93 protein-coding genes, 1 pseudogene and 1 riboswitch (2 of these 95 cut by a window edge) are annotated in these 115,343 nt (G+C 43.0%); of the genes and pseudogenes, 27 read left to right on the top strand and 67 right to left on the bottom strand.

Translation table 11 applies throughout. The features are described 5' to 3' along the window. The 5 genes from M3204_RS12120 to M3204_RS12100 form a co-directional block, all read right to left on the bottom strand. On the bottom strand, positions 1–360 hold the beginning of the coding sequence (locus M3204_RS12120; RefSeq protein ID WP_251482003.1) for an ABC transporter ATP-binding protein. It extends 675 nt beyond the left edge of the window; the window shows 360 of its 1,035 coding nt (coding positions 1–360); it begins with the start codon at positions 358–360; its stop codon lies off the left edge, out of view. Then, positions 357–1,013 carry a DUF1028 domain-containing protein gene (locus tag M3204_RS12115; RefSeq protein WP_251482001.1) on the bottom strand — a complete coding sequence of 219 codons (657 nt, stop codon included), beginning with the start codon at positions 1,011–1,013 and terminating at the stop codon, positions 357–359. Before M3204_RS12115 ends, M3204_RS12120 begins: the two co-directional genes overlap by 4 nt. A gap of 10 nt (positions 1,014–1,023) precedes the next feature. Then, on the bottom strand, positions 1,024–1,854 hold the full coding sequence (locus M3204_RS12110) for an ABC transporter permease (RefSeq protein ID WP_251482355.1): 831 nt from the start codon (positions 1,852–1,854) through the stop codon (positions 1,024–1,026). Between the two features lie 59 nt (positions 1,855–1,913). Then, entirely contained in the window at positions 1,914–2,867 is a 954-nt protein-coding gene (nikB, locus tag M3204_RS12105) for a nickel ABC transporter permease (protein WP_251481998.1), read from the bottom strand. Between the two features lie 77 nt (positions 2,868–2,944). Next, the gene (locus tag M3204_RS12100; protein WP_251481995.1) at positions 2,945–4,504 is read right to left on the bottom strand and encodes an ABC transporter substrate-binding protein; all 1,560 of its coding nucleotides are present in this window, start codon (positions 4,502–4,504) and stop codon (positions 2,945–2,947) included. 279 nt (positions 4,505–4,783) lie between these two features. Between M3204_RS12100 and M3204_RS12095 the strand changes: the two genes are divergently transcribed. Then, positions 4,784–5,233 (top strand): Lrp/AsnC family transcriptional regulator, encoded by a 450-nt coding sequence (locus M3204_RS12095; protein ID WP_251481992.1) that lies wholly within the window; start codon positions 4,784–4,786, stop codon positions 5,231–5,233. A gap of 83 nt (positions 5,234–5,316) precedes the next feature. Here the strand turns inward: M3204_RS12095 and M3204_RS12090 are convergent, their stop codons facing one another. The 21 genes and pseudogenes from M3204_RS12090 to M3204_RS11990 form a co-directional block, all read right to left on the bottom strand. After that, complete coding sequence (locus tag M3204_RS12090) at positions 5,317–6,915, bottom strand: aspartate:alanine exchanger family transporter (protein WP_251481989.1); 1,599 nt, start codon at positions 6,913–6,915, stop codon at positions 5,317–5,319. 423 nt (positions 6,916–7,338) lie between these two features. Next, positions 7,339–8,328: an L-glyceraldehyde 3-phosphate reductase gene (mgrA, locus tag M3204_RS12085; RefSeq protein ID WP_251481986.1), complete on the bottom strand. Its 990-nt coding sequence runs from the start codon at positions 8,326–8,328 to the stop codon at positions 7,339–7,341. A 35-nt stretch (positions 8,329–8,363) separates the two neighbouring features. Further along, on the bottom strand, positions 8,364–9,299 hold the full coding sequence (locus M3204_RS12080) for an aldo/keto reductase (protein ID WP_251481983.1): 936 nt from the start codon (positions 9,297–9,299) through the stop codon (positions 8,364–8,366). A 117-nt stretch (positions 9,300–9,416) separates the two neighbouring features. Next, positions 9,417–10,787 carry an MATE family efflux transporter gene (locus M3204_RS12075; RefSeq protein WP_251481980.1) on the bottom strand — a complete coding sequence of 457 codons (1,371 nt, stop codon included), beginning with the start codon at positions 10,785–10,787 and terminating at the stop codon, positions 9,417–9,419. 141 nt (positions 10,788–10,928) lie between these two features. After that, positions 10,929–13,859: a carbohydrate binding domain-containing protein gene (locus M3204_RS12070; protein ID WP_251481977.1), complete on the bottom strand. Its 2,931-nt coding sequence runs from the start codon at positions 13,857–13,859 to the stop codon at positions 10,929–10,931. A gap of 803 nt (positions 13,860–14,662) precedes the next feature. Next, the gene (locus M3204_RS12065) at positions 14,663–15,991 is read right to left on the bottom strand and encodes a glycoside hydrolase family 30 protein (protein WP_251481974.1); all 1,329 of its coding nucleotides are present in this window, start codon (positions 15,989–15,991) and stop codon (positions 14,663–14,665) included. Between the two features lie 21 nt (positions 15,992–16,012). Further along, on the bottom strand, positions 16,013–19,204 hold the full coding sequence (locus tag M3204_RS12060; protein WP_251481972.1) for a cellobiose phosphorylase: 3,192 nt from the start codon (positions 19,202–19,204) through the stop codon (positions 16,013–16,015). A gap of 22 nt (positions 19,205–19,226) precedes the next feature. After that, a complete protein-coding gene (locus M3204_RS12055) occupies positions 19,227–20,561 on the bottom strand; it encodes a GH1 family beta-glucosidase (RefSeq protein ID WP_251481968.1) in 1,335 nt (444 codons plus the stop codon). A 20-nt stretch (positions 20,562–20,581) separates the two neighbouring features. Then, entirely contained in the window at positions 20,582–21,409 is an 828-nt protein-coding gene (locus M3204_RS12050) for a glycoside hydrolase family 16 protein (protein ID WP_251481965.1), read from the bottom strand. 470 nt (positions 21,410–21,879) lie between these two features. Further along, complete coding sequence (locus tag M3204_RS12045; RefSeq protein ID WP_251481962.1) at positions 21,880–23,391, bottom strand: response regulator; 1,512 nt, start codon at positions 23,389–23,391, stop codon at positions 21,880–21,882. Beyond that, a complete protein-coding gene (locus M3204_RS12040) occupies positions 23,384–25,264 on the bottom strand; it encodes a sensor histidine kinase (protein WP_251481959.1) in 1,881 nt (626 codons plus the stop codon). The genes M3204_RS12045 and M3204_RS12040 overlap by 8 nt, the downstream gene beginning before the upstream one ends. Positions 25,265–25,482: 218 nt before the next feature. Next, positions 25,483–27,138, bottom strand: a complete 1,656-nt coding sequence (locus tag M3204_RS12035) for an extracellular solute-binding protein (RefSeq protein ID WP_251481956.1) — start codon at positions 27,136–27,138, stop codon at positions 25,483–25,485. Between the two features lie 203 nt (positions 27,139–27,341). Beyond that, positions 27,342–28,241 carry a carbohydrate ABC transporter permease gene (locus M3204_RS12030; protein WP_251481953.1) on the bottom strand — a complete coding sequence of 300 codons (900 nt, stop codon included), beginning with the start codon at positions 28,239–28,241 and terminating at the stop codon, positions 27,342–27,344. 14 nt (positions 28,242–28,255) lie between these two features. Further along, a complete protein-coding gene (locus tag M3204_RS12025) occupies positions 28,256–29,242 on the bottom strand; it encodes an ABC transporter permease (RefSeq protein ID WP_251481950.1) in 987 nt (328 codons plus the stop codon). Positions 29,243–29,839: 597 nt separating this feature from the next. Continuing rightward, positions 29,840–30,529 carry a hypothetical protein gene (locus tag M3204_RS12020; RefSeq protein WP_251481947.1) on the bottom strand — a complete coding sequence of 230 codons (690 nt, stop codon included), beginning with the start codon at positions 30,527–30,529 and terminating at the stop codon, positions 29,840–29,842. Beyond that, the gene (locus M3204_RS12015) at positions 30,526–31,275 is read right to left on the bottom strand and encodes a hypothetical protein (RefSeq protein WP_251481945.1); all 750 of its coding nucleotides are present in this window, start codon (positions 31,273–31,275) and stop codon (positions 30,526–30,528) included. Before M3204_RS12015 ends, M3204_RS12020 begins: the two co-directional genes overlap by 4 nt. Next, entirely contained in the window at positions 31,253–32,158 is a 906-nt protein-coding gene (locus tag M3204_RS12010) for an ABC transporter ATP-binding protein (protein ID WP_353056039.1), read from the bottom strand. The genes M3204_RS12015 and M3204_RS12010 overlap by 23 nt, the downstream gene beginning before the upstream one ends. Next, entirely contained in the window at positions 32,155–32,538 is a 384-nt protein-coding gene (locus M3204_RS12005; protein WP_251481943.1) for a GntR family transcriptional regulator, read from the bottom strand. The genes M3204_RS12010 and M3204_RS12005 overlap by 4 nt, the downstream gene beginning before the upstream one ends. 149 nt (positions 32,539–32,687) lie before the next feature. Further along, positions 32,688–33,002, bottom strand: coding sequence for a hypothetical protein (locus M3204_RS12000; RefSeq protein ID WP_251481941.1), 315 nt, complete (start codon positions 33,000–33,002; stop codon positions 32,688–32,690). A gap of 190 nt (positions 33,003–33,192) precedes the next feature. Continuing rightward, positions 33,193–33,417, bottom strand: a complete 225-nt coding sequence (locus tag M3204_RS11995; RefSeq protein ID WP_251481938.1) for a hypothetical protein — start codon at positions 33,415–33,417, stop codon at positions 33,193–33,195. A 76-nt stretch (positions 33,418–33,493) separates the two neighbouring features. Then, positions 33,494–35,217 (bottom strand): annotated as a pseudogene (locus M3204_RS11990) (ABC transporter ATP-binding protein). 208 nt (positions 35,218–35,425) lie between these two features. Here M3204_RS11990 and M3204_RS11985 point away from each other — a divergent pair. Next, positions 35,426–35,899: a hypothetical protein gene (locus M3204_RS11985; protein WP_251482349.1), complete on the top strand. Its 474-nt coding sequence runs from the start codon at positions 35,426–35,428 to the stop codon at positions 35,897–35,899. Between the two features lie 54 nt (positions 35,900–35,953). Here the strand turns inward: M3204_RS11985 and proC are convergent, their stop codons facing one another. After that, positions 35,954–36,802 carry a pyrroline-5-carboxylate reductase gene (proC, locus tag M3204_RS11980; RefSeq protein ID WP_251481935.1) on the bottom strand — a complete coding sequence of 283 codons (849 nt, stop codon included), beginning with the start codon at positions 36,800–36,802 and terminating at the stop codon, positions 35,954–35,956. A gap of 269 nt (positions 36,803–37,071) precedes the next feature. Between proC and M3204_RS11975 the strand changes: the two genes are divergently transcribed. Further along, entirely contained in the window at positions 37,072–38,139 is a 1,068-nt protein-coding gene (locus tag M3204_RS11975) for a UvrB/UvrC motif-containing protein (RefSeq protein ID WP_251481933.1), read from the top strand. 173 nt (positions 38,140–38,312) lie between these two features. Here the strand turns inward: M3204_RS11975 and M3204_RS11970 are convergent, their stop codons facing one another. The 4 genes from M3204_RS11970 to M3204_RS11955 all read right to left on the bottom strand — a co-directional run bounded on the left by M3204_RS11970 (position 38,313) and on the right by M3204_RS11955 (position 42,506). Continuing rightward, positions 38,313–39,722 (bottom strand): sensor histidine kinase, encoded by a 1,410-nt coding sequence (locus tag M3204_RS11970; protein WP_251481930.1) that lies wholly within the window; start codon positions 39,720–39,722, stop codon positions 38,313–38,315. After that, the gene (locus M3204_RS11965) at positions 39,706–40,392 is read right to left on the bottom strand and encodes a response regulator transcription factor (protein ID WP_251481927.1); all 687 of its coding nucleotides are present in this window, start codon (positions 40,390–40,392) and stop codon (positions 39,706–39,708) included. Before M3204_RS11965 ends, M3204_RS11970 begins: the two co-directional genes overlap by 17 nt. Before the next feature lie 139 nt (positions 40,393–40,531). Next, positions 40,532–41,596, bottom strand: a complete 1,065-nt coding sequence (locus M3204_RS23695) for a hypothetical protein (RefSeq protein ID WP_285856938.1) — start codon at positions 41,594–41,596, stop codon at positions 40,532–40,534. Between the two features lie 325 nt (positions 41,597–41,921). Further along, entirely contained in the window at positions 41,922–42,506 is a 585-nt protein-coding gene (locus tag M3204_RS11955) for a vWA domain-containing protein (RefSeq protein WP_251481924.1), read from the bottom strand. Positions 42,507–42,602: 96 nt separating this feature from the next. Between M3204_RS11955 and M3204_RS11950 the strand changes: the two genes are divergently transcribed. Next, positions 42,603–43,109 carry a hypothetical protein gene (locus M3204_RS11950; protein ID WP_251481921.1) on the top strand — a complete coding sequence of 169 codons (507 nt, stop codon included), beginning with the start codon at positions 42,603–42,605 and terminating at the stop codon, positions 43,107–43,109. 40 nt (positions 43,110–43,149) lie between these two features. Here the strand turns inward: M3204_RS11950 and M3204_RS11945 are convergent, their stop codons facing one another. After that, positions 43,150–43,332 carry a DUF3896 family protein gene (locus tag M3204_RS11945; protein WP_251481918.1) on the bottom strand — a complete coding sequence of 61 codons (183 nt, stop codon included), beginning with the start codon at positions 43,330–43,332 and terminating at the stop codon, positions 43,150–43,152. Positions 43,333–43,642: 310 nt separating this feature from the next. On the opposite strand from M3204_RS11945, the gene M3204_RS11940 reads away from it, so the two are divergent. After that, positions 43,643–45,088 carry a DEAD/DEAH box helicase gene (locus M3204_RS11940; RefSeq protein ID WP_251481916.1) on the top strand — a complete coding sequence of 482 codons (1,446 nt, stop codon included), beginning with the start codon at positions 43,643–43,645 and terminating at the stop codon, positions 45,086–45,088. A 52-nt stretch (positions 45,089–45,140) separates the two neighbouring features. Here M3204_RS11940 and M3204_RS11935 read toward each other — a convergent pair whose 3' ends face one another. The 3 genes from M3204_RS11935 to M3204_RS11925 form a co-directional block, all read right to left on the bottom strand. Further along, the gene (locus M3204_RS11935) at positions 45,141–46,091 is read right to left on the bottom strand and encodes a TRM11 family SAM-dependent methyltransferase (RefSeq protein WP_251481913.1); all 951 of its coding nucleotides are present in this window, start codon (positions 46,089–46,091) and stop codon (positions 45,141–45,143) included. Positions 46,092–46,172: 81 nt separating this feature from the next. Continuing rightward, complete coding sequence (locus M3204_RS11930) at positions 46,173–46,364, bottom strand: hypothetical protein (RefSeq protein WP_251481911.1); 192 nt, start codon at positions 46,362–46,364, stop codon at positions 46,173–46,175. An 85-nt stretch (positions 46,365–46,449) separates the two neighbouring features. Further along, on the bottom strand, positions 46,450–47,319 hold the full coding sequence (locus M3204_RS11925; RefSeq protein ID WP_251481908.1) for a cation diffusion facilitator family transporter: 870 nt from the start codon (positions 47,317–47,319) through the stop codon (positions 46,450–46,452). A 269-nt stretch (positions 47,320–47,588) separates the two neighbouring features. Here M3204_RS11925 and M3204_RS11920 point away from each other — a divergent pair, with 269 nt between their 5' ends. Further along, entirely contained in the window at positions 47,589–49,445 is a 1,857-nt protein-coding gene (locus tag M3204_RS11920; protein ID WP_251481905.1) for an LTA synthase family protein, read from the top strand. Positions 49,446–49,521: 76 nt separating this feature from the next. Here M3204_RS11920 and rnjA read toward each other — a convergent pair whose 3' ends face one another. Continuing rightward, positions 49,522–51,186 (bottom strand): ribonuclease J1, encoded by a 1,665-nt coding sequence (gene rnjA, locus M3204_RS11915; protein WP_251481902.1) that lies wholly within the window; start codon positions 51,184–51,186, stop codon positions 49,522–49,524. 192 nt (positions 51,187–51,378) lie between these two features. On the opposite strand from rnjA, the gene M3204_RS11910 reads away from it, so the two are divergent. After that, entirely contained in the window at positions 51,379–51,624 is a 246-nt protein-coding gene (locus tag M3204_RS11910) for a hypothetical protein (RefSeq protein ID WP_251481900.1), read from the top strand. Here M3204_RS11910 and M3204_RS11905 read toward each other — a convergent pair. Further along, positions 51,619–52,548 carry a methyl-accepting chemotaxis protein gene (locus M3204_RS11905; RefSeq protein ID WP_251482346.1) on the bottom strand — a complete coding sequence of 310 codons (930 nt, stop codon included), beginning with the start codon at positions 52,546–52,548 and terminating at the stop codon, positions 51,619–51,621. The genes M3204_RS11910 and M3204_RS11905 overlap by 6 nt on opposite strands. 456 nt (positions 52,549–53,004) lie before the next feature. Here M3204_RS11905 and M3204_RS11900 point away from each other — a divergent pair, with 456 nt between their 5' ends. Next, entirely contained in the window at positions 53,005–53,736 is a 732-nt protein-coding gene (locus M3204_RS11900) for a TspO/MBR family protein (RefSeq protein WP_251481897.1), read from the top strand. A 73-nt stretch (positions 53,737–53,809) separates the two neighbouring features. On the opposite strand, the gene M3204_RS11895 is transcribed toward M3204_RS11900, so the two are convergent. Continuing rightward, on the bottom strand, positions 53,810–54,340 hold the full coding sequence (locus tag M3204_RS11895; RefSeq protein ID WP_251481896.1) for a helix-turn-helix domain-containing protein: 531 nt from the start codon (positions 54,338–54,340) through the stop codon (positions 53,810–53,812). Between the two features lie 271 nt (positions 54,341–54,611). Between M3204_RS11895 and M3204_RS11890 the strand changes: the two genes are divergently transcribed. After that, positions 54,612–55,058: an anti-sigma regulatory factor gene (locus M3204_RS11890; protein WP_251481893.1), complete on the top strand. Its 447-nt coding sequence runs from the start codon at positions 54,612–54,614 to the stop codon at positions 55,056–55,058. A 108-nt stretch (positions 55,059–55,166) separates the two neighbouring features. Here M3204_RS11890 and M3204_RS11885 read toward each other — a convergent pair whose 3' ends face one another. Continuing rightward, positions 55,167–55,613, bottom strand: a complete 447-nt coding sequence (locus tag M3204_RS11885) for a DUF4385 domain-containing protein (protein WP_251481890.1) — start codon at positions 55,611–55,613, stop codon at positions 55,167–55,169. A gap of 112 nt (positions 55,614–55,725) precedes the next feature. Here M3204_RS11885 and M3204_RS11880 point away from each other — a divergent pair, with 112 nt between their 5' ends. Continuing rightward, positions 55,726–56,217 carry a hypothetical protein gene (locus M3204_RS11880; RefSeq protein ID WP_251481887.1) on the top strand — a complete coding sequence of 164 codons (492 nt, stop codon included), beginning with the start codon at positions 55,726–55,728 and terminating at the stop codon, positions 56,215–56,217. An 85-nt stretch (positions 56,218–56,302) separates the two neighbouring features. On the opposite strand, the gene M3204_RS11875 is transcribed toward M3204_RS11880, so the two are convergent. Beyond that, entirely contained in the window at positions 56,303–57,235 is a 933-nt protein-coding gene (locus tag M3204_RS11875) for an MBL fold metallo-hydrolase (protein ID WP_251481885.1), read from the bottom strand. 156 nt (positions 57,236–57,391) lie between these two features. Beyond that, a complete protein-coding gene (locus M3204_RS11870) occupies positions 57,392–58,885 on the bottom strand; it encodes an amidase (protein WP_251481882.1) in 1,494 nt (497 codons plus the stop codon). A gap of 173 nt (positions 58,886–59,058) precedes the next feature. On the opposite strand from M3204_RS11870, the gene M3204_RS23690 reads away from it, so the two are divergent. Beyond that, entirely contained in the window at positions 59,059–59,457 is a 399-nt protein-coding gene (locus M3204_RS23690) for a hypothetical protein (RefSeq protein ID WP_285856937.1), read from the top strand. 192 nt (positions 59,458–59,649) lie between these two features. Here M3204_RS23690 and M3204_RS11860 read toward each other — a convergent pair whose 3' ends face one another. Both M3204_RS11860 and M3204_RS11855 read right to left on the bottom strand, forming a co-directional pair. Then, positions 59,650–60,489 carry a hypothetical protein gene (locus tag M3204_RS11860; RefSeq protein WP_251481879.1) on the bottom strand — a complete coding sequence of 280 codons (840 nt, stop codon included), beginning with the start codon at positions 60,487–60,489 and terminating at the stop codon, positions 59,650–59,652. Positions 60,490–60,612: 123 nt separating this feature from the next. After that, complete coding sequence (locus M3204_RS11855; protein WP_251481877.1) at positions 60,613–61,071, bottom strand: DUF305 domain-containing protein; 459 nt, start codon at positions 61,069–61,071, stop codon at positions 60,613–60,615. Between the two features lie 309 nt (positions 61,072–61,380). On the opposite strand from M3204_RS11855, the gene M3204_RS11850 reads away from it, so the two are divergent. Beyond that, positions 61,381–62,874, top strand: a complete 1,494-nt coding sequence (locus tag M3204_RS11850) for a peptide MFS transporter (protein ID WP_251481875.1) — start codon at positions 61,381–61,383, stop codon at positions 62,872–62,874. A gap of 396 nt (positions 62,875–63,270) precedes the next feature. On the opposite strand, the gene M3204_RS11845 is transcribed toward M3204_RS11850, so the two are convergent. Continuing rightward, on the bottom strand, positions 63,271–64,251 hold the full coding sequence (locus M3204_RS11845; protein WP_251481871.1) for a GNAT family N-acetyltransferase: 981 nt from the start codon (positions 64,249–64,251) through the stop codon (positions 63,271–63,273). Between the two features lie 161 nt (positions 64,252–64,412). Between M3204_RS11845 and M3204_RS11840 the strand changes: the two genes are divergently transcribed. Beyond that, entirely contained in the window at positions 64,413–65,369 is a 957-nt protein-coding gene (locus M3204_RS11840) for a calcium/sodium antiporter (RefSeq protein WP_251481869.1), read from the top strand. Positions 65,370–65,456: 87 nt separating this feature from the next. On the opposite strand, the gene M3204_RS11835 is transcribed toward M3204_RS11840, so the two are convergent. The 4 genes from M3204_RS11835 to M3204_RS11820 form a co-directional block, all read right to left on the bottom strand. Next, positions 65,457–66,554 (bottom strand): hypothetical protein, encoded by a 1,098-nt coding sequence (locus M3204_RS11835; RefSeq protein ID WP_251481867.1) that lies wholly within the window; start codon positions 66,552–66,554, stop codon positions 65,457–65,459. 188 nt (positions 66,555–66,742) lie between these two features. Beyond that, positions 66,743–67,018, bottom strand: a complete 276-nt coding sequence (locus M3204_RS11830; RefSeq protein ID WP_251481864.1) for a hypothetical protein — start codon at positions 67,016–67,018, stop codon at positions 66,743–66,745. A gap of 121 nt (positions 67,019–67,139) precedes the next feature. Then, the gene (locus tag M3204_RS11825; protein ID WP_251481862.1) at positions 67,140–68,192 is read right to left on the bottom strand and encodes an ADP-ribosylglycohydrolase family protein; all 1,053 of its coding nucleotides are present in this window, start codon (positions 68,190–68,192) and stop codon (positions 67,140–67,142) included. A gap of 94 nt (positions 68,193–68,286) precedes the next feature. Beyond that, entirely contained in the window at positions 68,287–69,933 is a 1,647-nt protein-coding gene (locus tag M3204_RS11820; protein WP_251481859.1) for an ABC transporter substrate-binding protein, read from the bottom strand. A gap of 97 nt (positions 69,934–70,030) precedes the next feature. Here M3204_RS11820 and M3204_RS11815 point away from each other — a divergent pair, with 97 nt between their 5' ends. Continuing rightward, positions 70,031–71,287, top strand: a complete 1,257-nt coding sequence (locus M3204_RS11815; RefSeq protein WP_251481855.1) for an MDR family MFS transporter — start codon at positions 70,031–70,033, stop codon at positions 71,285–71,287. Positions 71,288–71,467: 180 nt separating this feature from the next. On the opposite strand, the gene M3204_RS11810 is transcribed toward M3204_RS11815, so the two are convergent. Then, entirely contained in the window at positions 71,468–71,608 is a 141-nt protein-coding gene (locus M3204_RS11810) for a hypothetical protein (protein WP_251481852.1), read from the bottom strand. Between the two features lie 132 nt (positions 71,609–71,740). Here M3204_RS11810 and M3204_RS11805 point away from each other — a divergent pair, with 132 nt between their 5' ends. Then, a complete protein-coding gene (locus M3204_RS11805) occupies positions 71,741–72,757 on the top strand; it encodes an acyltransferase (RefSeq protein WP_251481850.1) in 1,017 nt (338 codons plus the stop codon). 318 nt (positions 72,758–73,075) lie between these two features. Here the strand turns inward: M3204_RS11805 and M3204_RS11800 are convergent, their stop codons facing one another. Together M3204_RS11800 and M3204_RS11795 are read right to left on the bottom strand one after the other, a co-directional pair. Next, positions 73,076–73,891 carry an EcsC family protein gene (locus M3204_RS11800; protein ID WP_251481848.1) on the bottom strand — a complete coding sequence of 272 codons (816 nt, stop codon included), beginning with the start codon at positions 73,889–73,891 and terminating at the stop codon, positions 73,076–73,078. Positions 73,892–73,953: 62 nt separating this feature from the next. Further along, positions 73,954–74,739: an arylamine N-acetyltransferase family protein gene (locus M3204_RS11795; protein WP_251481845.1), complete on the bottom strand. Its 786-nt coding sequence runs from the start codon at positions 74,737–74,739 to the stop codon at positions 73,954–73,956. A 485-nt stretch (positions 74,740–75,224) separates the two neighbouring features. Here M3204_RS11795 and M3204_RS11790 point away from each other — a divergent pair, with 485 nt between their 5' ends. Together M3204_RS11790 and M3204_RS11785 are read left to right on the top strand one after the other, a co-directional pair. Beyond that, positions 75,225–80,783 (top strand): pullulanase, encoded by a 5,559-nt coding sequence (locus tag M3204_RS11790; RefSeq protein WP_251481842.1) that lies wholly within the window; start codon positions 75,225–75,227, stop codon positions 80,781–80,783. 120 nt (positions 80,784–80,903) lie between these two features. Then, positions 80,904–81,698 carry an alpha/beta fold hydrolase gene (locus tag M3204_RS11785; protein WP_251481841.1) on the top strand — a complete coding sequence of 265 codons (795 nt, stop codon included), beginning with the start codon at positions 80,904–80,906 and terminating at the stop codon, positions 81,696–81,698. 47 nt (positions 81,699–81,745) lie between these two features. Here the strand turns inward: M3204_RS11785 and M3204_RS11780 are convergent, their stop codons facing one another. The 4 genes from M3204_RS11780 to M3204_RS11765 all read right to left on the bottom strand — a co-directional run bounded on the left by M3204_RS11780 (position 81,746) and on the right by M3204_RS11765 (position 87,452). Next, positions 81,746–81,952, bottom strand: a complete 207-nt coding sequence (locus M3204_RS11780; RefSeq protein ID WP_251481838.1) for a hypothetical protein — start codon at positions 81,950–81,952, stop codon at positions 81,746–81,748. Positions 81,953–82,282: 330 nt separating this feature from the next. Then, positions 82,283–84,022 (bottom strand): methyl-accepting chemotaxis protein, encoded by a 1,740-nt coding sequence (locus M3204_RS11775; protein WP_251481837.1) that lies wholly within the window; start codon positions 84,020–84,022, stop codon positions 82,283–82,285. Positions 84,023–84,209: 187 nt separating this feature from the next. Further along, positions 84,210–85,682, bottom strand: coding sequence for an alanine/glycine:cation symporter family protein (locus tag M3204_RS11770; RefSeq protein WP_251481833.1), 1,473 nt, complete (start codon positions 85,680–85,682; stop codon positions 84,210–84,212). 174 nt (positions 85,683–85,856) lie between these two features. Beyond that, positions 85,857–87,452 carry an amidohydrolase gene (locus M3204_RS11765; protein WP_251481831.1) on the bottom strand — a complete coding sequence of 532 codons (1,596 nt, stop codon included), beginning with the start codon at positions 87,450–87,452 and terminating at the stop codon, positions 85,857–85,859. Positions 87,453–87,670: 218 nt separating this feature from the next. Next, a riboswitch (Lysine riboswitch) is annotated at positions 87,671–87,849 on the bottom strand. 149 nt (positions 87,850–87,998) lie between these two features. On the opposite strand from M3204_RS11765, the gene M3204_RS11760 reads away from it, so the two are divergent. Continuing rightward, a complete protein-coding gene (locus M3204_RS11760) occupies positions 87,999–88,904 on the top strand; it encodes a nuclease-related domain-containing protein (RefSeq protein WP_251481829.1) in 906 nt (301 codons plus the stop codon). A gap of 60 nt (positions 88,905–88,964) precedes the next feature. On the opposite strand, the gene M3204_RS11755 is transcribed toward M3204_RS11760, so the two are convergent. After that, positions 88,965–89,102 (bottom strand): hypothetical protein, encoded by a 138-nt coding sequence (locus tag M3204_RS11755; protein ID WP_251481827.1) that lies wholly within the window; start codon positions 89,100–89,102, stop codon positions 88,965–88,967. Positions 89,103–89,459: 357 nt separating this feature from the next. Here M3204_RS11755 and M3204_RS11750 point away from each other — a divergent pair, with 357 nt between their 5' ends. From M3204_RS11750 to M3204_RS11740, 3 genes are all read left to right on the top strand, one after another. Further along, entirely contained in the window at positions 89,460–90,188 is a 729-nt protein-coding gene (locus tag M3204_RS11750; protein ID WP_251481825.1) for a GntR family transcriptional regulator, read from the top strand. Continuing rightward, on the top strand, positions 90,181–91,716 hold the full coding sequence (gntK, locus tag M3204_RS11745; RefSeq protein ID WP_251481822.1) for a gluconokinase: 1,536 nt from the start codon (positions 90,181–90,183) through the stop codon (positions 91,714–91,716). The genes M3204_RS11750 and gntK overlap by 8 nt, the downstream gene beginning before the upstream one ends. A gap of 147 nt (positions 91,717–91,863) precedes the next feature. Continuing rightward, entirely contained in the window at positions 91,864–93,210 is a 1,347-nt protein-coding gene (locus tag M3204_RS11740) for a GntP family permease (protein WP_251481819.1), read from the top strand. Between the two features lie 64 nt (positions 93,211–93,274). Here M3204_RS11740 and M3204_RS11735 read toward each other — a convergent pair whose 3' ends face one another. Beyond that, entirely contained in the window at positions 93,275–94,525 is a 1,251-nt protein-coding gene (locus M3204_RS11735; protein ID WP_251481817.1) for an MFS transporter, read from the bottom strand. A 376-nt stretch (positions 94,526–94,901) separates the two neighbouring features. On the opposite strand from M3204_RS11735, the gene M3204_RS11730 reads away from it, so the two are divergent. After that, on the top strand, positions 94,902–95,324 hold the full coding sequence (locus M3204_RS11730; RefSeq protein ID WP_251481815.1) for a VOC family protein: 423 nt from the start codon (positions 94,902–94,904) through the stop codon (positions 95,322–95,324). 84 nt (positions 95,325–95,408) lie between these two features. Here the strand turns inward: M3204_RS11730 and M3204_RS11725 are convergent, their stop codons facing one another. Together M3204_RS11725 and M3204_RS11720 are read right to left on the bottom strand one after the other, a co-directional pair. Further along, positions 95,409–97,601, bottom strand: coding sequence for a beta-propeller domain-containing protein (locus M3204_RS11725; protein WP_251481813.1), 2,193 nt, complete (start codon positions 97,599–97,601; stop codon positions 95,409–95,411). 260 nt (positions 97,602–97,861) lie between these two features. After that, positions 97,862–100,042 (bottom strand): EAL domain-containing protein, encoded by a 2,181-nt coding sequence (locus M3204_RS11720; RefSeq protein ID WP_251481811.1) that lies wholly within the window; start codon positions 100,040–100,042, stop codon positions 97,862–97,864. Between the two features lie 220 nt (positions 100,043–100,262). Between M3204_RS11720 and M3204_RS11715 the strand changes: the two genes are divergently transcribed. Continuing rightward, a complete protein-coding gene (locus M3204_RS11715; protein ID WP_251481808.1) occupies positions 100,263–101,405 on the top strand; it encodes a PP2C family protein-serine/threonine phosphatase in 1,143 nt (380 codons plus the stop codon). Positions 101,406–101,605: 200 nt separating this feature from the next. On the opposite strand, the gene M3204_RS11710 is transcribed toward M3204_RS11715, so the two are convergent. The 4 genes from M3204_RS11710 to M3204_RS11695 form a co-directional block, all read right to left on the bottom strand. Next, positions 101,606–102,433, bottom strand: a complete 828-nt coding sequence (locus M3204_RS11710; protein WP_251481806.1) for a CheR family methyltransferase — start codon at positions 102,431–102,433, stop codon at positions 101,606–101,608. Between the two features lie 45 nt (positions 102,434–102,478). Next, positions 102,479–105,274, bottom strand: a complete 2,796-nt coding sequence (locus M3204_RS11705; RefSeq protein WP_251481803.1) for a response regulator — start codon at positions 105,272–105,274, stop codon at positions 102,479–102,481. Positions 105,275–105,955: 681 nt separating this feature from the next. Continuing rightward, positions 105,956–106,612 carry a Yip1 family protein gene (locus tag M3204_RS11700; protein WP_251481800.1) on the bottom strand — a complete coding sequence of 219 codons (657 nt, stop codon included), beginning with the start codon at positions 106,610–106,612 and terminating at the stop codon, positions 105,956–105,958. A 136-nt stretch (positions 106,613–106,748) separates the two neighbouring features. Next, positions 106,749–107,138: a hypothetical protein gene (locus tag M3204_RS11695; RefSeq protein ID WP_251481797.1), complete on the bottom strand. Its 390-nt coding sequence runs from the start codon at positions 107,136–107,138 to the stop codon at positions 106,749–106,751. A 57-nt stretch (positions 107,139–107,195) separates the two neighbouring features. Here M3204_RS11695 and M3204_RS11690 point away from each other — a divergent pair, with 57 nt between their 5' ends. Further along, the gene (locus M3204_RS11690; RefSeq protein WP_251481794.1) at positions 107,196–108,929 is read left to right on the top strand and encodes an ABC transporter ATP-binding protein; all 1,734 of its coding nucleotides are present in this window, start codon (positions 107,196–107,198) and stop codon (positions 108,927–108,929) included. 181 nt (positions 108,930–109,110) lie between these two features. Here the strand turns inward: M3204_RS11690 and M3204_RS11685 are convergent, their stop codons facing one another. Then, on the bottom strand, positions 109,111–109,320 hold the full coding sequence (locus M3204_RS11685; protein ID WP_251481791.1) for a hypothetical protein: 210 nt from the start codon (positions 109,318–109,320) through the stop codon (positions 109,111–109,113). 226 nt (positions 109,321–109,546) lie between these two features. Beyond that, complete coding sequence (locus tag M3204_RS23870; RefSeq protein WP_251481788.1) at positions 109,547–110,791, bottom strand: helix-turn-helix domain-containing protein; 1,245 nt, start codon at positions 110,789–110,791, stop codon at positions 109,547–109,549. Between the two features lie 230 nt (positions 110,792–111,021). Here M3204_RS23870 and M3204_RS11675 point away from each other — a divergent pair, with 230 nt between their 5' ends. Then, the gene (locus M3204_RS11675) at positions 111,022–111,384 is read left to right on the top strand and encodes a hypothetical protein (protein ID WP_251481786.1); all 363 of its coding nucleotides are present in this window, start codon (positions 111,022–111,024) and stop codon (positions 111,382–111,384) included. Beyond that, the gene (locus M3204_RS11670) at positions 111,384–112,949 is read left to right on the top strand and encodes a cation acetate symporter (protein WP_251481783.1); all 1,566 of its coding nucleotides are present in this window, start codon (positions 111,384–111,386) and stop codon (positions 112,947–112,949) included. The genes M3204_RS11675 and M3204_RS11670 overlap by 1 nt, the downstream gene beginning before the upstream one ends. Positions 112,950–113,223: 274 nt before the next feature. Here the strand turns inward: M3204_RS11670 and M3204_RS11665 are convergent, their stop codons facing one another. Both M3204_RS11665 and M3204_RS11660 read right to left on the bottom strand, forming a co-directional pair. After that, complete coding sequence (locus tag M3204_RS11665) at positions 113,224–113,844, bottom strand: RsiV family protein (protein ID WP_251481780.1); 621 nt, start codon at positions 113,842–113,844, stop codon at positions 113,224–113,226. A 67-nt stretch (positions 113,845–113,911) separates the two neighbouring features. Beyond that, positions 113,912–114,628 (bottom strand): YwaF family protein, encoded by a 717-nt coding sequence (locus M3204_RS11660; protein WP_251482343.1) that lies wholly within the window; start codon positions 114,626–114,628, stop codon positions 113,912–113,914. Positions 114,629–114,872: 244 nt separating this feature from the next. On the opposite strand from M3204_RS11660, the gene M3204_RS11655 reads away from it, so the two are divergent. Beyond that, on the top strand, positions 114,873–115,343 hold the 5' end (the start) of the coding sequence (locus M3204_RS11655; protein ID WP_251481778.1) for a DUF438 domain-containing protein. It continues 759 nt past the right edge of the window; 471 of the gene's 1,230 nt are visible here — the first part of the coding sequence; it begins with the start codon at positions 114,873–114,875; the stop codon falls past the right edge of the window.

Genomic DNA, 115,343 nt, shown 5'->3' with positions numbered 1-115,343 from the left:
GTGGAGAATGATCGTTTCGGCAATCTGTTTCCCCACCGTCTGTACAGGATTCAGAGATGTCATCGGTTCCTGGAAGATCATTGAAATTTGGTTGCCTCGAATCTTGCTCATCTGCTTCATCGACTTTTCCGTTAAATTTTCTCCCTTTAACAGAATTTCCCCTTCCGTTTGTCCCGTTTTTGGGAGCAGGCCCATAACTGAAAGGGAGGTCATACTTTTTCCACAGCCTGATTCACCGACAATACAAAGTGTTTTTCCCTTTTCTACTTTAAAAGATAATCCGGCAACGATATTGGTCGTTTTCTTTTTCCCGGCAAAGCTTACCTTTAGGTTCTTTACCTCCAATAAAGGTTGTGTCATCTGGTTGCCCCCTCCTTTCTTTTTACTAGATTAACAGTGTAAGGAAAGAGATCTTCCTGGCACTTCTTATAGATTCTGATTAATTCTTGAACGGGTTCATGATGTTCATCAACGCGGACATCAACAAGCGGATACTCTTCCTTGGCAACAACATAAAGAGCGGCAGACTGCCTTCCGCGTTTGTCGCCCCCTGCTTCTTGTCCGCTGGCAAGAGCTGCTAAAAGCCTTTCTGGCAAGCTTTCATTCTTCAATGCTTGAAACGTTTCAAACATCGCATCAATTGTTTCCTGCCCAGTAAGCATGTTGCCTGCGACCACGAATTGCGGACCAATTTTATGCCCTTGCCATGGAACAGTATCTTTCCCTGTAAAACCTGCGGCCTTGCCGTCCTTGTCTACGACTGCGCATTGCCTTCTCTCCCGGTCCGGATCTGAAGCCAGTAATTGTGCCAGCACATCAGCAGGCGCTTTCCCCTCATCTAAAAGTTTAATTCCGTCAATGCCGTAAAAAGGATTAACAAGAGCCTGAGTCGCAATGGCTCCAACCCCGGATTGTACATAAGGGACCAGTGAACCGACTGCTGGCCTTGCAGTTGACACTGCAACGCCCAACATGCCCGTTTTCTCACATCTAGCAGTTATCGAAAATGTCATTCTAATAACCTCACTTCAGCTTCGGATCTAATGCATCTCGCAGCCCATCACCAAATAAGTTGATTGATAGAACAGTCATAAAGATAAATAGACCCGGGAATAGTGAAATCCATGGTGCGTCTCCAAGATACCCCTGTCCCATTGATAGCATCGCACCCCAGCTTGGTGTTGGCGGCTGAGTACCCAATCCTAAGTAACTTAATGAAGCTTCAGAAATGATGGCCGCCGCGATGGACAAGGTTGCTTGAACAAGAATTGGCGGGAGACAGTTCGGCAGGATATGCCTGAATATGATTTTGAAATCACTAATACCGGAGGCTTTAGCTGCCGTCACATATTCCCGCTCCCTCTGGCTCAATACCTCTCCTCTGACCAGACGGATAAAGTTAGGTGTAAAGATGATACCGATTGCGATCATCGCATTCTGCAATCCGGCCCCTAGCACTGCAGCAAGAGAAAGTGCCAGTACTAATGGCGGGAATGATAACAATGCATCCGTAAAGCGCATGACTACAAATTCGTCTAGTACGCCACGGTAATATCCTGAAAAAAGACCGATTGGAATACCGATCAACAATGCAATTCCTACCGATATGATCCCTGCCTGGATCGATACCCTGGCCCCATAAATAATCCGGCTGAAAATGTCCCGTCCCAGCTCATCTGTGCCAAGAAGATTCTCTCCATTTGGACTTTGGAGAAATTTTGCATAATCCTGTTCCGACGGATTATAAGGTGCAACTACCGGCGCAAAAACAGCCATAAGGATAAGCAGCAATGTAAAGATTCCGCCAACAACAGCTAATTTATTTTGGAAGAAACGAGAGCTCATTTCTTTCATCCGGCGTTTTCTTGGGCTCTCAACGACTGCGATTTTTTGTTCTAACTGTGCTTCCATGGTCACTGGCCCCCTGTCAGCTTAATTCTTGGATCGAGAATGGAATAAAGGACATCAATAAAGAAGTTAACGACAACAACAGCGATTGCCATGAATAAGACAGCCCCTTGCACTACCGGGAAATCCCTTGTCAAGATCGCATCAATGACAAGACGCCCAATCCCCGGGATAGCAAAAATCGTTTCAGTGATGACCGCACCGCCAAGGAAAGTGGCCAATTGCAATCCGCTGACTGTAACAACAGGAATCAGAGCATTCTTCAAAGCATGGCCAATAACGACGCCTCTTTCTAAAACACCTTTGGCATATGCAGTCCGGATATAATCTGCCTCTAATACTTCAAGCATGCTTGAACGCAGCATTCGTGTAATTTCAGCACTTAATCGGACACCTACAGCAAGGGCAGGCAATATCATTAACAGCATGCTCTTCTTGAAATCCTTCCAGGGCTCTACATACCCTGAAGGTGCCAGCCAGCCAAACGAAATCGAAAAAATGAAAATGAGCAATATTCCCAAGAAAAATGGAGGTACTGAAACCCCTGACAACGCAAAGGTTGTTCCAAAATAGTCCCAGAACGTTCCCTTTCTTGTCGCTGAAACAATACCAGCCGGGATCGCGATTACCATTGCAATGAAAAATGACATGATCGACAGCTGGATCGTGACCGGCAGCTTCTGCAGCAGCACGGTAAGAACCGGTGTATTATCCTTCAAGGAGTTTCCAAGGTCCCCCTGGAGGACATTTGTAACCCAAGAAAAATATTGCACGTATAAAGGGTCATTCAATCCCATTTGTTCACGCAATGCCTGCAGCGACTCCTCTGTAGCTTCTTGTCCTAAAATCATCCTTGCAGGGTCGCCTGGAGTAAGATGAACTAAAGAAAAAACGATGATACTTACTAAAAATAAGATAACGACCATAAGTCCCAATCTGCGAATTAAAAATTTTACCACGCTGCTCCCTCCCTTTCTCCAGCTTTTAAAATACATCGGCTTGGAGAGTAATCTCCAAGCCGAATCAAGTAGAATGCTTATTTAAATGAAACGTCGTGGAAGCGCATCATTTGATCCGAGATGTGTTTATAGCCCTGTAAGTTGTTTTTAAATGCCTTGTAATCCTTCTCGTGGTAGATGAAAATGAACGGTACTTCTTCCTGTCCTAGTTCAGTTGCTTTACTGTAAATTTCCTTACGCTCTTTTTGATCCGTTTCTACACGAGCCTGTTCTAACAGCTCGTCCATTTTCGGATTAGAATAACCATAGTTGATTGAGCCATCAGTGTGGAATAGCGCATAGATGTTTCCATCTGGATCCGTCCTTCCGCTCCATCCTAAACGGACAGCATCAAACTTGAAGTTATCCATGTTATCAAGCATTGTTCCAAATTCAACGATTTCAAGCTTTACCTTGATTCCTGCTTCTGCAGCCATCGATTGGATCATTTGCGAAATTTGTTCTTCTACTGGTTTTGGAGAAAGCTGTAATGTAAATTCGAATCCATCAGGATAACCTGCTTCAGCCATGATTTTCTTGGCTTTTTCAACATTCTTCTTTGTCGGTTTGATATTTTCGTCATAGGCCCAAGTTCCAGGAGGAATTGCTCCTGCAGCTTGTACCCCAGTATCACGAAGGGCAACTTTTATAATTGCTTCACGGTCAATAACTAAATCCAATGCCTGACGAAGCGCTTTGTTATTGAATGGTTCACTCTTGTGGTTCAAGTATAGACCCTGGAACCCAAGAGCCCCTGTTTCAGATAGTGTAAGGTTTGAATCGTTCTTTAGCTTCTCGACGTCTTTTGGCGGAACCTTGCTGATGATGTCAACATCACCTGACGTAAGGTTTGTCAGCCTGACGTTTTCATCAGAATATGGACGATAAACGATTTTTTCAAACTTTGGAGCACCGCCCCAATACTCGGCATTTTTCTCTACTTCAATTTTGTCTTGCTTAACTCGGGATACAAACTTGAAAGGGCCTGTACCTACAGGAGAGTTGGCAAAATCCTTGCCTTTTTCTTGTACAGCTTTAGGAGAAACCATCATTCCAGCGCGGTCAGACAACGCTGCAAGGAACGGGCTGTACGGCTCGGAAAGAACAACTTTTATTGTTGTCTCATCAACAACCTCAATCTTCTCGATTGATGACAATTCAGATGCGCGCGGTGATCCTGCACTTGGATCCATCATGCGTTCAAAGTTGAATTTGACTGCTTCTGCATTAAACGGAGTTCCGTCATGAAACTTAACACCCTTTTGTAAAGTGAAGGTATATGTTTTGCCGTCTTCTGAGATGTCCCACTTTTCTGCAAGCATAGGAACAAAGTTAAGCTTTTCATCTACATCAACCAGCTTGTCATAGATGCTGTGGAAAACTTGTCGATCAACTGCAGCTGTAGAGAAATGTGGATCTAATTGTGGCGGATCATCGTCTAGTCCTACTACCAATTCTGTTTTGTCCGTTTTTGCCGGAGCGCTTGCAGTTTTTGTTTTTTCCTCTTCTGAACTGGAAGAATTACTATTGTTACACCCAGCTAGAAGCAGCAGAACACTCATAAATAGTGCTGCTAATACTTTCACTTTTTTACTCATTTCTATTTATCCCCCTTTTCGTAAAACAACTCTCCTTAACATAAGTAGTCTAAAAGTAACAATCGACTGCTTTTTGAAAGCGTTTCACTTGTTTTAATTACATTTCGAATTTCGTATTATTATAATACAACGATTTTTAAAAATCTATATAATATTCAGAAAATATTAAAGTTTTTTTCTAGTATAACTTTTTGCACTCTTTTTCCAATTTCTGTTGATAAAGATAGAGGATGTAAGCTAAGATAAATTTACTAATGCTTTTTGAAAAGTGGTGGTTAAATGAATATCGATGAAACGGATCGTATGATTCTGCAGCTCTTATCAGAAAATGGCAGGATGTCATATGTGGATATTGGAAAACAGTTGAATTTATCAAGAGTTTCAATCCGGGAAAGAGTCAATCAATTAATGGAACAGGGCGTTATTGAAAAGTTTTCAGTTGTCATCAATTCTGAAAAAGTAGGAAAGTCTGTTTCTGCGTTCTTCGAGGTAGATTGTGAACCTTCCTCACTTGTGAGAGTTGCCGAAACATTAGCGAATAACCCAAGTGTGGCAAGCTGCTACCAAATGACCGGACCAAGCACCTTGCACATGCATGTTCTCGTTGAGGATTTTATACGATTGGAAAATTTCATAAATGAAGAATTGTATAGCCTGGAAGGGATTACAAGAGTGGAAAGCCATATTTTGCTGCGGAGATTCAAGAGCCGGACAGGTTTGAAATTGTAAATTCAGCAAAAAAGACACGGACAATTTGTCTGTGTCTTTTCATGTTTTTTTAAAATTTGTTTTAAAGCAACATATTCCTTTCTTTATAAAAAGAATATAAGCACTTGCGATGCAATCGCAACAGAGATCAGCGCAAATGGATAGGCTGCCGCATAGGCAATCGATGCATCCTCAGTCTCCATCAGCTGGTTGGTTGCACCTAATCCAGGTGTGCTCGTCATCCCCCCGCATAAAGCGCCGAGGGAATGGATGATGCTTAGTTTGAAGATCTTTCGGGCGATGAAAAAGCCAGCTATAACTGGCACGATGGTAATGATTGCTCCGCCGACCACGAGATTGAAGCCTTCCTGCTGGATGACCTGGACGATGCCTTTTCCGGCAGTGGTACCTGCACCGGCCAGGAATAATACAAGTCCAATATCACGGATGACCTGGTTTGACGGCTGGTAATACCGCGCATGGATTGGGCCAAGCTTCCCGAAGTGTCCGATGATCAAGGCTATGAACAACGGACCGCCTGCGACGCCAAATGTAATCGTTCCGAGTTTTGGAAAATGGATTGGGATCATACCCGACAGTACACCAAGCAGAAGCACCAGACTCAGCGACAGAATATGAATATTCGTAACCGTCAGCTTTTTTCTGCTGAATAGCTTTTCGACGTCATCCAAACGGTCCTTGCTGCTGACAAGCGTCAGTACATCACCCCGCTCCAGACGCCATTTCGGGTTCTGGTTAAATTCGAAACCGCCGCGTTCAATCCTCGTGACCGTCACGCCGTACGTCCGCCTTAATTCAAGCTCCTTGATGGTTTTCCCGATCAGTTCCAGTGCATCCACAGTTACCTTGCGAAGCTCCACATTGTCATGGTTTTCAGTATTCGACTCCACTTCCCTGCCAATATCTTCGCAGAGCCTTTTCAAGTCATTACGTAGGCCGACTGCCATAAGACGGTCACCAACAAGGATTACTGTATCATTTAAGGCAATGATATTCCGGTCGCCGCGGATGACACGGCTGATGACGACGGAATTATATTGGTTGAACTGCAACTCTTTCAGGGTTCTCTTATTGATCGACGGATCGGTTACTTCAATCGTGATGACCTCAGGCGACTCATCGCTACGAACTGGACCTGATTTCTTTTTTAAATCCTCAGCTAAATCAACTTTCAGCACCCGCGGTAAAAGCTGCACGAACAGCACAACCGCCAGGACGCCGAAGGGATAAGCAATTCCGTATCCGACAGAGGCGAGCGGATCGCCCGTTGCCTGGAGTGCAGCTGCCAGACCTGGCGTACTTGTCAGTGCACCGGTCATGATCCCGATGCTTAATGCAGGTGACAGATGGAACAGCTTGGACACTGCGATGGTCGTGAGGGATGCAACTAGTACGATCAACAAGCTGATGATTCCAAACACGATCCCGCTTGTTTTCATCATTCGGAAAAAGCGCGGCCCGGCCGATAAACCAACCGCCACGATGAATAAACCAAGCCCAAGCTGCTGGATGACCGGCGACACCTGATAGCCAAAATGGCCGAACACCATCGCCGCCAGCAATACACCGGACGTACCAAGGCTAAGCCCGCGGATTCTGATTTCTCCAAGGGCAGAGCCGACAAACAATATGACAAATAATAAAATTAACGGTTCCTCAAGCAAACCCATAATGCCGTCCACTGATGATTCCTCCAAAATAAGGGCGTTTGTAATTGTGAAAATCCACACAACTTAGAATATCACGCTGAATGCCCATTTCATAATGCAGACAGTGACGAATTTTTTACAAAAACAACACATTGTTGGTGGAAATAGAGTTTCACTAGTTAAATTGGATGTTTTCTATGCGTTTTCCTCACAGAAATCTGTTGCAAAAAATTTTTATAGCGAAAACAGAGATTTTATAGCGAGATTTTCATTTTTATAGCGAAAATCCCTTTTTTATAGCGAACTGGAAAATATCAATCCTTTTTTCCATTTCGATTCGAAAAGGAATCAGTCCAGAAAATTCCATTATCAGAATGCGTTTTATTTTCCTGTCCGGTAGCTTCCATTTTTTCTACAAAAAAACGCCCAGCATAATAACCTGAGCGTTTCACCTTCCTATTTAAGAATTTCATCAATCAATGCCAATTCGTCCTGACTGAATTTCAGATTATTCATGGCCGCAACGTTTTCTTCAAGCTGGCTTACCTTGCTGGCCCCAATAAGCGCAGAAGTGATTTTTTGCTCCCTGAGAACCCATGCAAGCGCCATCTGGGCAAGTGACTGGCCACGTTCATGGGCGATATCATTTAACTTTCTTACCTTTATCAGGACCTCTTCAGATACATCTCCCTCATTCAGGAAGCTGTTTGGCTTCAGAGCTCTGGAGTCTTTTGGGATTCCATTGATATACCTGTTTGTCAATAACCCCTGAGCCAATGGAACAAATGCGATCGAGCCGACTCCTTCTTCTTGAAGCAAATCAGTCAAGCCGTCTTCTACCCACCTGTTAAACATCGAATAGGCAGGCTGGTGAATCAGCAATGGAGTACCCAGGTCTTTTAAGATTCCGATGGCCTGCTTCGTTTCCTCTACTCCATAATTGGACAGTCCTACATACAAAGCTTTCCCCTGCCTGACGACATGATCAAGTGCCATCATTGTTTCCTCTAATGGAGTTTCCGGGTCCGGTCTGTGGTGATAGAAAATATCCACATAATCCAGTCCCATCCTTTTCAGGCTCTGATCCAGGCTGGATACAAGGTATTTTCTTGAACCCCAATCACCATAAGGACCCGGCCACATGCCATATCCTGCTTTTGTTGAGATCACCATCTCATCACGATAGCCTGAAAAATCCTTCCTTAGAATTGCGCCAAAGTTCTCCTCTGCAGAACCTGGTGGCGGACCATAATTATTTGCAAGATCAAAATGCGTGATGCCAAGATCAAAAGCTCTCCTAATTAATGAACGGCCATTCTCAAAGGTATCCTGACCCCCGAAATTGTGCCATAGTCCTAAGGAAATAGCCGGCAATTTAAGGCCTGATTTGCCGCACCGGTTATATGTCATTGTTTCATAGCGATTGTTGTCTGGTTGATAAGGCATTTTTTAAAACCCTCCAAAAACTCTATTTTGTTTTTCTACCATCCTAACGGATCGGCTTGAAGCTTTTCTTCCCAAAGCTCTTCTAACTTCTTTGCTTTCTCCACTGAGATCCTTTTACCTGAAGCAGATATATTCTCCATCAGCTGCTCGAGATTCTTGTTTCCAGGAATGACGGTAGAGACTTCCTGATAATAAAGAATATACCTTAAAGCCATCTGGACCAGCGACTCTCCGGGTTCGAGCATTTCCTTAAGAACAGGCAGGAGCTCTGCTCTTTTTGTAAGCTGATCCTGGTCCCAGCGGCTTCGGATGTCGGTAAACACACTGCTTTCATCATACTTGCCTGATAGCCATCCAGAATCAAGCGGAACTTTTACAATCAGTCCTACGTTTTTTTCTGCTGCCATCTTGAATGCTTTTCTTGGCTCCTGATGAAAAATATTGAACATTACCTCAATAACCTGGCTTCCGGTATTCAAAATCAGCTCTTCCATTTCTCTCGCAGAGTCCACTGAAGCTCCGTAAGCCCGAATCTTGCCTTCCTGCTTGAGTGACTCCAATACCTCAAAATGATCTGTGCTTCCAGTCAGGATTTCAAACGGAGGGTTATGCAATAAAACCGAATCCAGGTAATCCATTTTGAGCCGACGTAAGCTATCCTCGACCGAACTGCGGATTTTCTGTGGATCAAAATTGAGGGTATTATCTGGATGATGCCCAAACTTGCTATTGATTACCGCCTCGCTCCTTTTGCTGGTAAGAGCTCTCCCAAGCAATGACTCACTCTTTCCCCCTCCATAATTCGGAGCTGTATCAAAGAAATTGCACTCATGATCAAGCGCTTCATGCACCAGCCTGATTGCCTGATTGTCCTCCATGCCTTCCCAGTCCCTGGCGTTCCCGAGCTGCCAGGCACCAAAACCAACTTCCGAAACCTTTATTCCTGTGCTTCCAAGCTGTCTGTAATTCATCTGCTGCCTCCTTTTAGAAAAACGAAAGCGTCTTGGTCTGCCACGACAAGCGCTCGAGCTAGACACTACTCGTATTTCAAAAAATTCATACTTTCCTTTATAGCTAAAATTCAACAATCACGCTGTTTGCACCCTGTCATCAACCAGCACCTTCTTCTCCCAGACACGGCTTCTCCATCTGATATACATGACGATTCCTCTGAACCATTCATCAACGATAAAGGCCATCCAAATGCCAGAAAGACCAAAATCCAATGTAATCCCCAGAATATAGGCCAGTGGAACGCTGATTCCCCACATCGAGACAAAAGCCATCTTCACTGGGAATACCGCATCTCCAGCTGCCCGAAGAGAACTGATTACGACTATGTTGAAGGTTCTCCCAGGTTCAAGGAGTAAACAAAGGAGCAATACCTTGCTGCCTTCCCTGATGATCTCCTTATTATCAGTAAAAATCCCCAGGATTGGTTCCCTGATGGATACGATTACCACGGTGATCGCCATCGTGATGATGATACTTAATTTCAGGCTTTTTAATAGCTGATGATAGGCTTTATCAAATTCTCTGGCTCCTACTTTGTAACCGATCAGGATTTGCGTACCCTGGCCAATCGCTATTCCGAAAAGCATCATGAAGGACATGATGTTAAAGGTGTATACCCTTGTTGTCAGTGCCATAGCCCCCAGCAAACCAATAATGACTGTAATCGCCATCTGGCTGGTGTTGTAAAGTACATTTTCCCCGGCTGAAGGAATGCCTATTTTCAGGATCTTTTTGATAAAAGATTTATTGAAGTTCAGGTAGTCTTCTAAAGCAATCCTCATAGGCAGCCTGCGGTATAGTAATCGGAATATTAGAATCACTGCGATTGCACGGGATATGGCTGTCGATATCGCTACACCTTGAACACCCATTTCCGGAACGCCGAATAGACCATATATAAAAAGACTGTTCCCGGCAAGGTGAATGACATTCATGATGATTGAAATGAACATTGCCTCTTTTGTTAACCCATTTGCCCGCAGTATGGCGGACGCAGTCACAAGGAGCGCCTGGGTAAAAAGTGTTCCGCCAACAATCGTTAAATACTGTTGAGCAAGACGGTGTATTTCGGGCGTCAGATTGAACATTTGTAAAAATAAATCGTTGAAACCAACAACAATGATACTGACCAGCACTCCAAAGATGAGATTCAGAGAGAGTGAGAGGCCTGAAATCTTTCTAGCATTAACCTGAAGTCCTGCTCCAAGGTTTTGTGATACCAAAACTGCAGTTCCTGTGGCAACAAACCCAAATACGAGAATCATAAAAAATACGAGCTGATTGGCTACCCCTACAGCCGCAACGGCATCATCCGAAATATGGGACAGCATGAAAGTATCCGTGCTGCCCATTAACATGTGCAAGAACATTTCTATAAAAATAGGCCAGGTAAGTGCTAATAAACCAATCTGTTTAGGCAGACTGTTGTTCTTCTGTAAATTCATACTGCATTTCCACCTTTAAGAGTTCACTATGATGGTCAGGATTACGCTGGCCATATTATATTCAACTGCAATTTGCTAAAGTATTTTTTGAAATTCAAAGAAAAGAGGCAGAATTAAATTCTTGTTCTGCCCCTTGAGAACTTAATTTTTTGTGATGCTTACGTTGTCCAGGTAGACATTTGTTGCCGCATTTCCATCTAAAATATTGCCAAGCTCGAAAACGATCTTTCCATCAGCATACGTTGCTTCATTCATTACAAAGGTATAACTGTACGTTTGCATCTCTGAAGTTAAATCTACTATTTTCGTTGGCATATAGTAAATAAACCATGGATCAAAACTTAACTCTTTCCCAATATTGACATTCATTTTCCTTGGCACGTCTGCTCTTGCCTCAAACGTGACAGTATAGCTTGCACCATTATCAAAAAGCAAACCCTTCTGAAAAACCTGAGGGGCATACGATTGACCGCCAACCTGTGAAATCGCAACCTTTAGTTCTCCGTTTTCAGCCGTCATTGTACCTGCACCATATCCGCTCCACTGGTCGCCCCACCATGCGGTCCAACCATTTGTTCCATCTGAAAATGTTCCATTATCGATGCCAGGTGTGGAAACAGGCTCAGGCTCAGGCTCGGACGGAGCGTCCTTAACTTTCAAGACCACATTATCAATGAAAACATCATGTTCCCCGATTGGTGACAAAGCAGTCTTGCCGAGCAGCATCTTGAAGGCAGTAATGTCATCGATAGGCATCTCGAATTCATATGTGTATTGCTGCATTTGGTCACTAAGTGTTATGGACTCACTTAAGAATCTTGTGTAAGCAGCGTTTTCTACCGTAACCTCAGCCTTCCTCTCCTTTGTAGAACGAGCGGCAAAGCTAAGCTCATAGACTACTCCTTTAGCAAGGCTTAGATTACCTTGTTCCAAAAGGACACTCCATGTTTCATTTCCTTCACTGCCAATAGCCACTTTTGCCTCGCCACTTTCTGGCGCGATTTGGGCATTGGCATCAAAGTGAACATAACTTCCCCATGATGATAAACCGTCTGAAAAATCACCATTTTTCAATGGGTACAAGTCAATGTTTCCATAATCCGGGATGTTTGAAGTCTTAAGCAAGACTACATCATCCATGTATACATCACCAGCTTCGTCCCCAAAACTAAAGACAAGTTGAGCCTCTGGATCAGAAACATCCTCTGGCATTGTAAATTCAACTATTTTCTCTTCCATATTGGAAGTGAGCTCAATCGTGTTAATTCCAGAGTAATCAGATGTACCTGCCTTATTCAAAAGTACAGCTTGAATCGTTCTAGGTTCGTCTGCCCTTGCTTTAAAGGAAAGCTTATAATCATTTCCCTTAACTAAATTAACCCCTTGTTGGTCAAGCTTGATGGCTTCAGGATGGCTGCCTTCATCTTCAATCGACACATGGAGCTCTCGAGCGTCTTCAGAAACAGATGCTGCTGCAGCTGCATCTCCGACTGAGAAGTTCCAGAACATGAGACGATCCATGCCGCCCTGGTCAAACGTGCCATTATAGATATGATTTCCACCTGGAAGCGGCTGTTTTGGACCATCCTCGTCTACAGGAGCCCCAGTGATATCCTCGACTTTTACATTACCGATCCAGACTGGGTTCGTTCCGTTCCCGCCGAGATTGAATTCAAGTCTTGATTCAATATCCGTTTCATTGAGCATATCAAAGGTAAATTCATATCTTTGCACGTCACTCGTCAGCTTGAATGATTCTTCATTCGAATATTTCACCCAGCCTCGAGAAGGTCCAGCCCCAGCTTTGACCATTATATTCCTTGGTGATGTTGATTTAGCGTCAAAGTTGACTTTATATTTCCCACCATTGCCAAGTGAGATGTTTTGAATCATTTGCAAAGAGTACAGTTGGGATCCAGGATATGAAATATCTGTTCTCGCATAATTCTTGCCATCAATCTCTTCCACTTCTAAGGTACCAGCGCCTCCGAACTCTGGTAATTTCACAAAGTTCCAATACTTTGAATTCAGTGTTTCACTGGGCTCATCCACAACAGTGATCGGTTCTTCATAATTCTGGTCATAAATCAGGTTGCCATCTACAGGGTGCTTCGCATTTTCAGGCAAAACAACAGGTCCTGACACTGGCTCAACTGGCTCACGGTAAACACGTTTTTTCAAATCATAGACCCTGACATAATCTACTTCCATTTGACTAGGGAATTTTGTCGTCTCATCTGGATCCCCGTCAAACCATCCGCCAACTGCAAGGTTCATAACTAAATAGAATTCCTGGTCGAAAGGTGCAGGATAAGAGAAGTTTGCTGCGTTATCCTTTCCTTTTGAATACCATTTATTCTGAGTTTGATAGAGTTGTCCGTCCACATACCAGCGCAGTTCTCCCGGTTCCCACTCAAGTGCATATGTATGCCACTTGTCGATTCCTCTATTTTCAGGAAGTTCGAATTCCTTGCCGGTATACTTGTTATTCGGCCAACCTTCACCATAGTGAATCGTTCCCGAGACAGTATTAGGTCTGCTGCCCCACGCTTCCATGATATCAATTTCACCTGAAGCCGCCCACGTCCCGTATTTGTCTTCTTCAGGCAGCATCCAGATCGCTGGCCATAATCCTTTGCCTACAGGAAGCTTGGCTTTAATTTCATAGCGACCGTACTTTTTGCTGAACAGGCCTTTTGTTTTCAGCTTAGCTGAAGTATAGTCGTACGTTCCGAACTGATCGGTTACCTTCTCTTCTTTTGCTTTTATCACAAGCTTGCCATCATCAATAAAAGCGTTTTCATTTGAATCCGTGTAATATTCCTTCTCATTGTTGCCCCAACCAGAAGTAATACCGTTACCATTTTCGTCTACGATCCAGTTGCCGATATCAAACGTCCACTTGCTGCGGTCAATTTCCTTGCCGTTAAACTCATCGTTCCAGACAAGCGACCATTCTGATTTATTTTGTTTACCGTCCAGCTTCTTACCATCGTTGCCATTTGGAGCAGCAGAACTTATGCCAGGCAGAATCATCATTGCACTCAACAACACGGCCAGTGTTTTTTTCAATTCTTTTTCCTCCTTCTTGTTTTTAACATTCAAAAGCAAAGGCTGATTTCGTAACCATTGATGCTATTGTTCTTGAGGCTTCTCCTGACCAATCGCGTAAAAAAAGCTGATAGATTGGTTCGCAGAGCGCTCTCCTAACCTTCTTTTTTTCCAATTATCGTTCTTTAGCACCAAGAGTGCTTATTGGTGCCCTCTTTCTCCACTTTTTGTTCTTTTAGGTAACCAAGAGGATTTATTGGTGACCTCTTTTTCCACTTTTCGTTCTTTTAGATAACCAAGAGGGCTTATTGGTGACCTCTTTTTCCACTTTTCGTTCTTTTAGGTAACCAAGAGGGCTTATTGGTGACCTCTTTTTCCACTTTTTGTTCTTTTAGGTAACCAAGAGGATTTATTGGTGACCTCTTTTTCCACTTTGCGTTCTTTTAGGTAACCAAGAGGGCTTATTGGTGACCTCTTTTTCCACTTTGCGTTCTTTTAGGTAACCAAGAGGGCTTATTGGTGACCTCTTTTTCCACTTTTCGTTCTTTTAGGTAACCCAAGAGGGCTTATTGGTGACCTCTTTTTCCACTTTGCGTTCTTTTAGGTAACCAAGAGGGCTTATTGGTGAACCAATTTAACGTGTTCTTATTTTAGTTCACATTCATTCGAGTGTAATCTCGGAGGATTACTTTGAGAAAAGTCAAAGCGAAAGAATGAATAGGTAAAAAAACACCACCTCCCTTAATTTCAGCAATTCATCTTACAGGATAAAACGAGTTTGAAATCACAAGGAGGCGGTGCGGTTTACATGTCAATTGCGTGTTTTAATTCTTAATGATGAAGGTAGTAATGGAATGTTCAGGTAATACCGCTTTGGAAGTTTCACCATTGAGCGAAATTGTGATTGTTTCGGCTTGTTCTTCGTCATTCATCACGACTGCTACGATTGTGCCATCTTCATTTTGGAAGGTAACGGACTTCAATGTTTCATGGTTTAGCTCATGGCCAATTCTTACTGCATTTGGCTTGATGTATTTGCTGAAATGGCCAATATAGTAAAAGGAGCTGTTATAGTGAACCTCGCCTGTCTTCGTATCAACGATGACAGGGGCATCGCAATAATTGCCGACATGGTTCGGTCCACCCTGTTCGTTCAGGACAATGTTCCAGTCGATCCAGCCTTCGAGCCAATTGTTGATATCGCCCATGATGTTGCGCGCATAACGTTCGCCAGTATGCCACGCTCCTAATTGCACTCCGCCTTCAATGCATCCTTCGGTAAAAATTAGGTGCTTATCCGGGAACGCATCATGGATTTTGCTCAAGTTCTCGAATTCCTCCGACACGTACCAGTGGATGCCAGTTCCCCAAATGTATTTAGAAGCTTCAGGATCAGATAAAATCGTCTCTGCCCGCTCATACGCGATATCGCGGTTATGGTCCCAGATGATGATTTCCTTGTCCCCAAGGCCTTCTTTTTCCATGATTGGACCTAAGTGATTTTTGACAAAATCGCGTTCCTCTTCTGCTGTGTATCTGCAGGAGTCCCACACCTGTGTGGCTTCAGGTTCATTCTGGACCGTAATTCCCCAGATCGGGATCCCTTCTGACTCCATCGCCTTGATGTACTTTGTATAGTACAAGGCCCATGTATCATAGAATTCAGGCTTTAGCTTCCCGCCATGATTCATTTCATTATTTGTTTTCATCCATGCAGGAGGACTCCATGGAGAGGAGAGGATCGTTAATTCTTCTCCCCTTGCTTTCACGGCATCCTTTATTAGTGGCAGAACGTATTTCTTTTCCCGTTCGATTGAAAAAGTTTTCAATTCTGTATCGTTTTCTTCCACGTATGTGTAGTTCTCCAGCGCAAAGTCACAGCTATGGATATGGGTTCTGCCAAGGCTGTAGCCTAGTCCAGTTTCGGGATTAAAATAGCTTTCTATTACTCTCGCGCGATCTTCTTCCGGAATTTGGGCAAGGGTATAAGCAGCTGCCTCTGTGAAGGCCCCCCCAAAACCAATAAAGCTTTGATACTTCTGTTCTGGCTCGAGCTTCAGCTCAACTTCAGGGTTGGCTGAAGCTGGAGAATTCTCTTTTTCTGCAAATCGTTCACCTGTATTTTTGGCGGTTTGAATGATTTTCATTTCCATAGACCGACACCTCTTATTCTCTTAATCTAAATAAACTTCGATTCTTTCAACGTGACCTGAGCGCACTTGTTTCGCATATGATTCTTGGATTCTATCTCCAAGAACCTCAACCTGGCTGCCATCGGTATGCAGGACATATTTCACAGTCTTTGCACCGTCGTTACCATATGTGTTCTTTCGAGCTGGGTTATGGTAGATGACTTCTGTCTTGCCCAATAATGTGAACTGGACTTTGCCTTCTTCGTCGAAAAGCCATGATGGCAAAATTGGCTGAAGCTTTAATGTCAATTCACCTTCGTTGACAGAAAAAGCTTCTTTGCCGATCATCATCAATTGCAGGATACTTAAAAACTCGGCAGTTGTTCCGCTCAGCCTGGCCACAAATCCCTGGCCGTGTACGGATTCATCCGGATTTACACTGCTGGCAATGAAGGAGGAGTTTTCAAGGATACTCCGTCCATACACGCCCGGATTCATGAATGGTGGAAGTGCATGCTTCAAATCCTCAAAGAACTCTTCATATAGGCCTGACTTAAGGACACTTAGCAGATACTTAAATTCCATATGCATGAAAATCGATTCCCGCTCAAGCCAGCCTGGGGTAAATGCCCTCGCGCGCCCGATTTCAAAGGTTTGCTCTTCGAGAGATCCAGAGGTTTTATACATTTTTAATTTCGGATCGAAAATCTCAGAGTTCCTGACATGCTGATAGATGGACTGTGCACTTTCTTGGTCCGCAGTTTTTAGCTCTCGTGCTGGCCCTTCCAGGAAGTGCGGAAGCATCGAGACTTCAAATGATTGAACCTTTACTAGCGGAAGTCCCTTTTTATTTGTTCTCTCTTTCCCGCTTTCATCGATGAGCTTTTCCCACTTCACAGCTTCAAAGGCAAAATAAGTTGGAATAAGTCCCTTGCCGATTTGGGTGGCACGATCAATACCAGCTTTCGTCTTTTCGAGCATTTTAGCCGCATCATCAGCAAGCTCGTGAAGAGAAACCTTCACTTCTTCGCCGCCAAAGCCATTTTTAACATTCTCGCGATACTGTTCCCGGGCAGTCGCAACCTGGTTCCAGTAGCTGATATCATCTAATTCACCTGTTTCATATTGCTTGAGATTCTCTTTTACAGAATCAAGCAAGGAATAGACCTCAGCCGGAAGGAAAACCTCCAACTCAGACTCCTGACCAGAAGCTGTCACAAACTCAAGTAGACGCTTCAGTTCAAGCGTTTCACTCATGGCCGAACCAAACAATCCTGGCAGTCCGTTCATCGAATCATTCCAACCCGGCTTGTTCGCTTCCATCTCCACACCCATGCCATATGGGTCAAGGGTAGAAAATTTAATCATTGCCAGCATGAAAAGCTTACTGTACAAGCTTGAAGTATAAAGCTCGCCATCTGGCTTCTTCACCCATTCAGAACCACTTTGATGTCCAAGTTCTGTTATGGCCTCGTACTGACGGACCTTCCCGTCAACAAGGACGTATTTCTCTGAACGCGGATTCACCACGACCGGACTGTAAAAGTATTTGTAACCCTGATCCTCGAACAGCAGCTGCTGCTTGTTTTCCGGAAAGACCTTCAGATAGTTTTCAATCAAGTCAAGATTGTACGTCCAATGGTCCATCCAGTAGCCTTCACCGAATTCTGCTTCGATATTTTGGCTGCTTCGTGACAGAACTTTTTTTAGGAATTCAGGAAGGGTGATACTCAACTGGATACCCTTGTCTGAAATCGACTGAAGCAAATCTCCTGGTGTATAGGTTCCTGCAAGCTTTTTCTGGATGTAATCAGCTTCAGTGGAATCCGCAACCAATTCATCCAGCCAGCCCCACTCTGACATGTCTTTCAGTTCAAAGCTTGCCCCTTTGACAACGAGAGGGTTGTAACCATCCGCCTGAATCAGGCTCATGAATAGCTTGATGTTATAGTCTCCTGTCTCCGGATGGAAAAAGACATCATTGCGGCGATTCTGGTTCACATCGCGGAAGTTCCCGTTCCCTTGGGAGAAGAACTCAGGAGCAAGCGAAAAGAAGTTGTAGTCTCTTTCCAGATCTCCGTGTTTACGGGAAAAGACATAATAGATGAACGGTTCATCATCCGTCTCCAATGAAATTGGATAGCCCCCGCGCAGCACATTATCCAGATAACTCTGCTTCACGTAAGCGTCAAAGAGCGGAGAACCCGTTTTTGTCAGAGCATCGTAAGTAATGGCAGATACAAGACTTTGGCTTTCCTGATACTTGCGTTCGATATAGCCACTTGCAGTAATTTCTGCTGCTTTCTTATTCATGATCTCGATGTCTTTTACGTGTCCAATCAAGGAATGAAGAGTGATCTTCTCACCTGGTCCGATTTCCTTTCCTAAGGCAGAGAAACCGCATGGCACCTTATTGGAAGTTACCGGCTCAGCAGATGTAAGCTCTTGAATCGTCTTCCTATCAAACTCGTTCGGATAAGAAAGCGAGCTGTTGAATCCAAAAATCAAATCAGCGTCGACAATTGGGGAGAGCAATTCGCCATCCTCGGAAAAGCTCATGTAAAAATGGCCTTTAGACACCTCTTCCACTTCAGCTGAATCATTTGTTGAAGAACGGACTCTGTAGTATGGGATTTTATTTTCAAGGTTGAAGACATCCATCCAGCTTTTCAGGGTATTCCCCACTGCTTTGTAGGCAGCATCATCAATGCCAAAAGGAATGATTGCCGGAAGCCCGTCCAGGATTTCCAGTTCCAGTGCATTGCCTGAAATATTCTCGATTTCAACCTTCCTGACCAAGGCACCAAGATTCTCATTTGGCAGCGTAAAATAAGTAACCGTTGTTTTCAATCCGTATTGCTGGTTGATCTCTTCAATCTTCAATTCATTTTCTTTTATATACATGTTCCTCGAGCGGTTCTTCGTGCCGCCATAAGCAGAAAACGGTTCAAAAACAGTGCTGCCATTCGCACCAGTCAGCTTAATAAAGGTACGGAAGCCATTCGTGGACACTCTCTGGTAAGCCTGGTTTGCAGGGAAAAACTCGGTTATGGCATGGTTTTTATCCTGGACCCCAAAGCTCACCATCGCCTGGCCGCGGTTAACGTAAAAGGACCAGACCGGAATGCCGTATAATCCTGCAAGGCCCGGCAGGAAACTCGAGAAGGTTTTAGCCTGATCAAATTGTTCGATGACAAAATATTGGTTTTCGTCGATTCGGTATTTTTCCATCATTCTCACTCCGAAGGTATTGGATTTAAATTGAACGGTTCTTGATGATTTCGGCGTATCGAAGCCCGCTGTCCTTAAGGATTCTTTCCTGCGTTTCAAAGTTCACATATGTGATGCCAAAGCGCTTTTCGTACCCGAATGCCCATTCAAAATTATCAAGAAGCGACCATAAGTAGTAGCCGGCGATGTTCATTCCCTCGTCATTCAGCTCGGCAACAGCTCGGATATGCTTCTCAACGTAATCCTGGCGTTCCGCATCATGAACTCTGTGGTCATCCGAAACCTGATCGTCAAAAGCAGCACCATTTTCAGTTATATAGATTGGCAGTTTTGTATACTCCTCTCTAAGACGGCGAATCAAATCTTTAAATTCAGCAGGGGAAATATCCCATCCCATTCCAGTCTTCGGGTAGTCCGAATACGCGTTTCTGAATAGGAAATCAGATGCTGCATGGAATTCGATTAAACTGCGGTTGTAAAAGTTAATCCCAAAGAAATCACAGTGTATCGAAATCTTCTCCAAGTCCCCTTCATGGATAAAATCATAGGAGTGTACATATTTGGAGAACAAATTCATCATGTCGACAGGATAAGAACCTTTTAAGACAGGGTCCAGGAACCACCGATTCGTATATCCATCGGCATTATTGGCAGCCAATTGATCGTTGGCAGAGCTTGAGGCAGGATACATTGGTGATAAATTCAACGTAATGCCGATTGGTGTGGATGAGTTGAATTTCCCTTTTAAAAGCTCTACTGCTTCACCATGGGACAGCAGAATATGATGGACTGCCTTTAGGGCTTCTTCCATATTGGTATGTCCTGGTGCATGAATACCGAGGTGATAGCCGAGAAAACCCGCGCACCATGGTTCGTTGTGGGTAATCCACATTTCCACATGTTCATCCAATTCCTCGTAGCATTTTTCCGCATATTCGAGGAACCAGTTAACAGATTCCCGATTTGTCCAGCCGCCCTGTTTATGTGCCCACATCGGCAAATCCCAATGATAAAGCGTAACCGCAGGCTTGATTCCATTTTCAATCAAACGTTTGATTAAATTTTTATAAAAGTCCATTCCGGCCTGATTATACTTGCCTTGCTCTGGAAAAATCCTTGGCCACGCGATGGAGAATCGGTAAGAATCCACTCCAAGCGTTTTCAGCACCTCGATATCTTTTTCATATAGATGGTAGTGGTCACAGGCGACATCGCCGTTATCCATATTGAAGACCTTGCCTGGCGTACGCGAAAACTCATCCCAGATGGACATCGTCCTGCCATCTTCCTGGTAAGCGCCTTCAATTTGATACGACGAAGTAGCTGTTCCAAAAATAAAATCCTTAGAAAATTTGTTCATGTATGCTCACCTCAAAATGTCTATTTATCTCTTTTTTTATAAACTCTTATATAATCAATGATCATCTTCTGCGGGAATTGGGTCGTTTCATCAGGATAACCTGGCCACTTCCCTCCGACAGCAAGATTGAATTGCATGAAGAATTCCCGGTCAAATGGAGCATAACCTGTCTGTTGCACTTCGGTGCCAATCGACTTGCTGAACCATTCATTTTGAACGGCATAGACGACTCCATCGACATACCATCTGAACTCCCCCGGCTCCCAATCTAACGTAAAAACATGAAAATCATCTGAGAATTTTCCGTTTCCAGGGAGCTGATAACTTTTCCCGGTATAGGTGTGCGGGACGCCATAATGCAGTGTTCCATAGACAGTATCAGGCTGATGACCAATCTGCTCCATAATGTCAATTTCGCCGCAGGCTGGCCAACCAGTATACCGCTCCATATCTTCAGGCATCATCCAGATCGCGGGCCAGATTCCTTGCCCCTCTGGCAATTTTGCCCGAATGGAGAAGCGTCCATATTTCCAGGCCGCTTTACCCTTTGTCGTCAACTTAGCGGAAGTGTAAGCCATATCCTTAAACTCTTCTTGTCTAGCTTCCAGCACGAGCATGCCATCCTCGATTCTTGCGTTTTCCTGGCGTGCCGTGTAATACTGGGATTCTTCATTCCCGAACCCCCAGCCGCCCTCAACAAAATTCCACTTGCTAGAATCAATCTCAGGAACGGAAAAGGAGTCTTCCCAAATTAATTCCCATTCTTTTGGGTTTTCATATTTTGAAAGCGTAATCATTTCATTGTTTAAAGAATCCATATTTTTGTCTGCCTTATTGATTGGCTTCACAAGCACCGCTCCTTTCTTAAAGCAGAATGGTTAGAACAGAAATATACTATTAACTCTTATTTTACCTTTGCCGTCCTCACTTCTTGAGATAGCGAATTTTGAATAGGGTGCGGATATTTTAGGACTTGCGAAATAAAATTGCAATTTCACCTAGGAAAATAAAAAATAGGCTGGGCTTCTATGCCCATCCTATTTTGACCCGACAATGATACAGTTCACAAATCAGTTATTGAAACCCTGTTGATTGAAGTGGAAGGCGCGAAGACTCCTGTGGGCTCAGCTGGACAGGTGAGACCCCGCAGGAGCGAAGCGACGAGGAGGCTCAGCGCCAGCCCCACGGAAAGCGAAGCGCCTGGAACGGAAATCAACAGACTAGTATTATAGATCACTAAATAAAAAAAGCTGTAGACAAACTTGATTTTCTGAGTTTGTCTACAGCCTGGGATGGGTTTCAACCCATCCATTAAGTATTAATTCATTTCCCTATACTCTTTAGGTGAAATTCCTTCGATTTCCCTGAACACTCGAGCGAATTGCTTAGGATTCTTATAGCCAACCATTTCACTGATTTCAAATACCTTATAGTCCGTTTCCTTCAGTAAGCGTCTTGCTCCTTCAATCCTGACCATTTTCAGGTAATCGACAAAGTTCTGGCCTGTGAATTCCTTGAACATATGGCTGAAATAGGAGTAATTCAGCGAGATATAATTCGATACAACAGCGAGGTTTAAGTCCTTATGATAATTTTCCCGGATATAGGCAATGGCACGGTCCATATATTTCTGCTCGGAGTATAGGGACTTCATCTGTTTGTTGTATTCGTGAATCCGCATCAGCAGGTCTTCAAGGGCGTGAAAATAATCCTGGAAGCTGTCAAAATTATAAATATTGCCGATCTTATTCAGCAAGTTGAACGTTTCCAGAGACTCTTCTCCTAATCTTGCAAAAAAACCTTTAAAGATAACTTCATTGATTTCTCGATTAAGATCTTCAAGGTAGCTTATTTTGCTGCTGGAAATGAGATCAAAGTCCATTACCTGCAGCAAATTCGATTTTATTTCCTTTTCTCGATCTGTTCCTAACATATTTCCAATCTTATTGATGACATCAACCGGCAGATCAGTGACGGTTTGTTTTTCCTTCACTTTTTCATAAAAGATTACCTGAGTGCGCGGATAAAGAAAATGATACTTCAATGCATCGTCCGCCTGCTCGTACGTTGTTCTGAAATCCTGAATATCAAGAGCCTCTTGGCTGACGCCTATAGTGAAAACGAAATGCCTGTCTCTCCCTAGCTGTTCCTTTAAGTGTGAGTAAATGTCACTGTTGAGTGAGATAAGGACAGCCCGATTTTCTTTATCAAGAAAAGCGATGCTGTTTGCAGATCCATCGGAAGGAAGCACCAGATTAATTTTTTCAATGAGATCCTCGCCATCCATCTCACCGCTTGGTGCAATGATCCCTACATAGTAACCCTCCGAATACCAGTCGATTTGCATTCTTTGGAACAGAGTCACAATTTCTTGTTTCTGTATATTTGGGTTAAGCAAAATGTAATTGAGCTGACTGGCACGATATTCATCCAGATGCTGGTAGGTCATTTTATTGCTCGTTTCCAGCTCCTCAATAATCGTATTCATCGTTTTGAATAGCTCATCACGATTTACTGGCTTCAAAAGATAATCCTTCACCCTATTCCGGATGGCTTCCTTTGCATAAGAGAAATCATCATATCCGCTAAGGATGACAAGCGCTGGTTTTTTATCATTATTTTGTATTTCTTTTATTAATTGAATCCCATCCATCTGCGGCATTTTAATATCCGTTATGACGATTTCCGGTTCTATTTTATTGATGATTTCAAGAGCCTCCATGCCATCGGACGCTAAATAGGTCTCAAAGGCCGGATACTCTCTTCTGATCATCGCTTGGATTCCGAGACGGATATTCTTTTCATCATCTGCAATAAGAACTTTATACATTTCGGCTGCCTCCTTTCATTACTTTGCAAGGCATTTTTACCGTCACGGTTGTGAATTCCCCATCCACGCTTGCTACAGATACGCCATATCCATTGCCATAGTATAACTTGATCCGTTCATTTACATTCCTGATTCCGATTCCATTTCCATTCTGGACTGGACTCACTTTGTTGTCCTGCCCAGTATGGATGGTATGATTCAGAACTTCACATTGCTCTGTTGTCATTCCAATTCCATTGTCCTTCATTTCGATGATGACACAGTCGTCTGAATACTTCGCACGAACGCTGAGTATTCCCTGACTAGAGTGAATATTAGGCATAATCCCATGTTTGACTGAGTTCTCAATGATTGGCTGCAGAGACATTTTAAGTACTTCCTGATCGAGCAGTTCTCGTGGAACATCAATGTCCAGGGTCAATCTGCCATCCAATCGAAGATTCATGATCTCGATATAGTTTTTTATATAATTCAACTCTTCCTCAAGCACGACGAAATCGTTCTTCCACTTAAGGTTATAGCGCATCATTTCCCCAAGAGAGGTGATTGCATCCGAAATCTCATACTTCTCTTCAATTTCAGCCATCATCTTGATGTTCTCAAGCGTGTTATATAAGAAATGAGAGTCAATCTGGGTTTTTAAGGCTTTTAGTTCCGTCTCTTTGGCAGTCGCCTGCTTATTGACAGCATCGACGATCAGGCCATTGATCTTTCCAAGCATGCTTTTAAAATGATAGGCTAATTCGGCAATTTCATCATGACCGCTGACTTCGACATCAAAAGTGAAGTCCCCTTTTTCCACACGCTTCATCGAGTCCTTCAGCTTATACATTTTTTTAAGGAGCAATGATATAAGCACATACGTCACTAAGGAAAGAATGATCACAAGAAAGATAATCCCGCTGAGAATAATGTTCTTTGTCTTGGCTGTTTCAGCATAAAGGCCTTCTAGTGAAATGACGTTCAGCATATACGCTTCCAAATCTTCTATATAGGCCGTGGTGACAAGATAGCGTGTTTGCTTATTTTCGAATTGAAAACTTCCTGTTCCTTCCTCTTTGAATTTGCTGAATTCCCGCTTTAAGTTCTCGGGGTCAATTCCCTCATCTTCAAAAAAGGAATGATGATAGTTTCTGATCATGTTCATATCCTTATCGAGCACCACATAGACCGAGTCAGGATCATTCATCGTACCAAACATCTTAGGAAAGAAGTTTTTCAGGAACATATTGATTTCAATGATGCCAAGGTGCTCATCCTTTGGATAATCCAGTTCCCTTAACAATGAGATTTTCGAGGTGTTTTGAGAAGGGAGTCTCTCAAGGACATCTTCCGTCTGCTGGTCGAACCACCAGAGCTCCATCCCATTCCGCCTGATCACTTCGTCTCGCCACGGCTTCTTCATGATCCTTTTTTCCTTAAAGAGGATGGGCCACATTTCGGTGACATATGGATTGGTTGTATACAGCCTGATGTTTTCAATAGCCGGGTTATTATGCTGCAATCTCGTTACGTTCGATAATTCGTTCATCTTAAAATCAATCAGCTGATCGATATTGGCTTCGTTCCTTGATTTGACAAATTCCAGAAATTCCATGTCGGAGACGACCATCTGAGCCGTCCGCCGCATTGTTTCGATATTATTTTTAATATGGATTTGTTCGATTTCCAGGGCATTTTCATTTTTGACCCTGATTTCATTGATCGCCCTGTCGGTGACATCTCTCGAATAAAAAGTCGTGAATAGGATGATCGGGATAATGATAATAAGAATGTATAAGGCAATAAGCTTTTGCTGCAAGGAGAGCCTGTTCATTAGATTTGCGAGACCCTCTAATTCAAGTGGAACCTTCATGCTTCTCACGTCCATCATTTTTTCAACATACCCACATTATAAATTCTTTTTATCATTAAAAGGTAGGGCAACTGTTACTATTTAAGCACTTTTCATAGAATTCGCTGTTTTTACAGACACAATTCCATCAATAATATTACGCCATCTAGTAAACAAACCATTTAATATTCTGAGAAAATACAGGAATAGACTGCCCCTTTTAAAAAGTTTTTTAAAAGGGACAGTCCATCATTAATTTATTTTGCTGAGTCTAACTTCTTCTTGTTTCCTTCATACACCTTTTGCTGATACTCTTCTACTTTATCGTAGCCATAAGTATCACGCTTTTTCAAGAAATCGTTAAAAGTTTTATCGAATTCTTTATCAGATTTAGCAAGCAGCAGCTTAGGAAGCGTTTTGCCCCATTCCTGAGCAATCTTGCTTGCGGCAACGCCTTCTGCAGACGTTCCAGTAGGGCTGATGCCATCAAATTCTGCGTAGCTGACTGTCTTTCCTTTTGTCCAGTCTTCCATTTGCTTGAATGGTTCAGAGGCAGGAGGTGCCCAGGCAAGGCTCATGTTTGTATCCATAAGCATCCAATATTTGAACGAAGCACCATACTTCTGGTCAAACGCTGCACGGTCCTTATTCAACAAATCAAGAACTTCTGGCTTGAATTCTGGTTTGCCGTTCACAACATCATATGTTTCGCCTTCTTTACCCATGTAAAGGTCCTTCTGGCCTTCTTCACTGATCAGGTAAGACAGGAATTGAATCGCTCTTTCTTTGTCTTTCACATCTTTAGAAATCAATGTAACAGTCCAGCCTGAGATGCTGTCACCTGCTAATGCCGGTCCATCTCCCTTGGAGTTCGCAGGTCCGTCAACAGCGATATACACGGAGTTAGGATCTTTTGCATACAATGCGTGCTGTTGTGCTGCAAGGTCACTGCGCTGGTATAGCATCGCGAAGTATCTGCCCTGTGAAATTTTTTCTTCCATTTGCGGACGCTTGTCAATAAAGATATCTTTTGCAAGAAGACCTTTATCATTTGCCTGGCGGAATGTCTTTAACCATGCAAGATATTCTGGATCCTGGCTGCGGTCATAGACCTTGCCGTCTTTTTCCATTGGAATCGAAAGGAAGTTCTGAAGGTAACCTTCAAGTGATGTGTTTCCTACATCAGTAAATTCGTTCAAACCAAACGGAATAAGCGGCGCACCGTTCACATCCGGGAATTTTTCTTTAGCATCTTCTAAAGCCTTCAAGAAGCCTTCAGGCGTGCTCATGTCCGGGCTGCCAATCGCTTCGTACATATCCTTTCTTACAAGGAATGTCTGATTGGATGGCTTAAGATCTTTGTATTTGTCAAAGTCCTTCGGTGAAGAAGAAGCATTTGGATAACCGTACGTGTTGCCATCTTCTTGCTTATACCACTCAATCTTTGCCCCATCTGCCACTTTAAAGAAATAAGGATCGTATTGATCAGCAAGTTCATTTAAAGGAAGGACAAGTTCTCCTTCAATCATCTTTTTAACTGCATCTTCCCACCATCCCAATGTGATGAAATCAGGAAGCTTGCCAGATGCGATCATCGTGTTCATTTTCTCCGCTTCGTTACCTGCTGGAGAAATGTAGTTGATTGAAACGCCTGTTTTATCCGTTACATACTTTGAAACAGCGTCGTCGCCCCACTTATGTGCGAACCAAGAAAAGTTCACATACCAGTCAAACGTAATTGGATCTTTATTGGACTGCCAGCCAGGTGCATCAGCTGTAGCCTTTGGCTTATCTTTTTCTTTCTCATCGGAAGCGTTTTCATTTGTCTTGCTCGTACAACCTGTAAATAATGCCAAAATCAATGATAGAACAAGCAGCACTGAAAAGCCTTTAGAAAAGAATTTTCTCCTCATTTTTTGACCCTCTCTCTTGTTATGTTTTTTTGGGCCACATCATTAAATGTACACTGCTTTAAAAGGTTGGGAAAGACTTTCATATAAAATTCAGTCTTTCCCAAAATAAGATGGGGTATCTCATGAAAAAGCAATGTTCCTTAATAATGCAGCTGTATTATTTAAATTTCTTCATAACGAAGAATTTAAATCGATTTGGATGATCAACCTTTTACAGAACCAATCAGCATTCCTTTAACAAAGTACTTTTGCAGGAACGGATACACTAGCATGATTGGAAGCGTAGTGACGACCATTGTTGCTAGTTTAATAGATTGTGAGGTCACTGTTTTCGTCGCAATCGTACCTGCTGCATTTGTCATCATCTGATTCGAGCTGGATTCAGCGACAACTTTGTACAAATACGTTTGGATTGGCTGTAGATCCGGATTATTCACAAAGATGACTCCGGCAAAATAGTCATTCCATTGATACACTCCCTGGAACAATGCGATCGTAGCAATAACCGGCATGGAAAGCGGAATGATGACTTTTATAAAAATCATAAAGTCATTCGCACCATCGATTTTCGCTGCTTCCTCCAATGACTTTGGCAATTCCCTGAAGAAGGAAACAAAGATAATCAAATGGAAGAAGTTAAACATAGTCGGAATGATATAGACAAGGAAGTTGTCAAACAACCCTAGATCTCTGATTAATAGAAAGTAAGGAATTAACCCACCACTGAAAAACATCGTAATGACACCGACCAGCATGTAGAAGTTTCTGCCATAAAGGTCCCGTCTCGAAATGGCATATGCCACCATCGCGGTAAAAAATACATGGGTAATGGTTCCAATCACTGTTTTAGCAATCGTCACTCCAAAAGAGGTGACAATCCCGGGAGTCTCAAAAACAGCCTTGTAGTTTGCTAGAGTGAATTCCCGCGGCCACCAGTATATCCCGCCTTTCATCGCATCGATCCCATCGTTCAGGGAATTGACGACAACGTACCAAATCGGGTAAACGGTAATGGCGCAGATAAAAAGCATAATCAGAAGGTTAACGTTATCAAAAATGTACTCACTTGTGGTTCGCCGATTCCGTTTAAAAAGCTTAAACATGAATCCTCACCCCCTTAGAATAAAGATGTTCCGTTCAGTTTCTTCGTAATTTTATTGGCGGATAGAAGCAGGATGAAAGCGATGATCGCCTTCAGCAAGCCAACTGCTGTTGCGTAAGAATATCTCGCATTCTGGAGACCCATCTGATAAACGTAAATATCGATTACATTACTTGCGCTTTCATTTAACGAGTTCCTTAGGATCAAGATTTGATCGAAGTTCGAATTCAAGACACCGCTTACAGCAAGAATGAAAAGAATCGTAATCGTCGGACGAATCGATGGCAATGTAACATGCCACATTTTTTGGAAGCGGTTCGCACCGTCAATCGTCGATGATTCATATAGCTCAGGTGATACCCCGGCAATAGCTGCCAGATAGATGATAGCTGACCAGCCAAGCTCTTTCCATATATCTGAGAGAATGACGATCGCCCAGAAGTTGTCAGGCTCAGCAAGGAAATTCGTCCGTTCGCTGATTAACCCTAGACCTAGCAAAATATCATTGATGACCCCGATGTCTGCTAGCCATGTAGTAAGGATCCCTCCAAGAACTACCCAGGATATAAAGTGCGGCAAGTATGAGATCGTCTGGACGGCCTTCTTGAATTTCATCGAAGTCAGCTCATTCAGCATAAGAGCGAATATGATTGGGAGCGGGAACCCGATGATTAATTTGATCATACTGATTCCAAGAGTATTTTTTAGGACGATCCAGAAATTCTCATCCTGGAGGAACTCTTTGAACTGCATCAATCCTACCCATGGCGCTTCGGAAATGGTCCGGATGATGCTATATTCCTTAAACGCAATGATTAATCCGTACATCGGAATATAGTTGAAAATGAACATCCATACAAGCCCTAGCAGGGCCATAAACTGTAAGTACTTTTGACTGATGATGGTCTTCTTGATTTTTTTGAATTTTTCTTTCTTCGTGCTTGTTTCGGTAATGGTGTCATTGATTGGTTGTTCGACTGGTTGTTGGATTTTGACTTCCATTGTTTCACCACCTTAACTGCTCTTGTCTGTCTATATCTTTATATTAAAAGTAAGCGGTTTCGTTTATAAGCCATGAAATTTTGCTTATGGTACCAATTTTTTAGTTTTATTTTCAAAGCCGAAAATATTGATCCCATCACAATGGTATCGTTTTCAAAAATTACGGTTGGAAACAACGTGGCATTTTCATCGCAACACCTGGCCTATAGTTGTGAGACTTTTAGTAGATTCCGGAGAAAATAGAAAAAACCCCTCTAAAGAGAGGGGCCACTGAAAATCCGTTTTTGAAACGTTCGACGATATCGACGTCCGAAAGGCTAAGTCCCTTAAAAAAGAATAGGAGTTAGCTTTTCTTATAGTTTTTTTAGAGTTATAGGTTTAATAGCACTAGGTTGATTGGAACGGAAGGTGCGAGACTCCTGCGTGATCAGCGGGACAGGTGAGACCCCGCAGGCGCTTTAGCGCTGAGGAGGCTCACCGCACGCCCCGCGGAAAGCGAAGCATCCTGGAGTGGAAATCAACCGGCCAATTTAACAAAGGCTACCCTTTAAAAACTTTTTCAATGGCCTCCAAAAAGAGGGGCTTCGACTAAATAGTCTAGTTAATCACATACCCGTCACCGCTGACCTCAGTATCAGCAGGGACCATGATGTAGATGAAATCCATCCCTTGCATCATGCCATATCCGTTGCTGATCTGCTCTCCATATTCAGAGAACTGCGTGAATGGAAAAGCATTTGTGTACTTTACAAGCTTGATTGTGACAATATCCTGAGGAAAGATTTTCAGAGTTGAATCTGTCAGTTGTACGTCTGGTGATGCAAAACGATTGGTTATATCCATATTGTCAATATAGGAATAGGTCGTGTAATGGGTCACTTCTACTTTCTCCTCTAGAGAATTCACCTTTTCAATGAAGATTTGTGACTGCTGATTCATATCAGTCACGTCTAACATCTGCCCCTCAAGCGGAAATCCCCACGATTCTTTTTTTGTGAGCCCCTCTGCTTCATCTATCTTTCCGGATTCGACAGTAGCATAAATATCGCTATTCAGCCGATCGTTTTGCTCTATTTCCTTATCCGTCATATAATCGCCTTTGAATGTTTCCTCTACTGACACCATTAGAGAAAGAATGCCAGCCACCAGCAGGATAATGAAGTATCCAGCGAAGACTTTCGTGATTCCGCTTCCGCTCATGAACCTTCCAGCGAAAAACTTATTGGAAAAGCTTCCGAAACTAAGCATGAGCAAGATAATCATGAATAATAGAAAAATGATGCTCATTTCCTCACCTCCAGGCTGTTCGAGATCCAGGCCGATATTGCATAGGCGAGTGCAGAAGTTAGCAGCACTTTTACCGTAAACAACAGAAAGGACGTTTCTCTTACAAACAATTGTCCAATATCAATGACTAAAGTAGATTCGCTAGCGAGCAGTACATTTAAAAACAGACTGCCGAAAAGGAACCCTGGAATGATGACCATGAAAATCTTGTTTCTCTGGACCAGCATCCCAAGCAAGTATCCGATTGCCGTGAACAGAAACAGATACAGTATGGTGGCTGCAAGGCCCTCTGCCATTTGCAGCACTGTCAATGGCTGGCTTTCGACGAATTCCCGATCCTTCAGGAAAAAGACTGACAGCTTCAGTGACTGGCTTGCAAGAACAGTAGTTATACCGCCGATGATACTAGCCCATCCAAGGAACAGGATATTTGCTAAATGGCTGCTCAGCCGGTTGGCCACAAACGTGTAATCATCAAAACGATATGCCTGGGTCGTGACGACAATGGCTGAAATCAACGCCCAGATCATCATGAAGGCCGTAATGATATTGCCTGAATACAATTTCATATCATAGCTGAACATATCAGTTCCGCCTCCCCCTCCTCCTTCTCCGCTAAGAGAGAACAGTAGGGCCATTACCTGCAAGATCATCAGCGAAGTGAACATCCCGCGAAAAGATTTCAGTTTGAAGCGGAACTGTTTTTTCACAACATCCCACAGACTAACCTTTGTTAAATACATCATCAATCCCACCCTTCTCCTGGCTCGTTAAATACAGACAGAGATCCTCGTTTGATATCGTCGAGAATTCGAGGCTCATTTTCATTGCCGCAGCGATCTGCTCATCGGAAAGATCATTGCGGATGACCGCGAACGTGCGGCCGAAGCTCACTTCACTCTTATGGAACACCTCATGGCCGCGAAGCCAGCTGTTGACGGCTTCCTCTTTCCCGCTGACGACGACCGCATACTCCCTAAGCTCTTCAACCGGCATATGCAAAAATTGCTTTCCGTCCTTCAGGAGCAGTATGTCTTCAAGGATATCCTCCACCTCGTTCAGATGATGGCTTGAGATGATGATGGTCCGTGGATTGGCGATATAGTCCTTCAAGAGCGCCCGGTAAAAATCCTTCCTTACTCCAGCATCCATTCCGTTTGTTGGTTCATCGAAAATAGTCAGCGGACAGCGGGCGGCGAGTCCGATAATCGCGTTGAAGGTGTTTTTCATTCCCTTCGACAACCCAGCATGCGTCTGCTTAGGGTGCAGTGAGAAATAATCGAATAGATTCCTTGCCAGCTTCATATCCCAGTTCGGGTAAAAATTTGCTGCTGCTTCTAACAGTTCCTCAAGGCTTAGTGCTGCAGGCAAATTCATATCATTATCAATCATAATCAAGTTGGCAGACACCGTTAGGTTATTGAATGGATGCTTCCCAAACACCCTGACTTCCCCAGAACTTTCGCTCATGAATCCTGCAGCAATCTTCAGCATGGTCGTCTTCCCTGCACCGTTCCTGCCAATGAGCCCGGTAATTTTGTTTTCCCCTAGTGTAAAGGTGAGGGAATCCAAGGCTTTCTTTTCCCCGTAAGTTTTCGTTACCGAATCAAACTCCAGCACACTCATCATGTATCCCCCTTCATTTCCCGTTTGGCTTCCTGGATCATCGTGATCAATTCCTCTTCCGTCACCTGGAGGTGCTCAGCTTCCCTCACCAATTCTGCCACCAATGACTTCAATGTCTGGTTCCTCCGTTTCACTGAGATAATCTTCTTCGCATCCGCAGATACGAACATCCCAAGTCCCCGCTTTTTATAAAGAATGTTTTCGTCCGCTAAAATATTCAATCCTTTTGCCGCTGTCGCCGGATTGATGTTCAGCATTTCCGCAAGCTGGTATTGGGAATAAACCTTCTCATCCGCTTTGATACTCTCGCTGAGGATCTCTGTTTCCAGCCACTCAGCAATCTGGACGTAAATTGGTTTCATACTATCTGAATTAAGGATCAATGCCGTACCTCCTCTAACAGGTCACATAGTGCATTACTGTTGTAATGTACTATATAATATTTCACGAAATTTAACAAGGGATTTTTAACCATTTTTTAAAAAAAGAAAAAACCCTCATAATTGAGGGTTCGAGAAAAAGTAGTTTTGAGCTATGCTTTCATTTGTTTTTTATTTTTTAATAGTATCAATGCACTGATGATCAGCATCATAAAGGGAATCATCTGAATGAATAGGAACCCTTTGACAAAATCTAAGTAATTACTCTCTGGTGAATCCGTAGCCATCCCCCCAATGAAAAATGCAATGGGGGCTGTAAGGATATTCAGACCAAGACATAAAATAAAATAGGATAAGCTTTTATTTTTCATTTTAATAGATTGTGCTTTAATAAATAAAAATACAGCAAGAACGGCAATGACCGCAATCGATCCATAATAGCTTCCATACATCAGAAATGTATCCACTATAGTATTCCCCCAAGTTATGAATGTGCATTTGAGACCTGGTCTATCAATTTTCCTCAACTGTTAATAATAATAGAAATATTAACAGCCGTGGCTCCTATATGATAAACACACTCTCTTTTATATTTTATTTAGCTTTTCCTATATGCTTACTCTGAAAAAACCCCTCTAAAAAGAGGGGCTTTGGTAACTACAGGATCTTCGTATTTTCTAGAGGACTTTCAAGTTTCATCCGGTTCAGCTCGATTTTCATTTTCTCGGTTTCAAGCAGGTAGTTTTCATGCTTAAGTCTTTCGAGTTCTATTTCGTCTTTAATCATGTTGTGTTTGATTTTGGCTATCTTTTGATAATGACTTGTGACGATGGCGACGAGCGGAATCGAAAAGATCATTATGTACATAACCATATCTGTCATTTACATCACCTCAGCATGATCATTTTGGACTATCTATTTCCATAATAGCAAAACACAAGGAAAAATAAACCAACTTTTAGATAGAAGTCTCAAACTGTACCTTATGAAGGTTGGCGAAGATTCCACCCTTTTGGATCAGCTCATCATGGCTGCCTTCTTCAGCTATGCCATCCTCCGTCACGACGACAATCCTGTCGGCACTTCTGATCGTTGCCAGCCTGTGAGCGATGACAAGCGTTGTCCGGTTCTTCGAGAGCTCCGCCAGCGCTTTTTGAATGATTCTTTCTGTCTCGGTGTCTAATGCTGATGTTGCTTCATCTAAAATCAGGATTGGCGGATTCTTAAGGAACATACGAGCTATGGCAATACGCTGCTTCTGCCCTCCTGATAACTTGAGGCCTCGCTCGCCGATTTGAGTTTCATAGCCATCAGGCAATGCTGCAATGAAGTCCTCAAGATGAGCCTGCTTTGCAGCCCTGACAATATCCTCAAACGTGGCTTCAAGGGAACCATAAGCAATGTTCTCACGAAGAGTTCCTGTAAATAAGAACACGTCCTGCTGGACAATCCCAATCTGGGAGCGCAGTGATTTTTTCGTCATATCGCGAATGTCCATGCCGTCAATATAGATGCCGCCGCTCTTTACATCATAAAATCGGGGAATCAATGAGCAGATCGTTGTTTTCCCTGCTCCGGATGGCCCGACAAAAGCGACCGTTTCGCCATGGATGATCTTCAGGTCGATCCTGTCTAAAACCGGCTTGTTTTGATCATAGCTGAATGTCACATCTCGGAATTCGATATTTCCTTTTAAGTGGGACACTTCGATAGCATCCTTCCGATCGACTACATCCGGATCCTGGTCCATCAGTTCGGTAAAACGTTTAAATCCTGCCATTCCCTTCGGATAGAGCTCAAGGATGGCACTGATTTTATCGATTGGTTTAAACAAGACGTTGACATACAATACGAAAAACCGACGAGTTCACCATAGCTCAAGGTACCTTGGAAGCTGAGCCATGCGCCATATACAAGGACGACGAGTACCATCAGCCTTGTCAGCATATAAATACTGGAAGCACTGAATGACATGACCTTATAGGCTGTCAATTTAGCCTGGCGGAACTTGCGGTTGTTCGTTGTGAATCTCTTAATCTCATAATCTTCATTCGTAAAAGACTGCACGACACGGATCCCGGAAACGCTGTCTTCAACTCTCGCATTAACATCAGCAATATCACTGTACATATTCTTCCAGGCAGCGTTCATCTTCAGATTCGTATACGTAATCAGCCAGATGAGAAATGGCACAATGATCATTGTAATCAGAGCCAGTTTGACGTTAATCGTAAGCATGATCCAGAACGCACCAACGAACGTCATCGCGGCAATAAACAAATCCTCTGGACCGTGATGGGCAAGTTCCCCTAAATCAAAAAGATCGTTCGTAATCCGACTCATGATATGGCCCGTTTTCGTATTGTCAAAAAAGCGGAATGACTGCTTTTGGACGTGCTGGAACAACTGTTGTCTCATATCGGTTTCAATATTGATCCCAAGCTTGTGACCCCAATAATTGACGATAAACTGAAGGAATGTACTAATAACATAAAGCAAAAGCAAACCAATGCTCACTCCGACAATCATATTCCAGTTCCCGCCCGGCAAAAGCGTATCTATGAACCATTGCACAGCAAGCGGAAAAGCCAACTCAAGCAGCGCAACAATGACCGCACTGCTGAAATCAATGATAAATAACCTCCTGTGAGGCCGGTAATATGTAAAAAATCTTCGTATCATCTGGGAATCTCCTTTAATGTCTTCAAGTGATTATATGTCAAGGAGTGCCAATTTTTCAATAATTCTTTAAAAATAAAACCCTTAAAGGAATATGCCTTACTGTTAGCCTGTTTGACGAACTTTTCCAAGTTTCTCTTAAATATCGGATTATTTTTCCAATAAGTTGGACAATTTAAAAGAAGAGTTGAAAAGCAGGAGTGAAATGATGATGATTTCAAAGAGGCACTTTTTATTTAATATAGCGTTAATTTCCATACCGTGGTTATCTTTATTATTCATTGGAAAACGCAGCTTTAAGCGTTATTCTGTAGCTGGGATCTTTGTGGTCGTGTTTGAGATTTTCAATCATATGTATGGCCACAAGAGGAATTGGTGGAAGTTTTATAATAAGCGAAAATCATTCTTTAGGGATGAACTTCCTTTTAGTGTAGGTCCTTACATGCCTCTTTCTATGTGGCTCCTTAAAATTTCATACGGCAATTTTAAGAAGTTTATCATGCTGAATGCGATTGCTGACGGGTTTTTTGCGTTCTTTTTCATTGATGTCCTAAAGAGATTTAGAATCATCCGACTGAACAAGTTGAGCCACCTTCAGTTCTTTTTTTACCTGCACTATAAAGCTTATTTATTATATGGAGTACAGTATTTGTTCGAAAGAGCCAACCGTTATCGATTCTTCTAAGCTGACTCAAAAACGCTCCAGGCTTTTTCGCCGGGAGCGTTTTTTCTTTATTCCTTAGGACGGAACAAGGATTCCTTCCAGCTCTCGACTGATTTCTTTCGAGCGGTTCGTGGCATGGTTGACTGCCTGCGAAATGGCCGTTCCGCCATTGTATTTCCTTAATGCGTTCAGCCCGGATGCGGTCGTTCCATTCGGTGAGGTCACATTTTTCCTGAGGACCTCTGGCGTTTCATCCTTTTCGATGATCATCTTCGCCGCACCCAGTATCGTCTGGGCAATGATTTCGCGGGCCATTTTTTCGTCCATGCCATTTTCCCTGCCCACGCGTTCCATATGCTCCATCAAGTAGTAGAAATAAGCAGGACCGCTACCGGCAAGTCCCGTAAAGACATCCATTTGCTCCTCTTCGATCAAGAACACTTTGCCGAAGCTGTTTAATAGTTCTTTTACGTCCTCAGTGTTCTGATTTGTCGTATGTTTTCCTGGTGAGATGGCCGTCGCTGATTCCTGGATCATGCTGGATGTATTCGGCATGACACGGACAACCTGCTGGCCAGCATTCAGGTTTTCTTCCATAAAACCTGTCGAAATGCCTGCCAGTACTGAAACAACCACCTGCCCCGGCAATAAGTGATCCTTCAAAGTCGCAAGTGCTCCTGCCGCCCCTTTTGGCTTCATCGCTAAAATAAACATATCGATATCACCATAAGGCAATTCAGCCTGTGGCATCGCATGGATTCCATATCTGGATTCCAAACGCTCCAGTTTCGCTGCATTGCTCTTGTTTGTCACATAAACATTTTCCGCGCGCATTTTGCCAGACTTGACTACACCTGAAATCATCGCTTCCGCCATCGATCCGGCACCTATAAAAGCTACTTTTTTATGTTTTAACAACCGCATTCACCTCATAATCATTTATTTCCGTTCGCATTTTTCTCAACGGTAACTATGGTAACATGCCTGAATTGAGATTCAAGGGCTTTGAATCGATTTGCAAGCATATGGGCGAGATAGTGAAAGAAAGCGGAAACAAATCTACCATAAGACAGTTTTTGCACAGTTAAAGCGCGATCATCCTCCCTCATGCTAAAATATGAAGATATACGAGAGTTTTAAAATTTAGTTATTTCTAATAGATGGGGAATCTGAAAAGCAAGGAGAGTGGAAATATGAATCTGAAAGATAAGGTAAAAAACCTTCCTATGACTCCAGGCATTTATCTGATGAAGGATCAAACGGGAACCGTGATTTACGTGGGGAAAGCAAAGAGCCTCAAGAAGCGGGTTCAAAGCTATTTTCAAAACTCCACTGCCCATCCCCAGAAGATCAAGAAGATGGTCGCAAACATTGATGATTTTGAAATTGAACATACCGATACGGAATTCGAAGCTTTCCTCCATGAATGCAGACGAATCAAGGAATTAAAGCCTCTGTTCAATAGAAGAATGAAGAGCCACCTTCCCTATTCCTATATCGCAGTGAAAATGGACGGGCCATATCGGAAGATTTCTATTGTTCCTGAAAAAGCTAATGAAGGAACACTCTACTTTGGTCCTTACACAAGCCCGATTTATGTAAAAACGGCTATCGAGCACTTGAAGGAATCTTTTAAAATCAATTGCCTGCATCCCCTCAAGGGTTCACCTTGCCTGAATTACACGCTTGGCAGATGCAATGGTTTGTGTCTAGGGGGAACTGCGGTCAGTCAGTACAATGAAATCGCAGATAAGTTCGTCTCCCTGCTGCAAGGCACTGATCTTGAGATTCTAGAGAAAGTAGAGCAGAAAATGGAGCAAGCCTCAAGTAACTATCAATTTGAGGAAGCGGCGAAGTACAGGAATTATATCAAATCCCTCTCCATCCTTTTATATAAGGAAAACGTCGTCCAATTTACCGAAGGAAATAAAAATATTGCGGTAATCGAATGGCTGGATGATCTCACTTTGAAGCTCTTCTTGATTAAGGGGCATAAGGTCATATTTGATGAGATATATAGAATGGCAGAGCAGCTGGCTGAGGAAATAAAAGCACGCATCCTTGCCAGTTTTCATGAGAGCGAACACTATGAGCCTGTCATGATCGGCAAAGCAGAGCTGGATGAAGCACAAATCATTTATAGCTATCTGAACAGCAGCAATGCCAAATTCATCGTCATTCCAGATAAATCGCTGGATGGCGGTTGCGAGCTGGAGAACGCAATAAAAGAATTACTCATAAGAAAAGCTGAAGCGCCTTGATCAGCCCCGACAAGCGCAGGAGGGCCGACCGGTGAAGTCGTTCTTTGACTTTATTGGACGGTCCGAAGCGACTCGAGGGGCTAGGCGCTGAAGCTGGACATTTCTCGAAGTGAAATTTTATACTTACTTATCTCAAAACCTAAAAGGGCTGCAAAGAAATACAGCCCTCTGTTTTATTCCGTATGGTTCCACACGATGGAAAATGTTGTACCTCGATGGGTGCTTTCCTTTAAAATCAAATCTGCCCCCATGGAGCGGGCAAGCATTTTGCTGAAGGGCAGGCCAAGCCCCAGCCCCCTGACTTTGAGTTTTTTCTTCTCACCCCGGAAGAACCTTTCAAACACCAGCGCTTTCTCAGCTTCTGGAATCCCAGAACCCGTGTCTTTTACATCGATTCTCCCCTTTGAAAGAATGATGGAAATAGAGCCTTCTGAATCTAGAGCCTGGTAAGAATTATTTAATAAATTAATCATGATTTGCTGTAAGCGAAGCGGGTCGGTCATGGCATGGATGGTGTGATCAGGTGTAATGATCTTCATATCAACCGCCTCATGCGTTACCTGCCATTGTCTTCCGATATCCTGGACAAGCTTATTCATATCGCAATCTTCTGTCCGGATCGTGAATCCGCCGGCAGCTAAGGAATTGAAGTCCAGCAAGTCTGAAATCATGGTCTGCAATCTTTGGACTTCCTTTAACGTGATGTCCAAAAACTCCTCACGTTCCTCACCTGTTACGATTCCATCCCGCACCGCCTGGACCAAGCCGCTAATGGAAGTAACCGGCGTCTTCAAATCATGCGTCACCCCCGCCAGCAGCTCTGCACGCATCTGCTCAAGTTGAGTAAGGCGGTTGGCCATCTCTTTGAAAGAAGTAACAAGTTCATGAATCTCAAGCTCTTTGGGATCTGAATCCAAAATGATGTCATAATCCCCTTCTCGTACCTGAGCAGCTGCCCGGGCCACTGCCTGAATCGGTTCCAGGATTTTTTTAGTCAGAAAATAAATGACAACCCATCCCAGCAAACCAAGCCCCACCAATAAAATAATCAACAAACGGTATTCCTGGTTGACGTCAGTTAACTCATTGGCTTTTTGCATAACGACAACCCATCCATTTTGCTTATCATCGATCATAATAGGTGACTTCACTGTGTAGACATTCTCACCATTAACAACTAACTTCTTTATGGTATCATCACTTACAAAAACCTCCGGAGGAACTTCCCTTGAAAGATGGTGCGGACCGCCTTCTCCTCGCATTGGTCCGGGATTTAAAACCTTCCCTTCCAAATCAGTAATGAAAAGCTGCGGCTGATTTTCCATTTGCAGGATTCTGGCCCGATCTTCTAGCCTGCGGTCAAAACGGTCAAAATCATCATTTTTATTATTGGATTGAGCGAAGCGGTCTGCTGTTTCTACAGCCAGATATTCCATTAAATTCAATCGGTTTTCCAGGGTAGTTTGCTTAATCCACCACATCGAACCCGCAGCAAGCAGAATGAGCCCGGCGATTAGGGTGATAAGATACCTTGTTGTCCAATACCTCAGCAATGTTATTGGTCCTTTATTTCTCGTAAACACTGAACTGATACCCCAATCCTCTTAGTGTCCGGATTTCACCTTGCGATGCAGGCCAATCTGTCAGTGATTGGCGGATCCTTTTTATCGATAGGTCTACTGCACGGTCACTTCCGTCATAATCCATCCCCCACACATTTTCAATCAAGTCTTCCCGTGTAAAGGTTCGATTTGGCCTTTCTGCTAAGAAAATCAGCAAGCTTAAATCCTTAGGGGTTAAGATAACTTTCTCGCCACCGACCGTAACCACATGTGAATCCGCATTGATTTTCAGGCTACCAAACTGCTTCATATTTTCCGTTTCAAGTACCTGGGATGAACGGCGCAGTACGGCATTTACCCTGGCAACGACTTCTTCTCCAATGAAAGGCTTGGAAATATAATCGTCCGCTCCCTGGTTCAGCCCTTTTAAACGATAGTCAATGTCCCCAAGGGCAGTCAGCATGATGGCCGGGCAAGAACTGATTTTGCGGATTTCCTTTAGAACATCCCAGCCGTCCATTTCCGGAAGCATCACATCCAGCAGAACAAGATCTGGCTGGTGCTGTGTAAATAGATTGAGACCTTCCTTTCCATCGAAGGCCTGTATGACCTCATAGCCTTCATGCTTAAGGTAAACCGCCAACACTCTTGAAATCGTTTGTTCATCTTCTATGATCAACATGCTTTTCATTGCCGTCCCTCCCGTCACCACTAACAAGTACCAATCAGCCTAGATAGCGCTGAAATGGACATGAACCAGATTTTTCTACTTATAATCTTACAAGAAAAATCCCCCGCTTGATACCGGGGGATCATACTATTTTATGAACTTAAAAACCGCGTCCGCCGCCATTTTGGTGCCTGCCGCCTTCACCGCCAAATCCGCCTTTTTGTCCCATTCTGCCTTTGTCTCCAAAGCCGCCTTCAGTTCCGAAGCCTCCTCCGTGTCCAAAGCCACTGCCATTTCCGAATCCGCCGCCATGTCCCATTCCACTCAACCCATTGCGCCCGAATCCATCTTCAAACAGCTCATCAAGCTTGTCAGCGTCCTTCTCTCTGATTTCGTCAATAAGATCACGTGTATCTTTATCCTCTGTGGAAATTCCCAGTTCCTTCGCCAGGTTCAACACTTTCTTTTCCTGGACTTCCTGTGCAATTTCCCTGATTGTTTTGCCATCAATCGTTATTTTCAGCTCTTTCGCATCTGCTTTCACTTTAGCAGACTGGACCTCTTGCGCGAGTTCGCGAATATCCTTACCGTCTACTGTAATTCCATACTTTTTAGCTTGTTGATTGATATAAGCAGTATGAACTTCCTGCTGGAGTGTCTGCAGGTCTTTGCCCTCAGTAGAAACTCCAAGCTCCTTCGCTTTTTTATTCAAGTTCGCTGTCCGGATGTCTTCCATTAGAGTTTGAGCATCCTTATTGTCTGTTGAGACGCCTAGCTCTTTCGCCTTAATCTTCAGGTTAGCCAATCGGATTGCATCATGAAGGGCTGCGGAATCCTTTCCATCAGTAGAAATGCCCAAATCCTTCGCTTTTTCCGTTAGATTGGCCAATTGAACTTCCTCGACCAGGGTTGCCGCATCTTTACCGTCTGTCTTGATTCCCAGCTCTTTTGCTTCATTTTTAAGTGTTGCTTCTCGAATTTCACCCATCAATGTTTGAGCGTCTTTTCCTGATGTGCTGATGCCAAGATCTTTTGCCTTTTCAATCAGCGTTTCTGAATTGCCTCCGTAAAAACCTTTATGCCCAAATCCTTTACCAAAAAAACTTTTGACAGTGGCTGCAGCTGTGCTTGTCGTACTATCGTCATTCGCCAATGATGTAGTAGCGGCACCTCCAAGCAATAGTGCTCCTGCGATTGTAAATCCAATAACTGATTTCTTTTTCATATCTGACATCCTCCTATAAACTCTTTATATTTTCAGATTCAAGATGGACATGAACCTTATACTCATAATTTACAGGTTGAATATGTCAGCATAATGTCAGATTGAAAAATAATCAAAAAAATAAATCAGATGGATTGAACGAGAATGCCCGGTTTCATCCTATCAACATTGCTTCTTTGAAAACCTTTCATGTCTGGAAAATGTCAAATCGGAAATTTAAAATTGAAAACCCGGAAATTCACCGGGTTGACCAGTTACTTCAATTGCACTTTCTCGTCTCCAACTTTGATGAACCATTTTACTGCAGCAAAACTTTCCATCGTTATTACTTCATTCTTTTTTTCATAATAGATTCCGAAACCATTTCATACATATTTTCAATGCCCTTCTCGGAGGCTTCTAACTTAAAAGAATTCTCAACATTGATTCCCAGGCTGTCAGCTTCTTTTGCCACATCGATATTCGCACGAGTGAAAATGAATTCCCAGTTGTATTTTTCCTGCTGGTGCTGGATCAGCTCCTTCACTTTTCTATAAGTGAACTCACTGCTTGCGTTCTCCATGCCATCTGTCGTGATCACGAATATTACCTTTCCCGGCCTGCGGTCTTCCTTTGTTTTAGCCAGACGATAGCCAACATCGAGTATCGTCTTTCCAACAGCGTCCAAAAGTGCAGTCGTCCCTCGGACATAGTACTCATCTTCTGTCAGCTTTGCCTTCCTTGCATCAATGCCGTTCCAGAGCACTTCATATTCATCATCAAAAAGCACCGTTGTCAGGATCGTTTCGCCTGCCAGTTCGGACTGTTTTTTCACAAAAGCATTGAAGCCGCCAACAGTGTCGCTCTCCAGCCCTGCCATCGAGCCGCTCCGGTCGAGCATAAAAATGATTTCCGTTAAATTGTTATTCATCTCTATCATCCTCCTAAGTTGAATCTGATATAATCATATCTAGATTCATCCATAATTTGGTCGCCTGTTAAGCGACAATTTAAGGAGGCTGGCCACATGCTGGATAGAAAGATTTTGGAAGAATTGCAGGAGTATGTTGAGCGGAATTTAGTATACATCCTTTATGAAAAGTCCGTTGGAAGAATAGAGGAGCAGGATTTTGTCCTGGAAAGCATTTCCCCACTCGAAATCGAAACATTCATCGCACAAAAGCGGAAGCCTACGCTGCAAAAGGTGCTATTTAATTTTATCGATAAAAAAGGCGCCGCTTCCGACGCTGAAATTTATAAAAAAGCAGGAATTGACCGGAGGCATTTTTCAAAGATCCGCTCCAATCCTGAATACAGGCCAAGCAAAAATACTGTCATCGCGCTTGCGCTTGCGCTTGAATTGAACAAAAAAGAAACCGACAAGCTATTAAGCTCTGCCGGCTACTCCCTGTCAGACAGTGAAACATTTGACCTTGTGATTCAATTTTGTATCGAAAGAAAGATCTATGAAATAGAACAGGTTAATTATGCCCTTGACTATTTTAGCCAAAAGCCATTGGGTGGGGTCTTATAAAATCATCCTGGAGGAAATGCTCCTCCAGGCTTTGTTTGATTTAATGAAGGGAAGTACCCCGCTCAAAATGGTTCATGCATGTTAACTCGATTATATAGTCGTAATTGGCTATGGCCTTTTGGAGCTCGACTTTTTCATCTATAGACAGGTTTGGATTCTGCATTTTATTCGCCAATTGCATCTGCAAAGCTTCTAATTGTGATTTTACTTCCTGATAGTTCATTTCCAACACCCTTCCTTAAAATGAAATCGCTTTCTTATCTATTTTTATTATAATTTATAAACCCATATGGGTATCAACAAAATTATTGTGAATTTGTGAATCCTTTTTTTAGGAATAAGTACTTTTCCCAGTGATCACTCATGAAGCATAGCTCCTTCCAAGACCCCTCAAAAATTACAATTCAAACTCCGGCTCACTTACTCCTGCTTTTCAAGTATAATGAATACTATTCAGTTTATGCATATGATGATTCGCTGCGAGAATCCTATATATAAATAAGTGGAATAATAAAATAAAAAGAGGTTTTTACATGAGCAGAAGAAGTTTTGACGATTACAACTTGAGCGACGAAATTAAACGCGCCCTCTCAGTGTTGAAATATGAATCGCCAACAGAGGTCCAGGAAGAAGTCATTCCGTTAGCGTTCCAGAAACAAGATCTTGTCGTAAAATCCCAGACTGGAAGCGGCAAAACCGCCTCCTTCGGCATTCCTATTTGCGATTTGGTTGAATGGGAGGAAAAAAATCCGCAAGCTTTAATTCTTACTCCAACCAGGGAGCTGGCTGTTCAGGTTCGTGAAGATATCACAAATATCGGACGATTCAAAAGGATCAAGGCCATGGCTGTTTATGGCAAGGAGCCTTTCTCGAAACAGAAAGAGGAATTGAAGCAAAAAACGCATGTTGTTGTTGGTACGCCAGGACGTGTTATCGATCATATCGAAAGAGGAACACTTGTATTAGATGAAATCAAGTACCTGATCATAGATGAAGCGGATGAAATGCTCAATATGGGTTTTATCAATGATGTGGAATCAATTATCGAGGAACTTCCATCAGACAGAGTAACGATGGTATTTTCTGCGACATTGCCTAAAGACGTTGAAAATCTCTGCCACAAATATATGAATGATCCGGTTAATATCGAAATTGCTTCCACTGGGATCACAACAAATACGATAGACCATATGCTGATCGAAGTGAAAGAAGAAGATAAGATCTCACTGCTTAAAGACATCACCGTTGTAGAAAACCCTGACAGCTGCATCATTTTTTGCCGGACGAAGGAAAATGTTGATACCGTGTTTTCCCAGCTTGAAGAAGCAAATTATTCCTGTGAAAGACTTCATGGCGGATTAGAGCAGGAAGACCGCTTCGCCGTGATGGATGGCTTCAAGATGGGGAATTTCCGTTATCTAGTGGCTACCGATGTTGCTGCGCGCGGGATTGACGTCGATAACGTTTCGCTTGTCATCAACTACGACGTTCCAATGGAAAAAGAGGGTTATGTACATCGGACAGGCCGAACTGGACGCGCCGGAAACAAAGGAAAGGCGATTACGCTTGCTACACCTTATGAAGGAAAATTCATCAGGGCAATCGAACGATACATTGGCTTTGAACTTCCTGTCACTGAAGCCCCGAGCAAGCAGGACGTTGCAAGAAACCAGGCTGCATTCGATGAAAAAATCAGCGGTCGCCGTGTCGTGAAAAACAACAAAACAGCCCGCATCAACCAGGATATCATGAAGCTTCATTTCAGCGGCGGCAAAAAGAAGAAGCTTCGCGCCGTCGACTTCGTGGGGACAATCGCGAAAATCCCTGGAGTAACCCCAGACGATATCGGCATCATCACGATCCACGATACCATGTCATATGTCGATATCCTGAACGGAAAAGGCTCGCTTGTCATTCAGGCAATGGAGAATGCAACGATCAAGGGAAAGAAGCTAAGAGTCAGCAAGGCAATTAAATAGAGGACAAGAAGAAAGGACGATTATGCCAGTCATAATCGTCCTTAAATTTATCCTATTTTATACATACTATGATCTCTCGTTCGAAGTTACCTTTCCTCACGACACAGCGATCAGCAATTTCAAAGCCAGCATTTCCGATGATTGAGTCGATTGGTTCAATCGTGACGATGACTACTTTATCTGCGAATTCGTATGTGCTTTTGAGCATCTCGAGCTGCTCTTCAGGTGTGATGACGGAACACAGATTGTAAGGCATATCGATAATCGCCACATCATAGCTTCCAGTGACCTCGCGGATGTCCTGGAATGTCACTTCCGTTGCATAGCTAAAATGCGCAATGTTCTCCCTTGTTCCAGGCAGTATGAGCGGATTAATATCACTGGCAACGATGTCGATGCCCATCGACAATGCTTCCACGACTACCGTTCCAATTCCGCAGCATGGGTCGATCGCTTTAACTCCAGCTGGATCAGGAACGGCGATATTGGCGACAGCTCTGGCGACACGCGTGCTTAATGAAGTTGAGTAGCTATGCGGTTTTTGCTGATGGTTCAGCCAGACCGCCTCACTGTTGTGGTATTCACCAAATACCCAACGCTCGTTTACATTCAAAATGCCAAACAGCACATCTGGATTTACGAGCTCCGGCTCTCCGGGAATTTGCAAGCCCACTTCCCGTTCGATTCGGCGCCTCTCTTCAAAATCCACCTTTTCAGGCCCTGCTACTTTTACATACATCACCTTAAAAGTAGAGCCATTCAATTCTATCTTCTTCACTTGCTCAATAAGATCCTCTAATTGCTTACCTTCAAGGATGACATCCATACGTCCCCTAATAAACGGACTACGGCTTGGATCTATTTTTACCGAACTTTCCAGTGTACTTAACTCTGTATCCACCCCAAAAAACGAGCGCATTTCCAGTGCGCACAACTCTTTTTCTTCACCTGGAAAAGCGTAATTATATATAAATGACTTAGTCTCTAAGTTAGTGAATTCCAATCAATTTCAAATCCTTCCAAAAACCAGCTTTTATTCATTCATAACATATAACTTTAAAGGTTAAATCGAAATAAAAATGACTTACCCCTTGGGCAAGTCAAGTGCTTGGTATGCGAGCTGATACTTTCCGCCCTCAGCCACTTCAGAATGATACAAAGCCTTAAGGGCAAAGTTTTTCTCCAATTCATGTTCTTTTATCAAACTGGATAAGCGGGTTTGCAGTTCTGGATTATCCTTAACCAACTGTTTCATCTGAGATTTTATAAACTTCATCTATTTTTACCTTACCCTTCAAAATCAATTCGATCTGCTAATTATAGCATTAACAAGTTTAAAGTCATTCATTACTTTTTCATGTTCAATCCGGTTCTACATGAACATGTACATCATATATTTCATATTCATCAACCAGTTTTTGCTCTACTCTTGTTGAAATATCGTGTGCTGTGCTGATATCCAGGGCAGGATTCACCGTGATGACACAATCAACGACGATGTTATTGCCATAGCTTCTTGCCTTTAAATCTTTAATTCCTTTTACACCTGGAATATCACAGATGGTTTCTTTATATTCTTTAATTAGATCAACGTCGAAGCCGTCTGTTAGCTGGTGGGAGGCCTCACGGAATATTCCCCAGCCAGTTTTTAAAATAAGTCCGCCAACAATTACTGCGGTTACCGGATCAAGCCATGGCAAACCGAATTGTGAGCCGATGATGCCAATTGCGGTTCCGATACTGACCCAGGAATCGGACAGGTTGTCTTTTGCTGCTGCCATGACAGAGTGGCTTTTTATTTTAAGAGCGAGTTTTCGATTGTATTGATAAACCATATACATAATCAATGCAGAAAATAAGCCTGTCCACGCCGAAATGAGATCAGGCGCTTCATTTACTCCGTCAAAAATGGAAGTGAACGCGCTGACTAATACCTGGATCCCGACGAGGATCATTATAAAGGACGCGACCATCGAAGCAACCATTTCTGATTTCCAGTGCCCATATAGATGGTCTTCATCCGCTGGTTTCTGCGATAGACGCAAGCCAATCAAAACCGAAACAGATGCCAATATATCTGTCGTATTGTTTAATCCATCGGCCTTCAAGGCTTCTGAATCACTGATATAACCCACAAATAGTTTTAATGCAGAAAGGATTATGTATGCTGCAATACTGATGATTGCTCCTCGTTCACCAAGTTTTAAATTAGTATATCTTTGTTCATCCATGGCCAATCCTCCAATCAAGTGCTAGAACATTTTAACAATCCAGCTACGTGTGAGTCTATAGCAAAGTTTTTCTCCATATCCATTTAAATAATAGCCAGGCAAAAAAGTTTCATAAAGGCAAATTAGAAATTTTATCCATTCACCGTTATTATTGTCCATTAATATTATAACAATCGGAAAATTACGCGATTTCCAATTACGCTGCTACCGCTATAAATCTCTTTCAAGTTATGTTAAAATATAAGCTTCAATAGATTAGGAGGGATTCCATGGGGACAGGAAAAAAAATGTCCGTAAGTTTCGTCATCATAGCCATTGTCCTATTATGGTTAAAAACATATGCCGTTTATAAATTTAATTTTGATATAGATATAGAAAATAAGATGCAAGAGTTCATCTTGTTCATTAATCCATTAAGCTTTCTCATGCTCATTATTGGTGCAGGGATCTTTATGGCCAACAGGAAGCAGAAAATTTATGTTGTGGCCACAAGCTTCATCACGTCTTTCGTACTTTATGCCAATGTTGTTTACTACCGGGAATTCAGTGATTTCATCACGATCCCGCTGTTGACGCAAACGAGCAATCTTGGCGACTTGAAAAGCAGTGTCGGAGAACTGGTCAGCTGGGCTGACATCCTTTACTTCACGGATGCTTTTTTAATTTTAGCTTTAGCTTTTGTTAAAGTTCCAAGGATATCTTTTAAAAAATATAAAAGTATCGGCGCAGCTGCGTTCTACTTCAGCACAATTGGCCTTGCTTTTTTCAACCTTGGCCTATCAGAATCAGAACGCCCAGAGTTATTGACTCGTACATTTGACCGCGAAATTCTTGTTAAAAACATTGGTACGTACAATCACCATATTTACGATGCGTACCTGCAAACAAAGACAACAGCCCAAAGAGCTTTGGCTGATGGCAATGAATTAACTGAGATCGAAAACTATACAAGAGCTCATTATACAGCTCCGTCAAAAGAAATGTTTGGCGCAGCAAAGGGCAAAAACATCATCGTCATCTCAATGGAGTCGACCCAGAGCTTTGTGATCGGCCAAAAGGTGAATGGCCAGGAAATCACGCCATTCCTGAATGAGTTCATCAAAGACAGCTATTACTTTGACAATTTCTATCATCAGACTGCCCAGGGCAAAACGTCTGATTCAGAGTTTCTATTGGAAAACTCCTTATACCCACTTGGCCGCGGTGCCGTATTCTTTACCCATTCAGGGAATCAATATATGTCGCTGGCTGAAAGGCTGAAGGAAAACAATTATTACACGGCGAAGCTTCATGCGAATAACAAGAGCTTCTGGAACCGTGATGTCATGTACAATAATTTTGGCTATGATCGCTTCTACTCATTGCCGGATTATCAGGTAAATGAAGAAAATTCTGTAGGCTGGGGCATGAAAGATGTTGATTTCTTCGACCAGTCGATCGAGCATCTTAAGGAAATGCCAAAGCCATTTTTCGCGAAGTTTATCACGCTGACAAACCACTTCCCGTTTGAACTGGATGAAGAGGACAAGTTCATTGATGAATACGATTCTCCAAGCGGAACTTTGAATCGCTACTTCCCTACAGTCCGCTATACAGATGAGTCATTCAAGCTGTTCATCGAGGATTTGAAGGCTGAGGGATTATATGAAGATTCCATCATCGTGATTTATGGTGACCACTATGGAATTTCCGAGAACCATAATCGTTCAATGGAGCAGTACCTTGGTAAGGAAATCACACCATTTGTTTCAACACAGCTTCAGCGTGTTCCGTTGATTGTCCATATTCCGGGCCATGAAGGCAAGACGATTTCAACCGTTTCCGGCCAGATTGATCTGCGCCCTACGCTATTGAATCTTGCCGGTATCGATACGAAACAGGACATTCAATTCGGTACTGACTTATTTTCTGAGAAACAGGATAACTTCGTTGTCCTCAGAGACGGCAGCTTCATCACGGATGACGTTGTTTACACGAAGGGAACATGCTACGATAAGGTAACAGAAGAACCGACAGACCAGGCAAGCTGTGAACCTTACATGGAGCAAGCCAAGAATGAGCTGAGCTACTCAGACCAGATCATTTATGGTGATCTGCTTCGCTTTTACGAAAAAGATGAACAATAAGATTAAACCCCGCTGAATGTTCAGCGGGGTTTTTGTATACGAAAAAAACGACCCTCATCGGATCGTTTTCTCATATTTAGACTTCCATGATAATCGGCAAGATCATCGGCCTTCTGCCTGTCTGGCTATATAAGAACGGATTAACTACGTCGATTACAGCCTTTTTAAGACCTGACCAGTCCTTCGTTCCGCCCGCCAATTCGGTAACAATTTTATCCGTGATAACTTCTTCAACATTTTTCATCAGATCGCCTGATTCCCTGACATAGACGAAGCCTCTTGTTACAACGGTCGGCTTGTTGACAAGCTGCTTTTTCTCACGATTAATCATCATCGTCACAATGACCAAACCATCCTGTGACAGCACTCGTCTGTCTTTTAAGACAATGTTACCGATATCGCCAATGCCGCTTCCGTCAACATACACCGGCTGCGCAGGCACTTTTCCTCCAACCTGGCCGCCTTCAGCAGAAAGCTCAAGAACATCTCCATTGTCTAAAATAAAGCAGTTCTCACGCGGAATGCCGCATTGCTCAGCTAATTTGACATGCTGGTTCAGCATGCGGTATTCACCGTGGATCGGGATGAAATACTTCGGATTCAGCAGGCGGATCATCAGCTTCTGCTCTTCCTGTTTCCCATGCCCGGAAGTATGGACTTCACTGATTTTATGGTGAATGATTTCTGCGCCAATACGGTGCAGCTTATCAATCACGCGATTGACACTGACTGTGTTCCCTGGGATCGGTGAAGATGAAAATACGATTGTATCTCCCGGAATGACGGAAATCTGACGGTGCGTGCCATTTGCGATTCTTGCAAGTGCAGCCATTGGCTCCCCCTGGCTTCCCGTACAGATAATGGTCAGTTCATTGCTTTGAATTTGCCCGATTTCATTTACACTGACAAAAGCTTCATCGGGCGCGGTGATGTATCCTAAGCGTCTGCCAATTTCCATTGTTTTTTCCATGCTGCGGCCGACAACAGCCATTTTTCGATTATGTTTAAGAGATGACTTAACAACCTGCTGGATTCGGTCGATGTTCGACGCAAACGTGGCAAAAATAACCCTGCCATTGACAGTCTGAAAAATATCCTCGATCGCTTCCCCGACTCTTTTTTCAGATACAGAGAATCCAGGCACCTCAGAGTTCGTGCTGTCAGATAGTAAGCACAGCACACCCTCGCTGCTGACTTCCGCGATTTTTTGGAAATCGGTCCCCGCTCCAACAGGAGTTAAATCAAATTTGAAATCGCCTGTGTGGACGATGTTCCCCTCTGGAGTCGTAACGACGACACCAAATGAATCCGCGATGCTATGCGTAGTACGGAAGAAACGCACCTTGATATTCTGGAATTCCACGACAGTATCGTTGTTGATTTGATGGAATTGAACGCCCTTAATTTTGTGCTCAGTTAATTTCGATTTAATAAGTTCTACCGCAAAATCACCGCCATAGATCGGTGCCTTCACATCCTGCAGCAAAAATGGCAATCCGCCAATGTGGTCCTCATGTCCATGCGTCACGAAAATCCCGACAAGCTTGTCCTGGTTTTGCTTCAAATAAGTGTAATCCGCTAGAACATAGTCGATCCCGAGAAGCTCATTATCAGGAAATTTAATCCCGCAATCCACAAGTACCATTTCATTTTTATATTCAATTACATACGTATTTTTCCCGATCTCACCAAGACCGCCCAAAGCGAAAATCTTAAGATCCTTTTTCAATTTCGTTTCCATAGTTCAGCTCCTGTTTTTTTTTTGCAAATTATGATCAATTCCCACTGGAATCATTTATAAATATAAAGAATAGTGAGGAAATTTAATGGAGAAAATAAGGGGTTTAAATTCTTAATTTGAATTCTTAAAATATATCACAAATCGGTTATTTCAACAAATATTGAAATCTCCTGTTAAATGAGACGTCCTATTATGGAAAAAGGTTTCTTTTATGTACTGATTTTACGCGCCGTTCACTTTTTCCTAGTTGAAGTTGATTTTCTCCTGCTTGGGGGCATTTCTCTCCCTGTTGGAGCAGTTTTTCTCCTTATTGGAAAAGGTATTTCTCCAGTTGCCCTTACTTTTGATAATTTTCCCATCACAGGAGAGGATAACAAATATAATACACCGCATACCCTTCTGCAAAAAATACAGATTTGTATGCGGTGTAATTTATAGAATATCCTTAAATTCTTTTGCTTGTTGATCCAATTGCCTGGCAGCACTGGCAATCTCTTTAAAAGCAGTAACCGCCTGTTCATTAATTACTTGGTTTTTCGAAATGCCGACCTGTGAGCGGTTGGTTGCCTCACTTATCTTATTTATTTCAAGGGTAATTCCTTCAACATGCGAATTGACTTCCTGTATGGAGTCCTGGACACGGGTAGCCAGCTTTCTTACTTCTCCGGCCACTACATTAAAGCCTCTTCCATGTTCTCCGGCGCGTGCTGCTTCAATTGCCGCATTCAGGGCAAGGAGATTCGTTTGTGCCGCTATTTCACGGATTGTCTCTACAATGCTCCCTATCGATTTAGCCTGCTGCTTTAAGGAGTCAAGCACCTCGAGATTACCCTTCGATTCCTCAACTAACTTAATTGTTGCCAAAGCTGCTTCCTCAATTCTCTTAATGCCCATTTCCGCCCTTTCACTCAGCTGCGCTGACATTTGCTGTAACTGGGCAGCCACTTCAGCAGTATTTGTTTCCCGCTCCGTTATATCCGTAGCCACTTTTACTACTCCTGTTACTTTTCCTAAAACATCGTAGACAGGTGTATAGGTAGCTTCAAGCCAGATCAGTTTCCCGCTTTTGGTCACCCGCTGGATTTTTTCCTGGAAGCTTTTCCCGCTGCGAAGATCCCTCCATAAAGCCGAATACTCTCTGCTGCTTGCAAAATCAGCCGTACAGAGTTTTTTATGCATCAGACCTGGCATTTCATCGACTCGATATCCCATCGTCTTAGCGAAGTTTTCATTCGCCCAAAGCACTCTTCCATTTGGATCAAATTCAATCATGGCTAGTGACCGTTCAATCGCAGCTAATACGGCACCTTCCTCAAAAACCTGCGTGCTATTCTTTTGGCTGGGGGTAAATAATGTTGTCATCATCTTCCTCATTTCGTTATTATTCTTCTTTTATTATCGAGCGTTAGGCCACGTCTGGCTAACTGTTCTTCCTGATTTTCGATAAACAGCATGCAATATTCCAAAGATAATCTGTAAAACTATAGTACTAGTCTTAAGCCACTAACAACAAACATCAATGTGCTATTAAAGTCCTCAAAAAAGACAAGCGGCCTTTCCAGCAGCTTGTCTTCTTTAATAGGGAGCTTGAAGATAACCGAGTTAAATATCCAACAATAGTATTAGAGTAAAAGCCCCAAGCACCTTTGGTGAAATGTGCAAATGGGGCGACCAATACACAGAAGAAAATGAAACTACCATGAATCGCTGCTGGAGTAGTTTAAATTACATGAGCTAGAACATCCGGATGTTTACTGCTAACCTCACATGGCTAAATTAACAAAGCAACATTACGTCAAGAAAGCTGGTGAGAATACTATGGGACGCTTTATTTTAATCTTGGTTGCTACGGTACTGGTAGTCACCGTAAATGCCCTGGCGAACATTTTACCTATAAACGGACAGACAACAGGAGAAATCTCAAATAAGCTGAATGTTCTTTTCACTCCTGCGGGATATGTATTTGGCATTTGGGGTCTGATTTATTTTCTATTATTCATATGGACGTTAAGGCAATTTCCGGCATCTAGAAGGAATTTGCCGCTTTACAAAAAGGCTGGTCCACTTTATTTGCTAAGTTCTGTTCTTAACATTTCGTGGATTCTTTTATGGCATTATGAGTTCTTCCTTCTAACTGTATTTGTCATGATTGGTTTGCTCCTGACCCTTATTGTCCTTTACCGCATCATTAAAAATGAAGGACCAGCGTTCTGGGATATTGTGCCGTTTTCTGTTTATCTTGGCTGGATCAGCGTGGCGGCCATTGCGAATATCAGCTATTACCTGAAAAATATTGGCTGGAATGGGATTGGACTATCAGACGTCTTATGGACACTCATTATGCTCTTCGTGGCTGCGTTTCTTGCCATATTCTTTGCCTTTCAAAATAAAGATACCATTTATCCAATGGTTTTCACCTGGGCATTTATTGGGATTGGAGTTAAAAATCACATCGGCCATCCGTCTGTAAGCTACACTGCCTTTGCATTTGCCTCGGTTATTTTCATCCTTGCGCTTATGATCTGGAAAAAACCTAAAAAAATAGCCTAATCCACTCACATAGGATTAGGCTATTTTTTTTAGCTTCTATTCGTCACCGATCAACAATGCCCTTTCACAGAACCTAAATACGAGTTACATCCATCGATGCTGTAACTGCACCGTATATTTTCCCTTCTTCGTTGATCAATGGTTCACCAAACACATTATAAATATGAACCCCATCAGTCAGCGGGAAACTTATATTCTTCCTCACGGTTATGCCTTCATCAATCACCGCTTGCTTTAACTCCATTAATTCAATTACACCCTGGTTGTTATCCAATTCGTCATCTCTTTTTCCAATAACATCCTTGGGGTCAAAATCCGGGTGAGGGTTATACATCCAAGTATATCTTAAATCCGTATCACAATGGGCAATAACAATCGGCGCATTCTTCAAAGCAACTTCAATAGGGATTGCTAGCTCGTCCATAAAAAATCTGGATGGATTAAAACCAAGGGTTTCTGCGATCGCCCTGGCAACCTCAAAACTCGGATTGCGCACGCCTTTTTCAATTTGAGTATAATAAGCTCTATTTATAAAAGCGTTCGCTGCGACCTGTCCCTGAGTTAATCCCTGATCCTTGCGCAATTGCTTAAGCCAATGTCTCATATGCACCTCATGCAATGTAAATTAGCAATAAAATTATAAATATTCGTTATCTATATATAACAAATTCATGTGGCTCTTTGCCACATTTACAAAATCTATAAAGCTTATAGAATTTTCTTATGTTATACCTTAAGTAAGTTACTGATTATAATACCCCGTCCATCGTCATGTCTAAACATCCCCTCTCTCCTCGGGACTCTCCTGACTGCTCTATATTTATTTTCTAAGTTCATTCACGTTAAAAAATTTATGGAGGAAGTGAAATGATTATATGAAAAAAAAACAATGCGTCTGGATTCTAAATGAGTGGGACATTATCGAGGCTCGGTCATTAGGTAAAACTGCAGCAAGAGAGCTTGGATTCAATGCTATTGACCAGGCAAAAGTAACAGTCGCAATCAGTGAACTAGCAAGAAATATATTCAAATATGCTGGGAGAGGTCAAATTCACCTTTGCCAACAATTCAGTGAAAGCAATACCGGGTTGCAAGTCCTTGCTGTCGATCAAGGTCCTGGCATGGATATAGAAAAAGTAATGATCGATGGATACTCCACATCAGGAGGATTAGGAGGCGGACTTTCAGGAGTTAAAAGATTAATGGATGATTTCACTGTGACTTCATCACCGGAAACAGGAACCTCCATCCTTACCTCTAAATGGCTGGGATCCAGTACGGTTCTCCAAGTGATCTCCTTTGAACATACTGAAAGCAGCTAAAATTCCTTCTCTTGCAATGGAACAGTTTTTTCTTGCAGGTTCCTGATTTCATTAATAAAACAGAATGACTGGTTCACCAGCCTGATCTGCGATAGATGAGGCTATTATTCATCCATACTTTTTCTGATGTTCTTTTTTCATCTTAAGATATTCTTCGTCAGTCCTGGCCAGCTTCCATTTATCCATAAAGATCGCGGCGGATTTTGCTTTCACCGGGTCGTTCTGCCTCTCCTTCACTTCACCGTCTTCGTCATACTTCCTGCCGCCTTTATAATTGGTGTACCGCCGTGCTCTTGTGTACCCCATCTGCAGGAACTTCCTTGCCATATCCATGCCGACAAAATCCTTCTCCTTCTTATAATCCAAAAACATTTGATAAATCTTTTCGGATGATACCGCAGCGATTTCCGGTGTCTTGAAACGCCAGTGAGGAAGGATTTCACCTTTATAGGGTTCGACAAGCAAAACCCCCTGCTCTCCCCTGCCGACTCGGTACAGCTCGGGTTTTTTGCGAAAATCAATATTGTCAAAATCGAGTTTATAATTGAAAGGCATAGTACCATTCCTTTTTAACTTGTTTTACCCCATCTGACTAGTTTGTAACAGGCACAGAAAAGTTCCAATAGAATAAACTATAGACAGTATTTGATTGAGTGGGGGTAAGAGGATGGTTAAATTTCAACCTTTCAGCGGGACGGTAACGATGATTGCCGATTTTCCCATCTCGCCAAATGGCGAAAACGAAGGCTGTTATAAAATGTTTTCGGTAAATGACGAATCTGGCAGACAAGTAAATTTTGTAGTGGAACCGAGGACTTATTTTTTAGATAACGTAATGGTAGCAATCGGAGACCGGGTAACAGGCTACTACGATGCGAATGCCCCTGTCCCGATGATTTATCCGCCGCAATACAGAGCGCTTGTCATGGTAAAAGAAACTCCGTATCAAAATGTAAAAGTAGACTTTTTCAACAGCCAGCTAGTCAGCAGTGATGGAACGCTAAAACTTAATCTTTCGCCTAATACACGAATTCTATTAGAAAATGGGCAGGCATTTACCAGGAGTCCCGCCAACAGGAATTTGATTGTTGTCTATGGGCCTTCAACTTTCAGCATCCCTGCACAAACGACGCCTTATAAAATAATAGTATTATGCTGAAATAGAAAAAGAGGCAGCGCGGGCTGCCTCTTTCAAGTCTTCTCTAGGGTTCAAGCCAATTTAATCAAACGTTTGATTAATAAAATTATCCTAGATAATCATATAAAAAGTTTATGTTCCACTCGTAAACATGAGGACTTTCAAGTTTCGAATACTTCTCTAAAACTGGCATACCAAGCAGTTCTTCTTTCGATGTCCCTTTTACTTTCATTTCTGAAACAAACCGGATTAAATCTCCTACATACTCCTGCATGCTTTGGATGTTCGTATGTGAACCAACAGGTCCATGACCGGGTATGAGATCGCTAACTGAAAATGGTGCCATCCTCTCCAAAATCCCGAGCCATTCATGCGGGTTGCCATGTCCCATCCATGCATGATTATTTACAAGCACCAAGTCACCTGCATACAGTACTTGATCCTCTGGAATGTACATAAATAGATCGCTGCCTGTGTGGCCTCCACCAAAGTGATGGAGTTCTACTGTCCGTTCACTGCCTTGAATGACCAGTTTTTCATCAAATATCACTGTTGGCAATACTTCCTCAATTAAATCAAGCGATTCCGCATACAAGCGTTTATCGGATAAATCATTCTGGAGCGCCTGGCGCATCTGGCCATTCAGTTCTCCTGCAATTCGATCCTCAAGCTGGGCGAAATATGAGGACAAGCCAGCCTTCATAGCAGAAACATCCTGATTCCTGAAAGATTCCTGGATTTTATGCCTTGTCTCAGTGGTTGAAATTATAACGGTATCCTTGAACATTATATTCCCATTCGTATGATCTCCATGATAGTGGCTGTTAACAACATATTTAACCTTTTTACCGGTCAGCTCTTCTGCTGCCTCCCGAAGTGCCAAAGCTGCTTGTGGAAGCATAAAAGTATCAAATACCAATATTTCATCCCCAAGGTCTACAAAACCTGCATTTCCAAGCGCTCCCTGTCCATCCTTCACAATAGCGGCGTACAAACCATCCTTAACTTCCTTGCAAGTGAAAAATTGAGTTTCCATCATTACTTTGCCTCCTGCCTTTATCGATATTCCGCTGATAGGAAAATCACTTGTAAGATATATGTATTCTCTCTTCCAATCTAGCGAATAAAAGTAATCCCTCATGATGTTATGCAACACCATTGCTTCTAATGACATTCGTTTTTTTGTGCAGCTTGATTAGTACAACGTATTCTCCCGTACATCCAGCCAGTATTCAGATTGCTCAAGCTCGCCTGCCAGCTGCAACAGTAGATCTTCGCGTCCTCTTGCTGCCATGACCTGCACTCCGACAGGCAGTCCATCTTTTGTCAGGTGCAGCGGCAGGGACATGGCTGGCTGGCCTGTCAGGTTAGCGAGTTGGGTGAATGGTGTGCGTGCAAGATTCTTTTGGGCAATTTGGTCGACGATTCCAGCTTTTTTCAACAGTCCTCCAAAACCCATTTTTCCTACTGTACTGATCAGGAACTTTTCAGATGATGTTGGTTCAAGTTCGCCAATTTTTGCTGGCGGAAATGCTGTCGTCGGGGTCAGATAAAAGTCGTATTTTTCATGGAAGGTTTCCATCAGATGAGCCGCTTTATCCCATTCCCTGATGCTGAGGACAAATTCCTCCGCTGTTGTTGCTTTACCGAGCAGGCCCAATAGCCAGGTGGTCGGCTCAACATCCGATGGAGTGGCTTTTCGCCCAAGAACTTCCCCCAGTGTTGCTAAAACGGCTGCCGTCTCTCCGAAGTACATCGTTAAATAACTTTTTGCTATTTTATGGCCATCCACAGGTGCATCCATTTCTTCAACTTGGTGCCCCATCGACTCCAGGAGTTTTGCGGTATTTAAAACTGCCTCTATGCATTCAGGGTGAACGTCCGTGCCAATAGGCGATTTAACTGAAAATGCAATCCGTAGTTTTTTGTCCACCGGAGTGCTTGCCGCCTTCAGATAACTCCCTTCAAAAGGCAGAACCGAGAATGCGCCTGCTTTTTCATAGCCCTGCAGTTCATCAAGCATAGCCGCGCTGTCCCGGACAGTGCGAGTCAGAACATGTTCCGCAGAAGCCCCCTGCCACGCCCTTCCATAATTCGGGCCAACGGGTGTCCGACCTCTTGTAGGCTTCAGTCCAAATATACCGCAGTAAGCAGCAGGAATCCTGATTGAACCTCCACCATCATTGGCACCTGCGATCGGAACAATCCCGGATGCCACTGCCGCTCCGGAACCCCCGCTTGAACCGCCTGGAGTGTGATTTAGATTCCACGGATTACGTGTTGGACCGTAATGAGCGGGTTCCGTTACAGCGACTAAGGCAAATTCAGGGACATTCGTCTGGCCAAGGAAGACAACTCCAGCTTTCCTTAGTCTTCTTACATACTCTGAATCTGTTTTAGCTCGATATGATTGAAAAGCCTTCGAACCTGCGGTGACTGGTTCCCCTTCCAGTTCCTGCGATATATCCTTGAGCAGCATAGGCACCCCGGCAAAAGCGCCCCTACACTCAGTCCTTGCAGTCTTACGCGCCTGGCCATACATTTTATTGATGACAGCATTTATTTTAGGGTTAAGCAAATCTGTTAATCTAATCGCTTCTTCAACTAATTCGATCGGTTGGACTTCTTTCTTCCTCACCAGTTCCCCAAGTCCCAAACCATCGTAAGCTTTGTATTGAAACCCCTTCATCCTGCTCACCGCCGTATTTTTTTATATCTATCTTTCTCTAAAAATATTAAAATCCCTCTTTCAATATGATTTTACTTTTAGGCAGCAGCCAAATGCCTTTTTCACGAAATCACACCTTCCCAAGAAATGAATAGTGTAATAAAAACCATTCTATAAAGAAAGGTGTGAAAAGAATGACTTTTAATCCATTTACTCCTGGCGGTTTCGGTCCTTCTGGAATTCCGGGACAATGGGTCGGGCCTGACGGGCTGGGTCCAGGAACTATTGGACCGCTTGGACCTGGCGGGCTGGGTCCCTTTGGACCTGGACCTTCCGGGCAGCCATGGCAACCATTTGGTCCAACACCTTCCGGCCCATGGACGGGCCCTCAGCCTCATTGGCCAACTCCATCTGGCCAGCCTTGGACTGGTCCACATGGACAACCGCAGCCATGGGGAGGTGCACCGGGACAATTCGGCACACATGGCTCCTATCAACAGTGTATAAGCAATTGTTATGCAAACTATAACAATAACGATGCTATGTACACTCAATGTGTTTATCAATGCATGCAAATGTATGGGTTGAGGTAATTCAAACACTTGAAAGAGCCTGTTCCACTAATGGGAACAGGTTCTTTCTTCTTCATTCAATAGAGATGGCATTAGTTACTCAATTGTAAAAAAGCGCATGACAGGCAGCAATAGACCATAGTGCTGCTGAAATTAGGTGCCGATTCGCCTCTTCTTCAATGAACTAAGGTATTCAATTATTCCGAGTGCAACTTAACAGGTTTTAAGAATCCCCTTCAGTCTTCCCTTATGCTCATTAAGCTCAAACCGAGAATTATCAACGATAACCGTTGGCATGCTTAAGCGGTCGAGAATCTCAAACTCTAGCTTTTGTCTTTCCCTAAGTACTTCAATCGTGCCCTCAAGTCCGCTCAATTCTTTTTGAGCCCCATATCCTTGAGAGGTGTAGTAATGGACAAACCCATTGAACCAAACCTCAGGTCTTTCAGTAACTGCCTTACGGAACGATTTCTCAACGTCCTCCTGTTTGACATAAACGAGCAATGGGTTGAGATTTTTGATAAATTCAGCTGTTTTTTCAACATAGCTAATCGTCACTTCATCTGGTGCTCCATACTTGATCATGCCGACTGTCAAAGGATTTTGGATAAAACAACACTCGAAAATATAGACTTTTTCTTCTGCAGCGGCTTTTTTCGCAAACTCCTCCCAGCTCTCTGTAATAATTGCGACATGCTGATCAAGCGGCAGTTCGTATATATCCTTTTTAGAAATCGAAACCAATAAATCGTCAGGAAAACCATCACCTGACTCTGATTTTATCTTCATATATGGCAGCAGATAGCGTCCTTTTTTAACGATGACTCTATCTTGAAAAACTTTGCTTAGACTGCCGCTTAATGCAAGAAGATCTTCGAATTCCTTTTCTGTAAAATAAGCAACTCCTTCATAATCTGCTGGGTGATCCAGATTTCCTTCCATATATAGCTCAGCCTTCACATTCTGCTCCACCAGGATTTCTTTAATAAGCCCCGCAGTTGTTGATTTCCCGGAGCCAGGGAGACCCTCTACTAAAATTAACTTTGTATTCATATGACTCTCTCCAATCATTTTCTCCTCAACGACTATTCGCTAAGTCGAACAGAATTCCCTGCTCCATGCACAGCAAAAAAAAACCATTCAGATAAAGGAATGGCCTCTTTACTTCGATTAATGTCAATCTTCCTTCTCTTCGAGGTCTTTAATCAGTTTCTTCATTTCACTGATTTCTTTACGCTGGGCTTTGATGATCTCATCAGCAAGCTTTTGAACACGAGGATCTTCGATATTGGCACGTTCGCTTGTTAGGATTGCAATGGAATGATGAGGAATCATTGCTTTCATCCAAGAAGTGTCATCTACAGTGGCCTGGCTGCGTACTAGGAAAAGTGAAACTGCAATTAACAGCGCACTCCCCATATAAATACCGAGATTAACCTTCTTATTCGTGTACATCTTCTGCATGAAGGCAAGCATAATAATCGCCATCACACCACCCATAACCAATGCCATGTAAAATCTTGTTTCGCTAAAGAATATATGATCAATCCTGTACGTATTAAAATACATCAGAATCAGCATGATGATCGTTGACGTTAAAACCATCAGGCCAAATCTGCCATAGTTATTTTTCATTGATTCCCCCCCTTTTCAGACTTGTATTATTTGCATACCCTCCTGTCTAATACATATTCATTTAATTCTTCTGTTTGATTTTATAAAAATAGGGTAAAGAGTATTTGGCTGCCATGGTATAATTTTACTTAATTAACTGATTATTCTTTTTAATCTTATTATTTGAATAATTTTTAAAAAACTTTCTTCTCGCGAAAAGTGAGTTAAAACCCTTATATATCAAGGTTCTTCATTAGATTTCCTGATATTGTTTTTGACAATTCGTACTACAATAAGTATTCTAGAATATGAAAACAGGGAGGGGTAAACATGTCAAACTTTAATAGGCAGAAAATTGTGGATAGTGTACCTCAAAGAGGATTCTTTGGTCATCCAAAGGGACTTTTCACACTTTTCTTCACTGAGTTTTGGGAGCGCTTTTCTTACTATGGAATGAGAGCGATCCTGGTTTATTACATGTACTATGAAGTATCTAAAGGTGGTTTGGGCCTTGATGAAACACTAGCTCTTTCCATCATGTCCATTTACGGATCTCTAGTTTATATGTCCGGTATCATCGGAGGATGGCTGGCTGACCGTATTTTCGGTACATCCAAAGCCGTGTTCTACGGCGGAATATTAATCATGCTTGGTCATATTGCGTTAGCGATTCCTGGTAGCGTTTCCATGTTCTTCGTATCAATGGTCTTGATTGTAATCGGTACAGGTATGCTGAAGCCGAACGTTTCGACTGTTGTTGGTGAAATGTACAGCGAATCTGACCAGCGCCGTGATGCAGGTTTCACGATTTTCTACATGGGAATCAACGCAGGTGCATTCCTTGCGCCGCTAATCGTAGGTGCTGTATCTGAGAAGTATAACTTCCACTATGGTTTCGCTATTGCAGCATTCGGTATGTTCTTGGGACTTGTTGTATTTATGATGACAAAGAAAAAGAATCTTGGCCTTGCAGGTACAGTGGTTTCAAATCCATTATCACCTGAAGAAAAGAAAAAGACTTTCACTTGGATTGGTCTGGGAGTAGTTGTTCTAGGAATTCTTGCAGCAGTATTAATTCCGGCTGGACTTTTAACATTCGAAAGCTTTATCAACATTGTTACAATTCTTGGTATCGTTATTCCTACTATTTACTTTATCGTTATGTATCGCAGCCCTAAAACAACTGAGGTTGAGCGTTCAAGGGTACTTGCTTACATCCCGCTTTTCCTTGCAGCGGTCATGTTCTGGGCAATCCAGGAGCAGGGTTCAACGATCCTTGCTAACTATGCGGACAAGCGTACTCAATTAGAATTTGCTGGCTTTACAATTTCACCAGCATTTTTCCAATCACTGAACCCGTTATTCATTATCATTTTCGCACCGATTTTCGCTGGCTTCTGGGTGAAGATGGGTGATCGCCAGCCATCAATTCCGAAGAAATTCTCATTCTCATTGATGTTCGCTGGTCTTTCATTCCTAGTCATCTTAATCCCTGGTTACTTCACAGGCACTGATGCTTTGGTTAGCCCAATTTGGTTAGTTCTTAGCTATTTGATCGTTGTATTCGGGGAATTGCTGATTTCACCAGTAGGTCTGTCAGCAACAACTAAATTAGCGCCAGCTGCTTTCTCTGCACAAACAATGAGCCTCTGGTTCCTTGCAAGTGCTGCAGCACAAGCAATCAACGCACAGATTGTTAAGTTCTACTCACCTGAAACCGAAATGACTTATTTCGGAACAATCGGTGGAGCATCCATCGTTCTAGGTATCATCCTGTTCGTTATGTCTCCAAAGATCCAGGCGTACATGAAGGGTATTAAATAATTCAAAATGACAAAAAGGACGGCTCACTCCAGCTAGGAGGGCCGTCCTTTTTTAGATATTTTGATCCATTCATTCGGAAACGTCCATAAAACTCTCTTTCTTAGACATTTTGGCTGCCTCTTCATTCTGAAATGTCCATTAAATCCTATTTCTTAGACATTTTAACTATCACTTCATTCTGAAATGTCCATTAAACCCTGTTTCTTAGACATTTTAGCAGCCTCTTCATTCTGAAATGACCATTAAACCCTGTTTCTTAGACATTTTAGCAGCCTCTTCATTCTAAAATGTCCATTAAATCCTGTTTCTTAGACATTTTGACTGCCACTTCATTCTGAAATGTCCATTAAACCATTTCATTAGCTTTTTTTCTTTGTCCCGCCACATAAATGAGTTTTATATCACTTCTATCTTTCTCAAACCCGTCTCTTTCCTGTACCCAACGAGCGTCATCTGATCATTGATGATTTTCAAGTCACCGTTTTGTTTATATCCCATTTTTTCATACAGATAGCAGTTCCGTTCTTCTGACATGATGGTGGCGAGTTCCCACGCATCTGCTTCTGGATACATGAGCTCGAGCCGGACCATGACCTTCTGGGCGATGCCTTTGTTATGGAATCTATCTAAAATATTAATAATGTGCAGCCTCATCAATCCTGGAGATTTTTCATAAACGCAGACGCTGCCTGCCATCTTGCCTTCAAAGAATATCTTGAAGTACTCACCGCGCTCGAATCTTGTTAAAAACCGCTCCATTGTTTGGGTTGCCGGGCTTGTTTCATGGTCATTGTATTTTTGATATAAAGGCTGGAACACTTCCTTTTGCAATGCCAATAGTTCCTCTGCATCCTCCACGGAAGCCTTTTTTAGCACAATATTGGAATTGACCGAGTCAAACAAGAGGTCGAAATAGTTAAATGGAATGAATTCACCCTTCTCCGCCATCTCCCTTATTTCCGCTTCACTTGCCCATTTTGCGTCAGCAACCTCTTCTTCCTGTAAGTGTAGATCTTCAATCGCTACGTTTTGCCTCACCAGCCAAATATCATCGAATCCGCATGAAAATTTCACAGTAAACAATCGTTCCCCATCTGCGATATTCAAATCGATGCCAAGCTCTTCTTTTACCTCGCGGACCGCAGCCTGTTCACTGCTGTCACCAACAATCGCAGAGCCGGCGGCTGAGGAATCCCACATGTTTGCCCAGCCTTTTTTCCATGGCTGCCGCTTTTGAATCAGGAATTCTCCTTTATCGTTCATAATCCAAACATGGACGACAAGGTGATAATCCCCCTCCTTCATCTCCTGCCCTCTCTCATGTAACCGATCCGTTTTATGCCTGTATTGATCATAAATATCCCATAACTCCATCATGGCTGCCCCCTATCACTCGTTTCTATGTTTTTCCATTATACAGTTTTATTGAAAAAAATTGATAAGTTTTTGTCGACATCTATGAACACCTTCATATTTTCAAATGCAGCTGATTTTTGCTATCGTAAAGTTTATAAAAACGGTGACTGGAGTGATGATTATTGACATATGTCCTGTTGATTATAGGCTTTGCACTGCTCATTAAAGGGGCGGATTATTTTGTAGTAGGTGCTTCAAAGATTGCAGCGCTGCTGAGGGTGCCGCCACTCTTAGTCGGTTTGACCATTGTCGCGTTCGGAACGAGCTCGCCGGAGGCAACCGTCAGTATTATCGCTGCACTTGAAGGCAGCAGCGACGTTTCACTGGGGAATGTCATCGGGAGCAATATCTTTAACATCACTCTGGTTGTTGGGATTACGGCATTGATCAACCCGTTATCGGTTGAAACAACCACAATCCGTAAAGAAATCCCGTTTACGATGCTGGCCAGCGTTGCGTTAGCCGTCCTGGCGAATGACATTGCTCTTCAGGCTGCAGGCACCAATCTGATTAACAGAAGTGACGGAATCATCCTGCTGCTCTTCTTTATCATCTTTTTGTATTACATTATCGAGGTCGCCATTAATAACCGCGAACAAGTTCCAGATGCAGCTGCTGCAACCGCCGGCGGTACTTGGGGAAAGAATATACTCTTCACCCTTGCAGGCCTGGCTGCCATCATTTTTGGCGGAGACCTGGTGGTGGATAATGCAACGAAAATCGCCCTTTCCATCGGGATGAGCGAAACACTTGTAGGCCTGACAATCGTCGCAGTCGGAACCTCCCTGCCGGAGCTGATCACGTCGATAACCGCCGCTCTGAAAAAAGAAAGCGAAATCGCGCTCGGAAACATCGTAGGCAGCAATATCTTCAATATCCTGTTCGTTCTCGGGGCAGCGGCAACAATCTCACCTTTAGCCGTCAATGACAAAATCTTCATGGATATCGGTGCGTTGATCATCTTAACACTTGTCCTGTTGCTGTTCTCCAGGACCAGATTTAAGATTTCTAAAGTTGAAGGAGTTATTCTTGCTGTAGCTTATATTTCGTATTTGGTCTTTATTATCTTGAGAAATTAAGAAAAAAGTGCCTGTCTTACCCTGGATTCCAGGAAGACAGGCACCTTCTATTATTATCTGCCATTATTAATTCACAGCTATAAATTTTTAGACTTCAACAAGCTCCTCTTCTGACTCCAAATTCGCAGCTTTAAGCAATGATGATTCCTGCTCTTGCAGGTTTATAAAACTATCATTTATATCAGTCTGGAACAGGGTATATCTCTCCGCCATCTTCTTAAATTGGACCTCGAAAAGGTTTTGTTCGCTGTACAATTTGTCTTTCATCTGAGAAACCCATTTATTCAGCACTTCCAAATGCCGTTCTGCCTTATTTGCTCGCAGCTGTTCGATTCTCAGCTGTTCCTGAAGTTCCTTGTTGATTTGCACCTGCTCCTGGGTAAGGGCGTCCAGTTGCTGGTAGATATTAAATACCTCGTCTTTAAAACCACTGATTTTACAGCTAGTGACTTGAGCCTTTTTCAACTTAAGCTCTTCTTCTGCCCTTGCGGTGGTTTTGCGATGTTCTTCAATCTCAGCTTTATATTCCGCAGCCGTATCCTCCAGGGCTTTAATTTTCGCCAGGTATTTCTGCTGATCAACGCCTGGTTTCTGCTCAAGTTCTTTTTCCAGTTCTACAATTTTTACTTCCAGGAGACTATTTTTTTGTTCAACTTCAGCTGTATACTCTTTTAGCTTTGCTGTTACCAACCCTGAAGCAGCTAATTGTGCCTCCAGCTCTTTCCGTTCCACTGTCAATTGGCTATTTTCATTCCGTAACTGGTTAATGAGCGTATTGTTATTATCATTTAACGATTGAATCGTAAATTCCAATTCCCCGCATTTATCAACATAGATGGATAAATCTCTTTGAGCCTGTTCCAGACTGGCCTGCATGCTTTTTTTTTCTTCGATTGCTGCAGTCCTGCAAGCTTCTAATTCCTTCTGCAATTGGTCTCTCGAAGAAACGAGCTCATACAAACTCTTTTTCATTTCCTCCTCTATATGCTGATATTTATCTTCTATAACGTCTATGTATTTAAGAACATCCTTCTCATTTAAGCCGCCGATCAGCTTGGATCTAAAACTGGAATGAATGGATTCCTTATTCAATTTTTTACGAAGGTCTAAAAGTCTATCTTCTATTGACATATTTTCATCTTGTGATGTCGTTTCTTCGATGGAGCGATTCTCTTCTTTTGTCATGATTCAATCCTCCTAATAGTCACGTCACTTGGATTCTACCATGTATTTCCTCTGTTTCCATTAGTTCTCTCGTCCTATTTTTACAGAATTCGACTTGAAATTATTGAATTTTTAAGAAATTCAGCTCATATTCAGTTAAAAAGCTTGCAGAGAAAGGCTTCCTTCTTCGATCGGCAGGCTAATTACACCTAGAACTCTCTTCTAATAAAGCTCAAGAACCGTTCTCTCTCCTCATTGTTATTAATAATCTTATCTGTGATCCCATTAGTGAGTAGATAGTTTTTAAGTTCCTGATTATGATAGATACTTTCATAGTATCTGCCATTATCACTCTTATCCTTAAACCATTTTTCCTTTTTCAGTTTCCTGATGTTTCTTTGAAATTTTATATCATCCAAATCCAGGCCGCCTGAGAATAGGAGACCTAGAGTAAACGCTGCGATAAATTTAAAGAAGTTCTTCATTCATCCTCACCTTCCAAAAAACGGATACCTCTATTAACGTTTTCCTGTAGCCAAAGGTTTCATTTTACAAAAAAGAAACCACTCCAAAAGAGTGATTTCCTCGCTGCTTTTCAATTACTTGTTATTTAAATGCCTTTTCGGATAAATCATACATTCTGCCACTCATGTCAATGATTAAATCCTTGAGCTCGACCTTCTCCGCCCATTTTTCCGGCAGCGCTTTTAGGCCAAAACAAGCACCAAGGATATTGCCGCATATAGAGCCTGTCGAATCACTGTCTCCGTCATGATTGACTGACATGATTAAGGCCTTCTTGAAATCTGTTTCTTTCAATGCACAATAAAGTGCGATTGCCAGAGCTTCTTCAGCAACCCAGCCTTCGCCAAGTTTCGCAATCGCGTCTTCTGGGTTCTCATCACTTTTGGCAAGCTCAATCGCCTCAATGAGTGCCTGCAGTGTTTCTTCATGCTGAGGATAGCTTTTTAAAATGGCTAATGCCTTAGCAGCGCTTATGTCCATACTTTTACCGTTGATCAGTTCTGCAATAATTGCTGCCATTGCACCTGCAGCAAGATATCCTGATGGGTGGCCATGTGTAATCGCCGCCACTTCAGCAGCCACTCGGAATGCTTCTTCAGGATCTTTATGTAAAAATAACCCTGCCGGAGCAACACGCATGACTCCGCCGCATCCCTTGCTGTTATTGATCGGCTTTTCGATTGTCCCCATTCTGTTGCTCTCAAGTGCCGATAAACAAGTATTGCCCGGAGCTCTCAGTGAAAACAATTCCCTATAAGTTAAAATACTGTCGCTTACCTCATGCGGCTGCGGATCGAGAAGCCATTCATAGTGTTCATCAGGCAAGGTCCTCGTCTGGGTATAAAGCCAGCGAAGATAAGATTGATAGACTCCGCTTCCCGCATAAGTACCAATCCCTCTGCTGCTCATTCGGTCATATGCCCACAACAATCCATCCGCTGTAAACAGCGTCATTTGTGTGTCATCAGAAATAAGCGCCTTCCCAGTTACTCTATCAGGAACTAGATCAATTATTCCCTCTTCCCCAAACCTCAACTTGATTTCATCCGAATTCATGAACTCCACCGTATACCCAAGAGCATCGCCAATTGCCCCGCCGAGCAAGGAAGCTATGAAAAAATCTTTTTTAGACATAAGATCTCCTTTGCCGATTAATTTTGTAATGATATTCGCCAATCCCCAGCCTATCTCCTTCAACAAAGAAGCAAGGGGACGGTTCTCTTGCTTCCTAAACCCCCGGCTTCGTCCAAAGCTTGGTTAAGTCCACATACCCAAAATGCTTGATCTCCACATTCAACAGATTGATAGAAAAAGGGATTTGCCGTTTTACATAATAGAGCGGCACGCATAAGGACTCCTTCAACAAATATTGTTCGATTTCCAAGTGGTGGTCGTTCCAGTTTTCGAAGGGAATGGAGTTATACGCCTCGATTTTGCGCTGCAAGTATCCATCTCTTTCGACCATGAAATGCAACGGTGAGAAGCTGTTTTTCAAAAAGAAAAAATAAGAAAAGGTTTGGTTGAGCTCAAAAATCTCCCCATGTACGAACATGTCAGCATCTAAATAGACATCTGGATTATAAATGGATTCCTGAAAGGAGATTTCCTCCATCTCGATTTCAATCCCGCCCTGTTCCAGCGTACTTTTTATCCACTGAGCGGTATCTTTTGTGTAGTTGACCCACCTGAATTTTATTGGTCCATTAAGTGTCGGTTTCGGAATTTCCGGCATCGTATAGGTCTGAGAGTGGCCGATTAAACAGCCTTCATTGTTGCCAGTAATCCTGTTATTGATTATGGACAGCTCATGCCGATGCTTGGAAATCAGCATATGAATGTAGTCCCTGACTTCTTTGCGTGCCATATCCGACTTCCGGAAAGGGTTCATGACAACAATACCGAAACCTGAATCACTTTCGACTTTAAAGGTATCTACCTCTTTTGATTCATGGCCGCCATAATAGACGACTTGAAACTCTTTAGGAACTTGAATAAACTCAATCTGGTCCAGGAGCGGCCGGTTGCCGAAATGCTGTTTGAAGGCAGTAAGAACCGTTTTGTCCTCGGTTTCTTCTGCCAGATAAAAGCCCCCCGTACCCAGCAGTCTCCCATTGGTTTCTTTATATATGCTTGCGGACAGATTGCCCAAAAGCTGAAGGACATACGTGCAGCCAGAGGGAAAATCCAGCTTCACCACAAGTGGTGCCGGAGTAGAAATATGGCTGATTGGTTCCCACAGATTCCGGAAATGCTCATCCTCCTTCATTCGTTTCAGTGATGCAGCTACATCCTCCGCTCTCAGGATTGAGCCATCATGAAAGGCAACGTCTTTCCGTAAATACAACAGCAGTGAAGTATTCGTGTATTCCCATGTATGGGCCAATTCGGCGTTGACAGTATGATCGGGATTTAACGAAACAACCCGGTTATAAAGATTAGCAACAATATTAGCGCTATGGGCATCGGCCGCCTTTAAAGGGTGAAAAGTTAAAAAGGGATAAAACCTCGGAATGATCAGCCTGTCATCCCCTTCCTGCTGAAACCCCAGTTTTGCCTGGAATGCGGTCATCAGCCGCTGTTTTGTTTCAATAGACCAGTCCAGCAGCAGCAATTTACTTACGAATTCAACTGGCTCCTTTTCAAGCAGTATAAAAAAGGCCTGTTCATATTCCCGTTCAACCTCCCGATGCCACTCCAGGGATGAGGTATTCCCTCTTCCCCGGCCAGACTGGAAAGTAAGCCATCCTTCATCCTGCCACTGCTGCAGCTTGCGGCGAGTCTGCTTCGTACTGAGCATTAGCTGGTCAGCGATCTTTTCTACTTTTATTTTTCCTGCTTCCACCTGATTCCATAAAGACAGTAAATATCGATCCATTGGCAGTCTCCTTAAAAGTGGACATTTTTATATTAAAAGGGCATTTTTAATTCGCTTCGTCTCCTTTAATATACAAATATCGAAAGGAGCTGGCAATATGAATTGGAAAGACTTTCCACAAAATTTGAAAGTACGCCTAATAACAAACTTTTTTAACAAAACGATATCCAGTGCCGTCATGCCCTTCATGGCCCTCTTTTTTGCTCAGCATAAAGGAGCTGTATGGGCTGGTATATTCCTTGGGATAAATGTGTTCGTTGGATTTCTTAGCAATTTGATCGGAGGTTATCTTTCTGACCGCTGCCGGCGAATAACAGTCTTGTTGCTGACATCCACCGTCAGTGCCATTACGTTTGGGCTGATGACTGTAAGCTTAATTCCTGAACAGAAGCTAATTCTCTTGTTCGCATACAGTTACATGGTTTTCATGGCTTCAAGCAGTCTCGGGCGGCCGGCGATGCATGCGATCATTGTTGACTCGACAACTGCTGATAACCGCAAAGCCATTTATGCTTTTGATTACTGGCTCAATAACCTGTCAATGGCGATTGGAGCAGCCTTAGGCGGTTTGTTTTATGCTTATCATCAACTTTCTTTATTCATGGTTCTTACAATCGTATCTTCTTTATTGCCGATTGCCTATTCAATCTGGCTGCAGGACACGTCCGTAATCCGTCTGAAGCAAAAACATAAAAACATTTTCATCGACCTGTTGGCTAACTACAAAGTCGCCCTTCAAGACAGGCCCTTCGTTATGGCAGTAGCAGGCGGTATGTGCATATACGCGGCTGAGTTTTCTCTCAACAGTTACATCGGCGTCCGTTTAGCCGAAGAATTCCGTCCTCTGTTTTTCGGGGAGTTTGAATTATCAGGAGTAAGGATGCTGAGTCTCTTAAACATTGAAAATATGCTCCTTGTTGTTTTGTTTACTTTTATCGTCACAAAGGTTAGCGACAAGTTTGATAAAAAGAAAATGCTTTTAGCCGGATTAATTGTTTACAGCATCGGCTATACTGTCATCACGTCAGCTAATGCCTGGTACACATTGCTTTTCTTCACTCTGGTCGCCACGATTGGAGAGTTGATCTACTCTCCAATCGCCAATGCTGAAAAAGCGAATATGATGCCAGAAGACAAGCGTGGGTCTTACTCTGCTTTCTCGGGAATCAGCTTTAGCGGCGCCGATTTAATCGCCCGTTCAACGATCATCATCGGCGCATTCTTAGTTCCGAGCATGATGAGCGTCTATATCGGGATCATCTTGATGGCGGGAACATTTATGCTTTACGGAGGGTTGTTTCTGTTTCGAGGAAGAACGAAGAAAGAGGCGTTGATTTTACGAAAAACTGTATAGAAAAAATGAGGAAAAACCGCGATAGTTTTTCCTCATTTTTATTTAGGCTTTTTTCAATAAATTTGTTGGTTCTACAGCATTTGGATGTTTACGAGTTTTAGAACATCCCCTGTCAGAAACCTCGAAGACAAGAAAAATGCAGGATGGAAACTCGGTTCGTAAAACAATGCTAAAACACCTTTATTTTACATCAGACGAATCATCATAATCATAGCGAAAGCCATCTTCTTGAGCAGACTGTTCGGTCTTTTGTATAGCTTCATTCGTCTGTTCATAAATCTGATTTTTTGATTTGTCTTGCTGACTTTTACCTGGTTTCATCGGGGCGGCCTCCTAATTTTTAATGCACCTCTATTATCCCAAGACAGTCACCCTCATATTCACTTAGGACATAAAGCGAATTGACTTAGGAAATACTATAACCACTTATTATGAAGCATTCGAGGCAGATATATGGAGCGAAATTATGCAATCGACTTTGTAAAATTCTTTGCGATACTGGCAGTCGTAATCATCCACACATTCCCTGGCAATGACAAGCTTGGATATTTCATTCTCGATAATGCATCAAGATTTGCTGTCCCTTTTTTCTTTGCTGCTTCCGGCTACCTGTTCAGTCTTAAGGTGAACAATCACACTGAGTCCTACTCCTACTTCAAGAAATATGTTACCAAGATCCTGAAGATTTATTTTAGCTGGCTTATTTTTTATTTTACCTATGATATCGTAAGGCTATTTTTCACAAATCAGGATGAGCTACCTAAGTATTTCGATGGAATGACTGCTCTTAACCTGCTCTATTACGGCCAGGGAACGAGCGGCTACCAATTATGGTTTGTGATCTCCCTGGCATGGAGCATTGCTATTTTATACTTTTTCTTCAGGTTGAAAAAAGTGAAACTCCTTTTAATCATCAGCCTATGCCTGAATCTGTTAGGCCTTTTCGGACAATCTTATTCTGTTTTCGATGAACTCCCGGTAAGCACTACCAGAGCTGCACTATATGTTAGCTTGTTCTATACAACTATGGGATTTTGGTTTGCTTCGATTCAAAGGTTTCCGAAATTAAATTACTTTTATTTGTTTTGTTTTTTCTTAATCACTCAGATATTTGAAGGATATTGGCTGGAAAAGGGCTTAGATGCGAAGCATGGAGAATACTTTTTCTCGACTATATTCCTGACTGTCTTTCTGTTCTTATTCGCCTTAAGCAGCCCCAAGTTAGGAAAAGGATCATTACTCACGAAAATAGGCGCCAATTCACTTGGAATCTATGCGATCCATGTATTTTTCATTGATATGATCGACATCTTGTTCAAGAAATTGAGACTAGAGCAAGGATCGCATCACCTGTTTTTGAATTTGCTTGATGTCTTCCTTGTCTTCACATTATCGTATATTGCTTATCAGCTGCTCCAATATGGTAAGAAACGTATGCTTATAAATAGAGAAGGTGACTCAAAAGGTTGAATAAACCCAACCTGAGTTTAGAAACCTGAGTTGATTGGAGTGGAAGGCGCGAAGACTCCTCCGAAAATGCTAACGCATTTTCATCGTGCGTGGGCAAGTTCGAAGAAGTCAATCAATGTCCTGCGGGCTCAGCTGGACAGGTGAGACCCCACAGACGCCAACGGCGGCGAGGAGGCTCAGCGCCAGCCTCGCGGAAAGCGAAGCGCCTGGAACGGAAATCAACGGACCATTTTTACAAGCCGCTAAAAAACAAGAGGGTGCCCAAAAGTTTTTACCTTTTGGGACACCCTCTCTCCTATATTCCTTTTAAAATCACTTTTAATCAACAACAATATTGCTTCCTTCCTTCTCAAGCCTCTCCAGAATCCGCCTCTTCTGATAAAGCATTGTAGCTGTTTCAGCAAGGTCACTCACCATGGACCGGTTGGCGAACGCCCCGAAAACAATCCCGGCTACCGGTACCATCTGGAGCAGCTTCTTCCAGCCGAAGGATTCGGTGTAGGCTAGAGTTACCTCGCGCCAGCCTTGAAGCTGAGAAATCACTTCGCGAGATTTATTCTCGTTATTGAAATCGGTCAGTTCATTTAAGATGGCCTGTTTACCGACTACATCGGCCGATGAGTATTGCAGGCATTTTATGATGAAAACTCGTTCTTTCTTTTCCTTTAGATCATATCCATGAATGATCGCGATATCTTGGAGTGTTTTTAGGGAAAGCGCAAGCACTGCTGGAATATCAATCGCCAGAGTAAAAATTCCGCCAATCCCGGTGCTGGCTCCTTGGATTGTTGCTGCTTTTTTGCGCTGCTCTCCAAGTGCTAATGATGCCTTCTTCATATCTTCTACCGATATGTCCTCAAGGTCCGATAGCTGGCTGACTGCTCTGCCAGTCTTCTTCTCGATATAATTGAACACGGATTTCTCGTTGGATAAATATTGGCCGCCGGTTTGGATGTAGCTTCCCAGCTCATCAAGCAGCGTGCCTACTTTCTCCTGGATAAATTTTGGCGTGAATCGGTCCAGCATCTTGAAAGGCAGGCGGGTCAACTTCTCCCAAAACCAAAGCCCCTTCTGATCCTTTTCCCATTTTTCAATTGCCTTCAATTCATTTAATAAGTAGTCTCTTGAATCCATCCTCATTCATCCACCTGTCATTTTTTAATACTTATATTAACGGTTAGCACGATAGGAAGGTTTCATTTCACATCAACTTTATAGTATTTCCTTGCCAGCTCCCTGAAACGCTCCGAGTCAATTTCCTCTTTCGCCATCTTACCATCCTTCCAATGAGTATAACTAGTTTCCGTTAATACCATGCTTCCCTCAGCAGTCACTCTTGTCAGCAAAAGTTTTTTATTGAAAGGGGACTGTGGATGTTCTGTGATGATTTTCTTCATTTCATTCAGCTCGCTAATATCCTTAACTAGTTGTGTTGAATCGAACGCGTATCCTAATCTCCATTCAGTGTCTTTATTCTTTAGCTTCATTTCTAAAAAGTAATCGCCAAATTCGTTTTTCTCTTTCTTTACGCGGAACTCACCATTCGAAGAACTGATTTCCATTCCATTCAAGGGAACTGGTTTTAAAGGAAGATTACCGCCGAAGCCGGTATCCACCAAGTACCTCTCCGCCGCATCTTTCAACAAGATGGCAGCATGCGTTTTCCCTGTCGGACTGAACCCGTTAATATCCGGAACATATACGGCTCCCCGCACCAGCTGAACATCAAGCCCATTTTCCCGCAAGAATAAATAAAGCAGACCATTCAAATCATAGCAAAGCCCGCCTTCCTTCCTTTCAATAATTTTCTCCGTCAAATTCTTTTCATTCAAATCGCTCAGATCACCAGAAAGCGTGCAGAGGTTTTCAAAAGGAATGGCTGCGGCGGTTAATTCAAGAATGATGTCCAGGTTTCCCAAGGAGATTGGAGTTTCCTCAGGGAATCCAATTCTATTGCGAAATTGACGATTTAAATCGTTCATCTGCGAATACCTCTTTTCGAATTACATGTGTACTTTAAGAATACAAGAATTTTACGTTGAGATGCCAATTCCTTAGTAATTGGGTGCAAAGAATATTTATAGGTCTATATGCTCATTTTTGGTTACTATATTATTTTTATTCCGACAAAATTCTTCTATTAACAATATCCTTGATAATGAAATTATTGAGTATTTGAGAGATTTGAAATACTTTTGATTCTTTTTAACTATGTACCCTTTGTTCTGTGTAGGTTTTTGGCACTATTTGTCTATAAATAGAATGCCTGATGTTCATTGCTGGATGGATTAATCTATTGTAAAATTAAGAGGAAAGTTTATTGCAAGCGCTTGCATTATTTAAGAGTTTAAATTTTTTTACTCTGTTGTGCAAACGGTTTCACTTAGAATTCCAAAGTTTAAGAAAGGAGGATTGCTTCTACTGCTACTCTAGTTAGACAAATCCATTAAAGGGGGAAAATATTCGAATGCGAAGGAACACGAAACGCAATTTCTCAATTTTCATGACCGCTATTATGCTTTTGAGCTTATGGCTTCCTTTTATACCAGCTCAAAAGGCAGAAGCGGAAGGAACAACAGCAACCTCAGAATCGGCTGATCGCAAAGTACGCTTTACGTACATTCGTGAAGATCAAAATTTTGGCCAATGGAATATCTGGGTATGGAACACCGGCGTGAAGAATGACCAAATCAATTTTCAAAAATATGAGGGCAGCAAAGCGGTAGCTGATATTGCCGTAGCCCAAGACACCAAGGAAATTGGCTTTGTCCTTCGCAGTACAGAGGATTGGGCTACTGCCCAGAAGGAATTCGGAGATCGTCTTATCCCGGTGAACAAAAACGACTCCATTACTAAAGCATTCATCACAAGTGGGGTGGAACAAATCCGTATCGTTCCAGATGGATCAGCTCCTGTTATTGAGAATGGAAATGCGACATTCTTTTATCGTGATAAAGAGCTTTTTGCAAATGATGCAATGGGCACGATCGAAAAAGTAGAATTGAAGTTTAATAATGAATCAATTGAAATGACATATGAGCCAGAGAATGAGAGATTCGTAGCACCTTACGAAAACATTCCAAATGGTACACATGAATATACATTCCTTGTTACAAAAAATGGACAGACAGTTGAAGTAACAGACCCGTATAACACGGTTGACGGCGTATCCAAAATTACTTATGCAAATGCTGAGTTAACGGTTTCAGGTTCAGTTAATCCCGCAGAGATTGATTACAACCAGAACGCTGTGTTGTCTGTTGATGTACAGGGACTGACTGATGGAGTTGAAATCAGCAAGATCACAGCTGATGTTTCCGAGCTTGGCGGATCAAAGGCTCTTGAAGTCGACCCATCTTTAAAAGAAGTGACAATTGCAGTCGATGACAACGTAACAGCAGGCACTAAAACGATTCCGTTAACGGTCACCGATTCATTCGGCAACCCGCATAACGGAACAGCAAGTGTAACAGTAAAAACGAGACAATCCGTCGGTGAAAATGATTTTGACTGGGACGAGTCGATCATCTACTTCATGCTGACAGACCGTTTCTTTGATGGGGATTCAGCAAATAATGACCCTTACAATCAGAACTACGATGCAAAGAATGACCGTGGTACTTACCAGGGCGGCGATTTTAAAGGAATCACTGAAAAATTGGATTACCTGGATGAACTAGGTGTAAACACGATCTGGATCAGTCCGATTGTAGAGAACATCAAGTACGATGTACGCTCCAATGATGAGCATTCCTATTATGCATATCATGGCTACTGGGCTAGCAATTTCGGGAAATTAAACCCTCACTTCGGGACAATGGAAGATTTCCATCAATTGATTGACGCTGCACATGGTCGCGGCATCAAAATCATGGTAGATGTAGTTTTGAACCACACAGGTTATGGGTTGAAAGACATTGACGGTTCTGCTGAAAACCAGCCAGTTGGATACCCAACAGATGAAGAGCGCAGCACCTATAGCAGCCTGCTCCGCCAGGGTTCCAACGTAGGCGATGATGAAGTTGTTGGGGAGCTGGCAGATCTTCCTGACTTTAAAACAGAAGATCCAGCAGTCCGCCAGACAATCATTGATTGGCAGACAAAATGGATTGAGGAAGCAACAACAGATAATGGCAACACAATTGATTACTTCCGCGTTGACACAGTTAAGCACGTGGAAGACACAACATGGATGGCGTTCAAGAATGCCATAACTAAAAAAATGCCTGAACACAAAATGATCGGTGAGGCTTGGGGAGCAAGTGCTGACAACCAGCAAGGATACCTTGAAACAGGTATGATGGACTCCCTGCTTGACTTCGGATTCAAAGGAATAGCGCACGATTTTGTAAAAGGCAACCTAAAGGCAGCAAACGATGCCCTGATTGCCCGCAACGATAAAATTGATAACACAGCTACTCTTGGCCAGTTCTTGGGAAGCCATGACGAAGATGGATTCCTGCACGCTGTTGGAAACGACAAAGGCAAACTGAAGGTTGCTGCTTCCCTGCAAGCAACAGCCAAGGGACAGCCAGTCATTTATTATGGTGAAGAGCTTGGTCAAAGCGGAGCGAACAACTATCCGCAATATGACAATCGTTATGACCTTGCATGGGATCATGTTGAAGGTAACGATGTCCTGGAGCACTACAAAAAGATTCTGAACTTCAGAAGCGATCGTTCTGAATTGTTCGCTAAAGGTGAGCGCACAACAATCAGTGGCACAGACGCTGATAAGTTCATGGTTTTTGCAAGAAAGCATGAAAATGAAGCTGCATATGTTGGCTTGAACGTTGCTGAAGCTGCAAAAGAAGTGACATTGACTGTTAATGGAGAAAATGCAGTAGTGACTGACCACTATTCAGGCAAGACATTTACTGCGGCAGATGGAAAAGTAACACTAACAATTCCTGCAAAAGCAGATGGCGGAACAGTTTTACTTACAGTTGAGAATGGTGCAATCATTCCTGCGGAAGACGGCAATGGTGATGGAGATGGCGGTGGAGATGGAACTGTCGAACCAATCCCTGCGAACCATGTCCGTATCCACTACAAACGTGACGATAATAACTATCAAAACTATGGCGCATGGCTGTGGAATAACGTAGCCTCCCCTTCTGCCAACTGGCCGACTGGCGCTACAATGTTCGAAAAAACGGACAGCTATGGTGCATACATTGACGTCGAGCTTGCAGATGGCGCAAAGAACATCGGCTTCCTCGTCATGGACGTAACAAAAGGTGATACTGGTAAAGACGGCGGAGACAAAGGGTTTACAATCACTTCACCTGATATCAATGAAATTTTCATCAAACAAGGCGATGACAAGGTTTATACTTATGAACCAGTCAACCTTCCTGAAAACACTGTCCGCGTCCACTATGTACGCGACAATGCTGACTATGAAAACTGGGGTCTTTGGAACTGGGGCGATGTCGCTGCACCTTCTGATGGATGGCCAACAGGAGCAGCCTCCTTCTCAGGCACTGACCGTTATGGTGCGTATGTTGACATTAAGCTAAAAGAAAATGCAAAGACTATTGGAATGATTACTCTTAACAAGACAAATGGAGATAAGGATGGCGGTGACAAGTCCTTCAACCTTCTCGACAGATATAATCACGTCTGGGTTAGACAAGGCGATGATAATGTCTATATCTCTCCTTACTTGGAGCAGGCTACGGGCCTTATGTCTGCAGAAGTAGTCTCAGAAGATACAATACTATTAACTTTTACAATGACAGATGGCTTAACAGCTGAAGATTTAAAATCAAAGTTGAAAATCAAAGATGCAGATGGTAATGAAGTTTCAGTTACAAATGCTGAAATCACAAGCCCAACTGCTGCAGAAGTAAAAGCTTCATTTGATTTAAACAAGCTTCCATTATCCGTAACATTTGCAGACAGAACGGTTTCTGCAGCTACAAGCTGGAGAATGCTCGATAAAATGTTTGCTTATGAAGGCGACGACCTGGGTGCTACTTATAAAGATGGCGCAGCAACATTGAAGCTTTGGGCTCCTAAAGCAAGCAAGGTAGTTGCAAACTTCTTCAACAAGGACAATGCAGCAGAGCAAATTGGCAGCATTGAGTTAACAAAGGGTGAAAAAGGAGTCTGGTCTGCTGACGTTGCTCCTGGCGACCTGAAGGTAACTGATCTTGAGGGTTATTTTTACCAGTATGAAGTGACAAATGATGGAGTGACCAAGAAGGTTCTTGATCCTTACGCAAAATCAATGGCAGCCTTCACGGTGAACACGAAGGGCGAAGCTGGTCCGGATGGTGACAAGGTTGGTAAAGCTGCGATCATTGACATGAGCGGGACAGATCCTGAGGATTTCGATCATGCAAAAATCAAAGGCTATGAAAAGCGTGAAGATGCAGTCATTTATGAGGTTCATGTACGTGACTTCACATCTGACCCTTCTATTGAAGGTGACCTGAACGCTAGATGGGGTTCTTACAATGCCTTTATTGACAAGCTGGATTATATTAAAAAGCTTGGTGTTACACACGTTCAATTGCTTCCTGTAATGGCGTGGTATTATGGCGATGAAACGAAAATGGGCCAAAGAGAGCTTGATTACTCTGCTGGCGGCAATGAATACAACTGGGGCTATGACCCACACAGCTACTTCTCGCCAGACGGCGCATATTCAGAGGATGCAACTGATCCTGAATTACGCGTAAAAGAACTGAAGAAAATGATTGATGCGATCCATGATGCGGGAATGGGTGTAGTCCTTGACGTTGTTTACACTCATATGGCACAAGCCAGCCAGCTGAATGATATCGTTCCAAACTACTATGCGTTCCAGGACGCGCAAGGAAACTTCCTTGGCGGCTTCGGAAACAACCTTGCTACAAGCCACACAATGGCTGAAAAGCTAATGGTAGATTCAGTGAAATACTGGTTCGAAGAATACAAGATTGACGGTATGAGATTTGATATGATGGGTGACGCAACATACCCTTCTATCCAGAACGCATATGACGCTGCGGCTTCTGTAAATCCTGATGCTTTATTCATCGGTGAAGGCTGGAGAACATTTGCCGGACACATCGCTGAGCCAGAACTTGCCGGCATGGGCGCAGATCAGGATTGGATGGACAAAACTGATAATGTTGGCGTATTCTCAGATGAAATTCGTAACGAATTGAAATCAGGCTTCGGTTCTGAAGGTGAACCTCGTTTCATAACAGGCGGAGCAAGAGACATCAACACAATCTTCAACAACATCAAAGCTCAGCCTGGCAACACAGCTGACGACGATCCAGGCGATATGGTCCAGTACATCGCAGCACACGATAACCTGCCGCTGCACGATGTTATTGCCCAATCGATTAAAAAGGATCCATCGATTCCTGAAAACGAGTTAGAGATCCACAAACGTATTCGTATCGGAAACTCCTTGATCCTGACATCTCAAGGTACAGCATTCCTTCATGCAGGCCAGGAGTATGGCAGAACGAAGCAATGGAAAGGCGAAGGCGTTCCTGAACAGAAGTATCACGAATTAACTGATGATCAAGGAAAACCATTCGGTTACTTCATTCACGATTCATATGATTCTTCTGATGCGATCAACATGTTCGACTGGCAAAAAGCAACAAACAAAAACGAATACTCAGTCAACACAACCACTCAAGCCTATACACAAGGTTTGATTGAGCTGAGAAAATCAACAAACGCTTTCCGTCTAGGCGAGAAAGAACTAGTTGATCAGAATATAAAGTTGCTAGATTTACCTGAAATCAAAGATTCAGACTTAGTCATCGCTTACGAGAATGTTTCCACTGATAAAACTGGAACATACTACGTATTCGTAAACGCCGATATGAAAGCTCGTACGTTGACTTTAGGAGATCTTGACTTCTCCAAAGCTAAGGTCCTTGTTGACAATGACGAAGCAGGGAAAACCCCAGTTTCGAAGCCATCTGGTTTCAAACTAACGAAAGACAAATTAACACTTGATCCATTGACTACTGTTGTCATTAAGGTGGACAACAAAGGTAAAAAGAAATAATAGAACGTCAGCAGGCATCATCCCTCATCGGATGATGCCTGCTGCTTTTATTGAAGGGTTTACTGCACAAAGCAACAAGGGTATCATTAATGAGACACCCTGAAGACTGAGGAGAATTGGATGCTGGATTACAAGTTATATAAGGGCCGCGGCTCGGAGTACATTGTTCTGTTGCACGGGATTGGCGGGAACTCCAATATTTTTTACAAGCAGCTAAAACCGTTTCTTAAAAAATATAATATATTGGCCATCCACATGCCTGGGCATGGCGATTCACCGGACATAGATTCATATAAAGAAAGGTTTTCTTTTGATTTGATTGCCAGGGAGATTGGAAAAACCCTGGATCATCTGTCAATTCGCAAGGCGCATTTTGTTGGCATTTCGCTCGGAACCATCATCGTCCACCACTTGTTGCAGACAGAGCCGAAGCGTGTAAGGTCTGCTGTTCTTGGCGGCGCCATTACAAGGTTAAATCTTTTTGCTAAATCGCTAATTAAATTGGCTTGGTTCATTAAAGATTTCATTCCATTCATGTGGCTGTATCGGATTTTGGCTTTGATTTTAATGCCGAAAGACAACCATCGTGATTCAAGGCGGTTTTTCATCCAAGAGGCCTACAAGATGAAAAGGAATAATTTCCTTGCCTGGTATCACCTTGCTGGTGATGTAGAAGCCACCTACAGCAAAGTCCAGAAAAATAGCGAGGACATCCCAAAGCTCTATATATCAGGAGCAGAGGACCATATGTTTGTGAAGGAATTAGCGGAAGACCTGCGCAGCGATAAAAGTTCCGAATTGGTGATTCTAAGTAATTGCGGCCACGTATGCAATATTGAAAATGCTGACGACTTTAATCAGCTTTCACTGGACTTTATGAAGAAACATCAAATCAAAAAGAAGAAGATCGTATAGCAATAAATCGGGGAGGATACCAGCTGGCATCCTCCCCTTTAACTTGTTTAATAATAATATGGATATCTGCCGATAGGCCCGCAACAAGGATATCCATAAGGCGGAAATCCGCCACCGTATCCATAATATGGGCGCGGATAAAATAAAGCACTTCCTAATAATCCCCCAGCCAATCCGCCTAAAAATGGCAACCCAAAACCGAAGCCGAAAAACCTCTGGTCTTGTGACCGGTAAGGATGTCTATAACCATACATACGACGTACCTCCCTCTTTCTTTTATGTTTACACTAATTTTATATGCGTTTATCATGGGTTTGGCTTGGGCTAAAGAAGGTTTATCATTAGATGGACCCAGTGCTGGGCAGCTATTCATTTGGGAAATATGGTGATGTGAAGTGAATTTATGAGAATATATGAGGCTTATTGGTGACCTATGGCACCAATTTTTACTCATGCAGGATTCCAATAGCCTCTATTGGACACCTCTGACGACGATTTTAGCTCACGCTGGTTTTCCAGACATCCGGATGGCCAAAGCAATCCTATAAAAAAAGAAGCAAGGGAACGCCCCTGCTTCTGTTCTACTAAATCTTAAATTTGGCAACCATTTCCCTCAGGCTCTCTGCTAAATTAGCCAGGGAAGCTGATGATGCTGCTACTTCTTCCATAGAAGCTAATTGTTCTTCTGTGGCTGAGGCGATTTCGGATGTGCTCGCGACGGAGTCTCGGGCAATCTTTGTTACCTCTTCGATTGAAGCATTTACCTGCTGGACGCTTGCGGACATTTCTTCTGAAATCGCTGAAACCTCCTGGATTTCTGAGCTGACATTCTCGATTGATTTTAAGATTTGATTAAAGGTTTGGCCTGTCTCTTCTACTAATGATGTACCCTCGGAAATCTCGACAGTTCCTTTGTTCATCATTTCCACGACTTGATGTGTTTCTTTTTGGATGACCTCGATCAAGCCGGATATCTGGCTGGCAGATTGCCTTGAAAGCTCAGCTAATTTCCTGACTTCATCTGCTACCACCGCAAAACCTTTGCCGTGCTCACCCGCTCTTGCAGCTTCAATTGCTGCATTCAGCGCCAGCAAATTGGTCTGGTCTGCGATGCCTGTGATGACCTCAACGATTTTTCCGATTTCAGCTGATTTACGGTCCAAGTCCTTGATTACTGCATTCGTCTCGCTTGTCGTATGATTGATCGTCTTCATTTTTTCAATTACTTTCTCAAGAGATTCATTACCGATCATTGCCTGTTTCGTTGTATCGGCAGCAGATTCTGCTACAGTTGAAGTGGTTACAGCAACCCTCTGGATGCCACCCGCCATCTCTCCTACTGCTTTCGCACTCTCATTCGTATTTATGCTTTGGAGTTCTGCACCGCTTGCAACTTCCTGAATTGCCGTAGCAACCTGGTTCGTTGCCGAATTTGTCTGGTCCGCACTTGCCATCATTTCTTCCGCCGATGCTGCGACCTGTTCAGACGTGCTGCTTACCTGGAAAATTAAATTTCTCAGGTTGGTAGTCATTTCATTAAAATCTGCAGCTAACTCACCGATTTCGTCTTTATTTTTCACATTAATTTTATCAATAACCAGGTTTCCATTTGCCACTTGCTTAGCCGCCTGCGACACAAGCTGGACAGGCCTTGAAATCATCCTGCTTATGTACAAAGCAATCACGATTCCAATGATAAAAGCCGCTGCACTGATCGCAATGATGAGTACTGCTATTTTCTGTACATTTCCCGACAAAATTTCACTCGTTTCTTGCAGTGCATCTTCCTGATAATCAAAAGCATCTTCTGCCGCTGAATTCAGGCTGAAAATTAGCGGATTCCCTTTTTCCTGCATCAATAATCTAACCTTGACTGATTGTTCGTCTCTTTGTAAAGTAAACGCCTCTGAAGCAACCTCATAATACTGCGCTTCAACGGCAACAAGGTTTTCTCCTACCTTCTTTCCCTCAGCGGATTGTGTTACTTTTAAATATTCCTTTGAGCTTTTTGCAAAATCTTCAACAGCACCCTCAAATTCTATGAGACTTTCCCCATCGCCATTAGCCAAATACTTTTGAAGGGCCAGCTGCTCCCTCATGACTGCATCCTTCATCTCGACAATCAGATTCAGCTTTTCCATTCGGTCACTAATGGACGACGAATACTGGCTATTCATTTTGCTAAACTCAAAATTCGTTATGACTGCGACAACTGCCATTAACCCCAAAACCGAGAAAAAGCCAGTCAATAGTTTGTTCCGGACACTGAACTTCATCTTCGGTCCAGTTTTTGGTCTTCTTGCGAATCTCATTTTGAATTTCATTTTCCGCTCCCCTGTCCAGCAATATAGTAAATTACCGTTTTTGCTCCTATTATGTATTTCGGTTTGGATTTATATAAATTTAGGTCTTTCGGCATTAATCTTAGAAATGCGAGCAAATTAATTCGACACAAAAAAAAGAGAAGACCCCACCTTCTCTTTTTTGCATCAGCAGAACGATTCCTGTACTTTAAACTGCTTTCTTATTAGCTTTTTCCTTCTCTACTTTATCCTCATAGAATAGAGCCAGGTCCGGATCGATTTTTCCTATTCCCAGATATCTTGCTTTGTAATCATTTAAAAGTACAAAGAATTGCTTTCCCAAGATTAAGAGGACGACTACGTTAATGAAGGTTGGTACGGCCGATGATATATCAGCGAAATACCATACTGTCTGGCCTGGCAAGCCAAATGCAACTCCATAGACGACCATCAGGGTTCCCGGGATCGGGTATAAATAGATGAAGGTTTTCAAGATCCTGTCTTTCGCTTTCGTTTTTCCTTTTAAAAGGTGACGCAAAACGATTTCGTAATAAGAGTACCAGCCGGTAACGGTTGTCAGACCGAATAATAGAATCGATACGGCAATCGCAATTCTTCCAAATGAGCCAATTCCCGTTTCAAATGCGGTGAGCGTTAAATCTGCACCCGTCAATCCTGACGACCATGCACCGGTGATAATGATCGTAAATGCTGTAATAGATGAAACGATGATGGTATCAATGAAGACTTCAAATGCGCCCCAAATTCCTTGTTTTATCGGGTGGTCTACCTTTGCAGTAGAATGGATCATCGGGGAAGTACCCCAGCCTGCTTCATTGCTGTATACAGATCTGGCCATACCCATCCGGATTGCCTGAGCCATTGCCGCGCCAGCAAAGCCTCCAACTGCTGCTGTTCCTCCAAACGCACCATTAAAAATCAAAGCGAAAACACTTCCGAGTTGACTGATATTCGTAATGATGATGAACAATCCTGCAACAACATAGAACAATACCATCGCTGGGACAAGTTTTGATGCAAGCTTCCCAATATGTTTGATTCCGCCCCAAACGACAAAATAAACCAAAATTGAAAAGAGAATCGATGCAGGGATCATTCCGATATGAAATGTCGAACTGATTGCCTCTGAAATGGTATAGTTCTGCATCGTAATGAAGAACGTTGAAAAGATTCCAAAGCCAAATATCGCCGCAGGGAAAATCCAGTATTTGAAATTCCGCTCTTCCCCCAGCCCTCTTTCCATATAATAAGTCGGTCCGCCATATGGCTCACCATTCTCATCCGTTCTTCGGTAGTAAACGGAAAGCGTAACTTCAACCGTCTTGATAATCATCCCAAGCAAAGCGGTCATCCACATCCAGAAAATAGCACCAGGTCCGCCAACCGCGATTGCCGTGGCAACACCACCGATATTGGCCACACCAACGGATCCGCCAATAGCAGTCGCCACTGCTTCAAACGATGACATAACCCCTTTCTTTCCATCTTCCTCTTTATCCTTCTTAAAAACACTGCTGAATGTTGCCTTTAAAATATGCGGCAAGTGCCGGAACTGAAAGAACCTGCTTCCAATCGTAAAATAAAGCCCGACAAAAACCATTGTGAGGATTAACGGCAATCCCCACAAAAATGCTGACAGGCTTGCTAAAATGCTGTCCATGTTGTCTCCCCTATGCTGATAGTTTTTTTTTGCCTTCGCTTAGCTGTTACTTTTATGACTTCTCTTAGCTGTTACTTTTATGCCTTCTCATAGCTGTTAGCTTTTATGTCTTCTCATAGCTGTTAGCTTTTATGTCTTCTCATAGCTGTTAGCTTTTATGTCTTCGCTTCGCTGTTACTTTTTCCGGTACTTAATCTCTCCGCCGATAATCGTCATTTCAATATCCATCGTTAAAAGCTCATCCGCGTCGGTCATTTCAAATGGATTAGTGGAAAAAACGGTCATGTCCGCTAATTTCCCACGTGCAATCGTACCCTTCACGGTTTCCTCATTCGTTGGATAGGCCCCAAGTTCGGTGAACAGGCGGAATGCATCTACCATTGTCAGCTTCTGTTCCGCCAAATAGCCATCATGCATTTCACCCGGCTTTTTGCGTGTAACTGCAGCATGGATTCCAAGAATCGGGTCAACAGGTTCCACCGGTGAATCGGAACCGCCTGCACAAATGACACCGGCATCCATTAGTGTTTTCCAGGCATAAGAAAGCTTGATTCGCTCACTGCCCAAACGCTCCTGAACCCACGGGAAGTCACTCGCGATAAAGCGTGGCTGGATATCTGCAATCCTGCCCGGAGCTTTAAGACGAGGAATCAGTTCCTCTCGTAAAACCTGCGCATGGATCAGCCTGTCACGATAAGCCACTGATGGAAATTGATCCAGCACGTCCAGCACATTTTCCAGAGCCTGATCGCCAATTGTATGGACTGCGATTGGCATGTCCAGCTCCCGTGCGCCTTTGACGATTTCGTATAGCTGCTCCTGGTCATACATCGCATCGCCATAATGACCTGGTGCGTCGCTATATTCTTCTGATAACAGGGCAGTCCTTCTTCCAAATGCCCCGTCAGCAAAAATCTTCACCGCGCCGATTTGCAGGGTATCATTGCCGTATCCTGTATACATTCCTGCTTCTTTTAAATCCGGTAAAAACTCATGGTTGATTAATAGGTTGCTGCGCAGTCCCAGCTGTTCCCCATTTAATAACTCGTTAAAAATATTCCATGTCATCTCTAATCCGCCTAGATAAAGAGGATCATTCGTATGCACGCTCGTTAAGCCTTTTTCAATCGCAAAATTCATTGTTTGGCGCATCGCTGTCTTCCAATCCTCGTAGGAACGCTCAGGGATGTGCTGCCTGATAAGATTCATCGCTGACTCGAGGAACAGTCCGGTCGGTTGCTTTGAGTATTCATCCAGTACGATCGTTCCGCCCTCCGGAACCGAAATCATTGGATGATAATCGCTCACCTCCAATGCTTTGCTGTTTACAATTGCCGCATGCAGGCAGGTTCTTGTTAAAAACAAGGGATTGGCCGGCGCCACATAATCCAGTTCAGAAATCTTCGGGATCGTTCCATCTGTAAAAAGATTCTCATCCCAGCTGCTGCCCACGATCCACTGGCCAGGCTCCAACTGATTTGCTTTTTCCTGAATTTTTGACAGCATCTCATGCTTGGAAGTGACACTGGCAAAATCCAAGTTGATAAAACTATCCGCCATGATCGATAAGTGGAGGTGACTGTCAATCAAGCCTGGTGTAGCCGTCTTCCCCTCCAGGTCGATGATTTGCGCGTGGCTGCCCCATTGCAGCACCATATCGGCTGAGGACCCCATATCGATAAACCGGCCATTTTCGATCACAACTGATTGTACATATGGTTTACGTGAATTGAAGGTATAGATATTCCCGTTTTTGTAGATTGTTCTCAAGATGTTTCTCCCCTTTGGAAATAGATAAAAATAACCAAGAGAGACGTCCATGCTCGAATGGTGGTTAAAGAAGTGCACATACGAACAGCGTTCATATGTAAAAGGAGTTTGAGAGAAGGAGACAGTGGAATTTTCGTATAAAAAACCTCTAACATGCAAAAAAGCAATGATAGAAAATAACCTATCATTGCTTTTTACAATATACGTTATCCTCCATTTCGATCAGTAGTTCTCCATGCACGAAACCCCGCATGACAGTCTGCTCCTTGTTCAGAAAGCATCCCAGCAGTAACCAGTTTGACCCTGATCACGCTTCGGCAAACAACCCTTTCAGCCACCATCAACGATTGTCTATCTCCGATGGACTACTCTTGTTATTCGCTCCTCTACCTCACCGATCTGATAAGATCTTATGAAATTAAGTTAATACTATCAAAATAGTAATTATAAATCAAGATGCATATTTAATCAGCTGAATATGTCTTAAAATGTTCACTGGATTTTATTTGTTTTTTCCATAAAATGAAAGATGAAAGGAAGTGGAATATGATTTTAAAAGAAAGAACCAAACCAGAAGAATTAGTAATCCTGCAAGCCCTTCAGCCTCGAATGGAACTGGAAGAGAAAGATGGGCAATACTTGTGGACACTGGAGAAAGGCTATGAAGGTGAAGTGCAATTCGACCAATGGTTTACGAAACATCGAGTTGAGAGTCTCATTATCAACGACCTGCTCCTGGAAGTGAATGGCACCCTTTTTCAAATCGACTCCTTCGTGATCACGCAGGACCGTCTGCACCTTTTTGAAGTGAAAAATCTAGAGGGGGACTATTATTTAGATGGAGAAAAATTTAAGACCGTCGCCGGCAAAGAAACCAAAAATCCCCTCCACCAACTAAGCCGCGCAGAATCACTGCTTAAACAACTGCTAAAGGAACTCGGCTTTTACATTCCTCTTGAACCTCACCTCGTGTTCATCAACCCTGAATTCGCCCTTCTGCAAGCACCATTAAAATCACCCATCATTCTACCAAACCAACTGAACCGCTTTATGTCGAACATGAACAGGGTCTCTTCAAAGTTAACAAGCAAACATACCAAATTGGCGGAGGTCCTATTATCCTTGCATATTAAGAAATCACCATTTACCAAAATACCGGGATATGATTTTGATATGTTGAGGAAGGGGGTTATTTGTAGTTTTTGCGGTGAGTTTGTGGAGAGTTTTGGACAAAAAAGATTTGTTTGCAGTCATTGTGGCAGAGGGGACTCTATTGAATCCCTTGTTTTGCAATCGTTAAATAGTTTTCAAATACTTTTTCCCGATCGAAAAGTAACCACGACCGCTATTTATGAATGGAGCAATGGAGATTTGCCAAAGAAATCCATTAGAAGAGTTTTAAAAAACAATCTATTAGTCAGCGGCGAATGCAAGTCAACTTATTACGAGTAAAATATTCTGCAATACTTGGGTCTAGATCGTGATTTCTTCCATCTAGGCTTTTTTATGTGCTCAGTTTTTCTCCTTCTTCGCATAACCGGGCATATATCTCTTCTTTTTGTTACCGGTTTTCCCCTTCTTCCTATAACCGGGCACATATCTCTTCTTTTTGTTACCGGTTTTCCCTCTCCTTCCCATAACGAGGAACATATCTCCTCTTTATGTGCCCCGTTTTCCCCTTCTTCCCATAACGGGGAACATATCTCCTCTTTATGTGCCCCGTTTTCCCCTTCTTCCCATAACGGGGAACATATCTCCTCTTTATGTGCCCCGTTTTCCCCTTCTTCCCATAACCGGGCACTTACCCCTTCTTTATGTTACCGATTTTTCCTTTTTATCACATAACCGGGCATATATCATGTTCATCCTCAACTTTCTCCCCCCCATCCTAGAATGACCACATAAGAATTTGGCAAAATAATCATGATAGAAAACGCTTGCAATTTTTCGAATCCGATTTATAATACTTGTATACAAGTATACTTGGTTAATCAGGAAGGTGAGGAAATGACGGAAAAGAAGGATTTTCTTTATCCCCAAAAATGGCTTTCAAAGGCTTCAACAGGTGACCGTGTTGCGAGCGAGCTCCGGATGCAAATTATTTCCGGCTGGATTGAAAGCGGTGCCATCCTATCGGAGAACAAACTTGCTGCTGATTTTAACGTAAGCCGTTCACCGATCCGTGAAGCGCTCAAAATTCTTTCAGCAGAAAACCTGATCCGCCTGGAAAGAATGGGTGCTGTGGTCATCGGTCTCACAGAAAAAGATATCGAAGAGATTTACGACGTCCGCTTATTAATCGAATCATTTGTTTTTGAACGACTCATTAAAATAGATACTTCAAACCTTGTCACCGAACTCAGCAAAATCCTTGAGATGATGAAAATTGCTATTAAATACAAGGATGCCGACGAGTTCAGCCTGCAAGACGTTTTATTCCATGAAACAATCATCCGTGCCATCAACCATTCCTATATCAAAATGATCTGGGATAATACAAAACCTGTTATGGAAGCGTTCATTCTTTTATCGATGCGTGTAAGGATCGAAGAAAAGTACGAAGATTTCGATCGCATCATCGAGAACCACGAGCTTTATATTGAAGCCATCAAAACGAAGAATCGCGAACTTATGGTTAAATCCTTACACCAAAATTTTGATGATGTTCAAGGTAAAGTAGATGACCTTTGGATATCGCAGCAAACGCTTTCCAGAGGAGTTGAAAAAAATGACTGAGTATATGTTGGGCGTCGATATTGGCACCACAAGCACCAAGGCTGTCCTTTTCAGTGAAAAAGGGGAAGTTATCCAGCAGGAGAGCATTGGCTACCCTCTCCACACACCGGATATTTCAACGGCCGAGCAAGATCCTGAAGAAATTTATATGGCTGTCCTTACAGCCATCACAAAAATCATGAAACACCATCAGCAAAAAAAGCTGGCTTTCATTTCTTTCAGCAGCGCGATGCACAGCGTCATTGCCATTGATGAAAATGATGAGCCGCTAACACCTTGTATTACCTGGGCGGATAACCGCAGTGAAGTATGGGCGCATAAAATCAAAAATGAACTGAACGGGCATGAAATCTACAAGCGCACGGGAACGCCGATCCATCCGATGTCACCATTAAGCAAGATCGCCTGGATCGTGAACGAGCGTCCTGAAATTGCCGCTAAAGCGAAAAAATACATCGGCATCAAGGAATTTATTTTTAAAAAGTTCTTTGACCAGTATGTCGTTGACCACTCGCTTGCGTCAGCGATGGGAATGATGAATCTTAAAAAGCTGGAATGGGATGAAGAGGCTCTGAAAATTGCGGGTATCTCAACAAATCAATTATCAGAGCTTGTACCCACAACAAGAACCTTCGAGAATTGCAATCCAGAATTAGCGAAGCAAATCGGGATTGACCCTGAAACTCCTTTTGTCATCGGTGCAAGTGACGGGGTTCTTTCAAACCTCGGCGTCAATGCGATTGGCAAAGGAGAAATCGCCGTCACAATCGGGACAAGCGGTGCCATCCGCACGATCATCGACCAGCCGCAAACCGATGAAAAAGGACGTATCTTTTGCTACGCTTTGACGGAAAAACACTGGGTCATCGGCGGTCCTGTCAATAATGGCGGGATGGTCCTCCGCTGGATCCGTGATGAATTCGCTGCTTCCGAGGTGGAAACAGCCAAAAGACTTGGCATTGATCCATACGAGGTGTTAACGAAGATTGCTGAACGTGTAAAACCTGGAGCTGAAGGCTTGTTATTCCACCCTTACCTTGCTGGCGAGCGTGCGCCATTATGGAATCCGGATGTCCGCGGTTCATTTTTCGGACTGACGATGTCCCATAAAAAAGAGCATATGATTCGAGCAGCATTAGAAGGCGTCATTTTCAACTTATACACCGTCTTTTTAGCACTTACCGAAGCGATGGAAAGTCCTGTCACAAGAATCCAGGCGACCGGCGGCTTTGCCAGGTCAGATGTCTGGCGGCAAATGATGTCTGATATTTTTGACCTCGAGGTGGTTGTGCCTGAAAGCTATGAAAGCTCATGTCTTGGGGCTTGCATCCTTGGACTTTATGCAACAGGTAAAATTGATTCATTCGAAGTCGTGTCAGACATGATCGGCAGCACCCACAAGCACTCGCCGAATGAAGAAGCGGCCAAGGAATACAGGCAGCTGGTGCCGATCTTCATCAGCTTATCCAGAGCCTTGGAAAAAGATTATACAAGAATCGCAAACTATCAAAGAAGCTTGATTAAATAAGGGATGGTCCTCATCCCTTCACTAAAATTGTTAGCGCTTTATTTTTTAAAAGGACCTATTCTCTGCATAAAGATGTCAGCGCTATTATTCACAAAGGTAACACCCCGCTCCATGCGGGTACAATAGACAACTCAGGGGGAAAACACAATGCCATTGATTATTGTAGCAATTGGTATCTTAGCCTTACTATTATTGATTATGGGCTTCAAGCTCAACACTTTCATTTCCTTGATCATCGTTTCGTTTGGCGTCGCATTGGCTCTTGGAATGCCACTTGGTGAAATTGTTAAAACGATTGAAGCAGGTTTAGGCGGAACACTCGGCCACTTAGCACTCATTTTCGGTCTTGGTGCGATGCTTGGTAAATTGATTGCAGATTCCGGCGGAGCCCAGCGAATCGCGATGACACTTGTGAACAAATTTGGTGAAAAGAACATCCAATGGGCAGTCGTTGCAGCTTCATTCATCATCGGTGTTGCTCTATTTTTCGAAGTAGGTTTAGTATTATTGATTCCAATCGTATTTGCGATTTCAAGAGAATTAAAGATTTCGATTTTGTATCTTGGTATTCCGATGACTGCCGCACTATCTGTTACACACGGCTTCCTGCCTCCTCACCCTGGTCCAACTGTAATCGCGGGTGAGTATGGAGCAAACATTGGTGAAGTATTGCTTTATGGCTTCATCATTGCGATTCCAACTGTGATTCTTGCAGGTCCAGTATTTACGAAAATCGCTAAAAAGCTTGTACCAGAATCTTTTAACAAGACAGGAAACATCGCTTCCTTAGGCGAACAAAAGACATTCAAGCTTGAAGAAACACCAGGTTTCGGTATCAGCGTTTTCACTGCACTACTACCAGTTATTTTAATGTCTATCGCGACAATCATTTCTTTACTGCAAAAAACAATGGGATTTGAGGATAATAGTTTCCTGGCAGCCATCCAATTCATCGGTGATGCTGGAACTGCCATGCTGCTCTCCCTATTAGTAGCCATTTACACAATGGGCTTGGCGAGAAACATTCCGATTAAGACTGTGATGGATTCTTGTACAACTGCTATCTCTCACATCGGCATGATGCTATTAATCATCGGCGGAGGCGGTGCCTTCAAGCAAGTATTGATCAATGGCGGCGTTGGTGACTATGTTGCTGAACTTTTTAAAGGGACCTCCCTATCACCAATTCTGCTTGCCTGGATCATTGCAGCCATCCTTCGTATCTCTCTAGGTTCAGCAACAGTTGCAGCCTTAACAACCGCTGGTTTGGTCATCCCAATGCTTGGCCAGACAGACGTTAACCTTGCCTTGGTCGTACTTGCAACAGGGGCAGGAAGCTTAATTGCTTCCCATGTAAACGACGCAGGCTTCTGGATGTTCAAGGAATACTTCGGCTTAAGCATGAAAGAAACATTCGCAACATGGACACTGCTTGAAACAATCATTTCCGTAGCAGGATTAGCTTTCATCTTATTGCTTAGTTTATTTGTTTAAAACTTATAAAAAAGAACAGCCCCCATTCTGAAAATAGAATGAGGGCTGTTCCTTTTTACTTCCGCTAAATTTCCTCTTTCACCTGATGGCTTACTGTCGATTTTTTCATCAACGGCATCAGTATGATGATACCGACCAGCAGCAAGACAGCCGATGCTTCGTACATATACACTATGGATAAATGAGATTTAAGCCAGCCGGATGCCGACATCGTAATGACCATCGCCCCCATGAACAATGGGTTCAAGATTCCGTTAACCCTACCTATGAAGGCCTCTTCCGTATTCTGCAGGATCATCGTGTTGATTCCGATATGGATGCACGGCATGAACAGTCCTGAGAAAAACTGCGCGGTCAAGGTCAGCCAGAATGCGGTTGAAAGTCCCATTCCGATAAAACCAATTGCGCTTGCTGTCATCCCAATGGCCAGAAGCATTTGCGGCGACACTTTCCTGGAGATGGCCACTGTAATCCCACCGCCGAGAATCATCCCGACTCCAAATGCAGCCATCAGCCACTGAAGGTTTTCCTTTGGAAGACCAAGTCTCTCCGTGATCAAAAATACACCAAGAGGCTGGGTCAACCCAATGGCCAGGCCTGCCGCCATGAACAAACCGCCAAGCAGCGTTAAATGCCTGCTGTTCAAAACATAGCGGAATCCTTGTTTCATTTCCTGGGTCAAAGTTGTTTCTCGCTTCTCTTCCACCGTTTTTTGATCTGCCGGAAGCATCAGCAAGACGGCAGCTGAGCAGAGGAATGCAATGCCCATGACACCGACAGCGGCCATAATCCCAAACTGCTCGTAGACAAACGTTCCGATAATTGGACCAAGGATCATAAAGAGTGCAAACACAGTCTGGTACATGGACATGCCCATCTGCACAAGTTCAGCCGGTACATAAAGCTTGAACAGCTTCATCCCTGCCGGCTGTGAAAACTGCGACAGAATGGAAGACACTAGTGTCGCAAAGAAAATCATTTTCCAGCTGCCGAAAAATAATGTAAGCAGCACAACAAAAACGGAAACTGCACTTAACAGATCACACCAAATCATCGTCCTCTTCGGCCGCCACCTGTCGGCAAATGTCCCGCCAATAAACGAAAATAAAAAGATTGGCGCGAATTCGGCTACCGAAATCATCGAAACCGCAATCGGATTTTCATTCGTTTTTTCAATTACATATAAAAGAATGGAATAATTCCGTACCCAAATCCCAATCTGAAGAAATAACACGGACAGCAAAATCGTCCTGATTACCTGATTTTGAAACAATGCGCCCATGCCTAATTTTTGCTCATTGGCTATTTCCGACATAAAAAAACCTCCTATTCCATTTCTGGACAGGAAGCTTTATTTTGATAACAAAAGAACAGAAAACACCCAAGAAAAGGTATCTCCATCATTTAAATTTTGTTCTCAAAAGGCAAGACTAATCCTATCCAGAAAACGCTCGTATCCAATTTCTTTTTACGAATGATTTTCTCAAAAAGGATTATTTGATCATTGCCCCTTGGTCACCCTTCCGTAATTAGTATCCTCATACTACCTGATAATAAAATGTAAATCAATAACATACCGGGTATTGCGCTACTACAACCAAAGTCTGAGAAAGTATCAATCTTTCAGCCGAATATAAGTAAACTCGGCATTCTATAATAAAACCAAGAAGAAAATACTCGAGGTGCTTAAGATGAAAAAAATATGGTCAGATAAGCTGCCCGTTGTGCAATTCAGAATCGCCCGGCCAACAGATCAATTAGAAAAAGTTGTTGAATTTTACCGTGATGGAGTTGGGCTTGAAGTAGTGGGATCGTTTGAAAAACATGATGGATATGACGGAGTGATGCTCGGTCTCCCTGATGCAAGCTATCATCTGGAATTTACCCAGTACGAAAATGCCAGTCCTTGCCCCGCACCAACAGAAGATAACCTATTAGTCTTCTACATTCCTGATAGAGAAGCCCGCGACTCAATCGTCCATCGGCTAAGTGACATGGGTTATCCGGAAGTTGATCCCGAAAACCCATACTGGAAAAATGCCGGTGTTACCATTGCAGACCCGGATGGCTGGAGGATTGTGCTGCAGAATTCTGGTGGGTTGGGCACCAATTAAAATATGAAGGCTCTCTCGCTGGGTCAATGCGAAAGTGCCTTCAATTAATTCTGAATAGAGGTACAAGAACCGTCCATCTGCCTCCTATTCTTTGCCGCCCAAACCAAGCCCCAGTTCACCAATCTTTTCATACGTTTTCATATTATGGCTTGTGATCTTGGCTGGAGACAATGCGTAGAGTGTGTCGCCGATATAAAGCAGGCGCTGGATTTGGCTTTCCCATTCCTCATAATATGGCATTTTGCCATCAATATGGGTAATCTTCGACTTCAAAGTTATGCCCTTTGCAGGGTCGATGTTGTAGATATATGCGCCCTGATATTCGAAGATTTGTTCATATTCGTTTTTATCACTGTTTCGATAGACTGAGATCGGGAAGGCAAACAGGTTTTTATTTTTATTGAACAGCAATGCCTTGTGATCGTGATTCAGCGGGGAATAAGTTCCCCTGCCACCGATAATCTCGGTGAATTTCTCTTCCGGATTGGACATGTCGCTGACATCGAACAGTGAGATCTTCACCCCATCTGTGAGGATGCGCGGCTGTGAGGATCCTTTTTCTGCAACGATTTTCGTATCCTGGCCGAACCCGATGATTTGGTTCTCATCGTATGGGTGCAGATAATTGCTGAAGCCGGGGATTTTCAATTCGCCAAGCACTTTAGGATTCCTCGGATCGCTCGCTTCAATGACAAACAGCGGATCAGTTTCTTTAAAGGTAACCATATAGATGCGGTCTCCCATGAACCTTGCGGAATAGATCCTTTCGCCTCGCGCAAGCCCCTCAATCTTTCCGGCCTCCTTCAGGTTCTTATCCAAAATATAAAGGTGGTTGGAGGATGGCTTCGTTTCGTCCCATGCATAGCCTTTCGTTGTGACCAACCGGAAAAAGCCATCATGCTCATCCATCGAAAACTGATTCAGTACGGTTCCGGGTACAGTTGCTGAGCTGTGATATTTTACATCCATACCGTTGATCGCGAATTTATGGATATCGGTGTCCGAAGCGATGACACCCCGTTCTTCCATTGCTAGATCACCTTGATTCTGAACAGCAAGGTACAAGTTTTCCTTTGACATATAGATTTGATTTCCGCTTCCCAAATACGTCGTGATCGCTGCTTCTTTTTTCGGCAGGTTGAGATCGAACGCAGCAATCATCGTATAGTTAGGCTCCCTTGATTCAGGAAAATAGCGAATGTCGTCATAGCTGATCTTTTTTTCCTTTGTCTCAGACGCTGAGTCGAAATACTTCGGCCTGATATCGATTTCCCGATTCTCCTTCAGCAGCCAGAAGTCAGGATAATGCTGCGTAATCAGATAGACTTGATTATCTACCTTCCTCCCAGAGACATAGCCGCCTTCAAGTTCAATCTCCCTGATTTGTGCAGGTTTTGCAGGATTTTTTACATTATAAACGATGACCTTTGTCGACTGAGTCATCGGTGCAATCAGCGAATCTTTGGCAATCTTATCATAAGGTTTTGAGAAATTATGATATTGCTGGCCAATGACCACCAATTTTTCATCCTCCAGAAAAAGCTGATAAGGAGAAAACGTCTCATCATATGGAATCATCGAAAGAAGCTTCATCTGTGCACCTGGTACAGCCTGGATGATCCGCACTTTGTTTTGTTCCGCCTGAAAAATGGTTTGCCCATCCGTTTTTACAATATCGGCTTCATCGACTCCCTGGACCTGGACATTTGTTTCTGAAACATCACCGCCGCCTGCAGATTTATTGGCAGACGATGAATCTTCCATCGCCGTATCCTCAGAAATAGACTCCTTCAATCCGCCAAACCAGCCGCGGGACTTTTCCTGCTCCTTCAATATTCCTTCAAAATAACCCGCTAACTTTTCCTGCGAGCCAACGACCGGAAGCGTTTCTTTTACAACGAACTCCCAGGCGTAGGAAGAATTCAATTCCCTGCCCAACGCAGATTTGATTCCTTTTTTAAAATGGACTGTATACTGTTTTGACTTAAGATCATATCCGTTTTCCGGAGGATTGATGTAAATGGTTTTCTGGTCGTCACTCAGCTCCAATTCAGTCTGGAGTTTCTCACCTTTGTCGTCCGTAATATAAATAAAATTGTTATCGAGACTTTTTTCAGAGATCTTCTCGGAAAACTGCAGCTTCCAAACCTTATTTGGCAGGACAATCTCCTCCCCTTCCCAGGCATTCACCACTTTGAACTGGGGTATGGAGTAAAAAGCCAACCCTACGATAGAAATGAGTAACAAACCGCTTAAAACCCACCATTTTTTCATCATTTTTTAGCCCCCTTGCAAGATTAGACGGGGTTTTGGACTTTGCGTTTCAGCTTTTTATAGAAAATGTTGGGGAATTTTCTTTATGAGATTTTTTTATAGCGATATTCTCATTTTTATAGCGAAAAATTACTTTTTATAGCGATAATTTCATTTTTATAGCGAAAATCAATTTTTTATAGCGAAAATAAAGATTTAATAGCGAACTGGAAATTCCGAGCGTTTTTTTCCAATTCACAAACACAAAAAAGGCTCCCTCCACCTCAGGAAGGAACCTTAAATGTAATAAACTCTTCTGCCGGAACCGGCTTGCTGAATAGATATCCTTGTGCTGCATTGCATCGGTGCTGCTTCAGCAGCTGCAGCTGACCTTCTGTCTCCACACCTTCCGCAATAACGGATAACCCCAAATTATGCGCCATCAAAATTATCGTCGTGGCGATATTTTCATCGCTTTTGTTATCGGTGATATCACGAATGAAGCACCGGTCGATTTTCAAATGGTCAATCGGGAACCTCTTAAGATAACTTAGGGAGCTGTAGCCTGTTCCGAAATCATCAATGGATATATTAACGCCTAGTTTCTTCAGCTCATGAAGGATCACGCTGGCAGTTTCTACATCCATCGTCATGCTTTCGGTAATCTCAATCGTCAGGAACCTTGGCTCGACGCCTGTTTCCACTAGAGTGTCAGAAATCATTTTTATGAGGTTCGGCTGGTAAAACTGGCGAATCGATAAATTGACCGACATCGTCAAACCAGCCATTCCATCCAAATGCCAGTTCTTCAGCTGAAGCAGGGCTGTTTTTAACACCCATTCACCAATCTCGACGATCATCCCTGTCTCCTCAGCAATCGGGATGAATTGCTGTGGCGACACATTCCCGCACTTTTCATTGTTCCAGCGGATGAGCGCTTCCGCACCCGTCAGGTTGTTCGTACATAGATTGATGATGGGCTGGTAATTCAGCTCAAATTCATTGCGCTCCAACGCTTTCCGAAGTTCATTTTCAATCTGCAGTTTTTCGAAAGCCTTCTTATCAAGCAGAACATCATATGTCTGAAAGTTGTTCCGCCCTTGCTTTTTAGCTTGATACATCGCAACATCCGCTTTGCTTAAAAGGACACCTACATCCTCTCCATCGTCTGGATATAAGCTCATGCCGACGCTGGTCGTAATAAATATATCTGTGCCCTCGATTACAAAAGGCTCCGCAAGTGTATCAAGGATTTTTTGCGCCACCGCTCTCGCTTCTTCTTTCGTTGTATGCTCTAGTAAAATCGTGAACTCATCCCCACCTTGTCTTGAGAACGTTGCTCCATCACCTAAACAATTCACTAGTTTTGCAGAAACATACATTAATAATTTATCTCCAATTGAATGGCCCAGCGAATCGTTGACATTCTTAAAGCGATCCAAATCCAGAAACATCAAGCACAGCTTTTCGCCTTCATTCACATTCGTGCCGTCAATCGCGGCCTCTACTCTTTTATCAAAAAGCCTCCTGTTAGGAAGTCCGGTAAGGGCATCATGGTATGCCATGAAATCGATTTTCTCTTTCGCTTGATAATGCTGGATTACCAGACTTGTAAGGTCGGTTGCTTTCTGGATGATTTTCATATCTTTTTCACGTGGAGAAGTCGTACCGCTATAATACATCCCAAACGTACCAACAACCCGTTGATCATCATCAAAAACAGGAGATGACCAGCAGGCCTGTAAGCCATAGGAAAGCGCAAGGTCGCGATATTCCTTCCATAAAGGGTCAGTCCCAATATCGGTGACCGTTACAGACCGTCTTAAATAGGCCGCAGTACCACAAGAACCTGCCGACGGACCAATCGGAACCCCATCGACAGCTTCGTTATAGGCTGCCGGTAAACTAGGCGATGAGCCATGCAACAGCCTTTTCCCTTCCTTATCTGCAATCATGATGGAACAGAGTGCACCATGCGTGAATCTTTCAATAAAAAGAACGATACGATCCAGCACTTCCGAAAACGGAGTACCCTTAGCAATCATTTTAAGAATAAGGTTTTGTCCGTTCAACAATGCTTCAAGTTCTTTCTTTTTTGTAATATCCTGCGCACACCCTACCACTCCGAGGACTTTCCGACCAACCATGATTGGAACCGCGGTAAGCAGCAAATGAACCTGTTCACCACTATCCTTTTTTAAGATTGTCGTTTCGAATCTCTCTCGGTGCCCCTGTGTCACGCGCTTAAAGTGCTGGATTGTATCTTCAAAATAATCCTCATGAAGTAGTGAAACAAAATTCATTTTTAAAGATTCTTCAGCTGAATACCCAGTTATTTTCACAGCCTCTTCATTGAATAAGGTAAAATTCCCATCCATATCGAGTGCATAACAAGCATCATGATTGAAATCAAACAGGGATTTGTAAACTTCTTTAAGAGAATTACTATTTATATTTGGTTGCATAAAAATCACCAATCCCTCTATCATTTCGCAAATAATCACTAATAAAAATTCATATATATATCAAAATATATCGGGTATTTCGGCCTACAATTTTACTGGTATTTGTTTACATTTAGTCTCCACCCTTAATATTCATGGAGCTTTAATTATAAAAAAAGTTTTAGCAGATGATATGATGGGTATATAAATATGTTGAATTTAAGTTAGAGAGGAAATACATATGAGTATTCTGATCGTGGATGACAATGAAGCAAATTTGTTCGTTATTGAAAAACTTTTAAATAGAGCCGGCTATACCGATCTGCTTTCATTCACCTCGGCAGATGATTTATTTTGCTACCTGGAATCTGATAATCCTTATATCGTCGCCGAGCAGGTCGATGTTATTTTGATGGATATCATGATGCCCGAGGTGGACGGCATCGAGGCATGCAGACGCCTACAGGAAATGCCTCATATAAAGGATATACCAGTTATCTTCGTTACCGCATTGGAGGATTCAGCGAAGGTCGTTGAAGCTCTCGATGCCGGCGGAATGGATTATTTAATGAAGCCAATTAAAAAGACCGAGCTGCTTGCACGAATCCGAGTAGCATTAAGGTTAAAATATGAAAAAGACTGGCACAAAAAACAAGAAGAGAAAATCGTTAATGAACTTGAACTTTCGATGCAGGTTCAGACAAGCCTGTTAAGCCAGCCGATACATAAGGAAAATTTGCTCATCAAAGCTTCCTATCAACCTGCCTTCAAGCTTGCCGGTGATTTGTATTTCTGGCATAAAATTGATGAAAATCGCTACGCGGCCATCCAGCTGGACATGATGGGCCACGGTATCTCCTCATCATTAGTATGCATGTTCATCTCTTCTGTGCTGCGTGACGCCATCAGGTCAAACCCTGATCCGGAATACGTAATCGGCGAACTGAACAGGTGGATGAACTCTCTGAATCTCCATAATCAAAAAATACCTTATTACTTCACGGCCATTTATTTAACGCTGGATACAGCCGAGCGCAAAATTGAATACATCAATGCCGGCCATCCTACGGGACATGCATTGATTGATGGCGACCATATCGCCGAATTGAAAAGCAATACGTGCGCAGTCGGATTTTTTCCGGAAATACATACGAATAAGAAAATAATCACCTATTCTCAATCCCTTCAGATCCTCATCTGTACAGACGGTGTCCATGAAGCAATCGATAAGTACGAGCAGGCAGGGACTGAATTTTTAAAAGAAAAAGCCATGACCCTTTTAGCGAGCGCAAATGAAACTGAACCCCTTGATTTAATCCTGACCCGAGAACAGAAGGAATCCGGAACAGACGATATGTGCATTGTGCTGATCCAGGCTACATAAGAAAAGCGCAGCGCCTTGGTCAGCCCCGACAAGCGCTGAAGGGCCGACCGATGAAGTCGTTCTTTGACTTCATTGGCAGGACCGAAGCGTCTCAAGGAGTTAGGAGCCGCAGCTAGACAAGCGACTCGAGGGGCTAGGCGCTGAAGCTGGACATTTCTCGATGTGAAATTTTATACCTCTGAACAAAAAAGCAGGAATCCTTAAACAAAAGGATTCCTGCTTTTTTTTCGGTATATTTTATCTTTTGAATTGAAGGCTTCCAGAAAACCAAGGTCGGTGCGGGCTGATTCCTTCGTCCCCAGCCCAAGGAAACCGCCATGGCTGAGACTCTCGTCAAACAAGCGAAACACTTGCTGCTGCAGATGCAGGTTGAAGTAGATCAATACATTTCGGCAGATGATGACGTGGAATTCATTAAAAGATCCATCCGTCACTAGATTATGCTGGGCAAAAACAATCTTTTCTTTTAATGAAGGCTTCAGACGGGCTGCTTCGCTATCGGCGTCGTAATATTCGGAGAACGACTTCTTGCCGCCTGCCTGAATATAATTTTTCGTATAGGATTGCATTTTATGCAAGGGGATCAAGCCTGTTTCGGCCTTCTTCAGGACGGTTTCATTCATATCCGTCGCATAAATCTTCGTCCGGTCTGAAAGACCCTCTTCCTCGATTAAAATCGCCATGGAATAGGCTTCCTCGCCGGTTGAACATCCCGCATGCCATATCCTGATTTCCGGAAGGTCCCTCAATATCGGGATCACTTCTTCCCGCAGCGCTTTAAAAAAGGGAGGATCCCTGAACATTTCGGTTACATTGATTGAAAAATCCTTCAGGATCTCCGATAAGACCCTTTCATCATGGATAACCCTATCGGTAAGACTCGTAATACTCGGCAGTTTTTCCGCATTCATCCTTGCTGATGCTCTCCTCATGATCGAGGAGCGCATATAATTACTGAAGTCATATCCCGATAGGCGATAGATGGCCAGTAAAAGCAACTCAAGCTCTAAATCTTCATTATTCACCATTCAACCCTCTGCTTTCATCCTCATCCATTCTGCACTCAGCCACTATTATGACAGCCAGACCCGCATGGCCGAAAGCAACTGGTCGAGTTTCATTGGTTTGCTGATATAATCATTGGCTCCTGCATCAAGGCATTTTTCACGGTCGCCTTTCATCGCTTTTGCCGTCAGCGCAATGATTGGCATATCCCTGTTCTCATTGTTACCGCGGATTTTCCTGATCGTTTCATACCCATCCATTACCGGCATCATGATGTCCATAAGCACAATATCAACCTGAGCTAATTCCTTCATCTTTTCAAGGCATTCCATACCATTTTCGGCCGTGATCACCTTCATGCCCTCTTTTTGAAGCAAATTCTTCAATGTGAAAATATTTCGGTGATCGTCGTCTGTAATGACAACCGTTTTACCAGTTAAAACTGTGGTTTTACCTATATGATGTTCTTGCAAATCATCCGCCTCATGTGAATCAGGAACAACTGCAGTTGTAACCTCACGTTCAATGGCAGCAGCCACTTGATCATGTGCTTCCAAATCATTCATGGAAGGATAACCATTAGGCAGGTTTGGAATAATCACGGTAAACGTGCTTCCCTTTCCTTCCTGGCTTCGAACCTTGCACAAACCGCCCAGCAGGTGGGAGAATTCCCTCGAAATGGAAAGGCCTAAGCCTGTTCCCCCATACTTCCTCATAATTGCTCCATCCACCTGTTGGAATGCTTCAAAAATCATGTGCTGCTTGTCTTTTGGTATACCGATGCCAGTGTCAGTGACCGAAAACTTAACCCATGTATCGGATTGGCCAGCAAGCGGGCAGCCAAGAGTTTCCCGTTCAACTGCTCTCTCAATCTTAATGGATACAGAGCCATTTTCGGTAAATTTAAACGCGTTGGAAAGCAGGTTTTTCAATACTTGCTGCAGCCGCTGTTCATCGGTATAAATAATCGGTGTAATATCGTCAGACACACTTACGGTAAAATCAATATTTTTATTCTTCGCAACCTGGGCGAATTGTCTTTCCAATCGTCCGGCAAATTCATCAAGAAATACCTCTTCAAAACTCACTTCCAGCTTTCCAGCCTCAACTTTTGAAAGGTCAAGTATGTCATTAATCAGATTCAACAAGTCCTGCCCAGACGAATGGATGACCTTGGAGAATTCCTTTTGTTCTTCAGACAGCCCATGTTCCTGGTCGTCAAGCATCATCTCTGAAAGAAGCAAGATGCTGTTCAGCGGTGTCCGCAGCTCATGGGACATATTCGCAAGGAATTCCGATTTATAAGTTGAGCTTTGTTGAAGCTCCCTCGCCTTTTGCTCTAGATCTTCTTTGGCCGCCTGGAGCTCTTCCGATTTAAGCTCGGCGTCACGCGAACGATCTTCCAGCTGCTCATTCATCATCCGCAATTCTTCAGTCTGCATCTGCAGTTCCTCAGATTGTGCCTGCAGTTCCTCAGATTGTGATTGCAGCTCTTCAGATTGGGCCTGAAGCTCTTCATTCTGTGCCTGTGATTCAAGCAGGAGACGCTCAACTTCCATCCGGCCAATAATGTTTCCAATGCCGATGCCGAGTGTTTCAAGAACATTTTCAAGAAGTTTTTTGCTGCCCGGACTGAACACAGACAAGCTTCCAAGTTCGACAACTGCAATGACTTCATCTTTCATCATCACAGGTGCCATGAGGATATTTTTCGGCGCCGCCTCTCCAAGCCCTGTAGAAATCACTTTAAAATCAGAAGGGATATCTTCAAGGAGGATTGTCCGCTTTTCTGCAGCACATTGACCTGCCAGACCTTCCCCGGCATCAAAGCCATCTCTACCTGGCAAAGCCTTTTCACCAGCATAAGAAGCGACTTTCTTGAAATGCGGCTTTCCTTCTGTTTCATCCTTAAGGTAAAAGGCACCCAGATTTGCGCTCATAAGCGGAGTCAGCTTCGTGATGAGATTCTCCGCAAGGGATGAAACAGCCAAGTGCTTACTGTAAATTTTCACGATATCCGCCGAATTTGACTCGATCCAGTTTTGCTCCATAATCTCATCATTATATTTCTGTTCCTTCAAAGTGAGGTCCTCAATGGATGCAGCCATCGCATTATACACTCTGGCAATCTCCCCGAACTCACCTTTCACTTCTTCATTCATCCTCGGAATCGAGGATAGGTTTTCATAATCCACTTTCTTGATCGTGTCAGTAAAAGATTGGACCGTGCCTACTGTATCCCTGATCACCCAAAGCATCACGCCCGTAATCAGGATGATGGCAAGTAAAATCAAGCCAATCAGCGCTTTTACAAGATTGTCATACGTCCCGGTCGATTCTTGTAATGCCTCATTCATCAGGGATTCTTGATAATCCTTGAATTCGTCAATCTTGCTGAATAACAAATCCCTGTTGATTAATTCCTTATAATAAATTGCTTGCAGATCGCTTTGTGTGGCACCGTTCTGCCGTTGTGTATAGATTTCCGACTCCATAGCAGCATAAGCTTTATACGAGTCCTGCACTTGCGAGATGAGAACCTTTGACTTCTCTCGGTTCAATATGGCTTCCAATTCAAACAGCCTTTGACTGATATCCATTTTACTCGCTGAATCCTTGGTATTTTCGATATTTGAATCATTTGCATCCCGATCCTCTGTGATCACATGAACAAGGTTCCTGTCATTTTGGTAAAGCTGCTGCCTGATATTCGTGACTTCACTCACCTTAGTATAACGATCCTCAACAATCTCGAGCATATTCGCCCTGATTGAGCTCATCATTGCGAGAATGGTAAACAATAAGAGGAACAAAAAGAATATGGTCAGTCCCAAGCCGACATATTGCTTTCTTTTAAAGCCCATCTCTTCCCCTGCTTTCCTATTATCTATTTCCTAAACATATCAATAAATATATCAGACTTCCCTCTTGTAATCTATTTTCAAACGACTGGAAATAAGAATAGAGGATTGTTGTTTTCCTTTTTTCAAAATCCTATCCCCTTTATTTGATTATACGGCCCCGCTCACATTCATTTTTGACATACGGAAGATGCAGTAATTTTATTACGCTCAAAAAAAATAGCCCTTGCGAAAAGGGCTTTTCCGAAAAATTTTTACTATATTAATAAATGATGAGCACTCTTCATTGTGTATTGCTTTCAAATTTCACAGGTTGAATTTGGTATCACTACAGAATCCGTTTTTTTGCTCAATCACTACGATATGAACTAGAATCAATACGTTTTTTTGCACAATCACTACAATAATGAACTAGAATCAATACATTTTTTTGCCCAATCACTACATTATGAACTAGAATCAATACGTTTTTTTGCACAATCACTACGATATGAACTAGAATCAATACGTTTTTGCACAATCACTACGAAACGAACCATAATCACTACGTTTTTTGCAGTAATCACTACGAAAATAACCATTATCACTACGTTTTTTGCAATAATCACTACGAAATCTTAGATAATCACTACTTTTTACAAATTATGTAAAAAAAGCGGAGACATCCCACGGTCAGGTGCATCCTTAGAAACCAGTCATTGTCGAGAACAAAGTTCCAATGTAAGCAAACACGAGGCCAAGAAGGAAAAATCCGATGGAAATGCCCCAAGCCCAGCCCTTCGATAAACCTGCCAGCCGGTGCAGACCGATTGCTGTCACGATGACCTGCCAGATGGAAAATAACTCAAACGATCCCATAACACCAGGTGTGTCACTATTCATTAGTGCGGCAAGACTGGTGGGCATGACATCCGGATTTCCGCCAATAACCAGCCGTAACGCCATATTGATTATCAATCCTGCAGCTCCAATGATCATAATATGAGTGTTCATAGAAAATAACTGTTTGAACGAAACGCCTGATCCTGCTATTTTAGTGAAAATCATATAAATGGCACTGGAAATCAAAGCAACGAATGCCGGCGTCAAAATCCCTGTGATCACCACAAATATTTTTGAAAAAGCCAGGGCAATCTCAATCTCTTCCTCACTCATGCCTTCGAATCCCAGATAAGAAGCATCCATGGATTGAGACATCAAATACATTCCTATCGCATAAACAACGCTGATGAGTATTAACGGAATCCAGATGGTTGGATTCTGGCGCATCCGGTCAAATTGCTCACCTGGACTCGAAAACATCCCGATCAAACTAGGCTTGCTTTTAACTTCCTTCTCCATTTAAAACACTCCATTCTAATCTCTATGTCTCTTTTTTTACGAGAAATTATGTAAAAAGTTTCGAAAAATACAAAAAAATAACAGCCTCTGCAAGAGAGGCTGTTATATTGAAGATTAGCAATCTACTTTTCCAAAATTAACAATGGCTACCGAAACAACAACGCCAGATTCTCCTGAAAATGCAATAAGCAAACAGAAGGACTGCCAGCAACCCTATAACTCCAATCAAGCCACTGATAAATCCAGCAACACCTGCTAGATTGATAGCAACCAATAAATCACCAATGACCCCCAAGACGGATAGCAGCAACAACCCTACACCAACCAATACCCCAAGAAACACTTCAAACACACTGCAAGTAGAAAGACTCACATTTTCACCTCCAATAATTTTGATCACCATATCATATGCATGTTGATTACAGCTTGTTTGTGTGTTGTGCAAAAGAGGCGGATGTTGTGGAGGTATATAAATGAAACATTTTCCTAAGTCATTCGTATTAAATCCTGTAAACTTAACAATCATCTTTGAATCCAGTACACTATTTAGCAACACCATCTTGAATAGGGAGCCTACTTTAAAATGGATAAACAGCAAACAAGCTTAAAACCGTTCCTATCGCTTATATTATCGACGAATATACCGAAGGCTGCTCTTTTTACGGGACTAGCAGCAAGTATCCTTACTACGCTTGCTGGCCTGGCGGTTCCAATCCTGACGAAAAACCTGGTTGATGGTTTCTCAATTGAAGCAGTTAGCATTCCTTTGATCATTGCTATCGCTGCAGCTTTTATTGTACAGGCAATGATAAGCGGCATCTCCATTTTCCTGCTTAGCTATGTCGGGCAAAAGGTTGTCGCGAGGCTTCGTGAGCGGATGTGGGCAAAGCTGATTCGGCTGCCGGTCCGTTATTTCGATCAGCAATCCAGCGGTGAAACGGTGAGTCGGATTGTAAATGATACAAGTATTGTCAGGGAACTGATCACCAGCCACTTCCCGAATTTCGCAACAGGGATCATCTCGATTATCGGTGCGGTGGTGATTTTACTAGTGATGGATTGGAAAATGACACTTCTCATGCTCATTTCTGTTCCACTCACACTCGCGATCATGATGCCTCTTGGCAGGAGAATGGCTAAGATTTCGCGCAGCCTCCAGGATGAGACAGCCGTTTTTACCGGACATATCACCCAGACACTCGGGGAGATTCGTTTGATGAAGGCGTCGACCGCGGAAAAAATTGAAGAGGAAAATGGTTTTAATGGGATTGATAAGCTGTTCAACTTCGGCTTGAAGGAAGCACGGATTTTTGCGTTGATCGGTCCGATCATGCAGTTGATGATCATGGTCGTTATCGTACTGATCATCGGTTACGGAGGCATGCGAGTTGTGAACGGAACAATGTCGACTGGGGCTCTCGTCGCTTTCCTTCTTTATTTATTCCAGATCATCATGCCGATTACTTCGTTTGCAATGTTCTTCACCCAGCTGCAAAAAGCAAAAGGCGCAACAGAGAGGATCATCGAAATCCTCGATAAGCCACTTGAGGAAGGCCAGAAAGGCATGGAAATGGACATCAGCAACCTGCCCATTGCAATTGAAAATGTTTCTTTTGCCTACAGCGAAGAGGAACCAGTCATTGAAGGAATATCATTGGATGCACAGCCAGGTCAGATGGTTGCATTCGTGGGACCAAGCGGGGGCGGGAAAACGACGATGTTCGGGCTGCTGGAACGCTTTTACGAGCCGACCTCAGGAAGTATCCAGATTGGCAACACACCAATCCAGCAATTATCACTCTCATCATGGCGCAGCCAAATCGGCTACGTTTCACAAGAAAGCGCGATGATGGCCGGTACGATCCGGGAGAACTTGTACTATGGGCTGGAAGACGGAGAAAAAATTCCAGACGAACGCCTGTGGGAAGTCGCAAGAATGGCCTATGCCGACCAGTTTATTGAATCCTTCCCGAAAGGACTGGATACCGAAGTTGGCGAACGCGGCGTTAAACTGTCTGGCGGGCAAAGACAGCGCATCGCCATCGCCCGTGCCTTCCTGCGAGATCCGAAAATCCTGATGATGGACGAAGCAACCGCGAGCCTAGACAGCCAGTCGGAAGGCATCGTTCAGGAAGCATTGACCCGCTTGATGGAAGGCCGGACGACTTTTGTCATCGCTCATCGGTTATCTACCATTGTTAATGCCGATAAAATTGTCTTTATTGAAAAAGGAAGAGTTACCGGGATCGGAACACATCAGGAGCTGGTCCAAATGCATGATTTATATAGGGAGTTTGCTGAACAGCAGCTGGCTTAATGATCCTATTCTCCGCAAACTTCTAATCAGTACCCGCAGGTTAAAAAAGCAGAGGCATTCATTACATATGAATGAGCTCTGCTTTTTTATTGATAGACGCGGGTTTTTAATTCCCCTATAAAATAAAAATAGTGCCAACTTCTCTTTAATAGAAATCGGCACTACGTTTATCACTATACATTTAGCGTGACTCTTTTGGCGGTTGACACACGTCACATTTACGCTGGTTATTATTTTTAAATTTCGTAAATGTTTTCTCAAAGTTGCTGCCACACGCACATTGAAATTGTAACTTTTGCGAAAAACCGAGATATTCCGTCGATAACAGCTTGCTTTCCGAATTGTTCTCAACAAATTCTTTTATTTTACCAATCGTCCATCGCTTATTCATTCTCTTACACCTCTATATTTTATTGCTTGGCGGAGGCTTTTCTTGGCATCCGTTCAATTATAACTTAAAGTTGTATATCCTAAGTTCCTCATTATAACATGAGTTGGCACTCAATTAAACAGACGGAAGGGATCTTATTAACTCTTATTTGCTTGAACCTTTAGGTACCTCCTAATGGCAGGAACCCTTTATTCGTTGCAGAAGCTGGAGAACCGTTCCCTTGCTTCTAAACAAAGATAATCTCCTCTGTTGCGCGGTAGTCTCTTGGGGAGAGTCCGACGTATTTCTTGAAGGTGCCGCTGAAATAATTCGGGGTATTATAGCCGAGTTCTTCTGATATGACTTCGATTGTATGGTCGGTATGGCGCAAAAGCCAGACGGCGCGCTGCATCCGGACAAAGGTGACATATTCTACGAAACTCCGGCCTGTCTCTTGTTTGAAGATCCGGCTGAAGTATGGCACGCTAAGGTTTATTTGGTCGGCAACCTGTTTGATGGAAAGATCTTCGGTGCAATACTGGGCGATATAATCCGTGCATTTTTGAATCAGGACATCCTTGGGGATCTCCTCAAAGTAGCGGAGCGAAAGTCTTTCATACGGTGAGGTACGCCTTGCTTTGCATGCTTCTTTGTACGAATGGTGAAGGAGCAGCGGTTCGCGATAGATGGACCCAACTCCGATATAAAGCTGGATTCCATATTCCTTTTCCAATTCATCAATCGTATGAAGGATCCGGTCCTCGCCTTCTTTCCAGTGTTTCAGGGAACCGTACTCGGATGGCACCTGGAGCAGCATGAGCAGATGCTTCCGGTATGAAAGAAAGGATAGCTGATCGCCTTGAAACTGTTTTTTTAAAAACTCCTGAATGACCGTGGGTGCCTGCCAGCCTTCCTGTTCTCTTTTCGCAGGGCAGCGGACTAATCCCTGTATAAAACAGATGACATTCGGTACAGCCATGCAGGGCAAATAAAAGTTTGATTGCAGCAGTTCCTCTTCTGTCTTTACATCGCCAGACAACAGGCGGCGCAGGAAGGCCTCTTGAAAAGGCAAGGTATGCCGATCCGTTGTTTGTTCCACATCGATTTGATTAAACACTTCATCATGGTCCATGAATCTGGCACTCTCTGTTGCCAGCTCGCCGATCGCTCGTTTCAAGGTACGAAGAAAGATATGTTTTTTCACGGATTTCACCAATAGGTATGTGAGCTTGAACTCGATAGCAAGTGGAGAAGTATGTAAAAGGGACGGATCAAGCAGCGGGATGATCCGGCATTGTTTATTCCGTTTTCGAAATCTATGTATTTTTACCCAGTCGTGCCATTTGCTAACTTCAATAATCGCTATATTTATATCAAGTTTAGAAAGCTCGTCTTCTACTAGGGTACAAGTCTCCTTGCATTCCTCTGAAATCCAGTCTGCTAGCTTCTCATACTCCTGTTGATCGTCTACTGCAAGCCTGATTGAATACACCCTCTCTTCCCTCCTTTCTTTCTATAATCCGGGATAGTGAAGTTACATTCTTATACATCTACAAGAATAAAAATTTAGAATATGTTAAATATTTGTATATTTCTGATAATTTATTGTAAGGTATTCTACCACTCTGTGTCGTACAATCAATTTTATAATATCATGGCCTGCCTCAAGGAGGGAATTAGAAACGGGCAGTTGTCACACAATTTTCAAGGGGGAGTGTCAAAATGGCAGGGGAATATAGTGAATACAATTATGTAGCGGCAGACACAATTGATGTCAGCGAGCTAGAGCCGCTTGATCCTGAAACAAAGAAAATTATGAAAGGCGAATTCAGGACGGGAATTAAATTAACGCTCTTTTATTATGTTTTCATCCTTTCCATTCCTATATTGAATTGGTTCGCAGAAGGCTTTATGTTCTCCCGTATGTGGGGCGGCATGACGTATAGCTGGTTTTTGACAAGTGTTGTTGCCATGGCAATGGCTTTCATTATTGCATTCATCCATACAGCTCTTTATGAAAAGCGCTTAAAGAATAACCAGTCCGATCACTCCGGAACATCCTCTAATAAAAGGAGTGCTGTCTAATGTCTATGATCCTTGAGCCGAAATTTCTTTTAACCTTAATCCTAATGGGAACCATTGTTTACATTACGTATCTGACAAAAAGAAGTGCGACCGCCTCTGATTACTTCGTTGGCGGCCGAAGCTTCGGCTGGTTCACGAACGGTTCCGCGATCGGCGGAGACTATTTAAGCGCCGCCACTTTCCTTGGGATCGCTGGTCTTACCTATCAGCTTGGCTACGATGGTGCATACTATGCTTTTTGCTTCTCCATCGGCCTGACACTCCTTGCAATATTCGTTGCAGGTCCGCTTCGCCGTTTTGGGGCGTATACAGTAGCTGACTTTTTAGCCTATCGTTTTCACAGCCGCCGCGCCCGCCTTGCTGCCGTTGCTGTCGTTCTGGCGATTTCAGGCTTTTATGCAGCTCCTCAGCTCCTCGGTGCTGCGCAAATCTTAAGTATGTTTTTCGGGACTAGCTATGAATTCGGGATTATTTTTACATGCTCAGTCATGATTTTCTACGTTGGAATCGGGGGAATGAAAGGCACTACCCTCAACCAGGCTCTTGAGTTATGGATCCGCCTTGGAGCGTTTGTCCTTATGGTTGGCGCAGCGATTTATGGTGGGCTTCATTATCAGGAAATCCTTGCATCGATCAATGAATTCAAAGGGTCCATCATGGGTACGGCTGACTTTACTGCTGACGGAAAGGATATTCCTTTTGATGGGTCAGTTTGGACCGGCACTGGGAACTACTTCCCTTCTTTCTGGCAGACGATTTCGATGACGATTGGGCTTTCACTCGGTACGATCGGGCTTCCACATATCCTGCTGCGCTTCTATACAAACCCAAGCGCAAAAGCAGCTCGCCGTTCTGCTCTTATGGCGATCGGAATCGCCAGTCTTTTCTTCTTCTTTGCCGTTTATCTTGGCGTAGTTGGCCGCTCTATTTTCTTGACTGGAAACGCTGATCCAGGTGTAATGAAGGACCTGATCGCCGGCGGCAACAACATGGTTGTACCGTCTACGGCACAGGCGCTTGGCGGTGAATGGCTGCTTGGCCTTGTCATAGCAGGCGCATTCGCAGCTGTCTTCTCGAACCTTTCAGGACTTTTCATCGCAAGTTCTGGCGCACTGGCCCATGATTTATATGCAACCTTCTTCCGCAAGAACATCACAGAAAAAGAACGTGTCATTGCTGGTAAAGTTTCGATTATCTTTTTGGGTATCTTATACGGAGCTTTAGGCCTCATGGTAAAAGAAGCTTCCATTGGCCATCTGGTCGCACTGGCGTTCACGGTCGCCGCAAGTACATTCACACCAATCTTCATCCTTGGCATCTGGTGGAGAGGAATGACGGAAAAAGGAGCCATTGCCGGACTAGTTTTTGGTCTCCTTGCCTCCATGTACATGATATTCTTTAAAACAACTTTGCCAGAGTTCATGCAGTTCAATGTACCAGGAATCATTACCGTTCCAATCGGATTCCTGTCCGTCTACATCGTCTCAAAGCTCGACCGCAAAGTACCTTCTGATGTGAACGAGTTCATGAAACAAGTACACTCCAAAGAATCAGAAGCAGCATAAAATTAGAAAAGCGCAAGCGTCTTGGTCAGCCCTGACAAGCGCTGGAGGGCCGACCGGTGAAGTCGTTCTTTGACTTCATTGGGCGGACCAAAGCGACTCGAGGGGCTAGGCGCTGGAGCTAGACATTTCTCGAAGTGAATTTATACTTTCTCGTAAAAAAAGGCTGTCCAGAAATCCAGTGAAAACTGAATTTCTGTGACAGCCTTTTTTTGAAACACAGGAATTTCACCCCACCAGTAAGCAGGGTGAATAAGAAAGCCCTATGATTTGCTTTTCAATCATTAGTGGCCATCCTTCCGAGCGGCCCGTTTCCATCGATTATATCCTGGAGATCGTAAACGGAAATCGGGAACATCGGGAAGCCGAATGCGTAAGGCGTGATATCATACAGCTGAAAATAAATGACCAGAGTTTTATCGGCCACATAAAAATCCTGGTCAGGCTTGATATTGTCAAAATCACTAATCAAGGTGATATCCCGCTGCTTGATCTGAAGTTTTATCAGGTCTGAAAGCCTATTGATATAGTCGCTTCCCGGTTTGAAAAATTCCTTCAAAGTGCACCTTTTTTCTCCCCTAAGATCAAACGTCAGCGACTTCATATACGTCATTGGATGTGCGGCCTGATGATGGTACGTATTGTTCGCGACCGACAGGCTGAGCAAGTCACGCTGATTATTTTTTAATTCATACCAGCCGACCATACTCTCGACTGTCGATGGCGAATTCCCCGCCTGCAAATCAATCAAAGACTGAACTTCATTCACAATGCTCCGGTTCATGTACCGTTCGAATTTCCGGTTGTGGACCTGGTACACGCGCGGATAACAAATCATCCTCTCTGGCTGACTTCCGATTTTTAGCGTATGAATGCCCACAGGCAGCGTACATGCCATCGACATGCCCCCTCTTTTTCACCTTGCGATATTCGCCACCATCCCTTTGGGTGAAGCCAATAAATAATCACAGGTGATGTTCATAAGAGTTTACTTTACTTTTCCTGCTTTCCCATTTCAGCAGCTGCCACATCGGGATATAGGTGATGCTGAATACAATCAGTGCGGCGATTTCGAGGTTAATATAATACATAATCCCGCTGCCAAAAAAGCTCAGGATCGTCTTCGATTCTGTCGGGCTCGCTAAATAAAAGAAGTTTGTATCAAGCAGGATATTCAAAATGAATATAGGTACGGCGATGATGTTCACGACGAAATAAGTATAAAGGATGGCTTTCCGAGGAACTCTGTACCCTTCAAAAAGGATAAAATACAAAGCGGCAATTGGAATAGCGGAATGATGAAGGAAATATTCAATAAAGTGGAAATGAGGAAAGACGTAAGACATTTCAGGTGTAACCATGGCCAAAATTGCAGGCAGAGTGCCAATGAAATATAACACGTAAAACCCTTTGACACTCTTCTTTAAAAATAAGTACATCGCCAGGAAGGAACTCATCGAACACAGGTGTAAAGGAAGATCACCGATTTCCCATTGGCCGGTCAATATGAGCCATAAATGCGCGGATATTTCACAAGCTGGCAAGGTCCAAAAAATCGTCCACTTTAAAACGTTCTGATGAGGCTTAAGTTTTTTTCTAAAGAGGACTAAACAAAGACAGACAGCCAAGAACAGGCCTAGCGTTATCAAATGCTGCGCAGAAAATAATTCAAACCCCTGCATTCCTGTAACAGAAAACACGGCATCATCACCTCTCGCTGTACATTGAAATGCTGTTATCTATAATTGTATTCCCGCAACTGATATTTAGAAGCAGACGAACAGTTCTGCTCCTTCAACGAATTCTTTAAAAATATAACCATGAATGATTTACATCACAACTTATGGAATTAATAAGTGTTATTTTAATCATGAGAAACATTATCATTTATATAAAATCCGTATTCACTCTGGAAGGAGATTTCTCATGAGCGAAATGATCAATAACCGTGAACTTAAATCAATGGATCCGTCGAAACGCAAGGTGATGTTAAAACAAATCTTCAAAGATCTGCATAACGGGAAAAATATCGATGAGGTCAAAGCCCATTTTGATGCCTTTATCGGTAAGATTACAATCGATGAAATCTCTCAGCTTCAGCATGATGAGCTGGATGAGGGGGATCTTTCTGTTGCAGAAATGCAGCGCTTATACTCAGCGCATGCAGCCCTCTTCAAAGGGGCAATTGAAGAAATTCCTTCAGACAAACGGCCTGAAGATCAGCCTGGACATCCGGTTCACACATTCAAATTGGAAAACAAAGAAATTGATAAGCTTCTGAAGTCCAGGCTTCAAGTGCATTTAGAGCAATTTGCAAAAGAAGATAGCGAAGAGAATGTGAACTTGCTTATGGAAGATTGCAACTTATTATTCGATATCGATAAACATTACAGCCGC

It is taken from the genome of Mesobacillus subterraneus, from assembly GCF_023715485.1.
In the GTDB taxonomy this organism is placed as follows: domain Bacteria; phylum Bacillota; class Bacilli; order Bacillales; family Cytobacillaceae; genus Mesobacillus; species Mesobacillus subterraneus_B.
The sequence above is the reverse complement of the archived record's forward strand: the minus strand, read 5'-3'. Positions and strand labels throughout refer to the sequence as shown.

Excerpts from the sequence above, each read along its gene's own strand:
- M3204_RS12115 (WP_251482001.1), bottom strand. The coding sequence starts at position 1,013 with ATGACATTTTCGATAACTGCTAGATGTGAGAAAACGGGCATGTTGGGC.
- M3204_RS12110 (WP_251482355.1), bottom strand. The coding sequence starts at position 1,854 with ATGAAAGAAATGAGCTCTCGTTTCTTCCAAAATAAATTAGCTGTTGTT.
- M3204_RS12100 (WP_251481995.1), bottom strand. The coding sequence starts at position 4,504 with ATGAGTAAAAAAGTGAAAGTATTAGCAGCACTATTTATGAGTGTTCTG.
- M3204_RS12095 (WP_251481992.1), top strand. The coding sequence starts at position 4,784 with ATGAATATCGATGAAACGGATCGTATGATTCTGCAGCTCTTATCAGAA.
- mgrA (WP_251481986.1), bottom strand. The coding sequence starts at position 8,328 with ATGCCTTATCAACCAGACAACAATCGCTATGAAACAATGACATATAAC.
- M3204_RS12080 (WP_251481983.1), bottom strand. The coding sequence starts at position 9,299 with ATGAATTACAGACAGCTTGGAAGCACAGGAATAAAGGTTTCGGAAGTT.
- M3204_RS12075 (WP_251481980.1), bottom strand. The coding sequence starts at position 10,787 with ATGAATTTACAGAAGAACAACAGTCTGCCTAAACAGATTGGTTTATTA.
- M3204_RS12065 (WP_251481974.1), bottom strand. The coding sequence starts at position 15,991 with ATGGAAATGAAAATCATTCAAACCGCCAAAAATACAGGTGAACGATTT.
- M3204_RS12060 (WP_251481972.1), bottom strand. The coding sequence starts at position 19,204 with ATGATGGAAAAATACCGAATCGACGAAAACCAATATTTTGTCATCGAA.
- M3204_RS12055 (WP_251481968.1), bottom strand. The coding sequence starts at position 20,561 with ATGAACAAATTTTCTAAGGATTTTATTTTTGGAACAGCTACTTCGTCG.
- M3204_RS12045 (WP_251481962.1), bottom strand. The coding sequence starts at position 23,391 with ATGTATAAAGTTCTTATTGCAGATGATGAAAAGAATATCCGTCTCGGA.
- M3204_RS12040 (WP_251481959.1), bottom strand. The coding sequence starts at position 25,264 with ATGATGGACGTGAGAAGCATGAAGGTTCCACTTGAATTAGAGGGTCTC.
- M3204_RS12035 (WP_251481956.1), bottom strand. The coding sequence starts at position 27,138 with ATGAGGAGAAAATTCTTTTCTAAAGGCTTTTCAGTGCTGCTTGTTCTA.
- M3204_RS12030 (WP_251481953.1), bottom strand. The coding sequence starts at position 28,241 with ATGTTTAAGCTTTTTAAACGGAATCGGCGAACCACAAGTGAGTACATT.
- M3204_RS12025 (WP_251481950.1), bottom strand. The coding sequence starts at position 29,242 with ATGGAAGTCAAAATCCAACAACCAGTCGAACAACCAATCAATGACACC.
- M3204_RS12020 (WP_251481947.1), bottom strand. The coding sequence starts at position 30,529 with ATGAGCATCATTTTTCTATTATTCATGATTATCTTGCTCATGCTTAGT.
- M3204_RS12015 (WP_251481945.1), bottom strand. The coding sequence starts at position 31,275 with ATGATGTATTTAACAAAGGTTAGTCTGTGGGATGTTGTGAAAAAACAG.
- M3204_RS12010 (WP_353056039.1), bottom strand. The coding sequence starts at position 32,158 with ATGATGAGTGTGCTGGAGTTTGATTCGGTAACGAAAACTTACGGGGAA.
- M3204_RS11995 (WP_251481938.1), bottom strand. The coding sequence starts at position 33,417 with ATGACAGATATGGTTATGTACATAATGATCTTTTCGATTCCGCTCGTC.
- M3204_RS11985 (WP_251482349.1), top strand. The coding sequence starts at position 35,426 with ATGATTTCAAAGAGGCACTTTTTATTTAATATAGCGTTAATTTCCATA.
- proC (WP_251481935.1), bottom strand. The coding sequence starts at position 36,802 with ATGCGGTTGTTAAAACATAAAAAAGTAGCTTTTATAGGTGCCGGATCG.
- M3204_RS11975 (WP_251481933.1), top strand. The coding sequence starts at position 37,072 with ATGAATCTGAAAGATAAGGTAAAAAACCTTCCTATGACTCCAGGCATT.
- M3204_RS11965 (WP_251481927.1), bottom strand. The coding sequence starts at position 40,392 with ATGAAAAGCATGTTGATCATAGAAGATGAACAAACGATTTCAAGAGTG.
- M3204_RS23695 (WP_285856938.1), bottom strand. The coding sequence starts at position 41,596 with ATGAAAAAGAAATCAGTTATTGGATTTACAATCGCAGGAGCACTATTG.
- M3204_RS11955 (WP_251481924.1), bottom strand. The coding sequence starts at position 42,506 with ATGAATAACAATTTAACGGAAATCATTTTTATGCTCGACCGGAGCGGC.
- M3204_RS11950 (WP_251481921.1), top strand. The coding sequence starts at position 42,603 with ATGCTGGATAGAAAGATTTTGGAAGAATTGCAGGAGTATGTTGAGCGG.
- M3204_RS11945 (WP_251481918.1), bottom strand. The coding sequence starts at position 43,332 with ATGAACTATCAGGAAGTAAAATCACAATTAGAAGCTTTGCAGATGCAA.
- M3204_RS11940 (WP_251481916.1), top strand. The coding sequence starts at position 43,643 with ATGAGCAGAAGAAGTTTTGACGATTACAACTTGAGCGACGAAATTAAA.
- M3204_RS11930 (WP_251481911.1), bottom strand. The coding sequence starts at position 46,364 with ATGAAGTTTATAAAATCTCAGATGAAACAGTTGGTTAAGGATAATCCA.
- M3204_RS11925 (WP_251481908.1), bottom strand. The coding sequence starts at position 47,319 with ATGGATGAACAAAGATATACTAATTTAAAACTTGGTGAACGAGGAGCA.
- M3204_RS11920 (WP_251481905.1), top strand. The coding sequence starts at position 47,589 with ATGGGGACAGGAAAAAAAATGTCCGTAAGTTTCGTCATCATAGCCATT.
- rnjA (WP_251481902.1), bottom strand. The coding sequence starts at position 51,186 with ATGGAAACGAAATTGAAAAAGGATCTTAAGATTTTCGCTTTGGGCGGT.
- M3204_RS11910 (WP_251481900.1), top strand. The coding sequence starts at position 51,379 with ATGGAAAAAGGTTTCTTTTATGTACTGATTTTACGCGCCGTTCACTTT.
- M3204_RS11905 (WP_251482346.1), bottom strand. The coding sequence starts at position 52,548 with ATGACAACATTATTTACCCCCAGCCAAAAGAATAGCACGCAGGTTTTT.
- M3204_RS11900 (WP_251481897.1), top strand. The coding sequence starts at position 53,005 with ATGGGACGCTTTATTTTAATCTTGGTTGCTACGGTACTGGTAGTCACC.
- M3204_RS11895 (WP_251481896.1), bottom strand. The coding sequence starts at position 54,340 with ATGAGACATTGGCTTAAGCAATTGCGCAAGGATCAGGGATTAACTCAG.
- M3204_RS11890 (WP_251481893.1), top strand. The coding sequence starts at position 54,612 with ATGAAAAAAAAACAATGCGTCTGGATTCTAAATGAGTGGGACATTATC.
- M3204_RS11885 (WP_251481890.1), bottom strand. The coding sequence starts at position 55,613 with ATGCCTTTCAATTATAAACTCGATTTTGACAATATTGATTTTCGCAAA.
- M3204_RS11880 (WP_251481887.1), top strand. The coding sequence starts at position 55,726 with ATGGTTAAATTTCAACCTTTCAGCGGGACGGTAACGATGATTGCCGAT.
- M3204_RS11875 (WP_251481885.1), bottom strand. The coding sequence starts at position 57,235 with ATGATGGAAACTCAATTTTTCACTTGCAAGGAAGTTAAGGATGGTTTG.
- M3204_RS11870 (WP_251481882.1), bottom strand. The coding sequence starts at position 58,885 with ATGAAGGGGTTTCAATACAAAGCTTACGATGGTTTGGGACTTGGGGAA.
- M3204_RS23690 (WP_285856937.1), top strand. The coding sequence starts at position 59,059 with ATGACTTTTAATCCATTTACTCCTGGCGGTTTCGGTCCTTCTGGAATT.
- M3204_RS11860 (WP_251481879.1), bottom strand. The coding sequence starts at position 60,489 with ATGAATACAAAGTTAATTTTAGTAGAGGGTCTCCCTGGCTCCGGGAAA.
- M3204_RS11855 (WP_251481877.1), bottom strand. The coding sequence starts at position 61,071 with ATGAAAAATAACTATGGCAGATTTGGCCTGATGGTTTTAACGTCAACG.
- M3204_RS11850 (WP_251481875.1), top strand. The coding sequence starts at position 61,381 with ATGTCAAACTTTAATAGGCAGAAAATTGTGGATAGTGTACCTCAAAGA.
- M3204_RS11845 (WP_251481871.1), bottom strand. The coding sequence starts at position 64,251 with ATGATGGAGTTATGGGATATTTATGATCAATACAGGCATAAAACGGAT.
- M3204_RS11835 (WP_251481867.1), bottom strand. The coding sequence starts at position 66,554 with ATGACAAAAGAAGAGAATCGCTCCATCGAAGAAACGACATCACAAGAT.
- M3204_RS11830 (WP_251481864.1), bottom strand. The coding sequence starts at position 67,018 with ATGAAGAACTTCTTTAAATTTATCGCAGCGTTTACTCTAGGTCTCCTA.
- M3204_RS11825 (WP_251481862.1), bottom strand. The coding sequence starts at position 68,192 with ATGTCTAAAAAAGATTTTTTCATAGCTTCCTTGCTCGGCGGGGCAATT.
- M3204_RS11820 (WP_251481859.1), bottom strand. The coding sequence starts at position 69,933 with ATGGATCGATATTTACTGTCTTTATGGAATCAGGTGGAAGCAGGAAAA.
- M3204_RS11815 (WP_251481855.1), top strand. The coding sequence starts at position 70,031 with ATGAATTGGAAAGACTTTCCACAAAATTTGAAAGTACGCCTAATAACA.
- M3204_RS11810 (WP_251481852.1), bottom strand. The coding sequence starts at position 71,608 with ATGAAACCAGGTAAAAGTCAGCAAGACAAATCAAAAAATCAGATTTAT.
- M3204_RS11805 (WP_251481850.1), top strand. The coding sequence starts at position 71,741 with ATGGAGCGAAATTATGCAATCGACTTTGTAAAATTCTTTGCGATACTG.
- M3204_RS11800 (WP_251481848.1), bottom strand. The coding sequence starts at position 73,891 with ATGGATTCAAGAGACTACTTATTAAATGAATTGAAGGCAATTGAAAAA.
- M3204_RS11795 (WP_251481845.1), bottom strand. The coding sequence starts at position 74,739 with ATGAACGATTTAAATCGTCAATTTCGCAATAGAATTGGATTCCCTGAG.
- M3204_RS11790 (WP_251481842.1), top strand. The coding sequence starts at position 75,225 with ATGCGAAGGAACACGAAACGCAATTTCTCAATTTTCATGACCGCTATT.
- M3204_RS11785 (WP_251481841.1), top strand. The coding sequence starts at position 80,904 with ATGCTGGATTACAAGTTATATAAGGGCCGCGGCTCGGAGTACATTGTT.
- M3204_RS11780 (WP_251481838.1), bottom strand. The coding sequence starts at position 81,952 with ATGTATGGTTATAGACATCCTTACCGGTCACAAGACCAGAGGTTTTTC.
- M3204_RS11775 (WP_251481837.1), bottom strand. The coding sequence starts at position 84,022 with ATGAAATTCAAAATGAGATTCGCAAGAAGACCAAAAACTGGACCGAAG.
- M3204_RS11770 (WP_251481833.1), bottom strand. The coding sequence starts at position 85,682 with ATGGACAGCATTTTAGCAAGCCTGTCAGCATTTTTGTGGGGATTGCCG.
- M3204_RS11760 (WP_251481829.1), top strand. The coding sequence starts at position 87,999 with ATGATTTTAAAAGAAAGAACCAAACCAGAAGAATTAGTAATCCTGCAA.
- M3204_RS11755 (WP_251481827.1), bottom strand. The coding sequence starts at position 89,102 with ATGTTCCTCGTTATGGGAAGGAGAGGGAAAACCGGTAACAAAAAGAAG.
- M3204_RS11750 (WP_251481825.1), top strand. The coding sequence starts at position 89,460 with ATGACGGAAAAGAAGGATTTTCTTTATCCCCAAAAATGGCTTTCAAAG.
- gntK (WP_251481822.1), top strand. The coding sequence starts at position 90,181 with ATGACTGAGTATATGTTGGGCGTCGATATTGGCACCACAAGCACCAAG.
- M3204_RS11740 (WP_251481819.1), top strand. The coding sequence starts at position 91,864 with ATGCCATTGATTATTGTAGCAATTGGTATCTTAGCCTTACTATTATTG.
- M3204_RS11735 (WP_251481817.1), bottom strand. The coding sequence starts at position 94,525 with ATGTCGGAAATAGCCAATGAGCAAAAATTAGGCATGGGCGCATTGTTT.
- M3204_RS11730 (WP_251481815.1), top strand. The coding sequence starts at position 94,902 with ATGAAAAAAATATGGTCAGATAAGCTGCCCGTTGTGCAATTCAGAATC.
- M3204_RS11725 (WP_251481813.1), bottom strand. The coding sequence starts at position 97,601 with ATGATGAAAAAATGGTGGGTTTTAAGCGGTTTGTTACTCATTTCTATC.
- M3204_RS11720 (WP_251481811.1), bottom strand. The coding sequence starts at position 100,042 with ATGCAACCAAATATAAATAGTAATTCTCTTAAAGAAGTTTACAAATCC.
- M3204_RS11715 (WP_251481808.1), top strand. The coding sequence starts at position 100,263 with ATGAGTATTCTGATCGTGGATGACAATGAAGCAAATTTGTTCGTTATT.
- M3204_RS11710 (WP_251481806.1), bottom strand. The coding sequence starts at position 102,433 with ATGGTGAATAATGAAGATTTAGAGCTTGAGTTGCTTTTACTGGCCATC.
- M3204_RS11705 (WP_251481803.1), bottom strand. The coding sequence starts at position 105,274 with ATGGGCTTTAAAAGAAAGCAATATGTCGGCTTGGGACTGACCATATTC.
- M3204_RS11700 (WP_251481800.1), bottom strand. The coding sequence starts at position 106,612 with ATGGAGAAGGAAGTTAAAAGCAAGCCTAGTTTGATCGGGATGTTTTCG.
- M3204_RS11695 (WP_251481797.1), bottom strand. The coding sequence starts at position 107,138 with ATGATTGTTAAGTTTACAGGATTTAATACGAATGACTTAGGAAAATGT.
- M3204_RS11690 (WP_251481794.1), top strand. The coding sequence starts at position 107,196 with ATGGATAAACAGCAAACAAGCTTAAAACCGTTCCTATCGCTTATATTA.
- M3204_RS11685 (WP_251481791.1), bottom strand. The coding sequence starts at position 109,320 with ATGAATAAGCGATGGACGATTGGTAAAATAAAAGAATTTGTTGAGAAC.
- M3204_RS11675 (WP_251481786.1), top strand. The coding sequence starts at position 111,022 with ATGGCAGGGGAATATAGTGAATACAATTATGTAGCGGCAGACACAATT.
- M3204_RS11670 (WP_251481783.1), top strand. The coding sequence starts at position 111,384 with ATGTCTATGATCCTTGAGCCGAAATTTCTTTTAACCTTAATCCTAATG.
- M3204_RS11665 (WP_251481780.1), bottom strand. The coding sequence starts at position 113,844 with ATGGCATGTACGCTGCCTGTGGGCATTCATACGCTAAAAATCGGAAGT.
- M3204_RS11660 (WP_251482343.1), bottom strand. The coding sequence starts at position 114,628 with ATGCAGGGGTTTGAATTATTTTCTGCGCAGCATTTGATAACGCTAGGC.